General features: G+C 62.7%; 124 protein-coding genes, 1 tRNA gene and 1 other RNA gene (2 of these 126 cut by a window edge). 84 read left to right on the top strand and 42 right to left on the bottom strand.

Annotated elements, in window-relative coordinates; genetic code table 11:
- The 5 genes from J5N58_RS01685 to J5N58_RS01665 all read left to right on the top strand — a co-directional run.
- Positions 1–744, top strand: partial view of an efflux RND transporter periplasmic adaptor subunit gene (locus J5N58_RS01685; protein WP_244709349.1) — the 3' portion only. It extends 447 nt beyond the left edge of the window; 744 of the gene's 1,191 nt are visible here — the last part of the coding sequence; the start codon falls outside the window, past its left edge; it ends in the stop codon at positions 742–744.
- Complete coding sequence (locus J5N58_RS01680; RefSeq protein ID WP_113437554.1) at positions 741–3,905, top strand: efflux RND transporter permease subunit; 3,165 nt, start codon at positions 741–743, stop codon at positions 3,903–3,905. Before J5N58_RS01685 ends, J5N58_RS01680 begins: the two co-directional genes overlap by 4 nt.
- A 43-nt stretch (positions 3,906–3,948) precedes the next feature.
- Positions 3,949–4,683: a dienelactone hydrolase family protein gene (locus J5N58_RS01675; protein WP_113443503.1), complete on the top strand. Its 735-nt coding sequence runs from the start codon at positions 3,949–3,951 to the stop codon at positions 4,681–4,683.
- A gap of 121 nt (positions 4,684–4,804) precedes the next feature.
- Entirely contained in the window at positions 4,805–6,214 is a 1,410-nt protein-coding gene (locus J5N58_RS01670; protein ID WP_113443502.1) for an FAD-binding oxidoreductase, read from the top strand.
- Positions 6,215–6,405: 191 nt separating this feature from the next.
- Positions 6,406–10,146, top strand: coding sequence for an AsmA family protein (locus J5N58_RS01665; protein ID WP_244709347.1), 3,741 nt, complete (start codon positions 6,406–6,408; stop codon positions 10,144–10,146).
- 121 nt (positions 10,147–10,267) lie between these two features.
- Here the strand turns inward: J5N58_RS01665 and J5N58_RS01660 are convergent, their stop codons facing one another.
- The 4 genes from J5N58_RS01660 to ssrA all read right to left on the bottom strand — a co-directional run bounded on the left by J5N58_RS01660 (position 10,268) and on the right by ssrA (position 11,855).
- Entirely contained in the window at positions 10,268–10,489 is a 222-nt protein-coding gene (locus J5N58_RS01660) for a ribbon-helix-helix domain-containing protein (protein ID WP_113466369.1), read from the bottom strand.
- Positions 10,490–10,578: 89 nt separating this feature from the next.
- Positions 10,579–10,770, bottom strand: a complete 192-nt coding sequence (locus tag J5N58_RS01655) for a DUF4169 family protein (protein WP_112828064.1) — start codon at positions 10,768–10,770, stop codon at positions 10,579–10,581.
- A gap of 57 nt (positions 10,771–10,827) precedes the next feature.
- Positions 10,828–11,334 (bottom strand): SspB family protein, encoded by a 507-nt coding sequence (locus J5N58_RS01650; RefSeq protein WP_113339028.1) that lies wholly within the window; start codon positions 11,332–11,334, stop codon positions 10,828–10,830.
- A gap of 152 nt (positions 11,335–11,486) precedes the next feature.
- Positions 11,487–11,855: a transfer-messenger RNA gene (gene ssrA / locus J5N58_RS01645) on the bottom strand.
- Positions 11,856–12,003: 148 nt separating this feature from the next.
- Between ssrA and J5N58_RS01640 the strand changes: the two genes are divergently transcribed.
- The 6 genes from J5N58_RS01640 to J5N58_RS01615 all read left to right on the top strand — a co-directional run bounded on the left by J5N58_RS01640 (position 12,004) and on the right by J5N58_RS01615 (position 17,394).
- Positions 12,004–12,798: a thymidylate synthase gene (locus tag J5N58_RS01640; RefSeq protein ID WP_113424942.1), complete on the top strand. Its 795-nt coding sequence runs from the start codon at positions 12,004–12,006 to the stop codon at positions 12,796–12,798.
- Positions 12,799–12,830: 32 nt separating this feature from the next.
- Entirely contained in the window at positions 12,831–13,355 is a 525-nt protein-coding gene (locus J5N58_RS01635; protein WP_113424941.1) for a dihydrofolate reductase, read from the top strand.
- Between the two features lie 149 nt (positions 13,356–13,504).
- Entirely contained in the window at positions 13,505–14,605 is a 1,101-nt protein-coding gene (gene hflK, locus J5N58_RS01630) for an FtsH protease activity modulator HflK (protein ID WP_113437562.1), read from the top strand.
- A 3-nt stretch (positions 14,606–14,608) separates the two neighbouring features.
- Positions 14,609–15,523: a protease modulator HflC gene (gene hflC / locus J5N58_RS01625; RefSeq protein ID WP_112828069.1), complete on the top strand. Its 915-nt coding sequence runs from the start codon at positions 14,609–14,611 to the stop codon at positions 15,521–15,523.
- A 10-nt stretch (positions 15,524–15,533) separates the two neighbouring features.
- Complete coding sequence (locus J5N58_RS01620; RefSeq protein WP_112828070.1) at positions 15,534–15,719, top strand: DUF2065 domain-containing protein; 186 nt, start codon at positions 15,534–15,536, stop codon at positions 15,717–15,719.
- A 97-nt stretch (positions 15,720–15,816) separates the two neighbouring features.
- Complete coding sequence (locus J5N58_RS01615) at positions 15,817–17,394, top strand: Do family serine endopeptidase (protein ID WP_113424938.1); 1,578 nt, start codon at positions 15,817–15,819, stop codon at positions 17,392–17,394.
- Positions 17,395–17,511: 117 nt separating this feature from the next.
- On the opposite strand, the gene serB is transcribed toward J5N58_RS01615, so the two are convergent.
- Entirely contained in the window at positions 17,512–18,402 is an 891-nt protein-coding gene (gene serB, locus J5N58_RS01610; RefSeq protein ID WP_244709344.1) for a phosphoserine phosphatase SerB, read from the bottom strand.
- On the opposite strand from serB, the gene miaA reads away from it, so the two are divergent.
- Entirely contained in the window at positions 18,401–19,324 is a 924-nt protein-coding gene (gene miaA / locus J5N58_RS01605) for a tRNA (adenosine(37)-N6)-dimethylallyltransferase MiaA (RefSeq protein ID WP_244709342.1), read from the top strand. The two genes, serB and miaA, sit on opposite strands and share 2 nt — an antisense overlap.
- On the opposite strand, the gene J5N58_RS01600 is transcribed toward miaA, so the two are convergent.
- Positions 19,309–21,462, bottom strand: coding sequence for an ATP-binding protein (locus J5N58_RS01600; RefSeq protein WP_113443495.1), 2,154 nt, complete (start codon positions 21,460–21,462; stop codon positions 19,309–19,311). The two genes, miaA and J5N58_RS01600, sit on opposite strands and share 16 nt — an antisense overlap.
- Before the next feature lie 340 nt (positions 21,463–21,802).
- Between J5N58_RS01600 and J5N58_RS01595 the strand changes: the two genes are divergently transcribed.
- The gene (locus J5N58_RS01595) at positions 21,803–23,581 is read left to right on the top strand and encodes an acetolactate synthase 3 large subunit (RefSeq protein ID WP_113443494.1); all 1,779 of its coding nucleotides are present in this window, start codon (positions 21,803–21,805) and stop codon (positions 23,579–23,581) included.
- A gap of 22 nt (positions 23,582–23,603) precedes the next feature.
- Positions 23,604–24,176 (top strand): acetolactate synthase small subunit, encoded by a 573-nt coding sequence (gene ilvN, locus J5N58_RS01590; protein WP_113443493.1) that lies wholly within the window; start codon positions 23,604–23,606, stop codon positions 24,174–24,176.
- 85 nt (positions 24,177–24,261) lie between these two features.
- On the opposite strand, the gene J5N58_RS26015 is transcribed toward ilvN, so the two are convergent.
- Complete coding sequence (locus tag J5N58_RS26015; protein ID WP_342345972.1) at positions 24,262–24,741, bottom strand: metalloregulator ArsR/SmtB family transcription factor; 480 nt, start codon at positions 24,739–24,741, stop codon at positions 24,262–24,264.
- Between the two features lie 232 nt (positions 24,742–24,973).
- Positions 24,974–25,819 (bottom strand): aldo/keto reductase, encoded by an 846-nt coding sequence (locus tag J5N58_RS01580; protein ID WP_112828078.1) that lies wholly within the window; start codon positions 25,817–25,819, stop codon positions 24,974–24,976.
- 285 nt (positions 25,820–26,104) lie between these two features.
- Between J5N58_RS01580 and J5N58_RS01575 the strand changes: the two genes are divergently transcribed.
- Positions 26,105–26,698 (top strand): LysE family translocator, encoded by a 594-nt coding sequence (locus J5N58_RS01575; protein WP_112828079.1) that lies wholly within the window; start codon positions 26,105–26,107, stop codon positions 26,696–26,698.
- Here J5N58_RS01575 and J5N58_RS01570 read toward each other — a convergent pair.
- Together J5N58_RS01570 and J5N58_RS01565 are read right to left on the bottom strand one after the other, a co-directional pair.
- Positions 26,690–27,169, bottom strand: coding sequence for a DUF2269 family protein (locus J5N58_RS01570; RefSeq protein ID WP_113424933.1), 480 nt, complete (start codon positions 27,167–27,169; stop codon positions 26,690–26,692). The two genes, J5N58_RS01575 and J5N58_RS01570, sit on opposite strands and share 9 nt — an antisense overlap.
- Complete coding sequence (locus J5N58_RS01565) at positions 27,169–28,452, bottom strand: SDR family oxidoreductase (protein WP_112828251.1); 1,284 nt, start codon at positions 28,450–28,452, stop codon at positions 27,169–27,171. Before J5N58_RS01565 ends, J5N58_RS01570 begins: the two co-directional genes overlap by 1 nt.
- A 190-nt stretch (positions 28,453–28,642) precedes the next feature.
- On the opposite strand from J5N58_RS01565, the gene nthA reads away from it, so the two are divergent.
- Genes nthA through J5N58_RS01550 form a run of 3 tightly spaced genes read left to right on the top strand, consistent with a single transcriptional unit; the run spans position 28,643 to position 30,319 of the window.
- Positions 28,643–29,302 carry a nitrile hydratase subunit alpha gene (gene nthA / locus J5N58_RS01560; RefSeq protein ID WP_244709340.1) on the top strand — a complete coding sequence of 220 codons (660 nt, stop codon included), beginning with the start codon at positions 28,643–28,645 and terminating at the stop codon, positions 29,300–29,302.
- The gene (gene nthB, locus J5N58_RS01555) at positions 29,299–29,958 is read left to right on the top strand and encodes a nitrile hydratase subunit beta (protein WP_112828081.1); all 660 of its coding nucleotides are present in this window, start codon (positions 29,299–29,301) and stop codon (positions 29,956–29,958) included. The genes nthA and nthB overlap by 4 nt, the downstream gene beginning before the upstream one ends.
- Complete coding sequence (locus J5N58_RS01550; RefSeq protein ID WP_112828082.1) at positions 29,945–30,319, top strand: nitrile hydratase accessory protein; 375 nt, start codon at positions 29,945–29,947, stop codon at positions 30,317–30,319. Before nthB ends, J5N58_RS01550 begins: the two co-directional genes overlap by 14 nt.
- 7 nt (positions 30,320–30,326) lie before the next feature.
- Here J5N58_RS01550 and J5N58_RS01545 read toward each other — a convergent pair whose 3' ends face one another.
- Genes J5N58_RS01545 through J5N58_RS01530 form a run of 4 tightly spaced genes read right to left on the bottom strand, consistent with a single transcriptional unit; the run spans position 30,327 to position 32,756 of the window.
- On the bottom strand, positions 30,327–30,992 hold the full coding sequence (locus J5N58_RS01545; protein ID WP_244709337.1) for a glutathione S-transferase family protein: 666 nt from the start codon (positions 30,990–30,992) through the stop codon (positions 30,327–30,329).
- A gap of 33 nt (positions 30,993–31,025) precedes the next feature.
- Complete coding sequence (locus J5N58_RS01540) at positions 31,026–31,820, bottom strand: anti-sigma factor family protein (protein WP_244709335.1); 795 nt, start codon at positions 31,818–31,820, stop codon at positions 31,026–31,028.
- On the bottom strand, positions 31,817–32,401 hold the full coding sequence (locus tag J5N58_RS01535; protein ID WP_425314440.1) for an RNA polymerase sigma factor: 585 nt from the start codon (positions 32,399–32,401) through the stop codon (positions 31,817–31,819). Before J5N58_RS01535 ends, J5N58_RS01540 begins: the two co-directional genes overlap by 4 nt.
- Complete coding sequence (locus J5N58_RS01530) at positions 32,385–32,756, bottom strand: COG4315 family predicted lipoprotein (RefSeq protein ID WP_112828086.1); 372 nt, start codon at positions 32,754–32,756, stop codon at positions 32,385–32,387. The genes J5N58_RS01535 and J5N58_RS01530 overlap by 17 nt, the downstream gene beginning before the upstream one ends.
- Before the next feature lie 183 nt (positions 32,757–32,939).
- Here J5N58_RS01530 and J5N58_RS01525 point away from each other — a divergent pair, with 183 nt between their 5' ends.
- Positions 32,940–34,067, top strand: coding sequence for an ATP-dependent DNA helicase (locus tag J5N58_RS01525; protein WP_112828087.1), 1,128 nt, complete (start codon positions 32,940–32,942; stop codon positions 34,065–34,067).
- Between the two features lie 21 nt (positions 34,068–34,088).
- Here J5N58_RS01525 and J5N58_RS01520 read toward each other — a convergent pair whose 3' ends face one another.
- The 3 genes from J5N58_RS01520 to J5N58_RS01510 all read right to left on the bottom strand — a co-directional run bounded on the left by J5N58_RS01520 (position 34,089) and on the right by J5N58_RS01510 (position 36,706).
- Positions 34,089–34,622 carry a DUF4405 domain-containing protein gene (locus tag J5N58_RS01520; protein ID WP_244709333.1) on the bottom strand — a complete coding sequence of 178 codons (534 nt, stop codon included), beginning with the start codon at positions 34,620–34,622 and terminating at the stop codon, positions 34,089–34,091.
- 167 nt (positions 34,623–34,789) lie between these two features.
- Positions 34,790–35,479, bottom strand: a complete 690-nt coding sequence (locus J5N58_RS01515) for a MerR family transcriptional regulator (RefSeq protein ID WP_244709331.1) — start codon at positions 35,477–35,479, stop codon at positions 34,790–34,792.
- Between the two features lie 216 nt (positions 35,480–35,695).
- Entirely contained in the window at positions 35,696–36,706 is a 1,011-nt protein-coding gene (locus J5N58_RS01510) for a hypothetical protein (RefSeq protein ID WP_244709329.1), read from the bottom strand.
- 352 nt (positions 36,707–37,058) lie between these two features.
- Here J5N58_RS01510 and J5N58_RS01505 point away from each other — a divergent pair, with 352 nt between their 5' ends.
- Positions 37,059–37,811: a pyridoxine 5'-phosphate synthase gene (locus J5N58_RS01505; protein ID WP_244709327.1), complete on the top strand. Its 753-nt coding sequence runs from the start codon at positions 37,059–37,061 to the stop codon at positions 37,809–37,811.
- A gap of 104 nt (positions 37,812–37,915) precedes the next feature.
- Here J5N58_RS01505 and J5N58_RS01500 read toward each other — a convergent pair whose 3' ends face one another.
- Entirely contained in the window at positions 37,916–38,800 is an 885-nt protein-coding gene (locus tag J5N58_RS01500) for an SDR family oxidoreductase (protein ID WP_112828092.1), read from the bottom strand.
- 140 nt (positions 38,801–38,940) lie between these two features.
- Here J5N58_RS01500 and J5N58_RS01495 point away from each other — a divergent pair, with 140 nt between their 5' ends.
- Entirely contained in the window at positions 38,941–39,345 is a 405-nt protein-coding gene (locus J5N58_RS01495; protein WP_112828093.1) for a winged helix-turn-helix transcriptional regulator, read from the top strand.
- Positions 39,346–39,354: 9 nt separating this feature from the next.
- Here the strand turns inward: J5N58_RS01495 and J5N58_RS01490 are convergent, their stop codons facing one another.
- Positions 39,355–40,284, bottom strand: coding sequence for a bifunctional helix-turn-helix transcriptional regulator/GNAT family N-acetyltransferase (locus tag J5N58_RS01490; protein ID WP_244709324.1), 930 nt, complete (start codon positions 40,282–40,284; stop codon positions 39,355–39,357).
- Between the two features lie 91 nt (positions 40,285–40,375).
- Positions 40,376–41,068: an aspartate/glutamate racemase family protein gene (locus J5N58_RS01485; protein ID WP_113486966.1), complete on the bottom strand. Its 693-nt coding sequence runs from the start codon at positions 41,066–41,068 to the stop codon at positions 40,376–40,378.
- Between the two features lie 160 nt (positions 41,069–41,228).
- Here J5N58_RS01485 and J5N58_RS01480 point away from each other — a divergent pair, with 160 nt between their 5' ends.
- A complete protein-coding gene (locus J5N58_RS01480; protein ID WP_113443483.1) occupies positions 41,229–41,693 on the top strand; it encodes an Lrp/AsnC family transcriptional regulator in 465 nt (154 codons plus the stop codon).
- A 32-nt stretch (positions 41,694–41,725) separates the two neighbouring features.
- Here the strand turns inward: J5N58_RS01480 and J5N58_RS01475 are convergent, their stop codons facing one another.
- Positions 41,726–42,118, bottom strand: coding sequence for a DUF4087 domain-containing protein (locus J5N58_RS01475; RefSeq protein WP_244709322.1), 393 nt, complete (start codon positions 42,116–42,118; stop codon positions 41,726–41,728).
- 256 nt (positions 42,119–42,374) lie between these two features.
- Between J5N58_RS01475 and J5N58_RS01470 the strand changes: the two genes are divergently transcribed.
- Both J5N58_RS01470 and ilvC read left to right on the top strand, forming a co-directional pair.
- Complete coding sequence (locus J5N58_RS01470; protein WP_244709320.1) at positions 42,375–43,013, top strand: TetR/AcrR family transcriptional regulator; 639 nt, start codon at positions 42,375–42,377, stop codon at positions 43,011–43,013.
- A 71-nt stretch (positions 43,014–43,084) separates the two neighbouring features.
- Positions 43,085–44,104: a ketol-acid reductoisomerase gene (gene ilvC, locus J5N58_RS01465; RefSeq protein WP_112828098.1), complete on the top strand. Its 1,020-nt coding sequence runs from the start codon at positions 43,085–43,087 to the stop codon at positions 44,102–44,104.
- 115 nt (positions 44,105–44,219) lie between these two features.
- On the opposite strand, the gene J5N58_RS01460 is transcribed toward ilvC, so the two are convergent.
- Positions 44,220–44,969, bottom strand: a complete 750-nt coding sequence (locus tag J5N58_RS01460; protein ID WP_113437567.1) for a hypothetical protein — start codon at positions 44,967–44,969, stop codon at positions 44,220–44,222.
- Positions 44,970–45,219: 250 nt separating this feature from the next.
- Here J5N58_RS01460 and J5N58_RS01455 point away from each other — a divergent pair, with 250 nt between their 5' ends.
- A complete protein-coding gene (locus J5N58_RS01455) occupies positions 45,220–46,443 on the top strand; it encodes an aminotransferase-like domain-containing protein (RefSeq protein WP_112828101.1) in 1,224 nt (407 codons plus the stop codon).
- Positions 46,444–46,499: 56 nt separating this feature from the next.
- Here the strand turns inward: J5N58_RS01455 and J5N58_RS01450 are convergent, their stop codons facing one another.
- A complete protein-coding gene (locus tag J5N58_RS01450; protein WP_244709318.1) occupies positions 46,500–48,401 on the bottom strand; it encodes a CASTOR/POLLUX-related putative ion channel in 1,902 nt (633 codons plus the stop codon).
- Positions 48,402–48,688: 287 nt separating this feature from the next.
- Between J5N58_RS01450 and J5N58_RS01445 the strand changes: the two genes are divergently transcribed.
- The 7 genes from J5N58_RS01445 (at position 48,689) to J5N58_RS01415 (ending at position 55,637) form a co-directional block, all read left to right on the top strand.
- Entirely contained in the window at positions 48,689–49,669 is a 981-nt protein-coding gene (locus J5N58_RS01445) for an ABC transporter substrate-binding protein (RefSeq protein WP_244709315.1), read from the top strand.
- An 11-nt stretch (positions 49,670–49,680) separates the two neighbouring features.
- On the top strand, positions 49,681–51,375 hold the full coding sequence (locus tag J5N58_RS01440; protein ID WP_244709313.1) for an ABC transporter permease: 1,695 nt from the start codon (positions 49,681–49,683) through the stop codon (positions 51,373–51,375).
- Positions 51,363–52,391 carry an ABC transporter ATP-binding protein gene (locus tag J5N58_RS01435; protein WP_244709311.1) on the top strand — a complete coding sequence of 343 codons (1,029 nt, stop codon included), beginning with the start codon at positions 51,363–51,365 and terminating at the stop codon, positions 52,389–52,391. Before J5N58_RS01440 ends, J5N58_RS01435 begins: the two co-directional genes overlap by 13 nt.
- A gap of 149 nt (positions 52,392–52,540) precedes the next feature.
- A complete protein-coding gene (locus tag J5N58_RS01430) occupies positions 52,541–53,650 on the top strand; it encodes an endonuclease/exonuclease/phosphatase family protein (protein WP_113424923.1) in 1,110 nt (369 codons plus the stop codon).
- Entirely contained in the window at positions 53,647–54,408 is a 762-nt protein-coding gene (locus J5N58_RS01425) for an NUDIX hydrolase (protein ID WP_244709309.1), read from the top strand. The genes J5N58_RS01430 and J5N58_RS01425 overlap by 4 nt, the downstream gene beginning before the upstream one ends.
- A gap of 95 nt (positions 54,409–54,503) precedes the next feature.
- Positions 54,504–55,436, top strand: a complete 933-nt coding sequence (locus J5N58_RS01420) for a PhzF family phenazine biosynthesis protein (protein WP_425314439.1) — start codon at positions 54,504–54,506, stop codon at positions 55,434–55,436.
- 125 nt (positions 55,437–55,561) lie between these two features.
- Positions 55,562–55,637 (top strand) — tRNA-Lys (locus J5N58_RS01415).
- A 114-nt stretch (positions 55,638–55,751) separates the two neighbouring features.
- Here the strand turns inward: J5N58_RS01415 and J5N58_RS01410 are convergent.
- From J5N58_RS01410 to J5N58_RS01365, 11 genes are all read right to left on the bottom strand, one after another.
- Positions 55,752–55,970, bottom strand: a complete 219-nt coding sequence (locus tag J5N58_RS01410) for a hypothetical protein (RefSeq protein WP_113443476.1) — start codon at positions 55,968–55,970, stop codon at positions 55,752–55,754.
- Positions 55,967–57,160 (bottom strand): site-specific integrase, encoded by a 1,194-nt coding sequence (locus tag J5N58_RS01405; RefSeq protein ID WP_244709304.1) that lies wholly within the window; start codon positions 57,158–57,160, stop codon positions 55,967–55,969. Before J5N58_RS01405 ends, J5N58_RS01410 begins: the two co-directional genes overlap by 4 nt.
- Positions 57,161–57,162: 2 nt before the next feature.
- Positions 57,163–57,591 carry an ASCH domain-containing protein gene (locus J5N58_RS01400; protein WP_244709302.1) on the bottom strand — a complete coding sequence of 143 codons (429 nt, stop codon included), beginning with the start codon at positions 57,589–57,591 and terminating at the stop codon, positions 57,163–57,165.
- Positions 57,592–57,601: 10 nt separating this feature from the next.
- The gene (locus tag J5N58_RS01395) at positions 57,602–58,084 is read right to left on the bottom strand and encodes a helix-turn-helix domain-containing protein (RefSeq protein WP_113443473.1); all 483 of its coding nucleotides are present in this window, start codon (positions 58,082–58,084) and stop codon (positions 57,602–57,604) included.
- Between the two features lie 170 nt (positions 58,085–58,254).
- Positions 58,255–58,377: a hypothetical protein gene (locus tag J5N58_RS25895; RefSeq protein ID WP_280519874.1), complete on the bottom strand. Its 123-nt coding sequence runs from the start codon at positions 58,375–58,377 to the stop codon at positions 58,255–58,257.
- On the bottom strand, positions 58,374–58,667 hold the full coding sequence (locus J5N58_RS01390; protein WP_162757424.1) for a hypothetical protein: 294 nt from the start codon (positions 58,665–58,667) through the stop codon (positions 58,374–58,376). Before J5N58_RS01390 ends, J5N58_RS25895 begins: the two co-directional genes overlap by 4 nt.
- Positions 58,664–58,927 (bottom strand): hypothetical protein, encoded by a 264-nt coding sequence (locus tag J5N58_RS01385; RefSeq protein ID WP_244709300.1) that lies wholly within the window; start codon positions 58,925–58,927, stop codon positions 58,664–58,666. Before J5N58_RS01385 ends, J5N58_RS01390 begins: the two co-directional genes overlap by 4 nt.
- Positions 58,927–59,175, bottom strand: a complete 249-nt coding sequence (locus J5N58_RS01380) for a hypothetical protein (protein ID WP_113443470.1) — start codon at positions 59,173–59,175, stop codon at positions 58,927–58,929. The genes J5N58_RS01385 and J5N58_RS01380 overlap by 1 nt, the downstream gene beginning before the upstream one ends.
- Positions 59,172–59,486, bottom strand: a complete 315-nt coding sequence (locus tag J5N58_RS01375) for a hypothetical protein (protein ID WP_113443469.1) — start codon at positions 59,484–59,486, stop codon at positions 59,172–59,174. Before J5N58_RS01375 ends, J5N58_RS01380 begins: the two co-directional genes overlap by 4 nt.
- Complete coding sequence (locus J5N58_RS01370) at positions 59,483–59,785, bottom strand: hypothetical protein (protein ID WP_113443468.1); 303 nt, start codon at positions 59,783–59,785, stop codon at positions 59,483–59,485. The genes J5N58_RS01375 and J5N58_RS01370 overlap by 4 nt, the downstream gene beginning before the upstream one ends.
- A 429-nt stretch (positions 59,786–60,214) precedes the next feature.
- Positions 60,215–60,826: a LexA family protein gene (locus tag J5N58_RS01365; RefSeq protein ID WP_244709297.1), complete on the bottom strand. Its 612-nt coding sequence runs from the start codon at positions 60,824–60,826 to the stop codon at positions 60,215–60,217.
- A gap of 111 nt (positions 60,827–60,937) precedes the next feature.
- Here J5N58_RS01365 and J5N58_RS01360 point away from each other — a divergent pair, with 111 nt between their 5' ends.
- The 35 genes from J5N58_RS01360 to J5N58_RS01195 all read left to right on the top strand — a co-directional run bounded on the left by J5N58_RS01360 (position 60,938) and on the right by J5N58_RS01195 (position 89,674).
- Complete coding sequence (locus J5N58_RS01360; RefSeq protein ID WP_244709295.1) at positions 60,938–61,150, top strand: hypothetical protein; 213 nt, start codon at positions 60,938–60,940, stop codon at positions 61,148–61,150.
- Positions 61,151–61,283: 133 nt separating this feature from the next.
- Positions 61,284–61,622 carry a hypothetical protein gene (locus tag J5N58_RS01355; protein WP_244709293.1) on the top strand — a complete coding sequence of 113 codons (339 nt, stop codon included), beginning with the start codon at positions 61,284–61,286 and terminating at the stop codon, positions 61,620–61,622.
- Positions 61,619–61,891 (top strand): hypothetical protein, encoded by a 273-nt coding sequence (locus J5N58_RS01350; protein ID WP_244709290.1) that lies wholly within the window; start codon positions 61,619–61,621, stop codon positions 61,889–61,891. Before J5N58_RS01355 ends, J5N58_RS01350 begins: the two co-directional genes overlap by 4 nt.
- Positions 61,888–63,114: a helix-turn-helix domain-containing protein gene (locus J5N58_RS01345; RefSeq protein WP_244709288.1), complete on the top strand. Its 1,227-nt coding sequence runs from the start codon at positions 61,888–61,890 to the stop codon at positions 63,112–63,114. The genes J5N58_RS01350 and J5N58_RS01345 overlap by 4 nt, the downstream gene beginning before the upstream one ends.
- Positions 63,114–63,344 carry a hypothetical protein gene (locus J5N58_RS01340; RefSeq protein WP_244709286.1) on the top strand — a complete coding sequence of 77 codons (231 nt, stop codon included), beginning with the start codon at positions 63,114–63,116 and terminating at the stop codon, positions 63,342–63,344. The genes J5N58_RS01345 and J5N58_RS01340 overlap by 1 nt, the downstream gene beginning before the upstream one ends.
- A 58-nt stretch (positions 63,345–63,402) precedes the next feature.
- Positions 63,403–63,960 carry a hypothetical protein gene (locus J5N58_RS01335; RefSeq protein ID WP_244709284.1) on the top strand — a complete coding sequence of 186 codons (558 nt, stop codon included), beginning with the start codon at positions 63,403–63,405 and terminating at the stop codon, positions 63,958–63,960.
- A 46-nt stretch (positions 63,961–64,006) separates the two neighbouring features.
- Positions 64,007–64,300, top strand: a complete 294-nt coding sequence (locus J5N58_RS01330; RefSeq protein ID WP_244709282.1) for a hypothetical protein — start codon at positions 64,007–64,009, stop codon at positions 64,298–64,300.
- Positions 64,297–65,406 (top strand): DUF7146 domain-containing protein, encoded by a 1,110-nt coding sequence (locus tag J5N58_RS01325; protein WP_244709279.1) that lies wholly within the window; start codon positions 64,297–64,299, stop codon positions 65,404–65,406. Before J5N58_RS01330 ends, J5N58_RS01325 begins: the two co-directional genes overlap by 4 nt.
- Before the next feature lie 12 nt (positions 65,407–65,418).
- Positions 65,419–65,844 (top strand): hypothetical protein, encoded by a 426-nt coding sequence (locus J5N58_RS01320; RefSeq protein WP_280519873.1) that lies wholly within the window; start codon positions 65,419–65,421, stop codon positions 65,842–65,844.
- Positions 65,841–66,305, top strand: coding sequence for a hypothetical protein (locus J5N58_RS01315; RefSeq protein WP_244709274.1), 465 nt, complete (start codon positions 65,841–65,843; stop codon positions 66,303–66,305). Before J5N58_RS01320 ends, J5N58_RS01315 begins: the two co-directional genes overlap by 4 nt.
- Positions 66,306–66,314: 9 nt before the next feature.
- Positions 66,315–66,581 (top strand): DUF2312 domain-containing protein, encoded by a 267-nt coding sequence (locus tag J5N58_RS01310; protein WP_244709271.1) that lies wholly within the window; start codon positions 66,315–66,317, stop codon positions 66,579–66,581.
- 30 nt (positions 66,582–66,611) lie between these two features.
- Entirely contained in the window at positions 66,612–66,791 is a 180-nt protein-coding gene (locus J5N58_RS01305) for a hypothetical protein (RefSeq protein ID WP_244709269.1), read from the top strand.
- 3 nt (positions 66,792–66,794) lie between these two features.
- Entirely contained in the window at positions 66,795–66,998 is a 204-nt protein-coding gene (locus J5N58_RS01300; protein WP_244709267.1) for a hypothetical protein, read from the top strand.
- Between the two features lie 113 nt (positions 66,999–67,111).
- Positions 67,112–67,465: a hypothetical protein gene (locus tag J5N58_RS01295; RefSeq protein WP_244709265.1), complete on the top strand. Its 354-nt coding sequence runs from the start codon at positions 67,112–67,114 to the stop codon at positions 67,463–67,465.
- On the top strand, positions 67,462–67,731 hold the full coding sequence (locus J5N58_RS01290) for a hypothetical protein (RefSeq protein WP_162757417.1): 270 nt from the start codon (positions 67,462–67,464) through the stop codon (positions 67,729–67,731). Before J5N58_RS01295 ends, J5N58_RS01290 begins: the two co-directional genes overlap by 4 nt.
- A gap of 49 nt (positions 67,732–67,780) precedes the next feature.
- Complete coding sequence (locus J5N58_RS01285; RefSeq protein ID WP_113443455.1) at positions 67,781–68,011, top strand: Acb2/Tad1 domain-containing protein; 231 nt, start codon at positions 67,781–67,783, stop codon at positions 68,009–68,011.
- The gene (locus J5N58_RS01280) at positions 67,998–68,135 is read left to right on the top strand and encodes a hypothetical protein (protein WP_244709263.1); all 138 of its coding nucleotides are present in this window, start codon (positions 67,998–68,000) and stop codon (positions 68,133–68,135) included. The genes J5N58_RS01285 and J5N58_RS01280 overlap by 14 nt, the downstream gene beginning before the upstream one ends.
- A gap of 61 nt (positions 68,136–68,196) precedes the next feature.
- Positions 68,197–70,113, top strand: a complete 1,917-nt coding sequence (locus J5N58_RS01275) for a hypothetical protein (RefSeq protein WP_244709261.1) — start codon at positions 68,197–68,199, stop codon at positions 70,111–70,113.
- A 2-nt stretch (positions 70,114–70,115) separates the two neighbouring features.
- Positions 70,116–70,415: a hypothetical protein gene (locus J5N58_RS01270; RefSeq protein WP_244709259.1), complete on the top strand. Its 300-nt coding sequence runs from the start codon at positions 70,116–70,118 to the stop codon at positions 70,413–70,415.
- 355 nt (positions 70,416–70,770) lie between these two features.
- Positions 70,771–71,046, top strand: a complete 276-nt coding sequence (locus J5N58_RS01265; RefSeq protein WP_113443451.1) for a hypothetical protein — start codon at positions 70,771–70,773, stop codon at positions 71,044–71,046.
- Positions 71,047–71,578: 532 nt separating this feature from the next.
- Positions 71,579–72,301 (top strand): hypothetical protein, encoded by a 723-nt coding sequence (locus J5N58_RS01260; RefSeq protein WP_244709256.1) that lies wholly within the window; start codon positions 71,579–71,581, stop codon positions 72,299–72,301.
- Between the two features lie 358 nt (positions 72,302–72,659).
- Complete coding sequence (locus J5N58_RS01255) at positions 72,660–74,267, top strand: hypothetical protein (RefSeq protein WP_113443449.1); 1,608 nt, start codon at positions 72,660–72,662, stop codon at positions 74,265–74,267.
- Positions 74,255–74,740 (top strand): hypothetical protein, encoded by a 486-nt coding sequence (locus tag J5N58_RS01250; RefSeq protein ID WP_113443448.1) that lies wholly within the window; start codon positions 74,255–74,257, stop codon positions 74,738–74,740. Before J5N58_RS01255 ends, J5N58_RS01250 begins: the two co-directional genes overlap by 13 nt.
- On the top strand, positions 74,730–74,858 hold the full coding sequence (locus tag J5N58_RS25890; protein ID WP_257791072.1) for a hypothetical protein: 129 nt from the start codon (positions 74,730–74,732) through the stop codon (positions 74,856–74,858). The genes J5N58_RS01250 and J5N58_RS25890 overlap by 11 nt, the downstream gene beginning before the upstream one ends.
- Positions 74,858–76,477, top strand: a complete 1,620-nt coding sequence (locus tag J5N58_RS01245) for a portal protein (RefSeq protein ID WP_244709254.1) — start codon at positions 74,858–74,860, stop codon at positions 76,475–76,477. Before J5N58_RS25890 ends, J5N58_RS01245 begins: the two co-directional genes overlap by 1 nt.
- A complete protein-coding gene (locus J5N58_RS01240) occupies positions 76,478–76,858 on the top strand; it encodes a hypothetical protein (protein ID WP_244709252.1) in 381 nt (126 codons plus the stop codon).
- Positions 76,855–77,772 (top strand): hypothetical protein, encoded by a 918-nt coding sequence (locus tag J5N58_RS01235; protein ID WP_244709250.1) that lies wholly within the window; start codon positions 76,855–76,857, stop codon positions 77,770–77,772. The genes J5N58_RS01240 and J5N58_RS01235 overlap by 4 nt, the downstream gene beginning before the upstream one ends.
- A gap of 153 nt (positions 77,773–77,925) precedes the next feature.
- Entirely contained in the window at positions 77,926–78,858 is a 933-nt protein-coding gene (locus tag J5N58_RS01230; RefSeq protein WP_113443444.1) for a phage capsid protein, read from the top strand.
- Positions 78,859–78,925: 67 nt separating this feature from the next.
- The gene (locus J5N58_RS01225; RefSeq protein WP_113443443.1) at positions 78,926–79,207 is read left to right on the top strand and encodes a hypothetical protein; all 282 of its coding nucleotides are present in this window, start codon (positions 78,926–78,928) and stop codon (positions 79,205–79,207) included.
- Between the two features lie 76 nt (positions 79,208–79,283).
- Complete coding sequence (locus J5N58_RS01220; RefSeq protein WP_244709248.1) at positions 79,284–79,934, top strand: phage connector family protein; 651 nt, start codon at positions 79,284–79,286, stop codon at positions 79,932–79,934.
- Positions 79,934–82,012, top strand: a complete 2,079-nt coding sequence (locus tag J5N58_RS01215; protein ID WP_244709246.1) for a phage tail protein — start codon at positions 79,934–79,936, stop codon at positions 82,010–82,012. Before J5N58_RS01220 ends, J5N58_RS01215 begins: the two co-directional genes overlap by 1 nt.
- Complete coding sequence (locus J5N58_RS01210) at positions 82,009–82,551, top strand: hypothetical protein (protein ID WP_244709243.1); 543 nt, start codon at positions 82,009–82,011, stop codon at positions 82,549–82,551. Before J5N58_RS01215 ends, J5N58_RS01210 begins: the two co-directional genes overlap by 4 nt.
- Positions 82,552–82,563: 12 nt before the next feature.
- On the top strand, positions 82,564–85,371 hold the full coding sequence (locus J5N58_RS01205) for a lysozyme (RefSeq protein ID WP_244709241.1): 2,808 nt from the start codon (positions 82,564–82,566) through the stop codon (positions 85,369–85,371).
- Positions 85,368–87,179, top strand: coding sequence for a hypothetical protein (locus tag J5N58_RS01200; protein ID WP_244709238.1), 1,812 nt, complete (start codon positions 85,368–85,370; stop codon positions 87,177–87,179). The genes J5N58_RS01205 and J5N58_RS01200 overlap by 4 nt, the downstream gene beginning before the upstream one ends.
- Positions 87,176–89,674 carry a hypothetical protein gene (locus tag J5N58_RS01195; protein WP_244709236.1) on the top strand — a complete coding sequence of 833 codons (2,499 nt, stop codon included), beginning with the start codon at positions 87,176–87,178 and terminating at the stop codon, positions 89,672–89,674. The genes J5N58_RS01200 and J5N58_RS01195 overlap by 4 nt, the downstream gene beginning before the upstream one ends.
- Here the strand turns inward: J5N58_RS01195 and J5N58_RS01190 are convergent.
- Together J5N58_RS01190 and J5N58_RS01185 are read right to left on the bottom strand one after the other, a co-directional pair.
- Positions 89,625–90,494 carry a BRO-N domain-containing protein gene (locus J5N58_RS01190; protein ID WP_244709234.1) on the bottom strand — a complete coding sequence of 290 codons (870 nt, stop codon included), beginning with the start codon at positions 90,492–90,494 and terminating at the stop codon, positions 89,625–89,627. The two genes, J5N58_RS01195 and J5N58_RS01190, sit on opposite strands and share 50 nt — an antisense overlap.
- 11 nt (positions 90,495–90,505) lie before the next feature.
- Positions 90,506–90,745 (bottom strand): hypothetical protein, encoded by a 240-nt coding sequence (locus J5N58_RS01185; protein ID WP_244709232.1) that lies wholly within the window; start codon positions 90,743–90,745, stop codon positions 90,506–90,508.
- A 250-nt stretch (positions 90,746–90,995) separates the two neighbouring features.
- Between J5N58_RS01185 and J5N58_RS01180 the strand changes: the two genes are divergently transcribed.
- From J5N58_RS01180 to J5N58_RS01135, 10 genes are all read left to right on the top strand, one after another.
- Positions 90,996–91,547: a hypothetical protein gene (locus J5N58_RS01180; protein WP_244709230.1), complete on the top strand. Its 552-nt coding sequence runs from the start codon at positions 90,996–90,998 to the stop codon at positions 91,545–91,547.
- Positions 91,544–91,879 (top strand): DUF6804 family protein, encoded by a 336-nt coding sequence (locus tag J5N58_RS01175; RefSeq protein ID WP_244709227.1) that lies wholly within the window; start codon positions 91,544–91,546, stop codon positions 91,877–91,879. The genes J5N58_RS01180 and J5N58_RS01175 overlap by 4 nt, the downstream gene beginning before the upstream one ends.
- Positions 91,880–91,990: 111 nt before the next feature.
- Positions 91,991–92,326 (top strand): hypothetical protein, encoded by a 336-nt coding sequence (locus tag J5N58_RS01170; protein WP_244709225.1) that lies wholly within the window; start codon positions 91,991–91,993, stop codon positions 92,324–92,326.
- A 63-nt stretch (positions 92,327–92,389) separates the two neighbouring features.
- A complete protein-coding gene (locus J5N58_RS01165) occupies positions 92,390–94,933 on the top strand; it encodes a right-handed parallel beta-helix repeat-containing protein (RefSeq protein ID WP_244709222.1) in 2,544 nt (847 codons plus the stop codon).
- A 63-nt stretch (positions 94,934–94,996) separates the two neighbouring features.
- The gene (locus tag J5N58_RS01160) at positions 94,997–95,878 is read left to right on the top strand and encodes a lysozyme family protein (protein ID WP_425314445.1); all 882 of its coding nucleotides are present in this window, start codon (positions 94,997–94,999) and stop codon (positions 95,876–95,878) included.
- A complete protein-coding gene (locus J5N58_RS01155; protein WP_244709217.1) occupies positions 95,871–96,125 on the top strand; it encodes a hypothetical protein in 255 nt (84 codons plus the stop codon). The genes J5N58_RS01160 and J5N58_RS01155 overlap by 8 nt, the downstream gene beginning before the upstream one ends.
- 140 nt (positions 96,126–96,265) lie before the next feature.
- The gene (locus J5N58_RS01150) at positions 96,266–96,580 is read left to right on the top strand and encodes a hypothetical protein (protein ID WP_244709215.1); all 315 of its coding nucleotides are present in this window, start codon (positions 96,266–96,268) and stop codon (positions 96,578–96,580) included.
- Positions 96,577–97,860, top strand: a complete 1,284-nt coding sequence (locus J5N58_RS01145; RefSeq protein WP_244709212.1) for an SGNH/GDSL hydrolase family protein — start codon at positions 96,577–96,579, stop codon at positions 97,858–97,860. The genes J5N58_RS01150 and J5N58_RS01145 overlap by 4 nt, the downstream gene beginning before the upstream one ends.
- A gap of 11 nt (positions 97,861–97,871) precedes the next feature.
- Complete coding sequence (locus tag J5N58_RS01140; RefSeq protein ID WP_244709210.1) at positions 97,872–98,219, top strand: hypothetical protein; 348 nt, start codon at positions 97,872–97,874, stop codon at positions 98,217–98,219.
- Positions 98,220–98,494: 275 nt separating this feature from the next.
- On the top strand, positions 98,495–98,827 hold the full coding sequence (locus J5N58_RS01135; protein ID WP_112828109.1) for a hypothetical protein: 333 nt from the start codon (positions 98,495–98,497) through the stop codon (positions 98,825–98,827).
- A gap of 286 nt (positions 98,828–99,113) precedes the next feature.
- On the opposite strand, the gene J5N58_RS01130 is transcribed toward J5N58_RS01135, so the two are convergent.
- From J5N58_RS01130 to J5N58_RS01120, 3 genes are read right to left on the bottom strand one after another with little or no spacing between them, the layout of a single operon-like run.
- Entirely contained in the window at positions 99,114–99,905 is a 792-nt protein-coding gene (locus J5N58_RS01130) for a heme ABC transporter ATP-binding protein (RefSeq protein WP_244709208.1), read from the bottom strand.
- A complete protein-coding gene (locus J5N58_RS01125; protein WP_244709663.1) occupies positions 99,905–100,993 on the bottom strand; it encodes a FecCD family ABC transporter permease in 1,089 nt (362 codons plus the stop codon). Before J5N58_RS01125 ends, J5N58_RS01130 begins: the two co-directional genes overlap by 1 nt.
- A gap of 5 nt (positions 100,994–100,998) precedes the next feature.
- On the bottom strand, positions 100,999–101,907 hold the full coding sequence (locus tag J5N58_RS01120; protein WP_244709206.1) for a heme/hemin ABC transporter substrate-binding protein: 909 nt from the start codon (positions 101,905–101,907) through the stop codon (positions 100,999–101,001).
- A gap of 229 nt (positions 101,908–102,136) precedes the next feature.
- On the opposite strand from J5N58_RS01120, the gene hmuQ reads away from it, so the two are divergent.
- The 6 genes from hmuQ (at position 102,137) to J5N58_RS01090 (ending at position 108,542) form a co-directional block, all read left to right on the top strand.
- The gene (gene hmuQ, locus J5N58_RS01115) at positions 102,137–102,481 is read left to right on the top strand and encodes a heme-degrading protein HmuQ (protein WP_112828256.1); all 345 of its coding nucleotides are present in this window, start codon (positions 102,137–102,139) and stop codon (positions 102,479–102,481) included.
- 2 nt (positions 102,482–102,483) lie between these two features.
- Positions 102,484–102,999 (top strand): heme utilization cystosolic carrier protein HutX, encoded by a 516-nt coding sequence (gene hutX / locus J5N58_RS01110; RefSeq protein ID WP_244709204.1) that lies wholly within the window; start codon positions 102,484–102,486, stop codon positions 102,997–102,999.
- 149 nt (positions 103,000–103,148) lie between these two features.
- On the top strand, positions 103,149–105,632 hold the full coding sequence (locus J5N58_RS01105) for a mechanosensitive ion channel family protein (protein ID WP_244709202.1): 2,484 nt from the start codon (positions 103,149–103,151) through the stop codon (positions 105,630–105,632).
- Positions 105,633–105,768: 136 nt separating this feature from the next.
- A complete protein-coding gene (locus tag J5N58_RS01100; protein ID WP_112828258.1) occupies positions 105,769–106,023 on the top strand; it encodes a hypothetical protein in 255 nt (84 codons plus the stop codon).
- Between the two features lie 263 nt (positions 106,024–106,286).
- Complete coding sequence (locus J5N58_RS01095; RefSeq protein WP_112828112.1) at positions 106,287–107,108, top strand: response regulator; 822 nt, start codon at positions 106,287–106,289, stop codon at positions 107,106–107,108.
- Positions 107,109–107,201: 93 nt separating this feature from the next.
- Positions 107,202–108,542, top strand: coding sequence for a diguanylate cyclase domain-containing protein (locus J5N58_RS01090; RefSeq protein WP_425314438.1), 1,341 nt, complete (start codon positions 107,202–107,204; stop codon positions 108,540–108,542).
- Between the two features lie 16 nt (positions 108,543–108,558).
- Here J5N58_RS01090 and J5N58_RS01085 read toward each other — a convergent pair whose 3' ends face one another.
- The 3 genes from J5N58_RS01085 to J5N58_RS01075 are packed head-to-tail and all read right to left on the bottom strand — an operon-like array spanning position 108,559 to position 110,295.
- Positions 108,559–109,260: a TIGR02281 family clan AA aspartic protease gene (locus tag J5N58_RS01085; protein ID WP_113338994.1), complete on the bottom strand. Its 702-nt coding sequence runs from the start codon at positions 109,258–109,260 to the stop codon at positions 108,559–108,561.
- The gene (locus J5N58_RS01080) at positions 109,257–109,478 is read right to left on the bottom strand and encodes a DUF1289 domain-containing protein (protein ID WP_112828114.1); all 222 of its coding nucleotides are present in this window, start codon (positions 109,476–109,478) and stop codon (positions 109,257–109,259) included. Before J5N58_RS01080 ends, J5N58_RS01085 begins: the two co-directional genes overlap by 4 nt.
- Before the next feature lie 34 nt (positions 109,479–109,512).
- On the bottom strand, positions 109,513–110,295 hold the full coding sequence (locus J5N58_RS01075) for an adenosylcobinamide-GDP ribazoletransferase (RefSeq protein WP_112828115.1): 783 nt from the start codon (positions 110,293–110,295) through the stop codon (positions 109,513–109,515).
- Between the two features lie 121 nt (positions 110,296–110,416).
- Here J5N58_RS01075 and cobT point away from each other — a divergent pair, with 121 nt between their 5' ends.
- Positions 110,417–111,210, top strand: partial view of a nicotinate-nucleotide--dimethylbenzimidazole phosphoribosyltransferase gene (cobT, locus tag J5N58_RS01070; protein WP_113338993.1) — the 5' portion only. It continues 229 nt past the right edge of the window; 794 of the gene's 1,023 nt are visible here — the first part of the coding sequence; it begins with the start codon at positions 110,417–110,419; the stop codon falls past the right edge of the window.

The following is a 111,210-nucleotide window of genomic DNA, read 5'->3' as shown; positions in this document are numbered from 1 at the left end:
ACGGAAAAGTCGCAGCTCTACACCAATCTCAAATCCAGCGTTTCCCGTATCGAAGCCTTTGATGCGGAGATCGCGCTTGAGACGGCGAAGCTTGCGCTCGCCTCCGCCGAACTCGAACTGAAGCGCCGCGACATCGTGGCACCGATCGATGGCATCGCGGGGATCGTGACCGTCAATCCGGGTGACAACGTCACCACCTCGACGGCGATTGCGACAGTCGACGACCGTTCCGAACTGCTGGTGGATTTCTGGGTGCCGGAACGTTTCGCGCCGATCATCAAGGTGGGGCAACCGGTGAATGCCACGGCGGTGGCCCGCCCCGGAAATCTCTACGACGGCAGCGTGGAGGCCGTCGACAACCGGATCGACGAAGCGAGCCGCACGCTCCGGGTTCGTGCGCGTATCGGCAACGACAACGACGACCTGAGGGCCGGCATGGCCTTTACCGTCATGATGACTTTCGAAGGAGAGCGCTATCCCGCCGTCGATCCGCTTTCCGTCCAGTGGGACAGCGAGGGCTCCTTCGTGTGGCGCATCCTTGAAGGCAAGGCGGAACGCGTGCCGGTGAGGATCGTGCAGCGCAATCCGGATGCTGTGCTGGTGGAAGCGGCGCTTGCCGAAGGAGATCGCGTCGTAACCGAAGGCGTCCAGCGTGTCCGGGCCGGGAGGGCCGTGCAGATCATGGGTGGCAATGCCGAGGCGCCGCAACCGGCGAACGGCGAAAAACCGGTGGCCAGCCGATGAGCGATATGACGAACGCGCCGGAAGAAGAGACTGCCGGGACCAAGGAGCCCAAGGCCGCGCCGGACGTGCAGGCCGGATTCACGGCACTTTTCATCCGCAGGCCGATCTTCGCGGCGGTCGTCAATGCGCTCATGGTGGTTGCGGGCCTTGCGGCCTTCTCCGGCGTCGAAGTGCGCGAACTGCCCGATGTCGACCGGCCCGTCATCACGGTCCGCACGACGTTCGACGGTGCATCGCCCCAGACGGTCGACCAGCAAGTGACGACCGTCATAGAGGGTGCCGTGGCGCGCGTCGCGGGGCTCAAGGCGCTCTCGTCGTCCTCTTCGTTCGGTAATAGCCGCGTGACACTGGAATTCACCGATACGACGGACCTCAATGTGGCGGCCAGCGACGTGCGGGACGCCATTGCCCGCGTCAGCTACAGCCTGCCCGACGACGCCGACGAGCCGCGTATCGTCAAGGCTGACTCCGATTCCGATCCGATCATGCGGCTTGCCGTCACCTCCGACCGGATGAACATCGAGGATTTGACGCTTCTGGTCGATAACGAAATTTCCGACCGGCTGGCCTCGGTCGAGGGCGTCGCCGACATCGAGCTTTACGGCGAACAGGAGAAGATCTTCCGGGTGGACGTCGACCAGTCGGCGCTCGCGAGCCGGGGGCTGACCATCGCGTCGCTGGCGACGGCACTTTCCGATATCGCCTTCGATGTTCCCGCCGGTTCCATCACCAGTTCGACCCAGGATATCGTGGTGCGCGCGACGGCGGACCTCAGGACGCCGCAGGACTTCGCGAACCTGATCGTTCAGGACAAGGTGCGGCTCGGGGACGTCGCGACGATCACGTTCGGACCGGACCTGCGCAGCACGGCGCTGCGTTCGAACGGCAAGGCAGGCATCGGGCTTGGCGTCATCCGTCAGGCGAAATCGAACACGCTCAGCATCTCGAACGGGATCAAGACCGCGGTCGCGGCGATGCAAAAGGAATTGCCCGAGGGGACGCAGATCCGCATCACAAGCGACGATGCGGTGTTCATCCGCGGCTCCATCGATGAAGTGGTGAATGCGCTGGTGCTTGCCGCGGTGATCGTCATCGGCATCATCTATCTCTTCCTGCGCGACTGGCGGGCGACCCTCATTCCGGCGATCACCATGCCGGTATCGCTGATCGGCACGCTGGCGGCGGTCTATCTGGTCGGCTTCTCTATCAATATTCTGACCCTGCTGGCGATCGTTCTGGCGACCGGCCTGGTGGTCGACGATGCGATCGTGGTTCTGGAAAACATCGTCAGGCGGCGGGCGCAGGGTCTCGGACCGCGGGCGGCGGCCGTACTCGGCACGCGAGAGGTGTTCTTCGCCGTCATCGCCACGACGGCGACGCTCGCGGCCGTTTTCGTGCCGCTTTCCTTCCTGCCTGGACAGGTCGGAGGGCTGTTCCGGGAATTCGGTTTCGTTCTCGCCTTCTCGGTGGCGCTTTCGGCCATCGTGGCGTTGACGCTTTGCCCGATGCTCGCTTCCCGCATGTTGACGACGCATGCGGTCGAGCACCACGGGGGACTGCTCGGGCGCTTCGGCGATGCTTTCTCCACCTTTTACCGGCGGGCCCTGCGCGCCTGCCTCAACACGCCGGTGGTGGTATTCGTGGTGGCCGTGGTCTTTTCCCTTGCCGCTTTCGGCGCCTTCTCCATGATTACCAATGAACTCACGCCGCGCGAGGACCGTTCGACGGTGACGCTGCGGGTGACGGCGCCGCAGGGCGTGAGCCTCGATTACATGCAGGACCAGATGCGCCGCATCGAGGAGGCGCTGAAGCCGCTGCGCGACAGCGGCGAGATCGTCAACCTGTTCTCGATCTCCGGGTTCGGCAGCAATACCAACAGCGGCTTCATGGTGCTGACGCTTGCGCCCTGGGGAGAACGGGAACGCAGCCAGGACAGCATCGTCCGGGACATCAACAAGGCGACGGCGGGCATTCCCGGGGTGAATGCCTTCGCCCAGCAGCCGAACAGCCTGCGGATTCGTGGCGGCGGCAGCGGTCTGCAGTTTGCCCTCGTCGGTTCGAGCCATGAACAGCTGACGGAAGCGGCCATCAAGGTGGTCGCCGCACTCGAGGCGGATGGCAGCTTCGACAATCCGAGGCTGACAAACGACATCAGCCAGGCCCAACTCGGCGTCAGTATTGACCGGGAGCGCGCCGCGGATCTCGGCATCAACATCACCGGCCTTGCCCAGGCGCTGCAATCGCTGCTCGACGGGCGTTCGATCGGCGATGTCTACATCGACGGCGAATCCTATCCGGTGAAACTCACTTCGACGACGCGGCCGATCGACGATCCGACAGATCTCGAGAACATCTTCCTCAAGACCGGTGACGGCAAGATCGTACCGATGTCCGTCATCGCAAAATTGCAGGAAAAGGCTGTCGCGCCAAACCTTCAGCGCGAACAGCAGCTTGCCGCGGTGCAGATCACGGCAGGTCTCGGTCCGGGACTTTCGCTGGGATCGGCGCTTGAAAAGGCGCAGACCATCGCCGGGCCTTTGCTGCCGCCTGGCGCACGCATCCTGCCGCTGGCGGAGGCCGCGACGCTCAGCGAGAACACCGGCGGTATGGGCATCACCTTCGGCTTTGCCATCGTCATCATCTTCCTGGTGCTGGCCGCGCAGTTCGAGAGCGTGCTTTCCTCGGTTATTATCATGGCGACGGTGCCGCTGGGGCTGGCCTGCGCGGTCTTCGCCCTGCTGTTCACCGGCACCAGCCTTAACGTCTACAGCCAGATCGGTCTCGTGATGCTGGTCGGTATCATGGCCAAGAACGGCATCCTGATCGTCGAGTTCGCAAACCAGTTGCGCGACCGCGGGCAGGATGTGCGCGAGGCGATCGAGAATGCCGCCAATATGCGTCTGCGGCCGGTGATGATGACGATGATCGCCACCATTCTCGGCGGCGTGCCGCTGGTTTTCGCCCATGGTGCCGGCGCGGAAGCCCGCATTGCGCTCGGCTGGGTCATCGTCGGCGGATTGGGGCTCGCGACCGTGGTGACCCTGTTCGTGACGCCGGTTGCCTATCTGGCGCTTGCCCGCTTCGCCAAGCCGCACGCCCATGAAGAGGAACGGCTGCAACGGGAAATGGCCTTTGCCGCTTCGGTCGAGGCGGGCGAATGATCCGCGGTCGAGCCAGGGTGGTCGAGCCGGAAAGGAAGCCAACATGACGAAACGGGAAATTGAGGTTGCGACATCCGACGGTATCGCCACCGCCCATCTGTTCGGCACAGCCGCAACAGGGGCCGGCGTGATCCTTTACATGGACGCTTTCGGTCCGCGGGAAGCGCTCTTCCGCATGGCGGAGCGTTTGGCGGGTGAGGGGTATACCGTACTGGTGCCGGATCTCTTCTACCGCTTCGGAGCCTACGGGCCGTTTGATGCGACGACTGCGTTCAGCACGCCGGAGACTGCAACGCAGCTCAGGGCCATGATCGGCGGCACCACGCAGGCGATGACGGCCGCCGATACGGGTTTCTTCCTGGCCGCACTGAGGCAGGCCGGGGCGACCGGACCGGTCGGGGTCGTCGGCTATTGCATGGGCGGCAGCCGGGCGCTCACCGCCGCCGGCACGTATCCGGACGATATCGCCGCTGCCGCGAGCTTCCATGGCGGCAATCTTGCAAGCGAGGCGCCCGATAGCCCGCACTTGCTGGCGGACAGGATCCGCGCCAGAGTCTATGTCGGGACAGCCGGCGTCGACGGTTCGTTTTCACCGGAGCAGTCCAACCGTTTCGTCGATGCCTTCCGCCGCGCCGAAGTCGATTTCGTGCTGGAGAACTATGTCGGCATGACCCATGGCTGGTGCGTTCCGGACCATAGTGTCTATGACGAAGGCGGCGCGGAGCGCCATTGGCGACGGCTCATCGTCTTTTTCGCTGAGACGCTGAAGACGCGGTGACCGACGGCAGCCGCCTTCCCCGGCCGGGACATGCTGCACTGGACAAAGGCCCCTTGCTGTCCCATAGCTTCGCCCCGAAAGAACGGCTGCGAAACGGCCGCGGAATGCAGGAGATGCGGTCATGGTGATGAAGGATGTGGTGCCCGGTATTCGTAACGAGGAGGGGATCGCCAAAGTCCTCGGCATCCTGAAACAGGAATTCGGCGAGCGTTTCCAGACCGGGCAGTCGTTTCGCGAACAGCATAGCCACACAACGACCTACCTGCCGTCGCAACTGCCCGACGGCGTGGTTTTCGTCGAAAGCTCCGAAGATGTGAAGACGGTGGTGCGGACCTGCGCCGCTCACAAGGTTCCCATGATCCCGTTCGGCACCGGCTCCTCGCTGGAGGGCCACGTGAATGCGCCGAGCGGCGGTATTTCGGTCGATTTCAGCCGGATGAACCGGGTGATTGAGGTCAACCCGGAAGACCTCGACTGCACGGTCGAGCCGGGCGTCACGCGCGAGGAGCTGAATGCCTATCTGCGTGACACGGGCCTCTTCTTCCCGATCGATCCGGGTGCGAATGCCTCGATCGGTGGCATGGCCTCGACGCGCGCCTCCGGCACCAATGCGGTGCGTTACGGCACGATGAAGGAAAACGTGCTGGCGCTGACCGTCGTTACCGCCGATGGCGAGGAAATCAGGACGGCGCAACGGGCGCGGAAATCTTCCGCCGGCTATGACCTGACCCGACTTTTCGTCGGAGCGGAAGGGACGCTTGGGATCATCACCTCGATCACGCTGAAGCTGCAGGGCATCCCTGCCAAGATCAGCGGCGGCGTCTGCGCCTTTCCGAGCCTGAAAGCCGCCTGCGATGCCGTTGTGATGACGATCCAGATGGGCATTCCGGTTGCCCGCATCGAACTGCTCGACGAAATGCAAATGAAGGCGATCAACGCCTATTCGAAGCTTGCTTATCCGGAAAAGCCGACGCTCTTCCTCGAATTTCACGGCACGGAAGAGACGGTCGCCATACAGGCCGAACAGTTCCGGGAAATCGCCGCCGAATTCGGTTCCGATGAATTCCAGCACACCAGCAATGCCGAGGAGCGGGCTCAGCTCTGGAAGGCGAGACACAATGCCTACTGGGCGGGAAGGGCGCTCGCTCCCGAACTGAACGGCCTCTCGACCGATGTCTGCGTGCCGATTTCTCGGTTAGCCGAATGCGTGGCCGAGACCCAGGCCGATATTCGCGAAACCGGGCTTCTGGCGCCGATCGTCGGGCATGCCGGCGATGGCAATTTTCATGTGCTGATGCTGTTCGACGACAAGAAACCGGACGACCTCGCACGCAGCGAGGCTTTCATGGCGCGGCTCAACGCCCGGGCGCTTGCGATGGGCGGCACCTGCACCGGCGAGCATGGGGTGGGGCAGGGCAAGATGACCTATCTCGCGCAGGAATTGAGTTCGGCTCTTCCGGTCATGCGATCGATCAAGAAGAGCCTCGATCCGGACAATATCTTCAATCCCGGCAAGATCTTCCGGCTGTAAAAGCCAATCCTTGCAGTTGCCGCAGGGCAAAATACGGGTAGTCTTGCCGCGAAACCGACCCATGCCGAAAAGTGTTGAGCGGTGTTGCGGCAACGGCATGGGATAAAATGAGAACGCAAAGCGTAACGGCGAATCTGAACGATTGCCACACGCTTTGAAGTTGCCGCGAATGTGAATGGAGTGGGCAGGTCGTGATCGGACGCTTACTGGTTTTCCTCGGCGGGCTTTTGGTCGTGGCGCTGTTTGCGGCGCTGCTCGGGCCGATGTTCGTCGACTGGACCGATTTCCGCAAGGATTTCGAGGACCAGGCCAGCCGTATTCTCGGCAAGAAGGTAACCGTGCATGGCGAGGTCAATGCCCGCCTGCTGCCTTTTCCTTCCGTCACCCTGCATGACGTGACGGTCGGCCCCGACAGCGAAGGTGCGCCGCTCGTCACCGTCTCGCGCTTTTCGCTCGATGCGGAACTTGCCCCCTTCCTTTCCGGTGAGGCGCGCATCTTCGACATGCGCATCGAGGAGCCGAAAGCGCGCATCCGGCTTCTGGCCGACGGCACGCTCGACTGGCTGCGCGGCTCCAGCGCGGAGATCCCGGCGCGCACCGTGGTGCTCGAGAAGGTGCATGTCACGGGCGGCGAGATCGAATTCATCGACGAGCAATCCGGCCGGACGCGAAAGGTGAGCAGCCTCGACGCAGAGATGACGGCGGCATCCCTCGCGGGTCCCTGGACCGCCGATGGCAAAGCCGTGGTAGACGGCGAGGCGGGCGGTTTCCATCTTTCCAGCCAGCAGCCCAATCCGGCAACAGGAGCGGTTCCGCTCAAGCTTCGGTTCGATCCGGACAACCGGCCGTTCAACCTGGACCTCGAGGGGGACCTGTCACTGGTCGACGGGAGACCGATCTACAAGGGACGTTTCCAGGGCCAATGGCTGGACGCCCATGTGGAAGAGGCTCCCAACGAGCGCAAGACGGCGGCGCCGCGGGTCAAGGGTGCATTCGAGCTTACCAATGAGCGCATCGTCGTTCCAGAGTACCGACTCGAACTTGCCGAGGCCGATAATCCTTATGTCATTACCGGCGAGGCAAAACTCGATACCGGGGCGCAGTCGGAATTCCTGCTGACGGCGGAGGGGCAGCAGGTTGACGTTAACCGGTTGGCGAACGAGGGCGCGAAAGGCAAGACCGGGCGTAATGCCGCGGGCTCCGTTCGACAGCGTCTCAACCTGCTGATCGCGATGGCTGCCGATATTCCGATCCCCAGCGTGCCGGGGCGGGCGAACCTGAAGCTTCCGGCTATCGTGGCAGGCGACACCGTCTTGCGCGACATTCAGATCGACGTTCGCCCTGCGGGCACCGGCTGGACCGTCGAGCGCGCAGCGGCCATCCTGCCCGGCCGCACGCAGGTGGAGGCGAAAGGCAAGCTGGTGCTCCGGGGATCGCCGTCATTCAGCGGCGACCTGCTTGTCGCATCGACCCAACCCACGGGACTTGCCTCGTGGATTTCCGGCACCGTCGATCCGGCGATCCGGCAACTGAAATCGGCCGGCTTTTCCGCAGCCGTCAATCTGACGCCGGATACCCAGCGTTTCGAGAAGCTGGAACTTGCCATCGGCGAGGCGCATCTCAACGGCCGTCTGGAGCGGCAGTCGGTCAATGGTCAGCCGGCAACGCTGTCGGTCGATCTCTCGGGAAACGAAATCGATCTCGATGCGGCGCGGGCGCTCGGCGCGCTCATCGTCGGCGACGACCTCGACAACGGCGTGTTCGCCCAGCGGATCGCCACCCGCATGAAGGTCGGCAAGCTCGTCGCCTACGGTGTCGAGAGCCGCGATGTCGATACGATCTTCACGCTCGACAGCGGCAGCGTTTCGGTCGAGCGGCTGAATATCGGCGATGTGGCGGGCGCTTCGATACGGGTTAGCGGATCGGCGAGCGGTTCCCTGCTGGATTATACCGGCAAGGCGCAACTGTCGTTCGATGCTGCTGATCCCACTCCGTTCCTCGCGATGATCGCGGGTCAACTTCCGCCGCATCCGGCTCTGGCGCGGCTGGTCGAGAGTGCGCCCTGGTATGCAGATGCAAGATTGCAGGCAAATGTATCGCTCGGCGATGCCGGCGGGAGCGGCCTGACCGCGAAGCTCACCGGCACGGCCAATGGCAGCAGCATTACGCTGTACTATGCCGTCGACGATATTACCGATTTCACCGGCACGGCGGCGTTGAAGATGAGCGCCACGCTGGAAAATCCGGAAGCTCAGATCCTTCTGGGACAGGCCGGGCTCGATCCTCTGCCGGTCGGAACCGGTGTTGCGGGCCGCCTCGCTCTGGACATCGACGATCGCGGCACGGAACCTGCCGATGTCGCATTGCGCTTCACCGCTCCCGGTACGGAGGCGACGGCGACTGGCAAGGTGTCGCTCGATGCAGCGGATTTTCTCGCCGGCAGCGGTAGTATTTCCGTCCGCAGCAGCGATCTTGAACCTTATTTGATGGCGGGTGGCGTCGTGATGCCGTCGACCGGCTCCGGCCTACCAGCGGAATTTGCGGCCGAGGTGAAGATCTCGGATCGTCGGGTTTCGTTTGACGGGATCAGGGCTACGTTGGACGGGAATGCATTGTCGGGCACGCTCGCAGCCGACTGGACGCAGGCGCAGCCGAAGGTCGAGGGGCAGGTCAAGGCCTCCCATGCGGATGTCGCCTGGCTTGCGGAGACGGTCCTCGGACCGATGACCGATCCCACGACCAACAAGCTCTCCGAGCAGGCCCTATCGGTTCAACAGAACGGGCCCGATCTTGATCTTGCCCTGAATGTCGATGCCTTATCCGCCGGTCCTGCCAAGCCCGTTTCGGGTCTTTCAGCGAGACTACGCCGGACCGGCGGCGAGTTGTCGCTCGACGAGATCAAGGGGCGCTGGTTCGATGGCGAACTCACCGGCCGATTGATGATTGCGAATGCCGGAGGCACGGGGCTCTACCAGAGTCGGCTCACGCTTGCCGGCGGCGACCTTGTCGAAGCGTTACCGAGGCAGGATGGAGACGCGCAGCCGGCGGCCACAGGCCGGTTCGATCTCGATATCGTCACCGAGGCGAGCGGCAAGACGGTATCCGAGCTCTTCGGTTCGACCAATGGCTCCGGCTCGGTGAAGCTCGATACCCTCACGGTTTCCAAGCTCAATCTCGGGCTTCTGCCTCAGGTGCTGGCGGCGGCGGATGGTATCCAGGGCGACATCACGGAAGACAGGGTGAGAGACATCGCCGGGGGATTGATCGACGCCGCTCCGGGTACGTTCCGCGATGTCGCCATTCCCTTCAACGTTACCGATGGGGTCCTGCGGGTCCAGAACGTGACGCTCGAAAGCCAGACAGCAAAGCTCAACGGCGAAGCGCGCGTGGACATCGTCGACGGCACAATGGATGGCGTCGTCCAGGTGGCGCTCGATGCCGGCGACGAAGCGCTGGCCGGAGCGGAGCCCGGCTTTCGGCTTGCCTATGCCGGCGCAGTCGCCTCACCCATCCGAGAGGTTGAAGTCGGAGACCTCACCAACTTCCTGTCGCTTCGCGCCTTCGAACGGGAACGCCGCCGGGTCGAGGCGTTGCAGTCGAACGTTCTGGAAAAGCAACGGCTGAGGCGCGAGGTGGTCCTGCACCGTTACCGGGAGGAGGAGCGCCGGAAGGCCGAGGAAGAACAGGCGAGACTGGCAGAGGAGGCCCGGCAGAAGGCGGAGGCGGAGAGGTTGGCCGCGGAGGAGGAAGCGCGGCGGCGCGCCGCAGAAGCCGCTCCGCAAGGCGATGCCGCGACGACGGGCGGGGAGCCGGCCGGCGAGGGGACGATACCAACTCCGGGATTGCCTGTATCTCCGGACGAGAAGGTCACGCGCGACAACCTTCCTCCCGCGGCGCCGCTGCAGTTCGATACTCTTCCGGGCGTCAACTGAGCCTTTACTGACCGGATGAACGTTTGCCATCGGGTCCGGTTTTTCCGGACGTCAGGTTTCGGCGTCAGCCTGTCTTTGGGGAGAGCGAAGGCGGTCGCGGTACACGACTTCGCGCTGCTTCCTACGGTCTTTGCGCCATCGTCTTCAACCAGTTCAGAACGTAGAGCCGCAGCGCCGACGAAAGGTTGGCCGTCGGATCGCGTGTTTCGTCGATCTCGGTGATGAGGGCGGCGAGCGCCATGCAGCGTTCGCCGGCGATCGCTCTCAATTCGTCCATGAAGGCATCTTCCAGCGAGAAGCTGGTTCGATGGCCGTGCAATGTCGCCGAATGCTTGCGGATCACGGATGCCTCATCCGGTCGTCTGGTTTTTGCGAAAAAGAGTCCGGAAGCGGCGCGAAGTGTCTGGCGCGGAATCGTTTTCCGCGATGCCGTCACTCGGGCTTCGGACGGTCCAGACGCCCCTGGTCGAGTGTCTTTTCGGCTTTCCTGTTGAGTGCGTCGGTCAGTTGCTTCTCGGCCTTGGTGCGGCCGAAGGAGATACGATTCTGCTCGGCCTTCGCTTCCTTTTCGGAACGTACCTTGGTCTTCCTGAACTGGCGGAGATTGACGACGTCTGCGCTCATCTTTGATGTTCCGGCGGCTGGAAGAGGACGCCTCTTGGAGGCGCCCCGGATCTCAGATCACTGCTTCTTGCGGAATGCGTCGAGGGAAACGACGGAACCTTCCTTCTTCTCTTCGGCCGGCTTTTCAGCCGTTTCTTCCGTGTGTTCGGCGACAGCGGAGACGGGATAGGCGGTGATCTCCGCGCCTTCCTCGTCTTCTTCCGCGAGCGGCACGTCGAATTCGAGCTCGAAGTTCACGGAGGGATCATAAAAACCGCGAATCGCGTTGAACGGAATGACCAGCTTTTCCGGTGTGTCGGAGAAGGAAAGCCCGATTTCGAACTGGCTGTCGGAAACCTTGAGGTCCCAGAACTGGTGCTGGATGACGATGGTCATCTGCTCGGCGTATTTGGCCTTCAGGTGCTGGGAGATGCGCACGCCCGGCGCCCCGGTCAGGAAGGTGATGAAGAAGTGGTGGTCACCCGGCAGACGGCCGGTGGCTGCGACCTCCGTCAAAACCTTGCGGATGACACCGCGCAGCGCGTCCTGAGCCAGAATGTCGTAGCGAATATGGTCCTGCGCCATATGGTCCTGTCTTTCTTTCCTGTGACGTCTTTCCACGGCTATATGCCATGGCGCCGGACAGCGGGAAAGCCCCCGGTGACGAGTCATATCGGGAGACAATACATGATTTTGGCGGAAGGGGGTAGGCGAGGAAGAATGAGGGAAAGGAGTTAGGTGAAGGCTTCTGTTGCCAGGTGCCTTCGAACCCCGCCTCAAGGGGCTAACCTAGAGGGCTTTAGTGTGGGTTTCCCGCACCGCCATTAGGCAGCGAGAGCGTAACCCTTAGCGTTGTTGTCGTTTGCAACTACACTTGTGACCCGATAACGGCGGTATCATGCCGAGCAAAAGTTCGATCTTTACGCCCTTGTCGATCCTGTTTCGCCCCCATCAAAAGCCGGTCATCGCGACCGACCGGTTTTTGGTGGAGGCGCCGGGTACCGCCCCCGGGTCCAATAGGTTTATTACACCGACCGTTTATTGCCATAGCCGGCCCGAAAGCCGGCAGGAGTGATATAGGTGTTTCCTGTCATATTGAAAAGGGGGGCGGCAGCTCTTTCCGGTCATCGGGTCAGGGGAAGCCAAGAATGTCCGAGGCCTGCGATAACCGGGGGAAATCCGATCCGCATCTTGGTTCCCAGACGTCGGGACACTATACTGCGGAGCCTTTCCCTTGAGTCGAATGACGGAACAATGAAGCAGTATCTCGATCTCCTGAAGCACGTGATGGACAACGGAACCGACCGTGGCGACCGGACCGGCACCGGCACGCGCTCGGTCTTCGGCTACCAGATGCGCTTCGATCTTGGTCAGGGCTTTCCCGTTCTCACCACCAAGAAACTGCATCTCCGCTCGATCATCCATGAACTGCTGTGGTTCCTGAGAGGGGACACCAATATTGCCTACCTGCACGAGCACGGCGTCACCATCTGGGACGAATGGGCCGACGGGAACGGCAATCTCGGGCCGGTTTACGGTGCGCAATGGCGTTCCTGGCCGACCGGTGACGGCGGTCATATCGACCAGATCGCCAATCTGGTGGAAGGCGTCCGCAAGAACCCCAGTTCGCGCCGACATATCGTTTCCGCCTGGAACCCGGCAGAGGTGGACAATATGGCGCTGCCGCCCTGCCACTGCCTGTTCCAGTTCTATGTGGCGGATGGCCGGCTTTCCTGCCAGCTTTACCAGCGCTCCGCCGATATCTTCCTCGGCGTGCCGTTCAACATCGCTTCCTATGCTCTCCTGACGATGATGGTGGCGCAGGTGACGGATCTCGAGCCCGGCGATTTCGTCCACACGCTCGGTGACGCCCATCTCTACGCCAATCATTTCGATCAGGCGAGGCTGCAGCTTTCCCGAACGCCGAAGCCCTTGCCGACGATGCGGATCAATCCGCAGGTGCGCGACATCTTCTCGTTCCGCTTCGAGGACTTCAGCCTCGAAGGCTACGAGGCCGAGGCAAGCATCAAGGCGCCGATCGCCGTCTGATATCCAGGACGGGTATTCACGAAAGACAGGAAATGTCCAATCCCGAAATTGTGATCGTGGTCGCGATGGCGGCCAACAATGTGATCGGGCGCGATGGCGACATGCCCTGGAAGCTCTCGACCGACCTCAAGCGCTTCAAGGCGCTCACCCTGGGCAAGCCGCTGGTGATGGGGCGGAAGACTTTCGAATCCGTCGGCGGCAAGCCGCTGCCGGGGCGGCCGCATGTGATCGTCAGCCGTGGCGCGGAGATCGCCATGCCGGACGTCTCCATGGCGCACAGCCTCGAAGAAGCCCTTGAAAGAGCGAGGGAAATTGCGATCGAAACCGGTGTCGACGAGGTTTGCATCGCCGGCGGCGGCGAGATCTACCGGCAGGCATTGCCATTCGCGGATGTTCTGCACGTGACCCATGTCGAGGCCGAGGTCGACGGCGATACCGTTTTTCCCGAGATAGACCCGGCACTTTTCGAGAAGGTGCAGGAAACGTCGGTTCCCGCCGGTGAGAAGGACAATTATCCCACGCGCTACGCCGTCTATCGGCGCCGCACTGCGGCATAACGTATTATTTTCCCTAACTGCAGAAGAAGTTAGGTACTTTCCGTTGAAAGGCCTCGGCCCGATACCTATAACGGGACGAGCGTTCCGTCCGCGGCCCGTGAGTGTCGGCGGCTGGAACGATGGGAGCACTTGCAAACAAAGAGGTATTGATGCCCTGGAGCAATCAGAACGGCGGCGGCCCATGGGGCGGCGGCGGTGGTAACAATCAGGGACCCTGGGGGCAGGGACCCAACCGGCCGCGCGGTGGCGGTGGCAATACGCCGCCCGACCTCGAGGATCTTATCCGCCGCGGTCAGGACAGGCTGAAGAACATCGTGCCGGGCGGCTTCAATGGCGGCGTGGTGGTGATCCTGCTTCTCGTGCTCGGTGCATTCTGGGTCATGCAGGCCATCTACACGGTACAGCCGGACGAGCGCGGCGTGGAACTGCGCTTCGGCAAGCCCCAGGAAGAGATCTCGATGCCGGGCCTGCATTTCCACATGTGGCCGTTCGAGACCGTCGAAATCGTCAAGGTGACCGAGCAACAGCAGAATGTCGGCGCCAAGGCGTCGTCTTCGTCGAGCGCCGGCCTGATGCTTTCCGGTGACCAGAACATCGTCAATGTGCAGTTCTCGGTCCTCTTCACGGTCAGCGATCCGAAGGCCTATCTGTTCAACATCGAAAACCCGCCGCAGACGCTGCAGCAGGTCGCCGAAAGCGCCATGCGCGAAGTCGTCGGCCGCCGTCCGGCGCAGGACATCTTCCGCGATGCGCGCCAGCAGATCGCCGCCGACGTGAAGGCGATCATCCAGGGCACCATGGACACCTATGGCGCCGGGATCTCGATCAACGCGGTCGCCATCGAGGATGCGGCTCCGCCGCGCGAAGTGGCCGATGCCTTCGACGAAGTGCAGCGTGCCGAGCAGGATGAAGACAGGTTTGTCGAGGAAGCCAACAAGTATGCCAACCAGCAGCTTGGCCAGGCTCGCGGTCAGGCCGCGCAGATCCGCGAAGAAGCGGCTGCCTACAAGGACCGCGTCGTTAAGGAAGCCCAGGGTGAGGCCCAGCGCTTCGTCGACATCTACGAGGAATACAGCAAGGCGCCGGACGTGACCCGCAAGCGCCTCTATCTCGAAACCATGGAGCAGGTTCTGAAAAACTCCAACAAGGTCATCATCGACGAGAAACAGGGCGTTGTGCCTTATCTGCCGCTCAACGAGATCGGCCGCATGGGCCAGAGCCAGAACCAGACCCAGCAGGGAGGCAATTGATCCATGTCCAATCGCCTTGCCTATATCCTGATCGGCTTTGCCGCCCTTCTGCTTCTCGTCTACTCGTCGGTCTTCGTCGTCAACGAACGGCAGCAGGCAATCGTGGTGCGCTTCGGCCAGATCCAGGCCGTCTACAAGGAGCCGGGCCTCTACTTCAAGCTGCCCTTCGCCTTCGCCGATGCCGACCGTGTCCAGTATGTGGAAGATCAGGCGCTCCGCTTCGATCTCGACAATATCCGCGTGCAGGTCTCGGGCGGCAAGTTCTACGAGGTCGATGCCTTCGTGGTCTACAAGATCACCGATGCCCGCCGTTTCCGCGAGACCGTTTCTGGCGACCGCGATGCCGCCGAAACCCGCCTCACCACCCGTCTCGATGCTTCGTTGCGCCGGGTCTACGGTCTGAGAGGCTTCGAGGCCGCGCTTTCGGATGCCCGCGCCTCGATGATGCAGGAGGTTCGCGACGATCTTCGGGCCGATGCCGAATCGCTCGGCATCACCATCGAGGACGTGCGCATCCGCCGCACCGACCTGACGCAGGAAGTCTCCCAGCAGACCTTCGACCGCATGAAGGCCGAACGTCTGGCGGAAGCCGAACTTATCCGCGCCCGCGGTAACGAGGAAGGCCAGCGGCGCCGTGCAATCGCCGACCGCCAGGTCGTCGAGATCCAGGCGGAAGCACAGCGGGATTCGGAAGTGCTGCGAGGCGAGGGCGATGCGGAACGCAACCGCGTGTTTGCCGAAGCCTTCTCGCGTGACCCGGACTTCTTCGAGTTCTATCGTTCGATGCGGGCCTATAACGGCGCGCTGTCCAGTACCGGCACGACGATGGTCCTTTCGCCCGACTCCGAGTTCTTCCGTTATTTCAACGGAACGACGGCTCCGGCCACGCCAGCGCCGGCGCCTGCCGCCAACAACTGACCGGCACGCCATGTCGGATTTTCTGACGGGCGTGGCGTTCTTTCTCATCATCGAGGGGCTGGTCTATGCACTGGCCCCTCGTTTGCTTGTGAAAATGGCGCGTTTGCTGCCGGATATTCCGGAGGGGCAGTTGCGTCTCTCCGGCCTTGTCGCGATCGCCTGCGGAGTGGGGCTTGTGTGGCTGCTTCGCGGATGACGGGGCGCCCCGGTCTCGCCTGAAATTGATTTAACCTTTCATCATTCCGCCTTATGCTGTCGCCAAAAAGCGATCTCCGAACCGCAAAGGAAGCCTCATGACCGTCGACGCCCGCAAGCGCCATCTTCTCCTTCCAGCATTCCTGGTGGGGACAGCCCTTGCCGTCGGCGCCCTTGCCGCGCCGCGGCCCGTGCTGGCGCAAGGGCCTGAATCCGTTGCCGATCTCGCCGCAGGCCTGCTGGATGCGGTCGTCAACATCTCCACCTCGCAGAGCGTGAAGGAGGAGCGGGACGTGCCGATGCCGAAGCTGCCGGAGGGTTCTCCCTTCCAGGAGCTTTTCGAGGATTTCTTCAAGAATCGCGGCGGCGACGGCGGCAACAACAAGGTCAATTCGCTGGGCTCCGGCTTCGTCATCGATCCGAGCGGCTTCATCGTCACCAACAATCACGTGATCGAGAACGCCGACGATATCGAGGCCATCTTTCCCGATGGCTCCAAGCTCAAGGCCAAGCTGGTCGGCACCGACACGAAAACCGATCTCTCCGTGCTGAAGGTGGAGCCGCCGGCCCCGCTCAAGTCGGTTAAATTCGGTGACTCGCGGACCATGCGCATCGGCGACTGGGTCATGGCGATCGGCAACCCCTTCGGCCTTGGCGGCTCGGTCACCGTCGGCATCATCTCGGCCAGCGGCCGCAACATCAATGCCGGCCCCTACGACAATTTCATCCAGACCGATGCCGCGATCAACAAGGGCAATTCCGGCGGTCCGCTGTTCAACATGAAGGGCGAGGTCATCGGCATCAACACGGCTATCATCTCGCCGAGCGGCGGGTCCATCGGTATCGGTTTCGCGGTTCCGACGGAGCTTGCCGAAAATGTCATCAAGCAGCTGATGGAGTTCGGCGAGACGCGGCGCGGCTGGCTCGGCGTGCGCATCCAGCCGGTGACGGACGAGGTGGCCGAGAGCGTCGGCATCGTTGGCAAGGCCCGAGGCGCCCTCGTCAGCGGCGTCGTCAAGGGCGGGCCGGTCGAAAACGGCCCGATCAAGGTCGGCGACGTGATCGTTGCGTTCAACGGCAAGAAGGTGGCGGACACGCGCGATCTCGTGCGCATCGTTGCAGAGAGCAGCGTCGGGGCGGATGTGGATGTCGTTGTCCTGCGCGACGGTAAGGAAGAGACCCTGAGGGTCAAGCTCGGTCGTCTCGAAGACGAACAGCAGGCCAAGGCCGATGAACCGTCGCAGGAGCCGTCGGATGGCGACGGCGAAAGCGTCACCCCGCCCGACGACGGTGGCGAACCCTCGCCCGACGACGACGGTACGATCGAGGAAGACCAGCAGTCGCCCGCCGATCAAGGCAGTGTCTCCGGGCCGATGTCCGAGGATCTCATCGGGGTTGAACTGGCGCAGCTGGACGACGCTGCCCGCAAAACCTATTCCATCGCCGAAAGTGTCGAAGGCGTCGTTATCACCAAGGTCTTGCCGGGTTCGCAGGCCGAGGGAAAAGGCCTGAAGGTGGGACAGGTGATTGTCGAGGTGGCGCAGGAATTCGTGCAGGTGCCGAAGGATGTCGTCGATATGTTGGCCGCGCTGAAGGGCGAGGGACGCCGTAGCGCGCATCTGATGGTGGCCGACGGCGAGGGCAACCTCAGGCTTGTGGCTGTACCGCTCGAATAGCGTGCGTTCGTTTTTCGACGATGGCGGGCGGCGTTTGCCGATCCGTTCGTTCTTCAGACGGCCTCCTGCGCATCCGCGCGGAGGCCGTTTGTTCCGGTCAAGCCCGCCGGGCTTGCGTCAGGGCGTGACGAAATCCGTCTTTCGGTAGCCCTGCAGGTAGAGGAGCGCGGTGAGGTCGCCGTGATCGATACGGATCTTCGCCTGCGCTGCGACGGCGGGCTTGGCATGGAGCGCCACGCCCGATCCGGCGCGTTCCAGCATGCCGAGATCGTTGGCGCCGTCGCCGACGGCAATTGCGTCGAAAGGATCAATGCCGAGCTTTCGGCTGATGTCCAGCAGGGCGTCAACCTTGGCCTGCTTGCCGAGGATCGGCTCGACGACTTCGCCGACAAGGGCGCCGTCTGCCTCGATCAGGATGTTGGCGCGGTTCTCATGGAAGCCGAGGGCTGCGGCGATGCGCGCGGTGAAGACCGTGAACCCGCCGGAGACCAGAGCGGTGTAGTGACCTTTCGCCTTCATCGTGGCGATCAGTTCCGGTCCGCCGGATGTCAGGGTAATACGCTTGGCGATCACGTCGTCGATCACGGTGACCGGCAAGCCCTTGAGCAGCGCGACCCGTTCGCGAAGGGCGGGTTCGAAGGCGATTTCGCCGTTCATCGCGCGCGCGGTAATCGCCGACACCTTTTCCTTCAGGCCGACCTCGGCGGCCAGTTCGTCGATACATTCCTGGCCGATCATGGTCGAGTCCATGTCGGCGATCAGGAACTTCTTGCGTCTGGTGTCGGCGTCCTGAATGGCGAGATCCACCGGCTGCCCGTCGATAACCGCGCGAATGGCGGCGGTCGCCCCGGAGGCGTCCGTGTCGTCCTTTAGCGCGATATCGCAGGCAATCCCGTCGGCGAGCCAGTAGAGGCCGGAGGCCTTCACGGCTTCCGCGGCCATTTCCGCAACGGCGGGGACGAGAACGGGATTTGACGGATTGGCAATAAGCGTGGCAACGAGGGCCATGATGGAGAACCTTGGAACAGATATCGACGCGATCCTGATAACCGGGCCGACCGCCAGCGGCAAGTCCGCCCTGGCGCTCGATTTCGCAAAGCGTTTCGGCGGGCACGTGGTCAATGCCGACAGCATGCAGGTCTACGATGTTCTGCGGGTGCTGACTGCCCGCCCGTCGAAAGCAGAGATGGAAGGGGTTCCTCACCATCTCTACGGGCATGTGCCCCCCGGCGATGCCTATTCGACCGGCGACTGGCTGCGCGAAACCGGCGCATTGCTGGCCCGGCTGAAGGATCGTGCCGCATTGCCCGTGATCGTTGGTGGGACGGGTCTCTATTTCAAAGCGCTGACCGGCGGGCTTTCGGACATGCCGGCCGTGCCGGAGGAGATACGTGCAACGCTGCGGAATCGATTGTCCACGGAGGGAGCGGAGTCGCTTCACCGCGAGCTCGCCCTGCGCGATCCCGCGGTGGCGGGCCGCCTTAACCCGCAGGACGGGCAGCGGATCGTGCGCGCGCTGGAATTGCTGGAGGCGACCGGGCGTTCGATCGCGGATTTCCAGGGCAAGGCCGGTCCGATGCTGGTCGACCCCGCCCGCGCCCGCAAATTCGTGGTGTTGCCCGACAGGGCGGTGCTGCATGAGCGGATCAACCGGCGCTTCTCCCGCATGTTCGAAGAGGGTGCGGTCGAGGAGGTCGAAGCCCTTCTGGCGCTTGGGCTTTCTCCCGACATGCCGGCAATGAAGGCGATCGGCGTTTCGCACATCGCGGCGATGCTGAGGGGCGAGACTACGAGGCCGGAGGTCGTCGAGACGGCGTCGGCCGCGACCCGGCAATATGCCAAGCGGCAAATGACATGGTTCCGCAACCAGATGGACGAAAGCTGGACGCGGATCGATCCGGCCGTCTTTTCCGCTCAGTCCTTGCGGTAGAGGCTGGAGAGCGGTTTTTTCAGAATGCTCTCGCGCAGCGAACTGCCTTCGCGGCGTAGCGTCCCGCCGCCGAAGGACGGCGGCGAATGGGGTTCCGCCGGTCGCGCGCCGGCGAACGAAGCGGTTTCATCTTCTTCCCGCAGGCGACCGGGCGGCATGTCCTCGCGGTGAAGGAAGGGACGCTCGGCCTGCGGCCTGCCGCCGGGCAGCATGTCCGGCCGATAGGGTTCTATGACCGGTGCGGGGTCGACCGGCCGGGGCGAGGGAGGCTCCACGGTCGGCTGTTGCGTCGAGGGCATCAGCAAGGCCTGGCGGATTTCCTCGAAAGAGGCGTTCGCGTCGAGGCGGGCCGCAGCCCCGAAGTCCTCGTCTTCTGCGATATGGCGAAATTCCTCGACGGCGCCGAAAGCGGTGTTTTCCGGTGCGTTGTCGGAGAACGAGGCGTCGAAGCTCTGCTGAAAAGCCGAGATATCGGGCGCTGCGATGGAACGCATGCGGCTGACGATGGAGCGCAGGTCGACCGTATCGGGGTTATCGTCGCTATGCTTGGCACTGGCGCCGTTGGCCTTGGGCAAACGGTTCGTTTCGACGCGGGAAAACCGCATGCGCATCGGCACCGCGATCGCCTCGCCGAAGGCAATGGCTTCGCCGTTGCCGATAGACGAAATGAAGCTGGTGGTCGAGATCGACGAATCCGGGATCGCCGAGCGGATAATCTCCTGGTCGCGGTCGTTGGTCAGACGCATGGCGAACAGGGTGGAGCACTGCGAAAGGATCGTCTGGTCGAGCTCGCCCGGTCGCTGGGTGATGATGCCGAGCGAAACCCCGTATTTTCGACCTTCCTTGGCGATACGGGCGATGGCCTGCCTGGTGGGGAAGAAGCCGAGGTTCGGATCGGCCGGAATGTATCGATGCGCTTCCTCGCACACGACCAGCATGTGGATCGCACCGTTCGACCACAAGGCGAGCTCGAAGGCCATGCGGCAGAGAACCGAGGCGACCGAGTTGACCACTTCCGAGGGGATGCCTGCAAGCTGGAAGGTGCAGATCGGCCTGTCGTCTCCGGGAATACGGAAGATCTCCGCGATGGTCTCCATGATGGTGTCGCTGATCGTATTGTTGGAGAACATGAAGTGATAGCGCGGATCGTTGATCGCCGACATGATGCGCATCTTCAGCGAGCGCAGGAAGGGCTTGTCGCCACGGCCTTCCAGGCGTCCGATGCGGTCATCGATCAGGGCCAGAAGATCCGCCATGCGGTAGGGAACCGGCGTGTCGGCCGTGATCGAGCTCTTGTCCGAGGCGCGGCGCATCAGGGGGGACTCGCTGCCGCGGAAGGCACGCTTCGCCTCGGGCATGAGGTCGCGCAAAATGTCGAGTTCTTCCGGCACGGGCGGGCGGCCGCGGAACAGAACCTCGGCGAATTCCTCGAGTTTCATCAGCCAGAACGGCAGGTCGAGCGTGTCCGTGTCGATGACAACCGCGTGATCCGGGAAGGCGGCGGCGAATTCGTTGTGCGGATCGAGGATCAGCACACGCAGCTTCGGATCGCTTTCGATCGCCTTGCGAAGAAGCAGGGAAACGGCCGTCGACTTGCCGACGCCCGTCGAGCCGACGACGGCGAAATGCTTCGACAACATGGATGGAATGTGAATGGTCGCATCGATGCTTTCGTCCTGCGTCAGCTTGCCGATGGCGCAGGAGGAGCCCTTGCGGCTGTCATAGATGCGCAGGAGATCGGCGGCGCGTATGCGATGGGCGACCGCTCCGAGATAGGGATAGCGCGAGATGCCGGTCGAGAATTCGTCCTGTCCGTCGAGGCCCTTGTGAACCTCGCCCAGAAGCTCGACCTCGATCAGGAAATAGTTGTCGTCCTGCTCACCCCAGTCACGGGAGCCGGTCTGCATGGAGTAGGCGAGCGCCACGACGCGGTTTTCGCCGACGCTGATCGAGATCAGGCGGCCAACCGACCAGAGTTCCGTGAGGTCGGTGGACCCTTCCGCCGCGATTGCAGCGATGGTTGCGCGCGACCCGTTGCAGGCCACGACGCGCCCGAGCATGCGGTTGCCCGGGTGCATACGGTCGCGGCGATCCTGTTCGCCAGCCCGGCCGGATGTCTTGAGATCGTCGTTACGCAATAGGAAACTCTCCTGCTCGGGAGTGGCAGGATAAACGCCGAGGCTTAACGCTGTGTATATTACAGAAGCCGGATTTTCCCGAAGCGCGATCTTTTCTGTCTTATTTAACGCCTGTTTTTGACATTTGATGCGTTGACGCTTGGCCGATTTATGTTATCACTCGCCTCATGAAAAATTCGCAGGCTCTTATTGTGGTGGGAAAGCGCATGGGCAGGATGGTGTAACCATCCGGCGACAGCCACCCATGCGCTAGATGACAGGCTCCTCAAAGGGGCCTTTTTTTATGGCCAGAACCGGGCTACGGCTCTTTAAAAAAATCCCCAGGCAGATGGAAACAGGCATGACGGGTAAAGACAATCAGATGACCGGCGCGGAAATCGTTCTGCGCGCGCTGAAGGACAACGGCGTTGAACATATCTTCGGCTATCCCGGCGGAGCCGTGCTGCCGATCTACGACGAAATCTTTCAGCAGGACGAGATCCAGCACATTCTCGTCCGCCATGAACAAGGGGCAGGGCATGCCGCCGAAGGCTATGCCCGCTCCACCGGCAAGGTCGGCGTCCTGCTCGTGACGTCCGGTCCCGGCGCCACCAATGCGGTTACCCCGCTGCAGGACGCGCTGATGGATTCGGTCCCGCTCGTCTGCATTTCGGGCCAGGTTCCGACGACGCTGATCGGTTCCGACGCCTTCCAGGAATGCGACACCGTCGGCATCACGCGTCCCTGCACCAAGCACAACTGGCTGGTCAAGGACGTCAACGAGCTTGCCGGCGTCATTCACGAGGCCTTCCGCATTGCGCAAAGCGGCCGTCCCGGTCCGGTTCTGGTCGATGTTCCAAAGGATGTCCAGTTCGCCACCGGCACCTATACGCCTCCTTCCGCGCATGTTGCGCAGAAGAGCTACCAGCCGAAGGTCCAGGGCGACGAGAACGCCATCCGCGCGGCTATCGAGCTGATGGCGCATGCGCGCCGTCCGGTCTTCTACACCGGTGGCGGCGTCGTCAATTCCGGGCCGGAAGCCTCCAAGCTGCTGCGCGAACTGGTCGAACTCACCGATTTCCCGATCACCTCCACCCTGATGGGCCTCGGCGCCTATCCGGCCTCGGGCAAGAACTGGCTCGGAATGCTCGGCATGCACGGTTCCTACGAAGCCAACATGGCCATGCACGATTGTGACGTCATGGTCTGCATAGGCGCGCGCTTCGATGACCGCATTACCGGCAGGCTCAATGCCTTCTCGCCGAATTCGAAGAAGATCCATATCGATATCGATCCGTCTTCGATCAACAAGAACGTTCGCGTCGATGTTCCGATCACCGGCGATGTCGGTCATGTGCTGGAAGACATGGTTCGCCTCTGGCGGGCTTTGCCGAAGAAGCCCGAGGCTGCCCAGACGGCGGAGTGGAAGGACAGCATCGCTCGCTGGAAGGCGCGCCGCTCCTTCGCCTACACGCCGTCGAAGGATGTCATCATGCCGCAATACGCCATCGAGCGGCTCTACCACCTGACGAAGGATCGCGACACCTACATCACCACCGAGGTCGGTCAGCACCAGATGTGGGCCGCCCAGTTCTTCGGCTTCGAGAAGCCGAACCGCTGGATGACCTCGGGCGGTCTCGGCACGATGGGCTACGGCTTCCCGGCGGCGATCGGGGTGCAGATCGCCCATCCGGAAAGCCTCGTCATCGACATTGCCGGCGATGCCTCGATCCAGATGTGCATTCAGGAAATGTCCTGTGCGGTCCAGTATGAAGCGCCGGTCAAGATCTTCATCCTGAACAATCAGTACATGGGCATGGTTCGCCAGTGGCAACAGCTCCTGCATGGCAACCGCCTGTCGAACTCCTACACCGAGGCCATGCCTGATTTCGTCAAGCTCGCCGAGGCCTATGGCGCCGTCGGCCTGCGCTGCGAAAAGCCGGATGAACTCGACGATGCCATCATGGAGATGATTAACGTCAAGAAGCCGGTGATCTTCGATTGCCGCGTCGCCAATCTCGCCAACTGCTTCCCGATGATCCCGTCGGGCAAGGCGCATAACGAGATGCTGTTGCCGGACGAAGCCACCGACGAAGCCGTTGCGACGGCGATCGACGCCAAGGGCCGCCAGCTGGTTTGACGCGAGAGACAGGAACAGAGACATGAACGCACAGCTTCAACCCACCGGCTCGGCCTATTTCATCGCCAAGGAAACCGCAGCCATCGAGAGCCACACGCTATCGGTTCTCGTCGACAACGAACCGGGCGTTCTCGCCCGCGTCATTGGCCTATTCTCCGGTCGCGGCTACAACATCGAAAGCCTGACGGTTTCCGAGACGGAGCACGAGGCGCATCTGTCGCGCATCACCATCGTGACGCGCGGTACGCCGAGCGTATTGGAGCAGATCAAGGCCCAGCTCGAACGCATCGTGCCGGTGCATCGGGTTCTCGATCTGACGGTTCGTGCCCGCGAACTCGGGCAGGAACGTCCGATCGAGCGCGAGGTCGCGCTGGTGAAGGTGGTGTCCTCGGGTGAGATGCGGGCGGAGACGCTGCGTCTTGCCGATGCCTTCCATGCCAAGGTGGTCGATGCGACGGTCGAGCACTTCATCTTCGAGATCACCGGAAAATCCTCGAAGATCGACCAGTTCGTGGCGATCATGAAGCCGCTCGGCCTCAACGAAATCTGCCGCACCGGCATCGCTGCCATGAATCGCGGCTCTCAGGGCATGTGATCGTTTTTCGCTTTCGGGTTAACGAGTGCGGGCGGCTTCGACCGCCCGTTTTCGTTGATGGTTTTCCGACCGTAAGGTGGCGTGCTCAGAACATCGACATCTGCGTCGGGAGCGTTTTTTCCGCCGGTTCTGCAGCGGCTTCCGACTGCTTCGAAGCGCTGTTTGCCGCCTTTCCGGTGTCGCCGCTCTTTGCCCCGTCTGCCTTGACTATGTCTGCTTTGCCGGGTTTATCTGGCTTGTCGGCTGTCGCAACATTGGCTACGCCGAGATCCTGCAGAAAGCCTCTCATTACAGTTTCCAGAATGCCCGGCACAAGGGCGTAGTGAACATACTGCCCCCGCTTTTCCCGTGTTATCAGCCCTGCATTTTCCAGAATGCTCAGGTGTTGCGATATGGAGGGCTTGGCCATATCGAAATGAGAGGCGATTTCGCCAGCCGTCAGGCCGGAGGCGGCGAGGTGTCGGAGGATCGTTCGACGCGGGGGAGCGGCCAGCGCATGGAAGACCTGATGGGCTTGTCTTTCCGCCTTGCCGGCAGAGGTCTTCTTCTTCGTTTCCTTTTTCACCGGGATGCCTGTCTTTTATGGGTGTCGCGTCCTTGGATGTGTAGAATTCCATAATTAGGGAATTTCCTAAATTCCAGAGCGATGTCGACCCGATATTTAGTTTTCCAGCTAAATAAGAAATTCACTCTCCCGCTTGCTGTCGCGGATGGGCTGTCGACCCGCTGCCAAAGGTGAAACGAGAAGCAGGCTCGCGGGAGCCGACCGGCTGGCTTCCGGGTGTGTTTGGGGGCGCCTAAAGCATCGCCAGTGGCACCTTGCGGTCGGGCGGCGGGAAGGCGGCATCGAGTTCGGCCCAGTCCTCGTCGCTGATCTCCAGGTCAACCGCATCGCGGTTTTCCTGCACTCGTCGCAGGTTGGCGGATTTCGGTATGGCGATCACACCGTCGCGTTCGAGCAGGAAGGCAAGCGCCACCTGCGCCGGGGTTGCCTGATAGGTCTTGGCGATGCGGATCAGGTCGGGATGATGAGCGAGGCGGCCCTGTTCAATCGGCGAATAGGCCATGACGGGAATGCCGCGCTGCTGGCACCATGGCAGGAGATCGTATTCGATGCCGCGTCGTCCGAGATTGTAGAGAACCTGATTGGCCGCGCAGTTTCGTCCATCGGGAACGGAGAACAGTTCCTCCATGTCCTCGACGTCGAAGTTCGACACGCCCCAGGCACCGATTGCGCCTTCCTTTTTCAGGTGCTCGAAGGCGGCGACGGTTTCTGCGAGCGGGTATTCGCCGCGCCAGTGCAGCAGATAGAGATCGAGGCGGTCGGTTCCGAGCCTGTCGAGGCTTGCCCGGCAGGCGGCGATGGTCTTCTCGTAGCCCGCGTTCCAGGGATAGACCTTGCTCACGAGGAAGACCTCGTCGCGGCGGTCCTCCAGCGCCTTGCCGACCACCTTTTCCGCTCCGCCTTCGCCATACATCTCCGCCGTGTCGATGAGGGTCATGCCGAGGTCGAGCCCGAGCCGAAGGCTGTCGATTTCCTCCGCCGCCCGTGCCCTTGCTTCTCCCATCTTCCATGTGCCGAGGCCGAGCGCCGGAACGTCGAGACCGGAGGGAAGAACTACCGTTGGAATCTGGTCGTGCATCGAAGCTCCTCTCGTGAACACGTCCTTCAGATTAGCGCTGCCGCCGCCCGTTTCAATCCCGACGTCATCCGGTACGGCAGTTGTGGCGGGGGCCGTTTCGGGCAAAGGGAGCGAAAGTCGTCGGCGCTGCCGGCCGCTCCTTGAGGATTGCCATGATGACAATTCTTCGATGGCCGGCCAGTCCGGCTGTGACTATGGTGGCGCCTCTTGCAGGAAAGGGCGGGAAACCTCGCGGTTTCCGGGCGAAACCCACTCCGGCATTTCAGGCAGATCGGGAGGCTCATCTTGGATACCGCGACACTTTCGGCTCTGGTCGGCTTTGCCTTTGCCACGTCGATCACTCCTGGACCGAACAACATGATGCTGTTTGCCTCCGGCGTGAACTTCGGCTTCCGGCGCACCATCCCGCATATGCTCGGCATCGGCGTCGGCTTTCTCTCGCTGCTGATCGGCGTTGGGCTCGGGCTTGGAGCGCTGCTGGCGACCATTCCGCTGCTTTATACCGGTCTCAAGATCGCGGGCGGGCTCTATCTCATCTATATCGCCTGGAAGATCGGTACGTCGCGGACGCTGAGCGACGGCGAAACGGCGGCGCGGCCGATGACCTTTCTCGGCGCGGCCGCCTTCCAGTGGGTCAACCCCAAGGCATGGGTCATGGCGGTGACGGCGATGTCGGTCTATATTGATGCCGAAAACTATTTCTGGAGCGTCATGATCGTCGGGCTGGTTTTCGCTGCCGTGAACGTGCCGAGCGTTTCGACCTGGGCGGGTTTCGGTTCGGTGCTGCGGGAGTGGCTGTCGGTGCCGGTCCGGCTGAAATGGTTCAACATCACCATGGCGGTGCTGCTCGTGGCAAGCCTGTGGCCGATGCTAAAATAGTGCAATGTCCGGTTTCGTCAGCATCAGCCAGAGAATGCCAATGACGGAGAAGAAGGCCGGAAAGCCGCAGGCGAACCAGATCCGGTAGAGCCTTTGAAAGACCGGCGGCAGGGTGGTTCCCTCCGAGGCGGCGGCGCGGGCGAGATTTCTGAGCCTGATCTGGATCCAGACGACCGGCAGCCAGAATATGCCGGTCAACACATAGAGGGCGAGCGACAGTACGATCCATCCCTCCGTCATGGGCCAGCCGATGGCTCTTGCCAGCAGATAGCCGGTCAAGGGCTGCAGAATGACCGCTGTCGCGGTAAACAGCGTATCGGCGATGACGACCGTTCCGGCGACATGGGCAATCAGCCGTGCGTCCTGCGTTTTCACCGCCATCACCATGAAAAAGGCAATGCCGGCGCCTGTGCCGAATAGGACGGTGGCACCGATCACATGGACGAGGCGCAGCAGTTCTTCGACCGGCATCAACGTTCGTCCAGAATGGCCAGCGCAGCCAGCGTCAGGAATATGGATGGCACGACCTTGACCAGCGGCCCGAGCGGATCGAGCCAGAGAGAGGGCTCCACCAGCGTGGCAGCGGCGAGATAGGCCATTGTGACGGCAAGCATGCCCAGAAGCGCGGATCGGGCAAAAGGCCGCACGAGCACGGCAAGGCCGAGGACGATATCGAGCAGACAGGTTGCGAGCGTTGCGGCGATTGCCATCCCCTGCGGCAACAGGGGAAGGAAATGTGCGGCGGCCGCATCGAGGCGGAAAAGCGGTATCGTGCCAGACAACAGCCAGAAGAACGACAGGGCGAGAATGGCCGGCGCTTTCAGCAGATAGAGCCTTGCGAACCAGAGATCCTGCACGCCTGCGGGATTGCGGCGGAGCGTTTCAGCGAGCGACGCCAGCGGAAAAGGCGCGCCGGTGCCGGGACCGCTGAGAACGCCCTCTGTCATGACCGTCATGGCCGTGGAGCGCAGCGGCGAACGCCAGCCCAGTTTTCCGGCGAGATCGGCGAGGAGGCTGATTGGCCGGGCAATCCAGGCTGGCAGATTAATGACTGGAGTGGCTGGCAGGCCGAGCCAGGCACGATGGGCAGCCACGACCTCGCCAAGCGACAATTGGCCGGATGCGGCGAGATCGATATCGCTGCCGCTTTCAATCTTGCCAGCGACTGCAAGGGCGACCGCCTCGGCGACGTCGTCGAGGGCGACCGTCTCGACCGGGCTTGCGGCGTGGACGAGAGGCAGGACGAGGGGCAGCGCGGCGAGCGCGCGCACCAGCGCCGTGCCGCCATGGGCGTTTCGTCCCACGACGAGGGCAGGGCGCAGGATGACATGATCGAGGCCGGAGGCGGCAAGCGCACGATCGGCCCGGGCTTTCGTCGCGAGGAAGGGCAGGCTGCCCGCCGCGCCTTCGACACGGGCGGAAATCTGCACGATCCTGCGGCCGCCGGCTTCGTTCGCCGCTTGATACAACGCCAGCATGGCTCTTTCCTGAGTGGCGGCCAGATCGTCGCGAAGGCCGTCCTGCAGGGCGCCGGCGCAATTGACGATTACCTGATGCCCCTGCACGAGGTCGTGCCAGCCGGATGCGTTTTCGAACTGTGCAAGATCCGCCGATTTCCATCGGATGTTGGGATGCTGGCGGTTGACGCGGCCGACAGATCGTCCAAGTGCGGTGATACGGTGTCCTTCGGCTTCAAGCCGAAGTGCCACCGCCAAGCCGATGAAGCCGTTGCCGCCGAGAATCAGGATGTCCATGGGGCGAGGATAGCCGACGGGCTGCGAAAGGACAGGGGCGGCTCTTCCCATTGGGGTTGTTGCGTGCGGGGAAATCGTACTGCGATGAGATCGCTGCCTTGCCTGTCAGCGCTCTTTGGTCGATGCTGCGCCGACGAGCGGTATCGGGGATCTCCTTTCTCTCCACCGATCTCATGAGGTAGTATCCATAGTGCACAACGATCATCGCGACCACCATTCCCATTCCGATGGCCATGACGGTCATGACCATCATCACGACAATCACTATTCCGATATGCAGGCGCGGGTTCGTGCGCTGGAAACCCTGCTGACGCAAAAGGGCCTGATCGATCCGGCGGCCATCGATGCGATCGTCGAGACCTATGAGACCAAGGTGGGACCGAGAAACGGCGCCCATGTGGTGGCCAAGGCCTGGAGCGAACCTGCCTTTGCGGAATGGTTGAAGGCGGATGCGACCGCGGCGATCGCGAGCCTCGGTTATACGGGTCGGCAGGGCGAACACATGCGAGCGGTGGCCAATACGCCTGATACGCATAACATGGTCGTCTGCACGCTCTGCTCCTGCTATCCGTGGGCGGTGCTCGGGCTGCCGCCGGTGTGGTACAAGGCGCCGGCCTATCGCTCGCGCGCGGTCATCAATCCTCGCGCGGTGCTGGAGGAGTTCGGCGTGACGCTCAATGCCGACAAGAAGATCCGTGTTTGGGATTCGACTGCGGAACTGCGCTATCTCGTGATTCCGGAACGTCCCGCCGGTACGGAAGGGATGGACGAGGCGGCACTCGCGGCTCTCGTCACGCGGGATTCGATGATCGGTACCGGCCTCGCACTTTCGCCGGAGGCAGCACGATGAACGGCCCGCACGATCTCGGCGGACAGATGGGCTTCGGGCCTGTTGCGCCGGAGAAGGACGAGCCGATCTTCCATGCCGAATGGGAAAAGCGCGCGCTTGGCCTGACGCTTTGCTGCGGTGCCTTCGGCGCATGGTCGATTGATGAAAGCCGTCATGCGAGGGAGAACATCCCGCCAGCGGACTATCTTTCCGCAAGCTACTATGAGATCTGGATTCGTGCGTTGGACACGCTTCTCGAACGGCATGGTTTTGCAACGCGCGAGGAGCTTTTCTCCGGGCGGGACATCGGCCAGGGCGCCGTGCCAAAGCGTATTCTGAAGGCCGATATGGTGCCCGGCGTTCTGGCGCGGGGCGGTCCCTGCGACCGACCGGTGCATCGCGAGCCGCGGTTCTCTGTTGGGGATCGTGTCCGTACCCGGAATTTCAATCCGGAAACCCATACCCGGTTACCCCGCTACGCTCGCGCCAGGGCGGGCGTTATCGAGGCTGTGCAGGGCAGCTATGTCTTTCCCGACGACAATGCCCATGGCCGGGGCGAGAACCCGGAATGGGTCTACACCGTCGTCTTCGACGCCGGCGAAATCTGGGGTGAGGGCGCCGATCCGTCGCTGACGGTGTCGATCGATGCCTGGGAGAGCTATCTTGACGAGGTGTGATGTTTCCTCGCCGCTCAGGCGGTCGCCGGGCCTGCCGAAATCGTCGGAAGGCGATCCCGTCTTTGCGGAGCCCTGGAACGCGCAGGCCTTTGCCATAACCGTGCATCTTTACGAGCGCGGCCTTTTTTCCTGGGGCGAATGGGCCGAGGCTTTGTCTGCCGAACTGCATAAGCCAGACCGCGCGGAAGACGGTTCAGACTATTTCGACGGCTGGGTGGCGGCGTTGACCGGGCTTCTGGTTTCGAAGGGGCTTGCGGACGCCGAAACGGTGCTTGCCCTGCAGGAAAGCTGGAAGCGGGCAGCCGAGGCGACGCCGCATGGCAGTCCGATCCTGCTCGAAAACGACCCCTTGCGGGCCTGAGTGGCGGTCAACGAACGGGCTTCTGGTCGAGCGGAAACATGCCGAAATAAGGTTCGGCCTCCCGCAGTACCCGAGCGACCGACGCTCTCTCCTTCAGCCGCAGGAAATAGGCACTGAGCCGGGGAGAATCCTCGCCGAGCGGGCAGATCGTGTCGGCGTAAAACAGCGCGGGTACGGCGGAGCAGTCGGCCAGCGTGAAGTCCGGGCCGATGGCCCAGCCGGTTTGCGGCCAACGCTCCTCCATGAAGGCGTAGGCGGTGCGGATATCCTTCTTCGCCTGTTCGACCCCGAATGCATCACGGCTGCCCGCTGGGCGAAGGGCATCCAGCACCACTTTCTGCATAGGCAGTTGCAGCATGTCGTCGAACAGCCGATCCCACATGCGCGTCCGCCAGGCGAGGTCCGGATTGCGCGGCACCATAGGGGTCGCCGGATTGGCGAAGCTGTCGAGATAATCAATGACGGTAGCAGATTCGGCGACTGTCGCCTGCCGGGCCTCATCGACCAGCACCGGGAACCTCAAGGGCGGCCAAACCTGCCTGAAAGCCTCGCGCGATGCCTCATCGCTGAGATCGACGACTACGGGTTCGAATGGGAGGTCGTTCTCGTAAAGTGCGATCAGCACCTTATGGCAGAAAGAGGCCAAAGGATGGAAGTAGAGCTTCATCGCCATCCGTGTTCTCCTGCAGGACGTATCATGAATGTATCAGGTGTCGAACTGACGATAGCATTCATCGGCGATTTGCTGCATCCTCTCACGCGGGATTTCTCCCGTCACCGCATAACCCACAGGTCCGTCAATCCAGTAGAAGGTCTCAAGGCCGCCGTCGCTCGCATAGCGGAAGCTGGTTTCGCGGTTATCCTCGTTGCGGCCGATCAGCACCGTGATCCTTTCGCCGGAGGTATCCTCGTACATCAGCATGGCGCCGGCCTTGCCGCTGACCGGCACCAGCCTGCCGCCGACGAGTTTCAGGCCGACAGCCGAAAGGTCGGGTATGCGCATCGAGTAGCCCAGGCGCTTGCCGAGCCAGGCCGCCAGATGCTCTTCCTGGTCCGCGCCAACCTCGACGGGATGACGGACATCGCTTGCATAGATCAGGAAAGCCGAACGCGCCTGGTCCTGAAGACTGGCGGTCTCCGTGACCGCCGGTACCGGCTCGTTGCGAAAGAGCGTCGGGGCGATCTGGCCGGATGCGAGGCCGGCGGCAAAAAGCAGGACGGATGCGGCAAGGCGCATCATGACCGTTCCGGTGGCAAAATGCGGGCCGCTGGTGGAGCCGTGGCGGGCAAGCAGGGACCGGTCTGACTCGTCATGCCGCTCGTAGTCCCGGAAGAGATCGCGGATGCCGGCATTCTGCCTCTGCCAGTCGGCGACCATGGAGGCCTTCTCGGGATGGGTGTCAAGCCAGACCTCCACCTTCGCGCGCCGTTCCTCGTCCAGAAGACCGTCGACATAGGCGTGCAGATCGCTGTCATCCACGGGGGGGAGAGTTTGCGTCATTTCGGTCTCCGCATGGCAATGATGTTCTTTTCGGCAAGCGCGTCGCGCAGGCGCTGGCGCGCGCGGGAGAGGCGCGACATCACCGTGCCGATCGGCAGTTCAAGGATTTCCGCGACTTCGTGGTAGGCGTAGCCCTCGACGACAACCAGCATGAGCACGGCCCTTTGTTCGTCCGGCAATCCGTTCAGCGCGGCATGCAGCCGCCGGCGTTCGAGGGGATCGTCGGGCGTCGCAGGCGCGGGGAGATCCGCCGCCGCCTCCAGATCGACGGCCGAATGGCGGCGGGCGTGGCGGCCGCTGTTGCGGTGCAGGTTGGTCATGATCGCGTAGATCCACGCCTTCAGATTGATTCCGCGCCAGTTGGCGCGCCTTGCAAGGGCGGCCTCGACGCAGTCCTGAAACAGGTCCTCGCCTTCGGCATCGGAGCGTGTAAGGCTGCGGGAGTAGCGACGCAAGGCGGGCAGAAGGGCCAGCATATCGCTTTCGAAACGGCCGGGACCGGAGGAGAATTCCCCCGGTCCGCCGTCGCGATCGCCCTTGGCTTGCTTGTTAGGGCCTTGACTGTCAGGGCCTTGCGGCATGCCAGATCCCTTTCACGCCATCACCGGTCATATCGCCTTGCTTCATGTCCTTGACGAAGAGGTAGAGGGGCATGCCGTTCAGCGCCCATTGCTTCTTGCCGTCCTTGCGTGTCACGAGCGAGTATGCGCCTTCCGCCGTGGCGCTTGAAGCGGCAAGATAGGGTGGCCAGTTGGCGGCGCAGGCGTCGTAACAGCTGGACTCGCCCTTCTTGTCGTTGTCGAAGGTATAGAGCGTCATGCCTTTTTCGTCGGCAAGCACTTTGCCGCCAGAGGTCTCGACGGACATGAAAGGTTGGGCCAGTGCCGGTCCGGCAAGGGCGATGAGAGCGACGGAAAGGAGCAAACGGGCTTTCATGGGACTTCCTCCGAATGTTGCGGGCGGACACCGTCATGGTTCCGCCTGAGAGTTAGACACCGCAGCCGGTCATTTTATTCCCTCGTCTCCGCCGATTTTCTCCGGCCGCGGATTTGTCTCCGTTGTTTCCGCACTGTTCACGCTTTGCTTGCCTTTTCCGAGCGAATCCTGACAAGTCGGTCCATGCAGTTCGCACCTCAACAGGATGAAGCCCTGAAAGCCGTTTCCAAATGGCTGAAGGAGGGCAGACAGCCGGTTTTTCGCCTTTTCGGCTATGCCGGCACGGGCAAGACGACGCTTGCCCGATATTTTGCCGAGCATGTCGAGGGCGACGTCCTGTTCGCCGCCTTCACGGGCAAGGCGGCGCAGGTGCTGCGCTCGCGCGGGGCTTCGAACGCCAAGACCATTCACTCGCTGATCTATCGTCCACGGGGCGAGGAGGCTGTCGAGGACGAGGAGACGGGCAAGACGTCCATCGCGCCGATGTTCTCGATCAACCGGCAGAGCCCGGTTGCCAAGGCGGCGCTGATCGTGATCGACGAGTGCTCGATGGTGGACGAACAATTGGGCAAGGACCTGATGAGCTTCGGAACCCCCATTCTGGTTCTCGGCGATCCCGGACAGTTGCCGCCGGTCTCGGGCGGCGGCTTCTTCACCGAGCAGGAGCCCGATTATCTGCTCACGGATATCCACCGTCAGGCGCGGGACAATCCGATCATCCAGCTTGCGATGCAGGTGCGCGAAGGCAAGGAGATCATGCATGGCGATTATGGCACCGCCCGGGTGATTTCCCGCAACGATGTCACACAGGAACTGGTGCTGGGCGCGGACCAGGTGCTGGTCGGCACCAACAAGACGCGGCGCCGCTATAACAAGCGCCTGCGGGAGCTCAAGGGTTTCACGGTCGACTATCCGCAGGCGGGCGACAAGCTGGTGTGTCTGCGCAACGATCAGGTCAAGGGTCTTCTGAACGGTTCGCTCTGGCAGGTGATGACCTCATCGCGGGAGACGGTGAAGCCCGGCATCAACCTGCTGATCCGGCCGGAAGACGACGACATGGATCGCGGGGCGGCCAAGATCAAGCTGTTGAAGGCCGCGTTCGAGGATATCGAGGGGGAAATCCCCTGGTCGACCCGGAAGCGCTACGACGAGTTCGACTACGGCTATGCGCTCACCGTGCACAAGGCACAGGGCTCGCAATGGAACGATGTCGTCCTGTTCGACGAGAGCTGGGCGTTCCGCGATACCCGCGAGCGCTGGCTCTATACCGCAGTCACCCGCGCCGCGGAGACGCTGACCATCGTCCGGTAAGCGTCGTTTTTCGCAAAAGCGTCACGGGTTCGTGCGCAGCGAGGCGAGCGTGGCCATCATCGCCATCGGCTCCTTGCCGGAGGCCGACGCGATATCCGAGAGTTTTTTGCCCGCGTCGGCAGCGCTGTAGCCCTTTTCCTTCAATGAGGCGACAAGGCTTTCCTCGGTATGGCCGAGCAGGGGAGCCACTTGTGCGGGCGTTCCGCCGGCGACGATGCCTGCCATCGCAATGGCCGGATTGCCGCCGGTGCCGCTTGCCGTCCCGGTGATGGCCGGCCATGCAAAGACGAGGCCGGAGACAAGACAGAGGCCGAGCGCGACCGTCATGGGGAGACGTTTGAAATACATCATGAATGGCCGCCAGTTCTTCCACATGTGCAGAACGAAGGGCAGGATGAGCACCATGCTCAACCATTCATGCATCTCGCGGAACGCGGCCGTGCCGACATGGAAGAAGAGAGCGATGCCGGAGACAAGGGAGACGAGGAAAAAACCGGTGATGAAGGGCGTTGCGTAACGGGACAGGAAGGTAGGCATTTTCGTAAGCTCACTCATTGTTTGAACAGTCTCTGGCTACCTCCTGCGAGAACGTAAGTCCCGTTAAATTCCGGTAGGAATTGACCGTCGACAAATCCTGGACGATTTGCCGCTTTATCGGTGCCGTGAACCTGTGGTGCATGCCGGCGGTTTTTGGCAAAGCGGCCAGGGATTGTGGCCGGCGGCTAACCGACGAGGCCGAGCAGGACTGCCTTTGCGACAGCCTGAAACCTGTTGCTGGCGTCAAATTTGCGGATGATCTCCTCCTCGACGGCGTTGATTTCGCCGGCGCTCATGTCGAGCGCGCGGGCCAGCCGCAACGACGCATAGCCTTCCGCCATCAGTTCGAGGCAGCGGCGTTCCAGGTCGGTCAGCCCGATGCGCTGGGCCTGCTGCACGCGCGCATTTCGCGCCTCGTCCCTGTCTTGCGCCAGTAGCCGGGTAATCTGCTGCATCTGGTGATGGGTGGTAGAGAGAATGGCGGTCAATTCCCGCTGTCGGGCCAGCAGTGCTTCGGCGAATAGTGCGTCGCTCTCTTCCCGGGAGCGGGCGTTCTCCAGCGCCTGCATGAGATCTTTTATCGCCGCGACCGGCATGCCGACGTCCCGGCAGGCGGTAATCACCGCCATGCGGGCGATATCCCCGCGGCTGTAGACACGCATCAGGCCGACGCGTCCCGCCTTGATGAGACCCTTCTCCTCGTAGAAATGCAGGGTGCGGTGGGTGACGCCGAAGAGGGTCGCCATCTCCGCTATGGCAACCGGCTCTTCCGGCAGGGGCGCCGGCAGCTCGACCCCCGGCAGAAAAATCGTGTCCGATGTGATGCCGGCTCTTGCTTCGCCAGCCGCTTGCCGATGGTGCAACCCTTCCGCCATGACCTCCCCCTGTCCAGCGTTCCTGTCGTTCCTCTCAGTGCATTTTCCGTCCGTCCCTCGTGCCGCCCACGCACGGCAATAAATACGCGAGAGGGACGCCGTGCCCCCCTCGCCACATTCAAAAAGTTGTCTTTCGGGCGATGTAAAACTTCAGATTAATCCTTGGCCGGGCCTTTTGCAAACCGCGTAACAAGGCAAGGGCCGGTCGGGGTGATGTCACCCCTGCCGCACGGTCCGGCCGGTATCCGCCGTAAGCGCAATGAGATCCGAAAGCTCGTTGACGAAATGGGTCAAAGGATAGGGATGAACAAGCCGCTGCTGCTGGCGCGTCGCCTCCAGGAAGGCGTCATCGGAATTGTCGAGTTGGTAAAGGTAGGTCGCCTCTATGCAGTCCATCAGCACCGATGAGATCCCCCGGCAACGGCAAAAGTGGTAGAGCTGCCCGGTCAGTGACAGGCTCTCGGTGCAGAAGTGATTGGCGAAGAGGGCGATCTGCCGGCTTGAACCCGTCTCGCCTGCACTGCGCGAGTGGCTGATGACCAGCTTGCCCGACTGACGATGCCGCAGGCTTGCCGTGAGCGGAGCCGCGCCTTCCTCGGAGCCGATCTCGATGGCGAAATCGAGTGCCTCGTCGTTACGGTCGCCCGCCTCGCGGCAATCCAGCTCCACACCCCGGAAATGCCTGGCGGACATGCGCACCGCATTCGCGAAGATCCGGGTTCGCCAGTCGGAACCGTCGATCGGCGTGACGGCGATGCGTGGCAGGCCATAGGCGGATTGTGCGGCGTTCACGGAGCTTGACGTCTGCGGCATCAGGGGAAGCGATATCATTTCCGGCCAGCTTGCCGCGGGCTTGTCCGCAGCGAAGCGGCGGCTTTCGACCGGAGCCCTTTCGTAGATCGGGACATAGCAGCCAAGCGGGATGCGGATGCGCAACGGTTCGTGGCGTCCCTCGTCGGCGTAATACTGATTGAGCAAGCGGCGCAGCTTTCCCGCCTGAACCCGCACAAGAGGATCGGCGCCCGGATCGAAGGATTCGTCCCGGGAAAAGACATCGATGCCGATCGTATATCCCTTCAATTGATGGGCGAGCCCAAGCTGCTCCATCTCTACGACGAACTTCAGGAATGCTCGCAGGCGTTCGGAGCGGGCAAAGGTCTGGCTGCCGAGAATCGCCTGGAGCGCAAGCTTCACGCTGTCGCTGTCTATGCGCCGATCCTCACTCATCGTTTCTCCATGGTGTCGTATTGTGCAAGAGCAGCATTGTGCAAGAACCGAGCCATCGTGTATGTCGCTGTCCGGGTGGAACCAAAGCCCTTTGGAAGCACGACGTCTTGCAAGACACGTCTCATTTTTGCCGATCTTACCGCCATCGCGGAAATGCCACAAAGCTAAAGCTGAGGAAAATAGCCAATTTTTATCATTTCCCCCAAAAACTTGGGATTGTCGCCGGTTTCGCCGGAGCGGGAATGCATCCATCAGCGCCGTCGATGGGAACATGCGCGATTCTCGTTGGCGTTCCGGAGTGCGATCGCCTAAATGCTTGGCTCTGAAAAAATAACACTCTGGAAAGATCGCGATGCCGGCAAAGCTCTCCGTCAATCTCAATGCTATCGCCATGCTGCGCAACCGCCGGGATCTGCCCTGGCCGGACGTTGCGCGCTTCGGACGGCTGGCGCTCGAAGCCGGAGCAAGCGGCCTGACCGTTCATCCCCGGCCGGACCAGCGGCATATCCGTTTCACGGACCTTCCGGTGCTGCGTGCGCTGATCGACGACGATTTTCCCCATGCCGAATTCAATATCGAGGGTTATCCGACCGAGGATTTCATTGTTCTTTGCGAGAAGACGGAGCCGGAGCAGGTGACGCTTGTGCCCGACGATCCGAGCCAGGCAACTTCGGATCACGGCTGGGATTTCAGGAAGCACAAGGCATTCCTGTCGGATACCGTCGCGCGGCTGAAATCGAAAGGCATGCGTGTTTCGCTGTTCGCCGACGGTGACGGCGATGCCGATGCGGTCGCTGTCGCGAGGGAGACGGGGGCCGACCGCATCGAACTCTATACGGGTCCTTATGGCGGTTGTTTCGATAACCCGGAAAAGGCCGCGAGGGAGATCGACCTGCTTGGACGGACGGCGGATGCCGCACTCGCCTGCGGCCTTGCGGTCAATGCCGGCCATGACCTGACGGTCGCCAACCTGCCGGCGCTGATGAAGCGCATTCCTGGACTTGCCGAGGTGTCGATCGGTCACGGACTGACGGCGGATGCCCTGGAATACGGAATGGGTGAGACGGTTCGCCGCTTCCGACGTGCCTGCGGTCAGGCTGTCTGACGGGGCGCAGGACGTTTCGATCGATCTTCGGACACGGCAAGCAATAACCCTGTCAAGAGGCCCGGCCTTGGGCGCCGGGCCTTCGTCGTCTGGTATTCTCCGCATCAGGCGCTGAGGGCAGCCTTGTTCTCGAGCAGGAAGTCCTTGAGTTGAACCAGCTTTTCACCCGACAGCTTTTCCGCATCGTTGTTGACGATGTCGAAGAGGCCTTCGCGGATATTCGTGTCGAAGGAAACGAAGGTCGGGATGAAGGGGGCGGGGACGCCAGCGCCGGCCATGCCGGCCGCCAGTTGTTCGTCGGTCACGTGGACGACGGCGAGCGGCTTGCCGGTTGCTTCGCGGACGAGGGCTGCAATCTCGTCGGTCGTGTAGGTCTTTTCGCCCGTCAGCGTGTAGATGACGCTTTCCGAAACCGGCTTGGCGAGCGCGCCGGCAATGGCCTTGGCGATGTCTCCGCGGGCGATGTGGCCGATTCTGCCCTGGCCGGATGCGGTGTACCAGTGGCCGCTGCCGAGGGCGGCCGGAAGCGCCATGAACAGATTTTCCATGTACCAGCTGTTACGGAAGATGGTGTAGGGCAGACCCGTGGCCTTGATTGCTTCTTCCGTGCCGAGGTGATCGGGAGCGAAGGTGACCTTCGATGTTTCCGGGTTGGGCAGGGAGGTATAGAAAAGGCGTCCGACGCCGACCTTCCTCGCGGCCTCTACGGCGGCCTTGTGCTGAACGAGGCGCTTGCCCGGCGTAGCCAGTTCGTCGGTCGAGATAATCAGCAGGCGATCGATGCCCTTGAAGGCAGTCTCCAGCGAAGCCGGATCGTCGAAATCGACCTTGCGGGCCTCGACGCCCCTGGCTGCGAGGGCGGAAAGCTTCGACGGGTCGCGCGTGCCGGCAACGATATCGGCAGGGGCAACGCCCTGTTTGGCGATCAGGTTGTCGATGACAAGGCTGCCGAGCTTGCCGGAGGCACCGGTGACGAGAATCTTGCTCATGGGTCTTTTCCTTTTGTGTTGCCGCGGGAGGTCCGTGGCGGAAATGGCGCTCTCAAAATGAGAGTAACGCTAAATTGGGAATTGACGCTGTCTTGTAAAGAAGGCACTTTTTGGTGCCCACCGGCTTAAAAGGGAACTCCATGACTGTTGCCATCACCGGCTACGAAGCCAAGATCGCTGCCTACCGGAGCGAAGGACCGTCGCTTGCCGACTGTCCGGTGCGGTCCGTGATCGACCATATCGGCGGCAAATGGTCGACACTGATCCTGATCCTCTTGTGGGAGCGGCCTTTCCGGTTCGGTGAACTGCGGCGGCTGGTGCCCGACATCTCGCAGCGCATGCTGACGCAGACGCTTCGTGAACTGCAGCGGGACGGCTATGTCCAGCGCACGGTTTTTCCGACCAAGCCTCCGAGCGTGGAATATCGTCTGACGGAACTGGGCCAGTCGCTGTTCAAGGCGCTGTCCAGCCTGCTGGAATGGGCCGAGGCGAATTTTCTTGCCGTCCGGGAAGCGCGCCAGCGTTTCGATGCCGAGGGCGTCTGAGCGGCGTGTTCAGAAATCGAGCGTCCATGTCTGGCCGTTCAGTTGCGGACCGAAGAGCGTGTGCCGTTCCTCCGACACCAGCCTGAAGCCGAGGGAGACATAGATATGCCGGGCGGCATGCAGGATGTCGTTGGTCCAAAGCGTGATCTGCCGATAGCCGGCGCGTCGGGCGAAATCGATGCACTGCTGGACAAGCAGGCGTCCGAGACCCAGCCCACGGGCGGCCTCATCCACATAGAGCAGGCGGAGTTTGGCGACATCGCCGCCGCCATCCATGACCACTGCCGAACCGATCCGGATGCCGCGACGCTCGGCAATCCAGCAGTAATCGCGGGCTGGATTGAAGCCGTTCAGGAAATTTGCGGCGACTTCCGAGACGAGCGCCTCGAACTTGTCGTTCCAGCCGAATTCCCGCACATAAAATTGCGTCTGGGACTCGATGATCCAACCGAGGTCGCCGGGGCGATGAGGCCTCAGGATGGGCGGTGCCTCGTTGCGCCTGTCGTCATCAAGCAGGCCGGTGATCGCCGCCATGGCCTCGACCAGAGTGGCTTTTTCGGCGGGGCCAAGCGGCGCCAGCATCTCTTCGAGCTGGCTGCGCGACAGCTCGCCGAGTGCCTCGTATTCCGCAACACCTCTCGGCGTGAGGCTGATGATCTGGCTGCGACCGTCATCCGGATCGCGCGTCTGCTCTACCAGTTCCGCAGAGCGGAACGCCTTGAGAATGCGGCTGAGATAGGCGGGGTCGAGGTGCAGGTCACGAACGAGTTCGGCCGCGGAAGCCCTGCCGCGGACACCGAGTTCATAGACGATGCGCGCCTCCGTCAATGTGTAGTTGGCCTTCAGATAGGCGCGGTCCAGAACCCCGATCCGGTCCGTATAGAAGCGGTTGAAGGCGCGCATCGCTTCGATGGTCGCAAGGTCTCGTCTATCCAGCATCGATGTTCTCCCTTTGGATGCTGAATAGACGAAGAGTGTGACCTAGGCAACGAGTTAGTTGACTTGGTCAAATTGTTTGCGGGGTCTTCCGTCAGGCGGCGAGCGCGAAGTCTGCCGCCGCAGTGGCGTGAAGCTGGGTGGAATCGAAACCGGGCAGGGAAAGTTTGTCCGGATCGAGAAGGAGGCAGATTTCCGTGCAGCCGAGGATGACGCTGTCCGCGCCGGCGTGTTTCGCTTTCTCGATCATGGCATTCATGGCCGATCGGGAGGCGTCCCGGACATGACCCGCGCACAATTCGTCGAAAATGATCGAATGCGCTCGAATGCGATCATCCTCGTCCGGGACGAGCGGATCGAGGCCATGTGTCCGCATGCGCTCGGCGTAGAAGCCGTGCTCCATCGTGTAACGGGTTGCGAGGAGCAGGGGGCGACGGTAGCCCTTCGCAACGATCTCACGTGCTGTCACATCGATGATGTTGAGCAGTGGGATAGCGACGGACTGCGACACGGCGTCGGCCACGAGATGCATGGTGTTGGTGCAGATCAGGACACATTCCGCACCTGCCGCCTGCAGACCGCCCGCGACCTCGGCGAGGCGCTTTTCGGCAAGGTCCCACCGTCCGGCCTTCTGATAGCCGACGATTTCGGAAAAATCGACCGAATGCATCAGCAGGTCGGCCGAGGCCAGACCGCCGACGCGATCGCGGACCATCTCGTTGATAAGCCGGTAATAAACCGCCGAACTCTCAAAACTCATGCCGCCGATCAGACCCACACGCTTCATCTTGCTTCTCCGGAAGAAATTGTTCTTGGGATTATGACGCATGATCCGGGCGAACGGCTTGCAAATACGAAGGCTGCATCCATAGTTCGCGCATATTGAATGCGAAATGTAGATATTTTCTGCAGTTTTCCGGCGTCAGTCCGGCAGTTTGGAGTTGTATATGATCGACGATCGCGACCGCAAGATTCTCGACGCCCTGCAGCGCGACGCCTCCATTCCGCTTGCCGACCTCGCCGAACTGGTTTCGCTATCCGCCTCGGCTTGTTCCCGCCGTATCCAGCGGCTGGAGGATACAGGGTATATCTCAAAGCGGATCGCCCTTCTCGATCGGGAGAAAATCGGCGTGCCGACGACCGTCTTCGCCCTCGTTAAGACGGCGCATCACTCCGATGACTGGATCGAGACGTTTCGGGGCGCTATCGCCGACATTGCCGAGATCGTCGAGGCGCACAGACTGACGGGCAGTTACGACTACCTGCTGAAGGTCGTGCTGCCCCAGGTCGAGCACTACGACGTGGTCTATCGCCGCCTCGTGAAGCGTATCGAACTGTTCGACGTTTCTGCCTTCATTTCGATGGAAACGCTGAAGAGCGGGCAGGCGGTGCCGGTCGGTTATGCCGTCTGAGGCCGAAGACCGGCGTGTCCGCGCGACACTCTTTATTCCGGCTTGGGCAGCTTGCGGTCCGCCAGGCACTTGTTGAGGGGAAGCAGTTTCACGCTGTAGACGGCGGTAATCTTGCCGCTTGTCGATGACTGCCGATCGGTCTCCCTTGTCGTCTCGGCCGTTATGCAGCCGCAGGTGTAGCCGTAGTTGCCGTTGACAGCCACGTAGTCGCCGGTCGAGATGTCCGGAAAGTTCTCCATGCCGAGCGGTTCGTCGTCCATCCCTTGCGTGGTGATGATCCAGGTGCCGTCACGGTCGTCCAGCCAGTAGTTGCCGGGTGTGGGATTCTGGATCCAGCCGCAGCGATTCTCGGGTGCTGCGGCCAGCGGGGTCGCAGCAAGGAGGCTGGCGGAGGCTATAAGCAGGGTGGCGAAGCGCAACGACATGGAGACGATCCTTTGGGCCGGATGAGTTGATCGTCCTGCTTTATCGCGCTGTGGCAGCGAGGCCAAACACCAAAACTGGCCGGGATCAGAGTTCATTCACCGTCGACGGTTTTCCGGCTTTCGTTCTCGATCCTTGTCACAGCCGGTTCATGGATCTGATGCCGGCGTTGGACGACCGTCTTTTTGAAGGGACTTGACCGCCGATTTTTTTGCCGATAAACAGAACCGTACCGTACGGTACTTGAGGATCATCGTCTTGCAGACCGAAGCCGCCACCGCTGAATTCTCGCCGCGCCAGAGCGCCGTTCTGGCGGAAGCGTTGCGTCTGCTCGTTGAGGGCGGTGACAAGGCGCTGACGACCGCCGGTCTGGCGCGCGCCGCCAACTGCTCCAAGGAAAGCCTCTACAAGTGGTTCGGGGATCGCGACGGCCTGCTGTCCGCGATGATTTCCTATCAGGCGAGCAAGGTCAGGACCGTCGAGCGTCCGGGCGAACGCCTGACTGCCGCGAGCCTCAAGGATCATCTCGATGTCTTCGCCCACGACCTGCTGGATGTTCTCGCGGGCGACGTTTCGCTGGCGCTCAACCGTCTAGCGATCGGCCAGAGCAGCCGTGACGGATCGAAGCTTGGCACGCTCTTGCTCGAGCGAGGCCGCCGGCAGATCGACCGGCGCGCGCGGGCGCTTCTCGACGCGGGCCAGCGCGATGGCCTGTTGCGCTTTTCCGATGGCGAAGAGGCTTATCGCACGCTTTACGGGCTGATTGTCTCCGACCTGCATGTGCGCATGCTGCTCGGCGAGGCGCCCAATCCGAAGAATTTCGCTGCCAGGGCCGAGAAAGCGGTACACGCCTTCCTCGTGCTCTACGGCACGGAAAAAGCCTTGGTCGGGCCGTAGGGTTCCGCCCTCAACGGTTCGCCGAATACCGACACCCATTACAACCGACAAGCATAGGGAAGGAAAATACGATGCGCGTCTATTACGATCGTGATGCCGACTTGAACCTCATCAAGGCCAAGAAGGTCGCCATCATCGGCTATGGCTCCCAGGGCCGTGCACACGCCCTCAACCTGAAGGACAGCGGTGCGCAGAATGTTGCGATCGCGCTCAAGGCCGGCTCCGCAACCGCCAAGAAGGCCGAAGCCGACGGCTTCAAGGTCATGACCGTCGCCGAAGCTGCCGCCTGGGCCGACCTGATGATGATGGCGACCCCGGACGAACTTCAGGCCGATATCTACAAGGCCGACATCGCTCCGAACATCCGCGACGGCGCAGCCATCGCATTTGCCCACGGCCTCAACGTTCATTTCGGCCTGATCGAGCCGAAGGCTTCGGTCGACGTCGTCATGATCGCGCCGAAGGGCCCGGGCCACACCGTTCGCGGCGAATACCAGAAGGGCGGCGGCGTTCCCTGCCTCGTTGCCATTCACCAGAACGCTTCCGGCAATGCGCTTGAACTTGCTCTCTCCTACGCCTGCGGCGTCGGCGGCGGCCGTTCGGGCATCATCGAAACCTCGTTCAAGGAAGAATGCGAAACCGACCTTTTCGGCGAACAGGTCGTTCTCTGCGGCGGTCTTGTCGAGCTCATCCGCGCCGGTTTCGAAACCCTGGTCGAAGCCGGTTACGCGCCGGAAATGGCCTATTTCGAGTGCCTGCACGAAGTGAAGCTGATCGTCGACCTGATCTATGAAGGCGGCATCGCCAACATGAACTACTCGATCTCGAACACGGCCGAGTGGGGTGAATACGTCACCGGTCCGCGCATCATCACGGCCGAAACCAAGGCTGAGATGAAGCGCGTCCTGCACGACATCCAGACCGGCAAGTTCACCTCGGACTGGATGCAGGAATACCGCGCCGGTGCCGCCCGCTTCAAGGGCATCCGTCGTCTGAACGACAGCCACCAGATCGAGGAAGTCGGTACGAAGCTGCGTGCCATGATGCCCTGGATCGGCAAGAACAAGCTCGTCGACAAGGCCCGCAACTAATCGGGGTTGCCGATCCCAGTCAAATTGGCATTCGTGTCGATGGAGTGGCGAGATCGGAATGGGCCTGAATATCCGGGTCGGGGAGGGCAACTTCCCCGGCCTTTTCGTTTCATGTTCAGCAGCCGCTGTCGGCCCGGATCGACTTGATGAATGCACGGCCGTCACGGCGGGTGGTGGTGACGGTGGCGCGGCCGTCGCAGACCCTTTCGCCATCGCGAAACCGGTAGCGGACGAGGAACCTGTCTTCGGCAATTGCGTGGACGTCATGCAGTTTCAGAGGCTCGTCGAGATTTCCGTAGAAGCGTGAAAGCGCGCCCGGGGACAGCAGGCCTTTCTCCGTTTTTTCGGGAATGATGAAGCGCGCGGCCAGCATGCCGTCTCCGGTTTCTAGGGCCTTGTAGAAGGCTTCGACCGTGGTTGCCGCGGTGCCGTAGTTCTTGGTCGGGTCGCCCTGCGGTTCTATGGCCGTCACCCAGGCGACGAGCGGGCGGTGGTGATGGCCTGTCATGGCGGGCATCGGGTTCTTCAGGAAGACGCGCACCCGGCTGTCGCGCAATGTCCTCATGTCCTCGCCGGTTTCCTCGGTCGGGACAAGCTGCACCTCATCGAAACGGAGCTTGGGATCGGCAAAATCCGCGTCTCCCGTCAGGCAGATGTCTTTGTCGAGCGTAAGCACATAGCCGGGTTCCGGCGTGTCGCCTTTCTGGACATCCTCGAAATTCGGCGGACCGGCGAAAATGTGATGGGTGAGGATGCCGCTGAGGCTTGACGGCTCGCCTTTGCCAAGGTCGATGCAGTCGGCATGGGCAAGGACGGGCGGCAGCAGACCGCCGATCAGAACGAATATGGAGAGCCTTTTGTGCACCTTGCGCCTCGACGATGCTTCGCCCTCTTTCTAGCAGTTTTCCAGCCGGATCGCATCCGCTGCCAAAAGAGGTATCTGGCGAGCCGGATCGACGCAATCTTGCTGAACGCATACCACTCGCGAATTATTGTTGCGTTGTTGGAGGCGATTTTTCTGGAAAAGTTTCGGGGTGAGATAGGTCAGTATTGTTGACATATCGACCTATCCATGTTCATCTGTACCTATTCAAAAACAATTCGAGGAAACTCCCGTGCTGAATTGGGATCATATCTTTGCGACCCGGTCGTCTCGCATGCGTGCATCCGAAATCCGCGAACTGCTGAAGTTGCTGGAGCGCCCGGATATCATCTCCTTTGCCGGCGGCATTCCCGATCCTGCACTTTTTCCGGATGAGGCCTTCAAGGCCGCTTATGCCGACATCTTCTCGGGCGGTGAGGCAGGGGCTGCGCTCCAGTATTCCGTGAGCGAGGGCTACAGGCCGCTGCGTGAATGGCTGAGGGGCGAGATGGAAAAGCTCGGGATCGCCTGTACGGTCGACAACATTTTCATCACATCCGGCTCGCAGCAGGCGCTCGACTATCTCGGCAAGCTGTTCCTGTCGCCGAAGGATACCGCGCTGGTGAACTGGCCGACCTATCTCGGCGCGCTGCAGGCGTTCAACGCCTACGAGCCGAATTATGACCAACTCACCTTCGGCAACCGTACGCCGGCAAGTTACAGAGCGGCGGCGGAAAACCTTGGCGGTGAGGTGAAGTTCGCCTATCTCTCCGCCGATTTCGCCAATCCGACCGGAGAGACCGTCGATCTCACAGGACGTCGGCGGCTTCTCAAGCTGGCCGATGAACTCGATATCGCCATTATCGAGGACGCCGCCTACCAGTCGCTGCGCTATGACGGTGAGGCGATCCCGCCGATACTGGCGCTGGAGATTGCCGAGAAGGGCTCGATAGAGAATACCCGCACGATCTATTGCGGCTCCTTTTCCAAGACGCTGGCGCCGGGTCTGCGTGTCGGCTTCGTCGTTGCGGCCATGCCGGTTATCCGCAAGCTGGTGCTGATGAAGCAGGCGGCTGACCTGCATTCTTCCACGATCAACCAGATGGCCATCGCCCATGTGGCGACGCGGCAGTTCGACGAGCAGGTTGCCAGGATCAGGGCTGCCTACAGTGCGCGGCGCAATGCCATGCTGGCGGCGCTTGAGAAGTACATGCCGGCCGGGACGGTCTGGACACGGCCGGAGGGCGGCATGTTCATCTGGGTGACGCTGCCGGAGGGACTGGACGGTGGCGAGCTTCTCGCTCGTTCCGTCGAGACGGAAAAGGTGGCCTTCGTGCCCGGACAGGCCTTCTTTGCCGACCGGTCCGGCGCCAACACGCTGCGGCTCTCCTTCTCCTGCGCCGATGAGACAATGATCGACGAGGGCATCAAACGCCTCGGCCGCCTGGTCAGCGGCGCGCTGGCACTGGCGGCCTGAACTCTTTCAAATCGCTAAAAGGAAAAGCCCGGTGAAAGCCGGGCTTTTTCGTCGCATCAATCTGCGGCGAGCACGATCACCATGTCTCGGGCCGAGTAGGTGATCTTCTCGGATTTCAACGGGTTGACGGTAACACCGCCGAGCTTGCGGTCATCCGGGTCGTCCTCGCGCTGCCTGCGGTAGCCAATGGCGATCTCGCCGCGCCTCAGCGCTGCAAGGCTGATGGTGAAGAAGTTGACGGGCTGGTTGATCGACACATAGTCCGTGACCGGTCGCATGTAGATTTCCGAGCCTTCTTCATCGAGCAGGTCGTGGAAGATCGCGGCCATGAATTCGTTTTCCGAAGCCTGCGCCAGCATCAGGCTGACAAGCTTGTTGCTGACGACGAAATCGTCGGCGCGGGTGACCTCGGCAAGCTGGCGGTTGCGGATGTCGATCATCTCGCTGACGACGCTGACGCGTCTGCCGGACCGTTCGGCAATCCGGCGCAGTTGAAGGAGCGTAATCAGGGTGCGGGTATCGGCGCTCTGCGCCGAAAGGTCGTCGCTGTAGCCGAGAACCAGAACGTGATCGAAGGAGGGGATGGAAAGCGCATCGAGAGCGGTCCGGTCGCTGGTATCGAGCATGCGGCATTCGATCGTCATCACCGTGGGGTCGATATCAAGATCGCCGATATCCTTCTCGAAGGAAGCGGAATTGGCAGCGATCGTGAGATGCGAGCCGGCAGCCACGTAGCGGGCGAGCTCCGATGTGATGATCGGGCCGCGACGGTTCCAGCCGAGGATCAGTGTCCGTTCGGGCCGGCGTTCGCGCTTCGCCGGCGGACGTATCGCCTCCTTGGCTATTTCGAGATCGCCCTGCCAGCTACGGATCGAGGCATCGTCCTCGGCAATGAGGATGGCGCGGTCGCCCCGTTCGAAGATCCTTGTCGGCGGCGGGTTCAGACGAACTTCGCCGGAGGCGTCGCAGATGCCGATCAGTGTGCAGTTTTCGTAGCTCATGACGGCCGCGCCGAAGGGCTTGCCGGCCAGTTCCGGCTGTTCGAGCGTATAGATCTCGCAACCGTCGAAATCGAGCAGTTCCGAATAGACGGAGGAGAGGCCGGACTGGCGGCTGGTGTGAACGACGATGCGGGAAATGAGGTCGTCGGCAAGCACGAGCTGCACTTCGCGGCCGCCGACGATGCGCGCCACATCGGCGTTACGCCCATCCCGGATTTCAGCGGCGATCTTATAGGGCTCAGGGCGGCGCTTGGGGTCGTTGACGAGCGCCAGGACCGATTTGATGACGCGGGAATCGGCGTCTTCGCCCTCCGGCGACAGGACGATGATGGAGCGGGACGTCTGTGCGTTGACGATGTCGAGATCATAGAGGTCGGTCGGGTCGCCGCTACGGCAGATGATCCGGGTGTTCTTCAGGTCTCCGACCTTGGTGGAAATCTCGTCCTCCATCTCCACCTTGTCCCTGTCGGCCATGATGACGATGCGTGGCCTCCTGCGGCTCTGGTTGGCGATCACCAGCTCGTTGATGATGTCGAAGATGGAGGGGGACCAGTTGAGGATGATGGTGTGGTCGGTCTCGAGTACGCGGGAGCGCCCCTTGCGCAGTTCGCTCAGCTTGTCCTCGAGGCCGGAAGATATGACGCCGATCAATGCGGAGAAGACGAAGATGCCGATGATGGTGACGACGAGCGACACCATGCGGAAGCCCCATCCCATGTCGCCGCCCATGGTGCCGGCGTCCATGGTTCGCATCAGGGATTCCCATACGCCTTCGAGGAAGCCGACCGGCTCGCCGCCTTCCGGAGCGATGCCAGTGACCGCCAGAAAGATGCCTGCGAGGACGATGACAAAAAGTGAAATGAGAGCCAGCCAGCCGATCAGGGCGATTGCTCCGCCCGCCATGCTCTTGTCGAACTCATAGCGCAACCGCGCGCGCCAATGACTGCGGGTCTTCATGTCTCTTCCTTGCTCCCCCGTCGAATGATCCCTTCGCCATCGCAGTATTCGCGAATGCCTGCAACGGCCAAGATTAGGCGAAGCGCATGGAACCCATAAAAGTCTCGGGATATCGCCGCATCGCAGCAGCGGCAGGACCGTCTTTCTCCCTGCCGATGCATCTTGCCTCCGGAAGCCGTAACCCGAGCCGTAACCCGGCATTTTTGTCGGGAAAGAAAGCTGAGTGTCATGCACGTGTTATATGGCGGCACTAATCAGCGGCGTCTCACCCACACGAGGACGTTTTGATGAAAACTCTGCTTTCCGCCTTCACCGCGCTTGCCGCCTTCGGCTTCATGGCCGTTACGGCCGATGCCGCCAATCTGGTGCTCTACACCAGCCAGCCGAACGAAGATGCGCAGGCGACGGTCGATGGCTTCATGGCCGCCAATCCCGACATCAAGGTCGACTGGGTACGCGACGGCACGCCGAAGATCATGGCGAAGCTGATGGCCGAAATCGAGGCCGGCAATCCGGTCGCCGACGTGCTGCTGATTGCCGACACGGTCACGCTCGAACGCATGAAGCAGGCCGGCCAACTTCTGGCCTACAAGTCACCGGAAGCGGCAAATTACGACAAGGCGCTCTATGACGCCGACGGTTTCTACTATTCCACCAAGCTCATCACCACCGGCATCATGTACAATACGGCGGCTGGGATGAAGCCGACGAGCTGGAAAGATCTGGCCAAGCCTGAAGCCAAGGGCCTGGTGACCATGCCGAGCCCGCTCACCTCGGGCGCCGCTCTCATTCATGCCCAGACGCTCGCGGGTGTTCCCTCGCTCGGCTGGGATTATTACAAGGAATTGCAGGCCAACGGCGCCATCGCCTCCGGCGGCAACGGCGCCGTGCTGAAGTCCGTTGCCTCCGGCGAGAAGGCCTATGGCGTCGTGGTCGACTACATGCCGATCCGCGAAAAGGCCAAGGGCGCCCCGGTGGAGTTCGTTTTCCCGGAAGAAGGCGTTTCCGCCGTCACCGAGCCGGTCGGCATTCTCTCCACCACCAAGAACGCAGAGGCCGCGAAGAAGTTCGTCGATTACGTGCTTTCCGAAAAGGGTCAGGAAGCCTTCCTGAAACTCGGCTACATCCCGGCCCGCAACGGCATGGCCGTTCCCGAAGGTTTCCCGGCTCGCGACACCATCAAGGTTCTCCCGATCGATGCCGCTGCCGCGCTGAAGGCAACGGACGAAGACCTGAAGAGCTTCTCCGGCATCTTCGGCACGAACTGATCGAAGGGCTCATGCCGCGTCTTCCCGTCAATGCGAACAGCCAGCCCCGCTGGCTGTTTCCTTTTGTCACGGCCGTGGTTGCGGGCCTTTGCGTGCTGCCGCTCGCAAGGCTGGTGATGGCCGGTATTTCCTCGATCCTGTCCGGCAAGGCGCTCGAATTGCTGGCGGATCCGGCGGTATGGACAGCCGCGCTCAACACGTTGACGACTTCTGTCCTCGGCATGATCTTCGCCGTTGCGATCGGCGGTGTTTTCGCCCTGGCGCTGACACTCGCCGACATCCGCGGCAAGTGGCTGCTGAGTTTTCTCTTCATGCTTCCGACGATGATCCCGCCACAGGTGACGGCGCTTTCCTGGGTCGGCATGACGGGGCCGTCGAGCCCGCTCCTCAAGGCGCTCGGGCTTGCGCCGCCGCTCGGCAGCGCCCAGCCGCTCTATTCGATCGGCGGAATCGCATTGCTTTACGGCGTGCAACATTCGCCGCTGGTTTTTCTGTCGCTTCGCGCCGGGCTTCTTGCCCTGCCGCGCGATGGCATCGAGGCCGCAAAACTTGCCGGCGCCTCTCCCTGGCAGGTGCTGAAGGACATCATTCTGCCGTTGTCTTTACCGGGATTGATCGCGGGCGCGGCCATGGCCTTCGTCTCCGGCGTCGGCAATTTCGGCATTCCGGCGATCCTCGGTATTCCCGCGTCGATCTACACGCTGCCGACGCTGGTCTACGCCCGCTTCGCCAGCTTCGGCACCAGTACCTTCGGCGACATTGCGGTGCTCTCCGGCATGATCGCCGTCATGGCGGTGGTCGGACTGCAGGTCCAGGAGCAGGCATTGAAGGGCAGGGATTATCGTGTCATCGGGCTTTCGGGCGCATCCGCGACGTTCCGGCTCGGCGGGATGCGATTGCCCCTCGAGCTTCTTCTGTGGCTCCTGCTTTTCGCGATCCTGATCGCGCCTTTCGTCGCACTCGTTTCCGCATCGCTGGTGCCCGCTTATGGCGTGGCGCTGTCGTTGAAGACGGCGTCCTTTGCCGCCTACGAGGAAATCCTGTTCCGCCAGAAGGTGACGCGCACTGCCTTCGCAAACTCGATCTTTCTTGCTTCGGCCACCGCCTTCGGGCTGCTGGTGATCGGGGTGCTGACGGGCTATGCGCTGACACGGGGAGGCCGCCGTCTTGCCGCTGCGCTTTCGGCCATGATCGAGATACCCTATGCGCTGCCGGGTATCGTGATTTCCGTCGCCTTCATCCTGGTCTTCGCGGCGCCCTTGCCTTTGCTCGGGGTGACGATCTACGGCACGATCTGGATCATTCTCGCCGCCTATTTCTCGAGCTTCTTCGCGGTAGGCCTGAAGCCCGTGGTCAGTGCGCTGCGACAGCTCGATCCAGCGCTCGAGGAGGCGGCGCGTCTGTCGGGAGCCGGTTTCTGGCGGCGGCTCGTCGATATCATCGTGCCACTGATTGCGCCGGCGGCGGGCGCGTCGGTCATCCTCGTCTTCCTGATCGCCTGCAACGAACTCACGGTATCCGCTCTTCTGTGGTCCGCAGGAACGCAGACGCTCGGCGTGGCGATCTACAATCTCGACGACAGCGGCTCCTATGATCTTGCCTCGGCGCTTTCCGTGCTGGTGGTGGCGATGGTCGTGTTGCTGATGCTGCTGCTTGAACTGATGGCGGCGCGGCTGCCGAAAGGAGTCGTTCCTTGGCGAAACTGATACTGCACAAGCTCTGCAAGGATTACGGTACCGGCAAGCCGGCCGTGAACGACGTGTCGCTTAAAATCCGCGACGGCGGTTTTCTGGCGCTGCTCGGACCGTCAGGTTGCGGCAAGACGACGGTTCTCCGGATGATCGCCGGCTTCGAGACGCCAAGCGACGGTTCCATCTTGCTCGGCGAGCGCGTGTTATCCGATGCGTCGGGAGCGGTTCCTCCGGAGCGGCGCAACATGGCCATGGTGTTCCAGTCCTACGCGCTCTGGCCGCATATGACTGTTGCGGCCAATGTCGGCTATCCGCTGAAGGTGCGGGGCGTTTCCGGCGAGCGTTATCGCGAGAAGGTCGGCGAGGCGCTAAGGTCGGTGCGGCTCGAGCAATATGCCGAGCGCCGTCCGGCGGATCTTTCCGGCGGGCAGCGCCAGCGGGTGGCGCTGGCGCGTAGTCTAGTGACGGACCCGGATGTGGTGCTGCTCGACGAGCCGCTTGCCAATCTCGACCGGCATCTGCGCCAGGAGATGGAAGAAACCTTCCGCGAATTTCATGCGCGTTCCGGCGCGACCATGGTTTATGTCACCCATGACCAGGCCGAGGCGATGGCGCTTGCCACCGACATTGCCGTCATGTCCGAAGGCAGGTTATTGCAGGTGGCGGCGCCGGCTGAAATCTATGCGCGTCCGGAGGGTCGGCTGGTCGGCTCGTTGATCGGGCAGGGAGCCGTCCTCAGCATTCCTGCAAGCGGCGACGACAACCGGGAACTCGACTGGCAACGGCTTGCACCGCTCATGATGCAGGGGCGCGCCGGCGGCGGAACGATCGACATACTGGTCCGCCCGCAGGATGTCCTTCTCGGTTCTGAAGGACTGAACGCCACCATCGAGACCGCGCTCTATGAGGGTGAACGCTATGCCCTGCGGCTGCGGCTCGATGACGGACAGGTTCTGCGTGCCCATGGCCGGCAACCGGCAATGCGGGGAGACCGGGTGAAGGTCGTGCTCAGCAAGGCTTGGCGGCTCTAACGCGGGGCGATCTTCCGGCAACCGATACGGTGCGGGCTTCCCCCGGACAATTTCATCATCCGCCGTTCATGACGGCGCGATCATTAGTCGTTATCCTTACCGGTGCGGGCGCGCCGTTCGTCCGCGTGACCTTGTGATGGATGATTTGCATGGCGTTGAGACTGGGTACGTTCAACATCGAGAACCTGATGACACGCTTCGATTTCACCGGGTTTCGCAACCAGTTGCGCCAGGATCGCGTGCTGAAGCTGTTCGATATGCGAAACGAGCAGGACTATCAGAGGCTGGAGGCGGCCCGCGTCGTGGCGTCGACCGACGATACCCGGCAGCTTTCGGCGCTGGCGATTGCCGATATGGATGCCGACATTCTCTGCCTGCAGGAGGTCGACAACATGGCCGCGCTGCAGAACTTCGAATACGGTTACCTCTTCCGAATGATGGGCGCCGGCTATCGGCACAAATATCTCGTCGAGGGCAATGACAGCCGCGGCATCGATGTGGGCGTGATGATGCGCGAGCAGACCCGCGATGGCGAGACGATTGCGGTCTCCGACATCAAGAGCCATGCGGCGTTGACCTATGACGATCTCGGGCTTTTCACGCCGGAACTCGCAAATTACGCCAAGCCGGACGACCGCATCTTCAAGCGGGACTGCCTGGAGCTCGATCTCCTTGTCGGAGGGCGACCGTTCACGCTTTACGTCGTGCATTTCAAATCGATGACCAATGGCCGGGACGGCGTCGATGGGCGCACTGCGACGATGCCCATTCGCGAGGCGGAGACGAAGGCTGTGCGCCACATCATCGAGCAGCGTTTCGGCAAGGGGGAGACGGCCGACAAGAACTTCGCCATCTGCGGCGACATGAACGACTATCAGGAGCGCGTGGAGGTGATCGGCGACCGGAGAGCCGGCTATCGCTTCGAATACCGGGATACGCGACCGAGCGCGCTCGATGTCTTTTCCGCCGACGGGTTTGTGGAAAACGTGATGCTGCGGCGGGAGCCCCTCGATCGCTGGACGCTCTATCATGCCCGCGGGCCGGCGGAGCAGCATCTCTGCCAGCTCGATTACATCTGGCTTTCGCCCGCCCTTTCCGCCGCCAATCCCGGCCGCAGCCCCGATATCGTTCGTGCCGGCCAGCCATTCCGAACGGTCTTTCCACCGGGCCAGGCGGTCGAACGCTATCCGCGTATCGGCTGGGATCGTCCGAAGGCCTCCGACCATTGCCCCATCGTCATCTCCCTGGATATTCCATGAACGAACTTCTCCTTTGCGACCAGACGGGAATGCCCGGTGACGGGCGGGTTTTTCCAATGAGGGATATCAGCCTGCGGGTGCTTGAAGGCGAACATCCCTTCCATGTCGCGCACAAGACGGCAGCGGCCGAGAACTGGAAGGCCGAAATCGCCGAGAAGCCGGCGCTCTTCGATGGTGACATGGTGCTTCAGCACAAGCTCGACTTTCGCGACGGCACGCTGAAGGGCGAGGCCTTTATCGCGCCCTATTCCACGTTTCTCTGGTGGCGTCGGCAGCCTGAGGGACTGGGCGCTTTTCACGCGGCCTGCTTTCCCGTCATCATCTCCTCCGACGACGCGCTCATCGCGGTGGAGATGGCGTCTCACACCGCCAATGCCGGCCAGGTCTATTTCGCGGCCGGCTCGCTCGACCGCAGCGATATCGTGGACGGTTATTGCGATCTCGGCGGCAATATGCGGCGCGAGGTGCGGGAGGAGACCGGGCTCGATCTTGCGCAGGCTTCCAGCGACGGACGGCTCTTCGGCAGCTACCGGAACCGGCGGCTCATCATTCTTCAGTGTTTCCGGTTCGACGAACCGGCCACGAGGCTGCTCGATCGCATCGCCGCGCATATGCTGGTCGATGAGGAAAAGGAGATTGCCGGAGCGGTTGCGATCCGCACCGCCGACCCCCATACCCACTTCTACAACAGGGCGATGTTGCCGCTCCTGGAGTGGTTTTTCGATGAGCGCCGGCAGTCCGGTCGCATCCCGGACTGAATTTTCCCAGTCGCGGGCAGGAGGGTGCTAGCCCTTCTGCTTGCTTGCACGTTCGGCCAAGGTCGGGCAGTCTCCGAGGTTCGGAATGCAGGAAAATGCGGAGATCAGCCTTGTCGCGACCTTATGCCATCTACGATGTGTTCACCGACCGGAAACTCGCCGGCAATCCTCTCGCCGTCGTTTTTGACGCGGAAGATCTGAGCGATGCGGCGATGCAGGCCGTCGCGGCGGAAATGAACCTCTCGGAAACGGTGTTCGTCCTCAAGGCGGCGAATGGCTCGCATAGTGCGCGGGTGCGTATCTTCACGTCCGCGCGCGAACTGCCGTTCGCCGGCCATCCGACCGTCGGTGCCGCCATCGCGCTCGCTGAGCGTGCCTATGGCGACAACGACGGCAATCTCGATCTCGTCTCGGTGCTGGAGGAGAATGTCGGTCCGGTGCGCTGCGCCGTGCGGTTGCGGGCGGGGGAGGCGAGCTTTGCGGAGTTCGATTTGCCGAAAACCTCCATGCGCTACGATCTGGCGCTGGATCGGCAGGGCATAGCCGACGCCCTGTCGCTGAAGATTACCGATCTCGGTTTCGAGAATCACGTTCCCTCGGTTTGGAGCGCCGGCGTTCCCTTCCTCCTTGTGCCGGTACACAATCTCAACGCGGTCGAGCGGGTGGATTTCGATACCCAGCTCTGGGAGCGGACGGCGCCGCTCTGCGAGGGCGCGCTCACCTCGGCCTATGTCTATTGTCGCGGCGGCGTCAATCACGGGGCGAAGTTCCATGCGCGGATGTTTTCGCCCGACATGGGCATTAGCGAGGACCCGGCGACCGGCTCCGCAGTGGCCGCGCTTTCCGGCGCGATCCGCTATTTCGACGCTTTGCCGGATGGACATCATCCGCTGATGGTGGAGCAGGGAGTGGAGATGAAGCGGCCGTCCTACATTCACCTGCATATCGACGCCAAGGACGGCGAGATTTCACGAGCGCGGATCGGTGGACAGGCGGTCCGTTTTGCCACTGGTGTCCTAGATATTTGAAAATGCTGGGAAAATCCAAGTTTTCGAAATTTTTTTGACAAAGCGGACAAGATTTTTGGTTTCGGCGCTGGACAACAGCGCCGATCCTGTTTATACGCCCTCTCACACCGTCGGACGGTGCTGACGGGTGATTAGCTCAGTTGGTAGAGCAGCTGACTCTTAATCAGCGGGTCGTAGGTTCGAGCCCTACATCACCCACCATCTTCCTCAGTTTTTTCAGTGTCAAGCGCTGACTTATCCGACGTTTTACCGACCGCTTTCCGACGATCAGCTTCGATATGTCGGATGTGGTCGGACGTATGAAAAGCAGCGTGGTCAATACTTCAGGCGGGTAGTGCTGTTGGCGTCGGCGGCTATCGCGACAGCAGTACGTCGATCAACGAATGGCAGGCAGCCTTCGAGACCGGGGAAGAGCCGGACGGTGACGTTTAATCCTCCCTGCTGTTTGTCTGCGACAAACCAGAACGGCCATTCATCAGTTCTATCGGATGCGGAGCGCGCATAGTAGCGCCGTTCGTCTTGATCGGGTGTCATTGTGATTTTCCTTCCTTGCCTTCGAACCATGCGACCATCTTCGCCATGGCGCTGTCGGCCAGTTCCTCGTTGAGGGCGAGGTAGTGTTTCATGATGGTGTTGGCGGTCACGAAGGAGTGGCCGGTGATGGCGCAGATCTCGGGGATGGTGCAGCCGGCCATGGCGAGCCATGTGACGGCGGTATCGCGAAGGTCCTGGTCGCGCAGCGTCTTGAGGCTCGGCATGGTCCTTGCCGCGGCGGAGCGGATGTCGGCGAACAGATGGCGCCAGTAATCCGGCTGGAAGGGCAGCCAGCGGCGTTCGTCGAGGATGACATAGGGGGAGATCACTTCCGCCTGCCTGCGCCTCTCCATGGCCGCCGCCAGCCGCTGGGAGAGCTCCGGGGCCTCGACGATCGAGACCAGCGCCCGTGTCTTTTCCTGGCGGAAATCGATGCGGCCGCCCCGCCGGCTCGAATAGGTGAAGGCCAGACGGTCGGCCTGGCGCTGGCCGGACCAGACGGCGAGCGTCACCATGTCGCCGCCTTCGGGACGGCCCATGGCATCGGCTGTGGCGACCAGATGGGCAATCTCCTCGCGCGTGCCGAAGCGGATGCGCGGGGCGGGCGTCCTCATCTTGAGCTTGTGGGCCGGGTTGACGATCATCGATGGCAGGCGGCCGCGATCCATGCCCCATTGCAGGCCGATGCCGAGAATGCGCAGCGTTGCGGAGGCCGTGTGAAGGCCGGCGTCGCGGCGCAGCTTGTCATAGAGGCCGATGCAAATGCTCTTTTCCAGAGCCTCGGCCGCGGCGTTCCAGATATCCGGCGCGCGCGTCTCGATGACGGCGAGCTGCTGGCGGTAATAGCGCAGCGTGTTCGGCCTCAGATCGCCGATCGACGGGTTGTGATGCAGGTTCAGCCAGTCTTCGAGCAGGTCGCCGACCGATAGCGAGCGACGCGCCAGAGGCAGGCCGGACGGGGCCTTCGGCCGTCCGCGCTTGCGCCTCTGCTGCCGGGCCTCCTCCTCGAGCGCGCGGGCGAAGCCTGCCGACCATTCGCGGGCCTCGGCTTCCGCCATCCACTCGCCGGCGTCGGTTTTCAGGTCGTGGCCCTGGTAGCCCCTGGCGCGCAGCGTCGGCGAGGGTTCGAAGCGCGGGCGACCGCGCCTCCATGCGACGTAGCGGATCTTGGGTTGTGCGGGTTTTGCCACGATCAGGGCTCCATCTGCTTGCGCCATTCGAAGAAGCCGAGCTTCCCGCGAAGCGGGATAAACTCGATTGGACGCGCGTTTCTGATGACAAAACCGTAGCGGCCGACAAACCATTCGCTTTCGCTCGTCTCGACGCAATCGACGATCTCAGCGGTTCCGACGATGCCACCGCGCTGCTGTGCTGGGTATGGATATCCCATCATCGGATTTTTCGCTCTCAGGAAGTCGCCGCCGACAGGATGGATGCCTTGAGCAAGATAGGTCTCTGCGTCATCGTCGACCTTCTTGCCGGCGTGGATGGCGACGGACCCGCGGAACCGCGTCGGCCAGTCACGGTTCTCGATGTCCTTGTGCCCGTTGACGATCAGCCACGCCCAAGGCTGCATGATCGAAATGGCGAGCTTCGGCAGGTCAGGACAGGTGTTCTGCATTGCTGTCGCCTCACTCGGCCGTGGCTTGGCGCTGACCAAAGGCCTGACGCGCCAGATCAATGATTGCCTGTTCTCCTGCCGGTCCCGGCGGGTGAGTGATAATGCTCATTTCTGTGATTTCCTTCGTCATCGCCGGGCCGGCCATGGTGGCGGCAAGGCGCATGAGGTAGTGGCGCTGCATCGTATCCGGGATGCGGTCGAAGATATCGGCCATGCGGTTCGCCTGGGGGGAGCGCAGGGGCAGGTCAAGGGCGGTGTCGCCATTGTCTTCGGTTCCGGGCACGAGATCCTGCAGGGTGCAGGACAGCGCCCGGCAGGCCATCAGCGCACGGCTGATCGACAGGCGGTTGGTGCCCTTCTCGTATTTCTGCACCTGCTGGAAGGTGATGTGCAGATGTGCGGCAAGCGCTTCCTGCGACATGCCGCGATGGTTGCGGATGCGGCGGAGATTGGCGCCGGCGGCGATATCGTCCGGATGGGGAATGCTGGTCATGGTCTTGTCCTTTCCTTGAGACAAAAGAAGCCCGGCGGCGGAAACGCAAAACAGCGCCGCCGGGCAAGTCGGTCCGCTCCATCGAGAAAGCGGACATCGGGAGAACTGAAGAAGGTGCGGGCCGGAGATCCGCCAGAACGCCCCTTACGGGGATCCATCCGGCCCGCTGGTTACGATCGCCAGACGGCGATCGCAACGAGGATCTGGCCGACGAATGCCGGGCCGGCCACGATCAGGAACTGGCCCATGGTAAGCGGCGGGATGCTGTCGATCCAGTCGAGGAGCGCGATCAATGGACCATCCTCCTTCTGGCGCGGGCATCGGCGTCGCGCAGGTTGAAGGTGACGACATTGCCGCGCTCGCGGCGGCGCTCGCCGTCGCGGACGGCCATGGCGGCCTCGACCAGCAGGCCACAGCGCTCTTCCTGCAGGCGCTGGGCGCGCGCGACGAAGGCATCGTATTCCTCGCGCGCCTCGGCATAGCCTTTCAGCGCCTCGAGGAGCTGGCCGCAGATATGGTCTTCCTTCTCGCCCTGCTGCTCGAGCCATGCAATCAGCTCGCGGGCGGTCATGCCATTGCTCATGACGATTTCCCCTTCAACTTGTCCAGCGCCAGCTTGCCGGCGACGGTGGTGGTGATGGAGTTTTGCCGGCGGATGACCAGGCCGTGTTTCTCCAGCGCCGAAACGGTCGCCGGTGCATAGTGTCGATTGCCGATCTGCCAGCCGCGCCGGTCGCGCGAATGGTAACGGAAGAAGTCGATGGCGATCAGCGCGTCGCGCTGGATGCGGGTGAGTGTGGCCGCCGGTTTGAGGACGGCGGGGTTTTTGGACAGCGAGGTCATCAGCGCGCCCTCGCGACATCGCGGGCGGAGATCTTCACCTCGCGGCCCGTATGCGTGTTGCGGGCCCAGCAATGGCCGTAGGCCCAGCGGATGACCGTTCCCATATGGGTGCGGTCGCCACGTTCCCATTTTATCATGCTACCGGGAGGGAAGAGATCAATGGCGATGAGATGGATTGCGTCTTCCGCCTGGTTAGCCTCGAAGATTGCCTTGGCCAGCAGGCCGATCTTGTTGACGAGGGAGGTCATCGCTCAAGCTCCTCCCGCTCGTTTTCATAGGCCTCTTCGACCTGCTCATTGATCTCCGAGGCTTTTTCCCTTCCCACCTCAGAGCAATATCTGGCGCTGACGATTTCATCGTGATCGTTGATCGCAAGCTCAAACCCGCAGAAAAATTGCACGGCGGCCTTGGCATCGGACGGCGGCAGGTAACCAACGCTCTCCTGCGCATTTTCGAAATGTGCAGCCGGAAAATAGGCTTCGGTTCGGAAGCCGCCGCAGAGCGGGCATTTGTTGTAGGCCCTGAGTTCGGATCCTTTGTAGGCGAAAAGCGATTTCATGCCGGCGCTCCTTCTGCGGAGTAGGCGAGGCGCAGGCGGGCGCGTTCGGCGCTGACGTCGGCGGGAAGCGGATCTGCGGCGGCGGCCGCGACGGCGCGCCTGTCGGCGTAGTTTTCCAGCCAGCGGGTAATGGCGGCGCGCGACCAGATGCGGGCGCGCCGGCGCGAGGACGGCAGCGGATGGGGCATGCCGTGGTTTTGGATGAGATCCGGAACGATACGCGAGAAATAGTCCGGGGTGTAGTCGAGCACAGCCGCGATCTCGCGCGCCTCCACCCGCTGTTCCTGCAAGCTGTTCATGCAAGGTCTCCCCTGTGGTTGTGGTCACGGGGACTATCGATAAGCGAAATCGCTTATCTTGGCAAGCACAATTTGCAATGCTCGCTGATTTCGCACATTAGAATTCGATACATTGCGGATTTGATAAGTGCCAAAAAAGGTCGTTGACCGCATGCGGCGGACGCGGCGGCGGGCGATACCGGTCTTTTTGTCGAAGGATACGGCGCGGCTGTACCGGTATTTTTGTCATGCGCGTCGAGGGGAAAAATACCGGTATTTTTGTCGCCGCAGCCGGGGGCTTTTATCCCGGTATTTTTGTCGCGGCGGACGGCTGCGGCGATACCGGTATTTTTGTCGGCATCGGTGTCGCAGATCGGACATCGGGCCGAACGGATATGGGACCGGCCGGAGGGGCGACCGGCGCCGGACGTGTTTCGCGGGATGGCCGGATCAGTGCTGGCGGCGAAGCGTGCCGACGACGACGCCGGCGATCGAGACGCGGTCCTCGTCGACCTGCTCGGGGCGCTGCGGCCCGAGCCGCATGCTGTGGGTGATGAGAAAGGGCGTCTGGTAGAGGCGCAGCACGGTTTCGGCCGTGCCGAGCGTGTGATCGAGGATCTGCGCGAGCACGACATCGCCGGCCGTGGCGCGGATATTCTGGTCGACGATGGCGATGTCGCCGGGCATGATGCCCATGGCGTCGAGCGCCGCGCCCTTCATCACCCATGCCTCGATGCCGTTGCGCCCGGCCTTGGCGGCCTCGACCGCCGCCTGGATCCAGCGCGGAAACTCGCCGTTGTCATGCGCGAAGGGAACGACATCGGGCTCGGCAAAGCCGCGGCCGCGGCCGCCCGGCATCTGGCCCGGGCGGAAGCCGGTATAATGGGAGACCTTTTCCAGCGTCGCCTGGCTGATGCCGACGGTATTGGTGGTGTCGTTGAGATAGCGCGTCAGGGTAGACGCGGCCATGCCGGAATTGAGCGCAAGTTGCGACGGCGACACATTGAAATGCCGCGTGAGCGCCCTCAGCCAATCCTTTGTTTCACGCTGGTCATAAGCCATGCGTGCAAAATTAATCTGTGCAAGTGCTAACGCAGTCACTAAAATACACCTTGCAGAATAAGCAATTTCGCTTATGACATTATGCAGTGATTTGGACAAGGTGATTTGCGGATGTTTTCGGAGATCGAGGAACGCCGCCGGCTGGCGGATATCGACCAGCGCACGCTCTGCCAGCGTGCCTGCGTGCACGAGACCACCTATACGGCGCGCAAGAGCGAGCGGCGGACGCTTTCCGAGCGGACGATCAACAAGCTGAAACGCGCGCTCGACGAGCTGATCGACGAGAAGCGCCGGGCGCTCGACAGCGCGGAGGCCGGGCGATGATCCTCACCTGTTACGACTGCCCCAGGCAGATTGTTTTCAGTGGCTCCAATCGGGATCGCTTCGCCGTACTTTTCGGCTGGCTCAACAGGGGGGGGCGCTTTTACTGCGCGTCCTGCGCGGAGGGTGATGCATCATGAACTGGGCGGACTTTCAACCGGGACGGCGCGTCTTGTGTGTGCGGGAGGATGGCGGCTTTCCTGCCGGTTTGCAGATCCTGGGATCGTGGCCGCGCACCCCATTGGTGGGGCGCGTCTACACCATCAAAAGCGCAGAGCCCGGCGCTGTGAGTGGAGTGCTCTCGCTCGATCTTGTCGAAATCATCAATGAGCCGCCGCACTTTCTTTGGAACGGTAAGCTTGGTTCCGCAAAGGTGCTTTTCCTGGCGACACATTTCCGGCCGCTCGACGAAAGCCGCCTCGACCAGTTCCGCAAACTGCTGGCGCCATCGCCTGAAAAGGCGGTGCAGCCATGAGCGACGCCTATCTGATCGCCATTGGCGGCAAGGCTCCGGTGGAGCGCGAGGCCAATCGGAAGCTTCATCAGGATCTGATCGACGATCTTTCGCGCGAGGCGGCGGCGCTTGGATGGCCCGGCGCGCGGTTTCATCGCTACGGCCGGGCAGAGAACTATGTGTCGATCGAGATCGTGCCCGGGGAGGGAGCGCTTTCGCTGGATGGGCTGGCCGCATTCCGGGAAGAGCAGCGCAAGACGCGCGAAGCAGAGGAAAGGCAGGTGGCGTGATGAAGCGTACTCCCGAAAAAATCGCTATCTTGCGCGATCTTGCTCATGACGGGGCCACGGTTTCTCAGGCTGCGCGGGCGCTCGGAATATCAATCCCGACAGCGCAGGCCTGGGCGGCGGCGGAACTCATTGTTTTTCCTACCCGCATGCAAGCGAGTAAGCGCGCCTTGGCCGACCCTGAGGTCCGGGCACGGATGAGCGAGGCGAGGAAGCGCGCCTTGGCCGACCCTGAGGTCCGGGCACGGATGAGCGAGGCGAGTAAGCGCGCCTTGGCCGACCCTGAGGTCCGGGCACGGATGAGCGAGGCGAGTAAGCGCGCCTTGGCCGACCCTGAGGTCCGGGCACGGATGAGCGAGGCGAGTAAGCGCGCCTTGGCCGACCCTGAGGTCCGGGCACGGATGAGCGAGGCGAGTAAGCGCGCCTTGGCCGACCCTGAGGTCCGGGCACGGATGAGCGAGGCGAGTAAGCGCGCCTTGGCCGACCCTGAGGTCCGGGCACGGATGAGCGAGGCGAGTAAGCGCGCCTTGGCCGACCCTGAGGTCCGGGCACGGATGAGCGAGGCGAGTAAGCGCGCCTTGGCCGACCCTGAGGTCCGGGCACGGATGAGCGAGGCGAGTAAGCGCGCCTTGGCCGACCCTGAGGTCCGGGCACGGATGAGCGAGGCGAGTAAGCGCGCCTTGGCCGACCCTGAGGTCCGGGCACGGATGAGCGAGGCGAGTAAGCGCGCCTTGGCCGACCCTGAGGTCCGGGCACGGATGAGCGAGGCGAGTAAGCGCGCCTTGGCCGACCCTGAGGTCCGGGCACGGATGAGCGAGGCGAGTAAGCGCGCCTTGGCCGACCCTGAGGTCCGGGCACGGATGAGCGAGGCGAGTAAGCGCGCCTTGGCCGACCCTGAGGTCCGGGCACGGATGAGCGAGGCGAGTAAGCGCGCCTTGGCCGACCCTGAGGTCCGGGCACGGATGAGCGAGGCGAGTAAGCGCGCCTTGGCCGACCCTGAGGTCCGGGCACGGATGAGCGAGGCGAGGAAGCGCGCATGGGCCGACCCTGAGGTCCGGGCACGGATCAAGGCGGCGCGCGCCGGCGCGCCCGGCGTGGTGGTGCCGTCATGGATACCTGCCGATCTTGAAGACGAATATCTCGAAGTTGCGGCAGATCAGGATGAATTCGCCGCCGCGCGGCATATCCGTTTTCTCAAGCGCGAAATGGAAAGGGCGAGGGTGTGATGAGCAATTCCCTGATCGATACCGATATCATCCGCCGGAAGGTCGCCGAAAGCGGCAGGCCTTTCGTGGCGGCCGGCGAGGTGATCGGCGCGATGGTGGCGGTGATGGAGGCGACCGGCGGGCGCGAGGCGGCGGCGATGTTTCTCGCCGGCATGCTCGAGCATCTGGAAGGCGGCGCGCCGCCGGCGGGGGAGCCGCCCGCGCCCGATCACAGTTTGACCGAAATCTGAATTTTTCCCAATGCCGATCCTGTCCTGCGTCCGGCCCCGGTTTTTGAGGCCACTGCCCATGCTCATGCCTGACGAATTCCTGGCTGAAATCGACCGGCGCATCTTTCATGCGCGCGTGTCGGAAGCAGCGGTCCTGCGCGTCGCCGGAATGGAGCCGCGCCACCTCGACAAGGTGCGTCGCGGCAAGTTCAGCCTGACGGAAAAGACCTACCGGCGCGTGATTACCGCGCTGAAGGAGGTGCAGCGCATGCGCAAGCTCGACCTTTCCGGAAAAGCCGATGTCGCTGCCTCGCCGGTGACGGCGCTGACGGCCCGGCAATACCGCCTGTCGGTTGCCTTCGTCTGCCAGGTCGCCGGCGCGACGCCATCGGACGTGCTGCTGTCGTCGCCGTCGCTCAGGGCGACCGCCGATGCCGCCTGGCTGCGGGCGGCCCGGCTGCGGCGGTTCGCGCTCTATATCTGCAATGTCTATCTCGGCATTTCCCAGGCCGATCTCGGCCGCGCCGCCGGCATGAGCCGTGCGGCCGTCTGCGGGCTGCTGAAGGACATCGAGGATCTGCGCGGCGAGCCGGAAACGGAAGGGCTGCTGAAGGCGATCGAGGAGGCGTTCGGGTGACAGATGACCACCGTCACACGAGGCAGCTAGGGGGGGGCGTCCGCAAATGGATATGATCGATCGCCTCGTATTATCCATCGACCCGTGGCCCGGCGAGGAAGGTGTCATCATCGTCACCCGTGACGAATTCGTTACCACCCGCAAGCCGCATGTCTGCGTCGTCTGCTCGTCGCTGGTTCCGGTGAAGTCGCGCGTCCGTTGCCGCGCGGAAATCGATCGCGACAGCAAGATGGCTCGGAACTTCTATTTCTGCTCCGCCTGCTGCGACGCGATGAAGGTTGCGGCGGAGACCGGCGATATGGATGTCTGGTTCAATCGCTGGCCGGGATCTGCATCATGATCTCCCGCGAAACCGAGCTGCTGCAGATCAAGGAAGGGCTTCGCGCGCGGATCGATGCGCTGTGCCTGAAACTGTTGCCGGACGGGCGGCGCGACGGGCGGCTGTGGGTGGCGCATAACCCGGTGACGGCGGACCATCACAAGAGCCCGGAGTTCAAGGTGGCGCTGACGCGGGATGTCGGCGCCTGGAAGGACTGGCGGACCGGCGACAAAGGCGATGTGATCGGCCTCGTCGAATATTGCCTGCGCACCGATTTCAAGGGGGCGATGGATTTCGCCCGGGATTTCCTCGGGCTGCGGCAGATGTCCTATGCCGAGCGCAAGCGGCTGACCGAACAGGCGGAAGCGGCGCGCGCCGCGGCTGCCGCGCGGGAGGAAGAGCGCGACCTGAAGCGCATGGCCGACGCCGAAAAGCTGTGGTCGCGCGGATTTCAGGACGGGGCGGCGAGCGCGGCGGAGGCCTATGCGCGGCGGTATTTCGCAGCTAGGGGCATTCCGCTCGAAACGTGGCCGAACCGGGATTTGCAGACCTTCCGCTTTTCGCCGGCGCAGGAATTCTGGAAGCGGGCGGAATATCGCTATCAGGACGGCCGGCGCGTGAAGGTGAAGGCCGGGCCGGAGTATCCGTGCATTCTTTCCGCTCTCCGTCTGGCGACGGGGCAGGTGACGGCGGTGCACATGACCTATCTCGATCCGCTGGAGCCGCGCAAGCTGCCGGTCGATCGCGACCGGCTCGAGAACGAAAAGATCATGTGGGGGCCGTCGAAAGGCGGCGTGATCCGCCTGACCCATGGCCCGGAGGGCGAGCCGCCGGAAACGGCGCGCGAGGCGCATCCGCTCATCATGGGCGAAGGCATCGAGACGACGGCGAGCGTGGCGCGCACCGCGCCGGAGGCCCGCGCCTGGGCGGCCGGAAGCCTTGCCAACATGCTGTCCGCGCCCGTGTGGCTGCCCTGCGTCTCGTCGATCATCCTGCTGCGCGACCATTTCAAGAGCCCGACGACGGAAAAGCAGTTCGACCAGGTGTGCGAGGCGATGGACGCAAGCGGGAAACCGTGGGTCGCGATCGCCAGCCACGAAGGCAATGATTTCAACGATCTCTACTGAAAGGGGGATGTGATGAGCAGAATTTATGTGGCGTCGTCATGGCGCAATAGCTACCAGCCTTGGATTGTCGAGCTTCTGCGGGACAACAAACATGAGGTCTACGACTTCAGAAATCCGCCGCATAGCACGGGTTTCAAATGGTCTGACGTAGGACTTGAGCTCCCGTGCTCGGCTGAAGATTACCGCGCCGCGCTTCTTACGCATCCGCGTGCGGCTCAAGGGTTTATGGCCGATTTCGCGGCTATGCGATGGGCCGATACGTGCCTCCTTGTATTGCCCTGCGGCCGATCTGCGCACCTTGAACTTGGTTGGATGGCAGGCGCTGGCAAGCGCACGCTGATCCTTACGCAGGATAACGAGGAGCCGGAGTTGATGGCCCTCCTTGCGGACAAGATCTGCATCAGTTTCGACGAAGTGTTGCGGGAACTGAAGTCATGACCGGTGTCGGGCACAGTTTTCAGCGCCGTGGATTTCTCGGGCTGTTCGGCGGGGCCGTCATGGCCGGGCCACGCGCCATAAAGGCGGCCTTCGACGACAAGGTGCTGGTACAGGCTGGCATGCCGTGGGGCGGCGAGGTGGCCGCGGCTGCACCGGTGGAAGCGGTGATTTCGGAAAAAGGCCTTGCCAGGCGTGCGCTGTCCTGGGTGCGCAAGCGCGGCATACCCGACTGGAAGATGGCCGAGCTTCGCGAGCGTGCGAACGACCGTCGGTTTGGCCTCGATCCCGATCTCGCCTGCCTCGTTTCCGTCTCTCCCGGCTGGAAGGCGCGCGAACAGCGCCGGCGCAATCTCGCGCGGGCCGTGGACGCTTCGCTTGCGAGCCTCGGCAGCTCTGTCGAACGCCGGTTCTGGCACAAGCAGGTAGCGGAAAAATTCGGCGACTACATCGATTGGTACTGAGGGAAAATCATGACCGGCATCGGACACAACACCGACGTTTCAGGCGTTGCCCGCGACCAGCTGCGCGCCTTTGTCGAGCGCATCGAGCGGCTGGATGAAGAGGGCAAGGCGATCAACGACGACAAGCGCGACGTCTATGGAGAGGCGAAGTCGATGGATTTCGACACCAAGATCCTCAAAAGGGTGATCCAGCTGCGTCGCAAGGATCCGCAAGAGCGGATGGAAGAGGACCTGGTCCTCGAAACATACCTGCAGGCCCTGGGGATGCAGGACTAACCGGAGTGGAAACCATGGAAGGCGACAGCAATGAAGAAGTGCAGGCAGGCGCTGGATCGGAAGCGGGCGCAAACGCTGTTCCGGAAAAGCCGGAGAAACGCAAGTCTCCGGCGCTGGTATCGGGCGGTGGTGATCCTGCCGCTGGCGGCGAGGGGGCAGAACAACAGGGCGAACCGGCGCAGGCGGCTGGCGAAGGTGCTGGGGTGGTGAGCGATGGAAAGGGAAACGGAAGCGGCGCTGTCGCAGATGCTGCTGGCAGCGGAGGACATGCAGACCTTCGGAATGGGAGCGGTGCTGATCCGTCCGGATCTGTCGGCGATGGTGGTGCCGCCGGAGATACTGCGCGGGCAGCCGGAGCCGACCTCGGCGCAGGAGAGGCTGGCGCGAATGGTGGAGGGCGGCCGGAAGCTGCTGTAGACGCTGATGGCGTCTACGGCTATCCGCAGCTAGATCCTGCCCTAATCGCCCTGGGTGCGGCCAGCAGGGCGTATGTCATTGCGCTTGCCAACGCCGATGCAGTGCGCGGCCTGATGCTCGGCGATGACGCGGTACCCCCGGAGCGCATCGTCTCGCGGGATATGATGATGGATATGGCCGCCTTCGTGCGCAAGATCGGCGAGCGGGCGACGGCGGATGTCATGGGGCAGCAGCTTCGCATTCTCAAACATCGGGAGAGCGCCGAGCTCTCCCGTTCGGAGGCGGTGGCGGTTACCGCCTTCATTCATGTGCTGCGCGCGCTGGACGGCATGGCCCGCGACGAACAGGCCGCGATCGACAAGGCGGAGGCGGCGAAAGCCCGCGTCGCGCCGGAGCCGTTGCCGATCGGCGAGACGACGATGGAGCCGGTCGACGGGCCTATGGATACGTGGGGAGGGGCGGCTTGATGGAAACGCCAGCTTCAACCGTTCCAGAGATCCCGATGAGCGCCGGCGACGTGGTCGAACTCAAGTCGGGCTCGTTCCCCATGACGCTGTTGCATGAAAAGCCGCGCCTGCCCGACAGCGAGGATGTCTGGTGGTGCGTTTGCTGGGACGTCAACGGCATGAGCGGGCGCAGCCAGCGGCTGATGACGCGCCTGTTACCGCTGGCCGCGCTCAAGCGGTTCGTTCCTTACGACCAGCGCGCCGGAGCGGACGAGCTCCCATTCTGAAAGATCGGGCCGGCAATGGCGCCGGTCCGCAACACAAGGAGCATGAAACATGAACGAAATGATCGACAGCGCCAGCGACCAGCGCACCGTCAATAACACGCTGCGCCACCAGTATCGCGTTCTCTCCGATGAGGAGAAGGCAAGGATGGCGGCGATCAAGGACAAGGGGCAGGAGCTGCTGGACCTGATTGCCGAATGCGGCGGCAGCCGCGAACTTTCCATTGCGAAGACCAAGACGGAAGAAGCCGTCATGTGGGCGGTAAAGCATGTCACCGCGTGACGAGCTTCTGAAGAAGGCAGCGGCTGCCAAGATCTACTTAGATCTGGCGATTTCCTCGATGGTGTGCGTCCTCCTTCTCTACGTGCTTGGGCGCATTCTGTTCGAATTTCTGATCGGCAAGTAACCAATGCCCGCCGCGCTCATGAACAGGCGCGGCGCTTCTCCCTCATGACAGCGCGCGGACAATGGCGAAGAAAACGAAAATACAGGGTGGCGTCGCCGGTGCGCGGGCGCAATTCAAGGACGCTCTCGCGGCGCTCGAGGCGGAAAAGGGGATCTTCGATCCCGATCCGAACCTCGCCCGCGACGGGATCAAGGCGGGGCAGTGGCCCGGCGCGCCGCATGATGCGATGCCGCCGAACTGCCCGGTGACCGTTCTCGGCAAGAAGGGCGATGCCGTCTATATCATCTCCGCGATCGGCGAGCTGCACGAGGTGACGCGCTGGGACCTGCCGACGCTGACCAATCTGTTTGCGCCGCATATCAACTATCTCTTCTGGGCGTGGCCTGCCTTCGGCAAGGCCGAGACGGACCCGGAGACGGGCGAGCCGATCCCGCCGCGCGTCAAGCGCATCGAGCGCGACAAGGCGGCCATGGCGCTGATCGCCGAGGCCGGCCGGCGCGGGATCTTCGATCCGCAGCAGAATGTGCGCGGCCGCGGCGGCTGGCGGGCTGAGGACAAGTTCATCTGGCATTCCGGCAAGTTCCTGTTTTCCGACAACATCAAGGTCGACAGGGACAATCGCGCTACTGACTGGCAGCTGCAGGCGGCGAAGCCCGGCGAATATGACGGCTATTTCTATGCCCAGGACAGCGACACGTTGCACCCCTGGCGGGAGCCGGTGAACTGGCGCGACAGCCCGGCGCACCAGATCCTGCAGGATCTCAAGTCCTGGAAATGGGAGCGTCCGCAGCTCGACCCCGCACTGTTTCTCGGCTGGGTGTTGAGCGCCTATCTGGGCGGCGCGCTGGACGTTCGCCCGATCCTGTTTACCACCGGTGGCGCCGGCACGGGCAAATCGACGCTGCACGGCATTGTCAGGGCGCTGCTGGGCACGGCGCTCTATTCGACCGCCAACACGACGGCCGCCGGGATCTACCAGAATATCCGGCAGGACAGCCGGCCGGTCGCGGTCGACGAATTCGAGCGCAAGGCGGGCGGGCAGAAAGAGCAGGCGATCGTCGAGCTGGCGCGCCAGGCCTATTCCGGCGCGAAGGGCTATCGCGGCGGCGCCAACGGCGACGGCACGGAATTCGAACTGCGCTCGTCGTTCATGTTCTCGGCGATCCTGCATCCGCATCTGGGTGTGCAGGACCGCACCCGCATGATTATCCTCAACCTCAACCCGCTCGATCGCAACGGCGCGAGCCGCCAGCCCGTCATCAAGGACGAATGGGGGCGCATGCTGCTGCGCCAGGTGATGGACGGGTTTCACGATCTGCACTGGCATATCCTGCCGAAGTGGCGGGAAATCCTCTCCGACAGGCGCCTGGCCTTCGACCCGCGCGCGATCGACACCTACGGCACGGTGCTCGCCTGCGCGGAGCTGGCCGTGGGCGAACAGGGGCTGATCGACGCGGGTTTTCCGGAGGATTTCCAGCTCGCCGGCGTCATCGACACGGACGCGCTGATCGACCTGATCGCCACGGCCACGGCCGAGGAGCGGGCCGAACAGGCTCCGAAATGGCAGGAGGTCGTGGAGAAGATCATGTCCGCCTCGCTGGACATGTATGTCGGCGGCCGCAAGCCGAGCGTCGGCGAGACGATCCAGGAGCTGGAAGAAAAGGTTCTCGACCTGCGCGAGGCCCGCGCCCGCCTGGCGCAGATGGGTCTCGGCATCAACGACAAGGGCAGGCCCGGCAAGGGCTATAGCCTCGCCGTTCCGAAGCGGGATGACAAGCTGGGCAGGATTTTTCATGACGGGGAGTTCAACCACGGCGGCTGGACGCTGGCGCTGCGGCAGGCGCCTGAAAGCGTCGTGCCGCGCGGCCTCGAGCGCAGGCTGACCAATGTCGATATCAACCGAAAGACCACCGATTGCGTGCTGGTGGATCTCGCCGGCTATGACGCCTGGACGGGCAGGGCGGAGGTTGAGGGGTAGCCATGAAGGCCATAGACAGGACAACGAAGCAATTTGTTGCCTCGCTGCGGGCAGAAATTCCCGACCTTCGCATTTCGGTCGAGCGTTCGAAGAACGCCTATGGCCAATCGAACTACGTCCACATCCGAACCAAGGATCATCGCTACTGGAAGGTCAGGATATCGGACCATCCAGTCGGGATGCGCAGGGCCAAGAGCGGCCGCGAGGACCTTTATATATGGGCCGGGAGCTGGCCGCCGACATGGGCCGTGTGGCTCGGCCAGTTCCGTCGAACGCTCATGGACGGGCAGGGTGGAGGTTGAGCATGAAGCGAAAGCCGCCTCCTGGATATTGCGACGACTGGGCCTGCCCGGAGAAATGGGGATGCGCGCATCATTTCTGTCGATCGAAGGCATACTGGTCGATGGAAGAGCGCCAGCACAGCTTCTGGCGCGGATATCGGAATAGATGGGGATGCCTCGACTTTATGCGGGATGTCTCCAAGCCGTGGCTGACGAAACTTTTGGTCGCTCCTTGCGACGATCCGCCTCCGAAAATTCCAAAGGGCTATAAGGGCCCGAAGCTGGTGAAGTAGGCCCGCTGGAGCGATCCGGCGGGCTTTTGCTTTTCCCTCGCCCTGGGTCCTGTTAACCTGCGTTCCTCATCGGGGAGAAAATCATGCTCGACATCATCGATCTCGTCTTGCGGCCGCTCGGATGGCTTATCGCGCTCGGCATTTCCATCGGTGCGGTGTCGATGTCAGCGGCCTTCGGCTTTACGCTGGTACGTTTCACGCTCGATGCCTCATGGCCTGTTAGACTGCTTGCCTGGCTTGCTGCCGGCCCGCTGTTCGGCCTCGTTCTCTTCCTGATCTGGCGCGCCCTGCGCTTTGCCGGCGGCTATGTCGGATCATCGGACTATCCGTTTGAGCATGTCGTTCGGCTGATCTTCTGACCCCCGCCCTGTTCTGATTGCGCCAAGATCCTCCCTCCCATTTAACTCTTTTCCCCCGCCCCGTGGCTTCATGAAAGCGGAGCCCGCGCTACCTTACGGCTAGCGAGCGGGGAAACGTGACACCCTGTCGGCCAAGGCGTGGCCGCTCGCCGCAATCCGTTGTGCCTGTGAAGCGCGGGCACTTAACGCGCCGGAAGCCGTGCGCAGGATGTCAGCGGCGACGCATGTTGCCGGCCAACCGGGTGCGGGTGGTGATTGTCCTCAAGGTCTGTAGGTTCGATGTAGGCCGGATGTAGGACAAAATGTAGGTTCGAAATCAAAGGAAAATCAAAGGCATGGGCAATGCGCCTACAATCCTACAAGGATACGACGGTTTTTTTCACGCGCGCGCGCATGCCTCACGCGAAGAAGGAAGACGTAGGAATGTAGGTATTAGGGATATGTTCCTGTTTTCTCTTGCAAATCGAGCCTACAAATCGGCCTACATCGCGCCGACATCCGGCCTACAAATAAACAATTCGGGAAATATCGCATGACCGGCGAGAGCGGCGAAAATCAGGGGCTTCCGGAGGCACACACGCCGGGGGAAAATTTCGGCGGCGGCGGTTCGGCGGCGGGCGCGGTCGACCAGGAGCGGGCAGCGAAGGTCGGGACGGTCAAGGCGATGGCAGCGCAGGCGATCGAGGATTTGGCGCGCGACCTGGTCGAGGGTGGCGAAGAGGCCGAGCAGCAATCCCTGATGCTCGACGAGATGGACGAACAGATGGCGCTGTTCCGGGGCCCGGTGCGCCATGTGGCCGATCAAATCGAGCGCGCGCGAAAAGGGCCAGGGAGGCCGAAGGGCAGCCAGAACAAGGCTTCCCGCGAATTCGCGGACATTATGCAGCGCATGGGATACCGGCATTCGGGCCTCAACCTCGCAGCCGTGGCGAACGCCGATGCTGCAGCACTGGCGATCGAGCTGGGCGTATTGCCAGAGCCGCCGGAAGGCTTTGATCCCTATGCATGGCTGCTCGATCTGGTCCAGAATAAAGTGATCGAGCGTTCGTTTGCAGCCGCGATGATGGATAAGGCCTATACGCATCTCTTGCGGGCCAATGCCGAGCTGCTGCCGTATTTCGAGAGCAAGGCTCCGACGAAGGTCAATGTCGACAAGCGCGAAGTGCGCGGCGTGATGATTATCGGCGACATGGCCCAGCCCGTGCAATCCGAACGCTCGACCATCGACCTGACGAAATTCGATGCGCCGACCTAATGAATTCAACGGGTTAGCAGTCCGACATTTCCATCAAATGTCGGACGTATCGTAAGACGTTGAAATCAAACAGTTCTACAATGATCGGAAATCATTGCGACGGTTTCGGCTCGCGCCCTCGCGCGCGCGGAAACCGCGTCGCGTCATCGCCACGGCCGGGGGGTGGCCAAGCGGACGCGGGCAGGCCCGCGACATCGGTTTGAAAGTCTGACGCGCAGCCCCCTCCATGGGCCTTTCGGCTCACACACACGGCCCTTTCCTCCATGCCCGACTGAACCTGTTGCGGCGCGATCCAAACTTTTCCCTGAGACGGCGGGCACGGGCGCGCGCGTCCAGCGGCTTATGGAGGGCCGAGGGTATGGGATCCATCAACATCCAGAACTACCAGCCGCCGGGGCCGGTGGGGGCTGCCTTCATCGCTTCGCGGGGGCCGCTGGATTTCATCATGGGGCCGGCCGGTTCGGGAAAGACCGTCTGCTCCGTTGTGAAGGGGCCATTGCTGGCCGCCAGCTATATGCCGGTCTGTCGCGATGGCGTTGTGCGGTTCAAGCAAGCCGTGGTGCGCGACACCTATCGCGACTTCGCCCGAACCTATCTGGCATCCTGGCATGAAACCTTTCCCGTCGATCATCCGTGGACGGTGTCCTACGAGGGCGGGCAGGACCGGCCGATCAAGCACCGGCTGAAATGGTGGGCCGACCGTGGGCGCGACCGTATCCTGATCGATTTCGAGCTGCAGACCGGCGCGATCGGCGACCACAATGTCGAGCAGTTCATCAAGGGTTACGAGCTTTCGGCGGCGAGCGGGAACGAATGCGACCTCTTGGACCCGCGTGTGCACGGCCTGCTGTTCCAGCGCACCGGCCGTTATCCGCCGGTCGAGCAGATCTCGCCGGCCGAGCTGGATCGCGTGTCTCGTGACGGGCGGGAGGCGATGAAGCTGATGGGGCTTGCGGTCGACGATGGCGAAGTGGTGCTGCCGCGCGTCTACTGGGGCGACATGAACCCGCCGGATGTCGATCACCAGATCCTGCAGGATTGCGGCTATGGCGAGCATGCCGACAAGGCAAAGCCGGGTTATCGGCTGTTCCACCAGCCGGGCGGGCTCGATGCCGGGGCGGAAAACCGCCGGGGCAAGCCTCGTTCGTCCTATGAGCTCGAGGCGGCAACGCAATCGCCCGATATCGTGCGGCGCATGGTGCACGGGCTGCCGGGCTATGTGCAGGACGGGAAGCCGGTTTATCCGGAGTTCAACCAGCGGCTCCATGTGGCCGACCAGCCGCTTGCCGCGACACCGGGCCGCGGGATCACGATCGGCATCGATGCCGGCGGTTCGCCGGCTGCGACGATCGGCCAGCCGCAGGCGAACGGGCAGGATCGCTTGCTGGCCGAGCTGGTGAGCGAACCGGGCACCGGCCCGACGCGCTTTGCGCAAATGCTCCTGGAACTGCTGCTTCAGCAGTTTCCCGGACTGCCGGTGCTGGGCTGCTGGGGCGATCCGGCGGCCTTCATGGGCGGCGATACTGTCACCGGCGAATTCAACTGGATCCTGTCGGTGCAGCAGACGCTACGCCTGCAGATCAATCCGGCGCCGTCGAACGAACCGGCCATCCGGCAGGAGGCGGTTCGCATGGGTCTAACCGGCATGGTCGACGGCAACACGCCGCGTTACCTGATCGACCCGCGCTGCAAGAAGATGATCGGCGGTTTCGCGGCCCATTACAAGCTGACCAAGCAGGCCTCCGTTTCAGGAACCGACAAGCTGGCCGTGGTGAAGAACGATTATTCGCACCCGCATGACGCCGAGCAGTATCGCCGCCTTGGATATCTTGGGCTTGCCAACGTCATCGGGGCAGGTGCCGCCGCGACGCTGCCGGCGAACGTCGCCAGTCTTCACGAGCGCCGCCTCGCCCGAAACCAGAAGCCGACCGGGCGACCGGGAGATTTTTCCGTATGGGACGTCTGAGGGTCGTTTCTCCGGCGGGGTATGTCGACTGCCTCACGTGCGCGGGGGCGCGCGGGCTCGCGCGCAAGGCGTCGATCTGGATGCGGTCGCGGGGCGAGACGCTGGCGATCTTTGCCGGCGATGAGCTGCTGGCGGTCGCCTATCTCGTGCCGGACGAAGAGGGCCGTCTGGAATTCTGCCTGTCGCTTCGGCGCGAGGCGCGGGCGCATATCCTTGCCCTTTGCCGCTTCGCGCACCGAACGCTTCGCGAGATCGCCAATCATGGTGCCGTGGTGTTCTGCCGGGTTTACGAGGGCAATCGCACGGGCGCGCAAATGGCCCGCCTCGTCGGCTTCCGTCCGGACACCGGGATCAACTGGCTGTTGCGGGGTGACGACGATGACGGAAGCGGTGAAAGGCCTGTTCGGCGGCGGGGACAATACGGCCTCGAAGGAGGCAGCGAAGAGCCGGCAGCTGCAGCAGGTGGCGAATGACCGACAGCTTGCCGAGGCAAACCGCAATTCGGCGGCTGTCGGCGCGACCCGCAAGGCACCGCGCGGCCGGCGTCTGTTCGAGGACGGCCCGGATAACGCAAGCTCGGTGCTTGCCTGATGGAGGGCGACCGCAGGATCGATATCACCCGGCTGAAACAGCGGGTGGATAATTGCTGGGGCGAACGTTCGCCCTGGTCGAAAATCTATCAGGACGCCTATGACTATGCCGTGCCGATGCGCCGGCCCTCCGGCGGCGTCAACGGCAGGCCGGCCCAGCCGGACAAGCTCTTCGACATGACCGCACCGATGTCGGCGATGTATTTCGCCGGCAACCTGCAGCGCGATCTTTTCCCGGCAGGACAGCCGGCTTTCTGGCTTGAAACCGGGCCGCTTGCGGCGCTGGCGCTGCAGCCGGACGAGCGCACCGCCTTCGATCGGGAACTGGCGCGGACCTCGGCGCTGATCCATCCGTTCTTCCTCGCCGGCGACTGGGACACGGCCATCCACGAAATGTGCGTGGATCTCGCCATCGGGACCGGCGCATTGCTGCCGGTCAAGGGATCGGCCAGCGATCCGGTCACGTTTGCCTGCATTCCCTTCGACCAGCTGGCGATCTCGACGGACGCCTTTGGCCGGGTGAACCTCGTGAGCTGGAAGCAGGAACTTCGCGCCGACCAGATCGTCGAGGCCTGGCCGAATGGCGTTTATCCCGACGACTTCAAGGAAAAGGCGAAGACGCGGCCGTCCGATCTCAAGTGCGTCTATCAGGACTGGTGGCGGGATGCCGATCCACGGGGCGGCTGGCATTTCGCGGCGCGGCTCGACAATTCGGCCGTCGTCATCACCCATGAACGCTACCGGACCCAGCCAATCGCGGTTCCGCGCTATTACCGGGTGCCCGGCGAAGCCTATGGCCGCGGCGTGGTGCTGACCGCGCTGCCGACGATCAAGACGGTGAACAAGGCGCAGGAACTGGCGCTGAAAAACTTCGCCATCCAGATGCTCGGGATCTGGGGCTATCGCTCGGGCGGTACGTTCAACCCGAACACGACGCGGATCGCGCCCGGCGAATTCTGGGCGATGCAGTCGACCGGCGGCATGCTCGGCCCGGACGTGAGCCGCCTCGACACGCCGATGGGGAATTTCAATGTCGCCAACATGATGATCGGCGACCTGCAAACCCAGATCAAGAACGCGATGTTCGACACCCGGCTTCCGGATTACGAGGGAACGCCGCGTTCGGCCTCCGAAATGGCGGCCCGCATGCAGCAGCGGGCGAACATCCATATCGGGGCCTTCGGCCGCCTGGTCAATGAGATCATGCCGGTGATCGTGCCGCGCGTGGCGGAAATCCTGTTCGAACTCGGCATCCTGCCGATGATGGGGCAGGCGGACGATCTGCTTGTCGCGGTCAAGGTGCGCTCGCCGATGGCGGCGGCGCTGAACGCCGACCGGATCGCGGCCATCGCCAACTATCACGACTATGTGCTGGCGTTTGCGGGACCGGAAAACAAGGACCTATACATCAACCAGGACAAGGTTTTGGCCCAGGTCGCGGACGGCCTGCAGATCGACAAGGACCTGATCCCGGCCGGGGAGGAAAAGCAGGCGATTGCCGAGCAAATCGCCAAGCGCCAGAAACAGCAGATGCAGATGATGATGGCGGCGGAGCTGGCAAAGCAGGCTCCCGGCGCGCTCAAGGATCTTGCCATCGCCGACATGAAGAGGGCCGCATAAGTGACAGGACCATTCGTTCCCGGCCGGGCGTCCCAGCCGCACGATCTCCTGAACGACGGCGTTGCCGGCGGCGGCTGGCAAGCGCTGGAAAAGCTGTTCGAACCGCAGCTGCAGGGACAGCAGCTGCAGCCGTCAGACGATGTCGCGAAGGTGATGTGGGGCTTTTACAACACGCCGCAGGGCAGGGCGATGTTCGAATGGATGTTCGATATCTCGCTTCGCCAGCCGCTGCGCATCACCGGCCGCACGCTCGAGGAAACCGCGCTTCTTTCCGCAACCCGCCAGGGGATCAACGGCTTCGCGGAAGCCGTTCTGGCGGCTCTCGCCCATGGCGAAAGTCTGGTCCGTCAGTCGAAACCCCAGAATGGAGCTGGATCATGAACCGCTTTCTTTCCCGTCTCGTTTTCAACACGGCCGATGCCGGCGGCGGCGGTGCGCCGGCGGCGGCTGTCTCTCCCGACCCGGCTGCTCCTCCCGCCGGGTCTGCCGCGCCGTCGCCGTCTCCATCGGCCGGCGCGCCCGCCGCGGGTGCCGATCCTTCGCCCGCGGCGGGGTCCTTCTATCGCCCCGAAGGCCTGCCCGAACACCTCGTCGGCAGGGACGGCAACGAAACCATGGACAAGCTCTACGGGGCGCTGAAGGGCTATCGCGAGCGCGACGCGCAGGCGGGCGTGCCTGAGAAGGCCGAGGCTTACGGCCAGTTTTCCGGCGAGATCCCGGAGACCATCAGGCCGCATCTGGAAACGCTGAAGGCCGATCCGCTGTTTTCCCGCGTCGCCGACAAGGCGCTGGCGTTGAAGGTGCCGGTCCCGGCCTATCAGGGCCTCGTGCAGGAATTCCTGTCGGTCTCGGCGGAAATGGGCCTGATGGAGCCGATCGTCAATGTCGAGGCCGAACGCGCGGCGTTATTGCCTGAGACAGCGAAGCACCTGACGGCCGCCGAGCAGAAGACGGCGATCGAGAAGCGGATGAACGACAATTTCGCCTATCTCGACGCCATGGTGGAACGGGGCACGGACAAAGGCGGGCTTTCCAGGGACGATGCCGAATTCGCCAAGGCGATGCTCGGCGACAGCGCCAAGGGCCATCGCTTTTTCGAATTCGTGCGGGCGGCGACCGGTGGCGCGGCTGGCGGCGGACCGGCGATGGGGCTGAACGCGCCGGCCGGCAATGACGAACGCGCGGAAATCTCCCGCCTTGCAGCATTGCCGGAACACACCTGGGGCGATCCGAAGTTCGACCAGAAGAGTTACGACGCGCTCGTGGCGCGCCGGCAGAAGCTGAACCCGACCTGACGCACTGAACGGCGTTCGCCCGGTGGCAGCATTCGACTGCTACCGGACGGGAGCGACCTGGACACGCCGGCTATCCTTCACAGGACCCGGCGCGGCTCCGGCTAATCGGCCCTCTCGGTGATTTCGTCCATCATCAAACACATGAGGGTCATCATGGCTGTTTCCACATGGTTCCGCGAGGAGATCAAGGATCTCGTCCGGGCCCGCTATCAGGCCAACGGGGGTTACCTCGACGGCACCACGCTTCCCGGCGAAAGCTCCGCCGGCACGGTCAAGTATCCGGTCGGCGGCGGCCGGGTCGAAATGTACGAGCTGACCGGCGCGATCAACAAGGTTTCTCCTTCCGAAGTCGTTCTCGACATGGTGACGCTGGTCACCCGCGATTACGAAGCCGCCGTCTACTTCCGCATGCAGGACGAGAAGCGCATGGGGCCGAGCCTCAAGGCCAAGCTCGCCGATGACATGACGAAATCCGTCCGCCGCAAGAAGGACCGGATCAAGCTCGATGCGCTGAATGCCTTTGCCAGCGCCGGCGCGACCACGCTCACCGAGGCCCCGACGGCGATCCAGACCATCGGCGACGGCACGGCCCGCGTCGATCTCCTGAACTGCATCGAGGCGATCGACCAGATTTCCGGCGCCGGTTCCGACGACGAAGTCTTCTGGCCGATCCCGAACGTCTGGATGTCGCAGCTCCTGATGTACAAGGAGTTCTCCAATGCCGACTATCAGGGGCCGTCCGATCTGCCGTTCGCCCGAGCAAGCAAGGTGATGCGCAAGACCTTCCGGGGCGTGCACATGTTCACCATGCCGGACGAATATTTCACCTACGGCACGGGCGGCTATGTCGCCGGCACGCCCGGCTTCACCGGCGCCAACTATCTCGACACCTTCATGTGGACCAAGTCCGCGCTCGGGTCCGAGACATGGTGGGACCAGGAGAACATGACGATCAACGAGCTACCGGATTACGAGGGCACGCCGTCCGTCTGCAAGGTGCAGCTTTCCTCCGCCTCGCTCGGCATCCTGCCGGAAGGCATCAAGCGGGTGCGGATGCTTGCCATCAAGTCGGCGATCCGCGTCTGACGCGACCGAAGCGGCGGTCCGGCAAATGCGCCGGATCGTATTTTCTCGAACCTAACGGAGAACGGCCATGGCCCATCTTCCCCGCCAGCTTCGGCGCTCGAACTCGATCACGCTGAGCGGCAACCGCAAGATCCATTTCTTCGACTACGCCTCCGACCATACGAAGGCGGAAATCCTCACTGCCGGCTATTTCAACGACAGCCGGGCGGCGCTTTCGCCGCATTCGATCATCAACGCCGTCGCCGATGTCGACGGAACGCCGGAATACGTCAGGATCAAGGTCGCGACCGTGCCCAGCTCGGGCAACGTGACCGTGACCGACATCACCGGCGACACCACGCCGGACTGACGGTCTCCCGTCGCCGCACTGAACGAAGGACCGTGGCCGGTACTCTCGGCCACGGTCTTTTTCTTTGGCGGCGGTCATGAGCATCGACAAGGCGACTATCATCAACCAGGCGCTGACGGATATCGGCGCGGGGCCCATGTTTTCCATCGACGACGGCACGGATCTGGCCGAGACCATCGCGGCGGTCTGGCCTGTCGTCGTCGATCGTGTGTTCGGCCTGACAGACTGGTCATTCGCGCGCAAGACCTACAAAAACGTTCGGCTGGCGGAGACGCCGGAAAACGGCTGGCGCTACGCCTTCACGCTACCCGGCAACAGGATCGGCAATCCGCTGAAATATCTCGACCGCGCCGGATCCTCGCCGCGCGCCTTGCGCAATTTCGCGCTCGAGGAGGGCCTGCTCTTCTGCGAGGCGCCGGAGACGTGGTCGCTCTGCAAGGTTCTGATCGATCCCGATATCTGGCCGCCCGATTTCCGCTCGGCCTTCATCATCGCGCTCGGCGGCTATCTGGCGCTGCCGGTCTGGCAGGACCAGGACATGCGCGACAGCAAATTGCAGGAAGCCTTCGGCTCGCCGAGCCAGCAGGGCACCGGCGGCTGGTTCGGCCGGCTGATGGCGCAGGATAAGGCCTCGCAGCCTGTCGGCGAGCCAATCGCCGACGTCGAACCGCTGACCAATGCCCGCTATCAGGGCGGCGGCGCGGACAACTGGTACGGGAGATACTGATGGCGCGCGTTGCCGGCTCCCTCAAAAGCTCGGTCAATGCCGGACAGCTCTCGAAAAGCCTGTTCGGCAAGGTCAATCTCAAGCAGTATTATTCCGGCGCCAGTCTGATGCAGGGGCTGGAGCCGATCCCGCAAGCGGGCTTCACGCTGCTTCCCGGATCGCGGCGGGTCGGCGCGGCCGCCTCTGCCACCGTGGCGAAAGGCGTGCTGCGGGTCAGCAACACGCTCTCCTACACGCTGGTCATCACGCCCGGCTCGGTGGATATCTGGCGCAACGACCTGGTGAAGGTGGCAACCGTCGCGGCGGCGGAACTGACGGCCGGCCTGATCCCGTATCTCACCTTCTACGGCGAGGCCAACACCTTCGGCATCTTTCACCCGGACCTGCCGAGCGGCCTCAGGCTGCTGCGCAATTCCTCCAACGACACCATCTGGACGAAGTCCACCTGGCCCTACGACCTGGTTCCGGATGTCGATCTCGGCGGCAGCTACGCCCAGACCGTCGACCAATGGGATCTCTTCATCCGCTGGGCGACCGGCGTTCCCGGGCTGACGGTCTCCTGCTCGGTCGACGGAACGACGGTGCCATCCGTCAGCCTCGGCACGGAACCGGACAGCGCATCGCCTGGCGACTGGAACGCGCTGGCCGCCGCCATGCAGGGGGAGATATCGTCGCTTCCTGGCTTCGGGTCCGGCGTCTCCGTGAGCTTTCTCGGCAGCGCGACGCGCTTTGTCAATTTCCGGGTGCAGTTCGGCGGCCCGCTGACGGGATCGGAATACGAATTCGACGTGCAGGTCGTCAGTACCTCCGACGCCTCCGCTCTTGTCAGCCATGTAGCGATCGGCGAGACGGCGGGCGAGCCGCTGATTTCCGTCGCCCGCGGGGGCTTTGCCGGCATGACGCTGTTTCAGGACCGGGCCTGCTATTTCGGCCCGAAGGCAAGGCAGACGGCCATCGCCATGTCCCGCGTCGCCGAATATTTCGATCTCAACATCGAAGCGACGGCGGACAACGGGGCGCGGCTGGAGGCGCTGCGCTCGGCGACATCGGAGAGCATCTATCATCTGCTCGATACGACCTATCTTCTGGCCTTTACCGACCAGGCGGAATATTTCGCCTCCAACCGGACCATCGAGCGCAACAAGCCGCTGAACTGGGTGCGCGCCTCGGAAATCGGCTCGAAACGCACCTGCCGCCCGGTGACGCTGGAAGGCAAGGCCTATTTCGTTTCCGCCGATGGCGGCCGGCTCTATGCCTTCGCCTATGACGCGGTGACGGAAATGTTCCAGCCGGAACCGGTGAACGATCTCAACGAGGATCTTGTCAGCGACATCCGCTCGATGGCGGTGCAGAAGAAGCAGGGCGACATGCGCTCCGACCGGCTGTGGATCCTGCGCGAGGACGGGCGGGTGGTCTGCTGCCTGATTAACCGCACGCAGGAAATCATGGCGGCGGTGGAATGGGTCGTCGCCGGCGGCGGAACGGTGCACGGCCTCTCGGTCGACGGACAGGGGCAGGTGTGGCTGACGATCGAGCGCGCGGGCGCGATTGCCGAAGAGGTGCTGGAAGAGGGGCTTTTCTTCCAGCATTCGGCCGCCGCGACCACGAATGCCGACGGGATCGCCGGCGGGCTCTCCATTTTTAACGGCAAGCAGATCTGGGGCTTTTTCAACAACGACGTCTACGGGCCGGTGACCGTTTCGGGCGGGGCCGCCGATTTCGGGATTGCGAGCGCGACCGGCGTGGCCGGTCTCTGGCAGGCCCCGGTCTATGAGAGCATGCCCTATGTGCGGGTGCTCGGAAACGACGACGTGGTGCGGCGGCCGGGCAAGGTGGTTTCCGGCCGGTTCTACCTCAAGGACACGGCGTCGATCGCGATCGGCGCGAACGGGCAGGCGGTGAAGGACCAGCCGCTCGACCGGGCGAGCGACGACCTTGCGGCCGACAAGGCGAATTTCACGGGCCACCTGACCGTGTGCGGCCTCAAGGGCGTGACCATGGACCCGACGATCACCATCAGCCAGGTGCGGCCGGGAAAGCTGACCGTGCGGGATTACATACCGGGGGTGAAACTATGACGGAACTTGCACTAGGTCTCTTCAACTTTCTTGCGCCTACGGGCGCAGCTGCGCCGATTGGCGGCGCTGTGGTGCAGACGGCGGGAAGCGGCCTGACGCTGGCGAAGCTGCTGGGCGGAACGCTGACCGTGCTCGGCGCGGTACAGGCCATCAACGCGGGTAACGAGAAGGCCGAGGAATACAAGCTCGCGGCCGACGACGCCGCGCGGCAGGTGCCGCTGGAGACGCTGAAGGGCGTCAACCGGCGCAGCTCGATCAAGCAGGAAATGATGGACAGCGTCGGGGAGATGGATGTCGCCAATGCCTCGTCCGGCGTGGATCTCACCTTCGGTACTCCGACGCAGGCGCGCAAGGAAGCGTTCCGGCAGACGGATCTTGCGACATCAACGGCGGTTGGCGAAGAGCAGACACAGGTTGCGCGGCTGAACGAGAAGGAGGCGAACTATCGAAAATTGTCGAAGCGAGCGAAATCCTCCGGCCTCTTCGATGGGCTGCTGACAGGGCTCGGCGGCATCGGCAAGCTGGCCGATATCGGCTGACGGGAGGGGTGGATGAACAAGCGGCTTGAACCTGTAACCTACAAGCGGTTTCGTTTCGATGGAAAGAGTGCTGACGGGCAGAGCACCGACAGCCTGCTCTCCGTGCAGCGCGGCGATGGCGGCGCGCTGGAGGCCAAGGTGGCCATGGGGCTCGCGCGTCTCGCGGACGAGCAGTTCGAGAAGGCGGCGAACATCGCCACCCGTATGGGCGCGGAGGCAAGCAGCGCGGAAGCCCGCGCGAAAGCGCCGCGGCCGATCACAGTGACGCAGAAGGACGGCGGCGGATATCGCGTCTATACCGGCTCGGCTATCGAGCAGGCCAAGGCGTTGCTGCGCGACGAGGAGGGTTTCCGGCCATCGCCCTATTGGGACACGGACGCACATCGCGTCGGCTACGGTTCCGATACCGTAACTCTGGCGGACGGGCGCAGCATCAGGGTCACCCAGGGCATGACGGTTTCCCGCGCGGACGCGGAACGGGATCTCGATTACCGGCTTTCCGCGCGGGAGGGCGCGCAGGTGCGCAAGCAGCTCGGCGCGGCTTTCGACCAGCTTCCGGCTTCGGCACAGGCGGCGCTTTACTCCGTCGGGTATAATTACGGATCTCTGCCTGACAAGGTCGTGGCCGCGGCGCGCACCGGAAACCTTGGCGCGATTGCCGACGCGGTGGCAGCCTTGCCGGCCAATTCGAAGCGCCGGCAGCGCGAGGCGGCGATGATCCGGGGCGCGACCGGACCGGCGGCCCCGGCCGGAGAAGGCGCGCCGGAGGCGGGCGCTGCTTCATCGGGGCCGGTTACGATTACGCCGGGTGCGGCCGGCGGCTGGCGGCCGAGCGGGAAGGACACCGCCTATGGGCGCGCCTACGATATCGCCGGCACGAAGACCTATCTGCAGGAACTGCGGTTTACCATGGTGCAGGACATGGACGCGGTCTACGAGGCGTACAAGGACGATCCGGCGATGCTGGAAAAGGCACTGGGCGAGCTGGAAACCGCCCATATGCGCGATCACGTCTTCCCCGAGATCGCCGACGAATACAGCCTCGATTTCCGCAAGATGGCCTATACCCGCGTGCAGCAGGCACGGGAGGAATTCAATACCCGGCAGAAGGCGCGGGACCGGAACGATTTCCTCGATCGCGTCGGCGCGCTGGAAGAGCGCAAGGCGCAGGCCTTTGCGCGGGCCGGGATGGGCGATGTCGGCGCGAACATGGTTCTTGCCTCGCTGCAGAACGATATCGACAGCCATATCGACAGCGCGGTTGCGCGCGGCATCTACACGCCGGAAGAAGCGAAGCGCGCGGCGAAGGAAAGCCGCGACGGGCTGATGGTCGGCGTCTATACCGCGCAGGCGGCGAACAAGCGGCCGGAAGAGATCGCGGCGATGCGACAGGAGCTTTACGAGCGCTGGTCGCGTGGCGAGGAACCGGACATCGATGCCGGCACGATGGCGAAGATCGATGAGGATCTCGGAAAGGCCGAGAGAAATCGAATAACGCAGGACAAGGTAGCATCAGAAGCCCTGCAGCAGCGTGGAACTGATCTCGTCAACAAGGTAGCGCGGGGACAGACACCTTCGCCCGACGAAATCGCGCGTTTCGAACTGGACCGCGGGACCACGCCGAACGGCCCGGAAATCGTCAATTCGACGCTTGCACGGATGCGGGTGGCTGACGCATTGCGAAACCGACCTGTCGGGACGGTCGAGCGCGATCTTGACAAGCTGCTGCAGGACAAGGATGGCCGGGTCAATCCCGACGACCTGCAATTCGCCCGCGACAAGATCAAGGAGTACCGCACCAACCTGCAGAACGATCCCCTTGGGCAGGCGGAGGCGCTCGGCATCATTCCCCCCGTCATGCCAATCCCCACGGATGGCACCGCGACGCCTGACCAGATCCGCGACGCCGTCGCGTACCGGCGCGGCGCCGCCGAGGCCGTCGCTTCCCATTTTGGCGTGCCGCCACGCTATTTCCGGCCCGGCGAGGCGGAAGCCATCATCGCCACGGCGGCGGAAAACCCGGATGCTCTGGTCGCCTTCACGCAAGGCGTTCGCGACAGCTTCGGCAGCAAGGCGGGCGCGGTGCTGGCCGAATTTTCCGAGGAAGGCCCGGCGCTGGCGCACGCGGCAGGTCTTTCCATCGCCACGGGTGACATGGGAACGGCGCGAGCAGTTGCCGACGCCATGATGATGAAACGACAGAAACAGTTACCCGACCTTACGCCGGAGACTGCAAGGGCAGTCGACAATTTCGGGCTTTCCGCTGTCAGCGGCGCATTTGCCGCCGATCCCAAAACACAGAACGCGGCCCTACAAACGGCACAACTGCTGTTCCAGCGCGAAGCGGCGCGGCAGGGGATCAACGTCGCCGACATCAAGGAAGAGGGATCGCCTGCGCAGACGCTCTATCTTCGTGTGCTCGACAAGGCGCTTGGCGCGAGAACCGTCGGCGGCGAAGCCTATGGCGGTATTGGCGAAGTGAACGGAGCGAAAATCATCGTACCTTCCGATATGCGGAAAGACCAGCCGGCACAGCTGCTCGGCGACATTACCGACGCTCAACTTGCGCAGCTGCCCAAGATCAACACGCTCAACGACTTCAAGATCAGCGCCTCACGCATTCGCGGAGGCACGCTCGTCAACGTGGGCGACGGTCGCTATCTCGTGGCTCTCGGCGAAGCAAATGGCGACGACCCGCAATATCTGGTCGGCGAGGGCAATCGCCCGTGGATCCTCGACATCAGGCAATTGCAGGAAATTGCCGCGCAGCCGGCGCCGAACCGGATCGGCGGTTTCAACCCATTCGGATGGCAGCCATGAGCTTCTGGTACGGAAACGAGAGCCCACCGCTCACCTTCACGCCAGCGCGGGGGCAGGCGACGCTTGCGGAAATCGACAGCGCAGCGCGCGACAAGCAGATCTATATCGACAACCAGAACAACACCTATCAGGCGCTGCGCCGCGCCTATGACGACAGGATCGCCGCCATCCGCGAGCGCACCGGCGAGACCTTCGAAAATCCGATGGCGACAGAAATCGGCGGCATCGGCATGCCAAGCTTTCTGGAACCGCAGTTCCGCAACGCCTATCGCGACAGGGAAGCGCAATTCGGGACGTGGCTGCAACAGGTACAGGAGCGGCATCCCGGCGCAGCCGACGTGATCCGGGCCGGAGAACCGGTCGAGAAAGACGCGGAAGCGCTGGCGCGCCATGCCGAGGAGAACGCCGCGAAGGCGATGGCGAGCCGCGACGACTGGGCCGGCTTCGGCGCTTCGCTCTGGGGAAGCCTCAAGGGCTCTCTCTATGATCCGCTTCAGGTGCAACTCATATTGGGCAGTCTCGGAGTAGGAGGTGCCGCTGGCGCGCAAACGGCTGTCGGGCGCATCGCCCAGACCACCATATCGGAAATCGTTGTCAATGGCCTGTCCGAAGCGGCCCTCCAGCCAAGCGTGCAGGCGTGGCGAAAAAAGCTCGGGCTTCCTTCCGGCTGGGGCGAGGCGATGAAGAACACTGCCTTTGCAGCACTTGCAGGCGGTGTGCTCGGGGGTGGAACCGCTGCTGCAGGGGAAGGCTTTGCACGCATTCTTTCCCGCGGCACGCTGGAGGAAGCGGGCAAAGCGCTGGCCCGCAATTCCGATCATGCGGAGCTTTCGGCTGCGATGGCGGGGGACGCGCAGAAGGCCGCCGATATCCTGCGGCCGATCCGCGACGATCTGCCCGCCGAGGTGCGCGGCGCTATCGACCATGCGGAAATCCTCGCCCGGGACGCTGCCCTGCGGCCGAAGGCGGCAAGCCCTGAGCGGCATGACATTGCGCTTACCAAGGCGACGCGCGCCGCCTTGACGGGCGAAGAGCTTTCGTTGTCGCCGGCGCCGGAACAGATTGACAGGATCGTCGAACGGCTTGTCCCTTCCGTTGCTGAGGCCCCCAAGGAACAGACGCTGGCGCAATTCCTCATCCGATCCGGCGGCGTGCAGGAATACAAGGGCGAACTCGGGGCGCTCGGTCTCGGCGACGTGCGCGAACGTTTCGTCGGCAAGCTGGTGAAGCCGGACGGGATGCCGCTCGACGATGCGCGGCGGGCGGCGGCGGAGGCGGGATATTTCGATCATCTCTATGGCACGGCGGACGAGGCGGCGGCGAAGAGCACCGTCAACGACCTGCTGGACGAACTCGACCGCACCCAGCGGGCCGGCGAGACGAAGACGCCCGAAACGGCCGGACGGGCGCAAGCGGAAAACCTCGTCAGCGAACTCGTGGCCCGGGCCGGGCCGGCCGTGGATGACGATCTGATCGTGAAAGCCGCCGAACTTTCCAATGCGGAAGGGCTCGATCCCGCGACAGCGCTCGACAAGGTGCTGATCGAGAACGACCGGCAGCGCTGGGCGGCCGAGGCCGAGGCGAAACCGCAGCCTTCCGCGCTGCCCGAGGATCTGCGCGGCGGCATGGCTGATCCCGGCGCGGCGGACCCCGAAAGCCTTGTCGATACCGCCGATCTCTCGGACCTGCCCGAGGATTTCGACATACCCTTTTTCGATGACGGCCGCACCGTCACCGCCGGCGAGCTGGCCGCCGATCTCGACCAGATGGACCACTTGTTTCAGGTTGTGGAGGCCTGCCGCGCATGAGCTTCAAGGATTGTCTCGCGACCGCCGTCGAGGGCGGCGAACTGAGCCAGGCGGACGCGGAGCGGCTGTCCCGCGATTTCGACCGCCTGCGGGGAAAATTCGCCGTCAACAGCGAGGCGACGGCGGATGCCGAGGCGAAGCGGGCGCTGGCGGAACTGCTGAAGGCGGAAAGCGACCATCAGCGCCGCAAGGCCAAGCTCGCCATTTCCAGCATCCGCCGCATCGATGCCGATATCCGCTCCTACAAGAACGCCAGTGGAAAGGCGGATATCGCGGCCGGCGCGCTGGATCTTCTGGAGCATTTCGGCACGGCGACCTATTCCAGCGTCGAGGGCCGGCGAAAATCGATCATCGGCATGGCGCATGCCAGAATGGAAGCGGCGCTTTACAATTTCCGGCGCGGCGCGCTTGGCGGCGACCTGACGCGACACAACAAGGCCCAGCTCGACAATGTGGTGCGCGAAGCCTTCGGCCAGAATTCCGGCGACGAAGCGGCGAAGCAGTTCGCCAAGATCTGGGAAGACACGCATGAATGGCTCAGGCAGCGCTTCAACAGCGCCGGCGGCGCGATCGGCAAGCTGGAAAAATGGGGGCTGCCGCAGCATCATGACGCCCGCGCCCTGCGCAAGCGCGGCCTTCAGGCATGGAAGGAGGACATCCGCCCCTTGCTCGATCCGGCCCGGATGCGGCACCCGCTGACAGGCGAGGCCGTCGATCCGGCGGAGCTTGATGGCATTCTATCCGAAATCTGGGAAAACATCGCCACGGACGGTTGGAGCAAGCGCCAGCCATTGCGGCAATCGCTCGGACGCGGGGCGCTGGCCAACCAGCGGGCGGAACATCGCTTCCTGATCTTCAAGGATGCCGATGCATGGATGCAGTATCAGGAACTCTATGGCGGCGGCGGTGACGCTTTCGGCGCGATGATGGGCCATATCAACATGATGGCGAAGGATATCGCCGCCATGGAGGTGCTGGGGCCGAACCCGAACGGCACGATAGAATGGCTGAAACAGGCCGTGGTGAAGGAGAGCCGGAACCTCGCCGCCGGCAAACCCAGCCGCATGAGCGGAAACCCCGACACGGCGATAGACCGTGCGGAAACGGCCGCCAAGAAACTGGACGCCGTGTGGGGGTCCATTCGCGGCACACTGGAAACGCCGGTGAACAGCAGGTTTGCCGCCACCGTATCCACCATGCGCAGCCTGATCACGTCCAGCGTACTTGGCAGCGCCATGCTGGCATCGGTGACGGATCTCGGCACTTCCGTCGTGGCCCGGAAATTCGCCGGCATCGGCGGGAGAGGCGTTTTTTCCGATGTCGCCAAGGCGGTCATGCCAGCGACACGTCGCGAAGCTGTCAGCGCGGGCCTACTGCTCGACAGCGCCATGCACGTATTTCATGCGCAGGCGCGATATATCGGCACAATCGACGGTCCGGGATGGACCAGCTTCATCGCCGACCGCGTTCTGACACTGTCCGGGCTGACGCCATGGACACAAGCCGGCCGTCATGCCTTCGGCCTTGCCTTCATGCGGACGGCGGCGGAGCAGGCGGGAAAGAGCTTCGACAAATTGCCGGACGCATTCCGCAACGTGATGCAGCGCTACGGGATCAGCGCGCGCGAATGGGACCAGATGCGAAACATTCCCATGCACGATCTCGGGCAGGGAACCATGATCCTCCGGCCGCAGGAGATCGACGAGCGCATTCATCCGAAGCTTGCGGAAAAATATCTGGAGATGATCCAGGCGGAAACGGAATATGCCGTTCCGAACGGCTCGAACCGTTCGAAGGTGATGCTGCTCGACGAAAACCGGCCGGGCACCTTTGTCGGCGAGATCCTGCGCAGCTTCGCCCAGTTCAAGAGTTTCGGCACGGTTTTCCTCGTGCTGCACGGCCGGCGCATTCATGACATGATCGCCGGCGGCGAGGTGCGGAAGGGCGCGGCCTATGCCGGATCGCTGCTGATCTCGACCACGCTGCTCGGCGGCATGGCGCTGCAAATGAAACAGGTGGCGCAGGGCCGGGACCCGCAGGACATGTCCGATCCGGCCTTCTGGGGCGCGGCGCTGCTGCAGGGCGGCGGTCTCGGCATTTACGGCGATTTCCTGTTTTCCAACGTCAACCGCTATGGGTCCGGCTTCGCGACGACGCTCGGCGGGCCACTGGTCGGCAGGCTCAGCGATCTCTGGGACCTGACGGGCGGCAATGTCATCCAGCTCGCCAGCGGCGAGGAAACGCATTTCGGCCGGGAGGCGAACAAGTTCATGCGGTCGAACATTCCCGGATCTTCGATCTGGTATACGCGGCTGGCATGGGAGCGGATCGTCATGGACCAGCTGCAGTTCCTGATGGACCCGGAGGCCAACAAGGCCTTCAAGCAGCGGCAACGCTTTTTCCAGCGGGAGTTCGGACAGGAGTTCTGGTGGGCTCCCGGCGAGACTACGCCGCGCCGGGGACCGGATCTGTCGACAGCCATCGGGACGGAATGAAGAGCATCCGGGTGGCGATGCCGTCGAATTTCTGCGGGTTGCCGAAATTGGTGACGCCATCGAGGCCGCGCAGGGATGCGACATGGCCGCCATTATCCCATCTTGTGCCGGCGAAAAGTTCGGCGACGACGCGCGGATTGACGGCGATGGCGATGCCGGGTTCGCCCTCCGGCACGGTGCGGATGCCGACCGTGCGCAGGAAGCGGTCTATGGTGGTTCCGCGCGCCAGCGCCTGCGTGATCAGCTCGCGAACGCTCTGGCCATGATCGAAGCGGTGGGCGAGCGCGTGATCGATGCACTGGCGACCATCGGGCGAGATGCGGGCGCCGGCGAGAACGAGATCGACATCCGGCAGTCCTATATGGGGCATCATGGCGACGGCGGCTTCGCGGCCGCGAAACTTCGCCACCATGCGCAGATATTCCACCTTGGCTGAGAGCGGCGCATGCTGCACGTCGATTTCGAAGGCATCGGGCGGGGCGGGACGATTGGCGGCGGGATCGTATCTGCCGGTGCGGCGGATCTGGGGCAGGACTTCATGAAACACGAAACGCTGAAACCGTTCGGCTTCCGGCTTGTTGCTCCGGAAGATAAGGCGGAAAAGCCCCGGCTCGCTCACGCATAGCAAGCTCTGTTCCCCGCCAAGGGTACTCACTTTGCGAGTACCCTTTTCATCATCGGGAACGGATCTTATGGCGTTTGCTGCATCTCTGAAATTTAGCGCCTTGGCAACATCTGTAGCAACGAACCACGGATCGCCGTTTTCCTCGACAACGCGGACCAGATGTTCCTCGAAAGCGAAATTCTGAATGGCGTTCATGGCTGGTCTCCTCAGTGCCGGGCTTCGACGTCGTAGGTGTTGCAATCGGCCAGGAACAAAGCCCGGTGGGTGGCGTCGCAGGCGGCGAGCTTTTCCTGCATCAGGTAAAGGGTGGTGCAGAAGGTGGATTTCTGCTGCGCGAAGGTTTCGGCATCGGCATGCTCGACGGCGAAGAGCGACAGCGTGACGAGGGCGCGCAGGTCGATGAGGGTATCTTCCAGCTTGGAGAGAGGGTCTGTGTATGCGGTCATGGTCGGTTCCTCATGGGTTGGACCTGACCACCAGCTTGCATCTGGTGGCCGGGCAATAACGGGTTTGCAAGACCGGCATGAGGACCGGCAGAGGACAAGCCTCTCCCATTACGCCCGACCATAAAAAAACGCGCTTGCGCGCGTCGGGAGCGCCTCATGTCTTCTAGCCCGCTTGCAATCGGGACTCCACCTTTTTCGTGAAGCATGCTTAGGTTGAATCATGATGAGTCTCGTGTCAAGGGAGGGCAGGGTGTTTGATATTGTTCTGATGTTTTTTGCCCTTGTTGGCGTAGGTGCCGTCATCTTTCTCATTGTCTCGAAAATTGCAGGTGGATCGCCCCTTGAGCGGGACTGGAGACAGGCATTTGCTAAAACCGACATGGCTGCGAAAGATGTTTTCGCACGCCGTATAAAGCCGCACGACAATAGATGGCATCTGGATTATGATCGTGAGTTCTCCCGAGCCGTTTCAGGACTGTTCGGTGAAGGCGCAATGAAGCAATTCCGGGATGAAGGTGTACTTGCCTTGCCGATGATCTTTCACTTGCTTGCCCATATACCGGACGATCTTCTGGATGCTTTCTGGAGATATTCGCGAGAAACCGCCGACAAAGCCAAGCATGAAGATAGTGGCGAAGCTGTTTTGTGGGATTTGGTATGGCTGTTTCTTGGCGGGGAACAGTTCAGTCGTATGGCTCAAAATGAAGGGCAGAAGACACTGGCAATGGAAATGCAGATGCGCGTCGGCAGCCTGCTGAAACCCGGCTCATTGAAGGTAGACAACATCTTGGTAAGCTCATGACCCGCATCGCTGCTATAGCCACTGCCCTGATGTTGCTGCTCGCCCTCGCACCGTGGCCATATGAGTACTACATGCTGCTTCGCGTGCTGGTCTTCGCGGCCGGTATTTACTGCGGCATTCATTTCTGGTCCGACAGCCGGGGTCTTTCCATTGCGTTGTTCCTTTGCGCTGTGCTGTTCAATCCGGTTATGCCGGTGCATCTGACCCGAGAGATCTGGATGGTCCTGAACGTCGGCTGTGCTGTCGTCTTCGCCTTGGCCGCCTCGCGGTCAAACAGGCGCTTTCTGATCGATGTCGCGCGCACCATAGAAAATCCGGCCAAGCCGGACTGATGCTAGGAGGTTTGCTCCACCGTGGAGCAAACCTCCCTAAAGTCCCTTGCCTTCCACAACTCTAATCCCATAAGTTGCGCCTGTAAGGGGTAACATCATTTTGGGGACATCATGCGTATCAGGATTTTAAGTGCCGTCGCTCTGACGGCATTGGCGGTTTCGTGTGCGAAGCGGCCGGATGCCATCGTGCCGGCGGACGTGCCGATGGCGGCTTATACCGGGTCCAGCTGCCCGGATCTGGCAAGGGAGCTTGTCAGCGAACAGGAGAAACTGGCGGCGCTTTCCAAGGCGCAGAACAGCGCCGCGACCGGCGATGCGTTCGGGGTGTTCCTGATCGGGGTTCCTGCATCGAGCGCGTTCGGTGGCGACAAGGAAGGGCAGGTTGCCATTTCCAAGGGGAAGGTCGAAGCGATCAAGAACGCCATGCGCTCCAAGGGCTGCAAGTAGCGCTCACTGAACGCCATCCCGTGAACCTTAGCCTTGTCCCGATGATCCAATCGGGGCAGGGCCATGACCAATCCTTATCCGCTTCCACGTTTTCTTCGGCAGACCGATATCCTTGTCGGTGACGGAACCGAAACCTACGGGCCTTTCGACGATTTCAAGATCTGGGATGTCGAGGATGTCGAGGTATGGGCGCGCGCGGAGGGTGAAGCCGGGTTTGCGCAGGTCTTCGCGACCGTGGCCAAGCTCGACGCGGACGAGGCCTTCGACTTCTTCACCATCGCATTTGCCGATGACGTGCCGGCGACCACGCAATTCGTGGTGGGGTCCTTTCGCACCCATGAGCGCACCGCCGGGGTAATTTCCGGCACGCGGGTCAATCCGACGGCGCTGGAAAAGGAACTCTCCAAGCAGGGCACGGTGCTGCAGGAGCTGCGCCGCGATGTCGACCGGGGCTGGAAGAGCGATTTCGGCCAGCCGGGCATGACGATGGACGCCAATGTCGCGGACGGCGACACGCTGATGAAGCAGGGCGACCGGCTGGTGAAGGGGCCTGATGCCGCGCAGATCGCCGCCGCACAAGGCTATGCCGAGGCGGCGGCGGCAAGCGCGGCCGCGGCGGCCGAGGACGCCGACGATGCGGCCGAGGCCGCGGCGAGCATTGCCGCCGTGATCGAGGGGCTTTCGCCGGTGTTCGCCAGCAAGGCGGCGGCCGAGGCCTACAGTCCGGCGATCGCGCCGTCCTTCCTGCGGCTGGCCGGCTATTACGCGGCCGGCGACGGCGGCGGGGCGCTTTACAAAAAGGTCGATGCCGAGCCGGCCCATATCGGCAAGTTTTCGATCGCGCTGCTGCTCGGGGGAACCGTCTGGTACGAACTGGCGGAAAGCGTGGTCGCGCCGGAAATGCTCGGCGCGCGCTGCCTTCCGGCCTACGACGACAAGCCCGCGCTGCAGGCGGCGCTGGACGGCTGGCGGACGGTGCGGCTGACGCCGGGCAAGACCTATTATCCGCGCTCGACCGTCACCATGTCCGTGAGCGACACGAAGCTGGAGAGCGACGAAACCGCCGCCATCTTCGTCGACAAGGCGTATTTCAACAACAACAACCCCTATATCGCCGGAGACGCCCGGATCGCGGCGGTGAATGCCGGTTCCGGCGGGTGGGCGCTCAATGCGACGGGGCGCTACGGCACCAATGCCGTGGTGCTCTACGTCACCGGCGAGCAGAGCCTGGGCGGCGCGCGGAACGCGCGGTCGCGCGTTTCGGGCATCCGGTTCGTCGGCAACAATCCCTCCGGCCTGATGCAGACCGTCGTGCTTGCCCGCAACACGCAGGACTTCACGATCGAGCACTGCTCCTTCACCGCCTTCGGCATGGGCTATTGCGTGCTGCTCGGCGGAACGCACGGCTCCAGGGTCCGCCAAAACCTGTTTTACGATCTCGTCGAAGCCGGCATCTATCCGGCGACATCGGCCGGCGACGCGGCGGATTGCGCGCCGAACGTCACGGCAATCGCCACGACCAACGACTTCGCGGCGCTGCACGGCCCCGGCTGGAAGCCATCGATCCATGGCAACCGCATCCGCAACGTCCACTTCACCGGCGCGGGCCTTGCCCGCCACGGCGACCAGTCGGACGGGATCAACATGACGGAGATGGGCCAGAACACCGGCCTGCAGATCTACGACAACCATATCGAGGATGTCGCCGAGGGCATGGACATTTTCGAGCGCTACGGACGGGTGGCCGGAAACCACCTGTTCGACTGCAATATCTTCGGCATGAAGTTCACCTATGGCGCATCGTTCCTCACGATCGACGACAATGTCGTCAACAATTCCGGCGCGGCGGCGATGGTGTTCGACAGCCCGGACGGCTACGAGACGCGCAACAATATCGGCAGCGGCAACATCCTCTACAACGCCGATCCGACCACCTATACGGACAACGGGCTGATCCAGTTCTCCTCGTCCGGAACGGGATCGACGCATTCCAACAGCATTCTCGACGGCGAGTACGCGCCGGTCAATGCCAAGACCATCGTGCGCAACACCGCCAATGTGGGCTCCAATCCGCCGAACAAGGTCACGGGCCGGGTGCTCGGACCGGGTACGCATGCGGATGCCGCCCAGCGCTACTGCTCGCAGAGCTGGGCTGGCCTCGAATTCCGCAGCCATATGGACACCTTCGTCAGCGCCGCTCTCGCCGGCGCGCAGAACGCGGCTGCGTCCAACGTCTCGACGACCGTGCAGTTTTCCGACGCGGCCGGCATCGACACGCTCGGAGAGTGGGACAATGCGACCTATACGTTCACGCCGCTGTTTCCCGGCTTTTACGAGATCAGCGCGCAGGTGCGCCTCAGCGGGCTTGCGACGTCGGACGCCATGGTGACGCAGATCCTCAAATCCGGTACGGGCATCAAGAACCGGGACGGCATGGGGCAGTCGGACGGCGCGCTGACGCAATCCGTCTCCGGCGTGTTCTGGCTGACGCCGGTGATCGGCGGCACCAGCGACAGCATCCGGATCGCCGTTGCGCAATCGAACGCGGCGGCCAAGCCGATCACCACGGTCGCCGCCTATACCAATCTCTCGATCCGGCGCATTTGACGCCCGTTTCCCGGCCTTACACTCGGCTCCGGTTCACGAGACTGGAGCTTTTTCATGGCCAAGCTGCCGACGACCGTTCCCGCGCCCGCCCGTTACCTGCTCGATTTCATCGGCAATACCGAAGCGCCGAACGGTTACGACACGATTTTCGGCGACCGGCAGATCCATCTTGCCGCGCATATCACCTTCATGACGCTCGGCGAGCTGATCGACGCGCAGGCGAACTGGAGTTCGCTCGCCTGGGTGAAGAAGAACTGGAAGGCCAGCTACCGGACGGCCTCTTCCGCCGCCGGTCGCTACCAGTTCATGCGGGCGACGCTGGTCGGCATCGCCAAGGAAATCCCGACGCTGACCGGCGACATGCGGTTCAATGCCGATCTTCAGGACCGGCTGGGCTTTTACCTGCTGCTGCGCCGGGGATACGAGGCCTTCGTTTCCGGACAGATCGGCGTCACGGATTTCGGCCTTCGGCTTGCCAAGGAATGGGCGAGCTTTCCTGTGCTTGAGGATTGCCAGGGCGCGCATCGGGCGGTGACGCGCGGGCAGAGCTACTATGCCGGCGACGGGGTGAACAAGTCGCTGGTGAAGCCGGAAAAGGTCGAGGTCGTGCTTCGCCAGGTGCTCAGGATGGCGTCGGCGCCGGAGCCCGCGCCGCAGTTTCCGCAGGCGGTAGAGCCGGATCGGGATGCCGGTGCGAAACCTGCGGAGCCGCCGCCGGTCAATGTCGATCCGGAGAAGCTGGACAAGCCGCTGATGAAATCGAAAACCTTCTGGCAGTGGCTGCTGACGGCGATCGGCGCGCCGGTCGCGGCCTTTCCCGGGATCGACTGGCGCGTACAGATCGCCATCATCGTCGTGATCGTCGGCTTCGCGATCTACGCGATCAAGCGCCGCGCCGATATCGCCAAAGTCTATCGCGCGATCAAGGCGGATGTCGATGCTTAAGGCGCTGACGGCCGAGTGGAGGCTTGCGGCGCTGGGGGCGCTGACGGGTCTCGCGCTGCTCTCGATCGGCGGTGCCTATCTCAAGGGCCGCTCCGACGGCCGCGCGATTACGGAAGGCGAGATCCGGGCGGATCTCGTCCATCAGCTCACCGACAGGGGAAAGATCGATGAAGACGTTTCGCGCCTGCCTGCTGACGAGCTTTGCCGCGAGCTTGGCGGCGTGTTCCGCGACGGGCGGTGCGACTGACGGCGCGGGCTATGCGCGCCTGACGCCATCGGCCGAAACGCGCGCCTTCATCGTGGCGAAAGACGAACCATTCGCGCGCCAGGTGGTGGCGCATAACCGCCAGTGCGAGAGCGACCGGCTTTGCAGAAAGGGGCAGTGAGATGGCGATCAGGAAATTCACCGCGGACGGCGTCTGGAACACAGGTATCCCCGGCCGCTCCGAGAGCGGCTATCGCTGCCTGAAATATGCCGGCTCGCTCGGCGGCGGAACGCTCTCGGTGCATTCGCTTACGGACGAGGTGGACAGCGAGACCGCGGCGACCATCGAAACGCCGCTGGCGGATGCCGAGCTTTCGGCAACGACGCTCGACGACAATGGCGACGCGGTGCAGCAGATGACCTTCCAGACCACGGGAACGATCGTGGTGAAGCTTGCGGGCGCCACCGCGCCGAGCGTGAAGGTGATCGTCGAATGACGTCGCTCCTGTCTGGACAGACCAGCCTGAAGCGCGGCCAGACCAGCCTGAGGGCAGGACAGACGAGCATTTCGAGCCTGCGCAGGAGAGTGCTTCTCGGCGCGACGAAAGCCGGCGGATCGGCCTCGATATCGGCGACATTTTCCGGGCGGACGTTTTCCCTGTTGCTCAAGTTGCGCCGCCCGATCAAGGGGAGGGTGCGGCTGCACAAATACGGGCTCGGCGCGTCCAACGGGATCGCGGCTTCGATTGCGCCGCATGCGACCAATGCGTCCAGCTTCGTCACGCCGAGCGGCGGGCTGGCGACGCTCAAGCCGTTCGTTTTCCCGACAAACTCGCACCCCGCGGGCTCCTCCACCGGGGCGTCCGGCATCCCGGCCGTCGTCTCCTCCGACTGGCTGGATTTCGAGACTGTCGAGCGCACCGACGGCGGGGACGGATATCTCGTGCTGATCCGCGTGCGCGAGGACGATACCAGCGCCGGCAACCGCATTTCCATGGCGACGTCGGGTGCGACGACGACGAATTTCGAGGCCAACGGATGGTATGTGGCCTATAGCGTGGTGGGGGATTTCACGCTGACCAATACCGGCGCGTCGTTTACAGCCAACAGCACGTCGGGGCCGCCTGTCATCCTCGAATTCGAAACGGAACAGGCGGGCAAAACCGTGGCCTGGGTGGGCGACAGTACGATGGAGGGGCGCGATGTCAACAATCTGCGCACGCATCCCGGCGTGCGGCTGGCGATCGACGCGCTCAATGCCGGCGGCGCGCATCTCGACTATTTCAACCAGGGCTGGTCTGGCTCGTCGACGTTCGGCTCCACCGGCACTTCGGGCGATCCGGATACGGTGAGCGGGTATTTCGGGCAGATGCGGGCATTGCTCGGCGTGCTGCAAAAACAGCCGGATATCGTGTTTTTCCAGGCGTCGTCGGTCAACAATTCCAACGCCTACAATGTCAGCGAGGCGAACTACTGGGCCGACAATTTCGTGGCGTGGGCGCAGGCGCGCGGCATCCAGCCGGTGCTGGTCACCCCGCCCCCGAACGACAGCAACGGGGCCGGCGCAAAGGCGGCCGCGACGGCGATCATCGCCAGGGCGGTAGCGCTCGGCGTGCCCTATGTCGACCGCATGACGCCGCTCGAAAACGGTTCCGGGGCCTTCGCCAACGCTGCCGATACGAGCGATGGCACGCACCTGACGCTGGCAGGCGCGGCCAAGGAGCGGGATTTCGCGGATCACGGGTGGTCGGCCGTGCTTCAGGCACTGGCGGCTTGAAAGGATAGCTCATGGATGCCGGCGCCCTGATTATCAGCCAACTGCAAAGCCTGGACGCGCGTCTGGAGCGGATCGAGAAGGACGGGCAGGAACGCGGCCGCCGGCTCTGGGAGGAGGTCAATGCCATGCGCGGGGCGTTGATCGGGCAGGAACATCGCATGGCCAATATCGAAAAGAGCGTCGCCGGTGCGCAGCCGACCATCGATGACGTCAAGGCGATGAAACAGAAGGCGGCCGGAGCCGGATGGCTCGGCCGCATGCTCTGGCGGATCGGCGGGTGGGTGTTGGCCGGCGCTGTCGGGATTTATGCCAGCTGGGAAAATCTGGTTGCTGTCCTGAAGGCATTGGCGGGGAAGTGACGGCGATGCGCATTTTCTTCGCGGGTGTACGTCGCCAATGGGCTGAAATTGTTCAAATTCACATAAACTCTTAATCAGCGGGTCGTAGGTTCGAGCCCTACATCACCCACCATCTTCTCCTGAAGAGCCATATTTTCAAAGTAAAAATTGCGCCGGCAGGGCGTTTTTTCCTGCCGACCAAAATTGGTCGCGCTTACCAGCGATCACGCGATTGTTACTTTATTATTTCCTTGTATGCAGATCCTGCCCAATCTCGGGCTGGAGATGTGCTACGCATGAAAACGATAGTTTCCGCCGCCGGCCTTCTGGCCGTTATCCTGACATCGACCGCCGCGCAGGCGGAGGATCTGGTCTTCACCCTGACAAATGGCACCAATTCCGTGCTGACCCGTTTCTACACGTCTCCCGTCGGCGTCGACGACTGGGAGGAGGATGTGTTCGGCAGGGACGTGCTCGGACCGGGTGAAACCGTGCAGCTTACGATCGCCGACGGCCGTACCGTCTGCGAATACGACATGCGCTTCGAATTCGAGGAGGACTCCGATCTCGACACCACCGAAGACACCCAGAACCTCTGCGAACTCGGGTCCTACACCATTCACGAGTGAGCTTCGGTCGTGTCCGTCTCCGCTCCATCTGGTCGGGCGGAGCCGGACACGACGGGAATCGGCCTGCCGCGAGCCTTCCTGCTCTCCTGCCTGTCGCCCTTTGCCGGCAAATGCCGCGGGTTATTTGGATAAAGGCGGCTCAGCATCCAGTATTTCTTCGATTGCGCGCCGGAATCTCTTTTTGTTCCCGGACCACCAAAGCAGTGTTCCTGAAACGTTTCCGTATTTTGATCCGTTTTTCCTGAATTGGCCTGTGGAAAGCTGTGGATAACTCCCTTAGCCGGCTTTAGGCGATTTTGCCGATTCGCGATTGCGGCAAGACGAAGGGTATGCGCCCGGGCGGTATTCTGCCGACGGCTCCCCGTATGCCGTAGACCTCGCCGATGACATCGTCCCGAAGGGTCTCCGCCGGATGCCCCTCGGCGACGATGCGGCCGTGGCTGATTACCACCAGATGATCCGCAAATTCCGCGGCGAGATTGAGATCGTGAAGAATTGCCAGCACCGCGCCGCCACTCTCGGCGAAGTTCCTGGCGATTTCCAGCACGGCGATCTGATGGCCGATATCGAGGCTTGAGGTGGGCTCGTCGAGAAAAAGTGCCTTGGCTTTCGAATTTTCCACGGCCGCCGGAAGCTGGGCGAGGACGCGGGCGAACTGCACGCGCTGCTGTTCGCCACCCGAAAGGGCGTTGTAGGCGCGGCCCTCGAAACCTTCGAGCCCGACGCGGGCAAGGGCATGCCGGGCCGATTGCGTCGGGTCCTGGCAGCCATGGGCGACGGCTCCCATCCGCGCCACTTCGAGCGCGGTGAAAGGAAAGGAAAGCACGGTGGACTGCGGAAGCACGGCACGCTCGCTGGCGAGTTCGGTTGCCGAGAGACGGCCGAGGTCGCACCCGTGGCAGGTCACGGAGCCTTCGTCCGGTGCGATTTCTCCTGAGAGGACCTTCAGCAGGGTCGATTTTCCGGCACCGTTCGGACCGATGACGGCGGTGAACCGGCCGGGCGTCACGGCAAGGCTGATGCTGTCGATCAGGAGGCGGCCCGAGCGGCGGACGGAGACATTCTCGGCGGCGATCATCAGAGGCCGTCCATGGCTACGCGACCGCGGCGGCCGAGCAGCAGAAACAGAAAGACGGGAGCGCCGAGGATGGCGGTGATGATGCCGATCGGCACTTCAGCGGGTGCCGCGACGGTTCTTGCGATACTGTCGGCGAGGAGCAGCAGGGCTGCCCCCCCGATGGCCGAGGCCGGCAAGAGGAACCGGTGGGACGGGCCGATGGCGAGGCGCAGCAGGTGAGGCACCACGATGCCGACGAAGGAGATGGAGCCGGCAACGGCAACCGTCGCGCCGCAGGCCGCGGCGACGGCAACGATGGCCCAGCGTTTCAGCCGCTGTACCGGAATGCCCATGTGGAAGGCCGCCGCATCGCCGAGCACCAGGGCGTCGAGGCCGCGCGCGACGAAGGGAATGATGACGATGACGGAGAGGATGAAGGGTAGGGTCGCGAGAATCTTGGCATAGGTGGCGCCGCCCAGCGAACCGAGCGACCAGAAGGTGATGTCGCGCAGCGCCCGGTCGTCGGCCATGAAGATCAGCAGGCCGGTTCCGGCGGCGCTCATGGCGCCGATGGCGATGCCGGAAAGAACGAGGGCGGTGGTGGAGGTCTGGCCGTTGCGCGTGGCGATGGCATAGAGGAGGAGCGTGTTGGCAAGCCCGCCGGCAAAGGCCATGACCGGCAGGAAATGATTGCCGAGAAGCGATTGCAGCGGCGCCAGCACTGTTCCTCCGAGGACGATGGCGCAGACGGCGGCAAAGGCCGCGCCGGATGTGACGCCGACAATACCGGGATCGGCAAGCGGATTTCTAAACAGTCCCTGCATCATGGCTCCGGAGACACCGAGACCGGCACCGACCAGGATGCCGAGCGCGGTGCGGGGCAGGCGTACCGCCTCCAGAATGACGAGGGCCTGCGGCGCAAGATCGGCGCCCCGACCCGAGACATAGGCCATGAGATCCGGCAGGCCGACACCGGTCGGACCGACGACGAGAGAGGCAAAAACGCTCGCGGCCAGCAGCAGGAGAAGCATTGCGAGAAGCGCTACCCCGAGAGCGGAGCGGTCGCCCCGGACCGCCCGCTTCGTCGCCCTCGTGGCGAAGGTCGCCATCGCGTTCATGGCTTGCTGGTTCCCGGCTTGACGGTCTCCGGGTAGAGTTTCGCCGCAAGATCATGCGCCGCTTCCGGCGTTCTCGGGCCGAGCCCCAGCAGGTAGAGGCCATCCATGGCGATGAAGGACTTGTTTGCCGCGGCGGGCGTGGCCTGCAGCGCCGGAACGGCAAAGGCCTGCTCGGCGCTCATGTGCATGGCGCCGCCGTTCATGACCAGAATGACATCCGGTTTCGCAGCGATGACGGCCTCGTCGCTCAGCGGTTTGTAGCCCGCCACGTCGGCCACGGCATTGATGCCGCCGGCAAGGCCGATAATGGCGTCCGCGGTGGTCTTGCCGCCGGCGGCCATCACGCGGCCATTGGCCAGCGAAAGCGCGAACAGGATGCGCTTCTTCGGACCGGGCAGGCCGGCGATCTCGGTTTCGAGGGTCTTGAGCCGCCTTTCGGTGTCGGCGGCGAGCGCTTCCGCCTGTTCGCTTTTGCCGATGGCTGCGCCGACGGCGCGAATCTTGTTTCCGATCCCTGCGGCTTCGGGCGGCGTCGGGATCGTCGCGATCGGAATGCCGCTCGCTTTCAGGATGGAAATCGCGTCGGCAGGCCCCGAGCCCTCTTCCATGACAATGAGATCGGCCTTCTGCGAAAGAACGCCCTCTGCGGAAAGCTGTCGCATGTAGCCGACGCTGGCCTTGCCTGCCGTATCGGCAGGATAGGTGCTTGTTGTATCGACGGCGACGATGCGGTCGCCCTCGCCGAGCGCATAGATGATTTCCGTTGCGGTTCCCCCGATCGAGACGATGCGTTTCGCTTCGGCCGGAGACTGGGCAAGGGCCGAGGCAACGCCGGCGCCGAGCAGGCAGACGGTTGTCGCAAGGCGGCGGAAAACACCGGCGAGCGGCATGGAAAATTCAATCATTTCAATATCCTGTAGAGCTGCTTCCGAAGCGCGCAATGATCGGTTCGGCTGGGACGGCAGGCAGAATTGCAAACGAAAGCCGTCGCCTGCGCGACGACATTTAACTTGACTTTTATACGCAAGTTTAAATAGGAAGGCAACAGATCGGTCGTTCGTGTTGCGTGCCGATTTCATTGAAAGGCCGGGGGGCGCCGCGACCGTGGCCAGGCCGGACCAGAAGGGATTTGCCATGTATATTGCCATGAACCGTTTCAGGGTCGTTCCGGGTTTTGAGGAGGCGTTCGAGGCGCAGTGGAGGGCTCGCCAGGGCCGTCTTGCCGAAATGCCCGGTTATATCGAGTTCCACATGCTGAAGGGGCCGAAGGCGGAGGACCATACGCTCTATGCCTCCCACACCGTTTGGGAGAGCCAGGAGGATTTCACCGCCTGGACGAAGTCCGAACAGTTCCGGGCCGCTCATGCGCGCGCGGGTGAAAGCAAGGTTCAGTATCTCTCCGGCCCGCATTTCGAGGGTTTCGAGGTCATTATCCATGAGGACCGCAACGGCAAGCGCGCCGATGCTGAGGCTGCCTGAGAATGGATGCTTCGGTAAATTCCGTGTCTGAGCGGGCGCGTGCGGCACTAGCCGAGAAGCCCGATGGCGTGATCGAAGCCATCGCTGCAACTGCCGGGGTGACGCCAACCGATGTGCTCGCCGTCCTGCCGGAAGGAGCGGCGGTGATTGCCGCCGCGGAGCATTGGGACGGTATCTGGAACGATCTTTCCGGTTGGGGCGATGTCCTGCTGATCGTGCATACGGAGGATATCGTTCTCGAGGTTGTCGGCAGCCTGCCGGCCGGCAGCGAAGGCCACGGATGGTTCAACATTCACGGCGACAGCCCGATCAGCGGCCATATCCGCAAGGATCGATGCGCCTCCATCGTCTTCGTCGACCGGGGCTTCCACGGTCGTCGCTCCTGTTCGGTCTGGTTCATGAATGGCGAGGGACGGGCGATGTTCAAGGTCTTCGTCCGGCGCGATGCCGAAAAGGCGCTGATCGCCGAGCAATTGCAGCGTTTCGAGGCACTGCGGGCGCGCATAGCCGCGGCCTGACCTGGACGCAGACCTGCCATGATCGTGCCGGTCCCGCGACACTGCGGGGCCGGCATTTCATTTTGCGCGGCGGTTCACCGTTCTTTCTTTTGACCGAAACTGAAACTATTGTCCGCGCAAATCGCACAAGACCAGTTCAGGACATAGCCTTGCTTCGCCTCTGCCGCAGCCTCATTCCGCTTTCGATCGCCGCATTCCTTGCCTTTACCCCGGTTCTTCCCGGAGGACCGGTGGGGCTGGCGATGGCCCAGGATACCCTGCTGCAGCGGGACGACATCATGGGTAATGCCAGCGAGAAGATCGCGGAGACCCAGAAGCGGCTCGAAAGCCTGGAGGCGAAGGTCGAGGACAGAAAAACCGACGATGCAGCGCTCGTCGACATCAAGGCGCAGGTGGACGGTCTTTCCCGCGATCTTCTGCAGATATCCGTCCAGCTTCGGCCACGCCTGAACGACGTCACCACGCGGCTCACGCAACTCGGCGAATCGCCCAAGGACGGCCAGCCTGCCGAGGCGCCGGAAATTACCGAAGAGCGCAACAAGCTGAATGCCGAGCGGCTGCAGATCAACACACTGACCGGGCAGGCGGAAGATCTCTCCATCCGCGGCACCAATCTCTCGAACGCCATCACGGATATCCGCCGGCGGCTCTTTGCCGATCAGCTCTTCGAGCACACGGAAATCTCGGGCGAAGTGCTGGACGAGGCGCTGAGCGCGTTTTCGACCGAGATCAGCCGTTTCGGGCGCACCATTTCAAGCTGGTATTCCTTCATCTGGAAGTTCAAGCGCGTGCCCTTCGGCACGGCGGTCATGCTGTCGCTCTCGCTCGCTCTTGTCATGATCTATGCGGAATACCGGCTGTTCGGCTCGCTTATCAAGCGGGACCCGGACAACAAGGACCCGGCCTATATGAGCCGCTTTTCCGTCGCCTTCTGGTCGACCATCCTGCCGGCGCTGGCGCTTGGGGCCTTCCTCGGGGCAAGCTTCCTCTTCCTCGAAACCTTCAATGTGCTGCGGCCGGATATCTCGCCGATAGCGTCTGCGCTTTTCGCACTGGCCGGCATCGTCTTCTTCGTCTCGATGCTGGCGCGGGCGGTTCTTGCTCCCAAGGCGCCGAGCTGGCGGCTGGTCAGGCTTTCGAACAAGGGCGCACGCGATCTCAACTTTGCGGTCGTGGCCATGGCGGTCGTGAATGGTTTCGATTATGTGCTGGGCGCCATCAGCGAAACACTGAGCTCGCCGGTTGTCGTGACCGTCATGAAGAGCCTCGTATCTTCGGTCATCGTCGGCCTCATTATCTTCATCGTCTCTTTCCTGAAGCCGGTTCTGAACGACAGCGGTGATCCATCCGAGCGTGGCAAACCCTGGCCGAGAGCCTTCGCGGTGCTGTTGCGGCTGATCGGTATCGGCCTCGTTCTGGCAAGCGTTATCGGCTATGTCGGACTGGCACGCTTCCTTGCCACGCAGATCATCCTGACGGGCGCCGTCATCGCCACCATGTATATCGGCATTCTCTCGGGTAAGGCGATTTCCGCGCCCAATCGGTTTGGCGAGACGCGGGTCGGCAAATATCTGGAAAAGCGCTTCTCGCTTTCGCCGGTGGCGCTGGATCAGGCCGGCATGGTGGCGGGATTGCTGATCTATGCCTTTGCGCTGACGATCGGCATTCCCCTGATCCTGATCTCCTGGGGCTTCCAGCCTAGGGATCTGCAGCTCTGGTTCTATAACATCTTCACCGAAATCCATGTCGGGACCATCCGCATCTCGCTCATTGGGATTTTTGGCGGGGTGCTGCTTTTCAGCATCGGCCTTGTCGTCACGCGCTGGTTCCAGAAATGGCTGGACGGCAGCGTCATGGCGCGTTCGCAGGTCGATGCCGGCGTTCGGAACTCGGTGAAAACTGGTATCGGCTATCTCGGAACCGGGATCGCCGGCCTGATCGGCATCTCGGCGGCGGGCATCGATCTGTCAAGTCTCGCCCTCGTGGCCGGTGCGCTTTCTCTGGGTATCGGTTTCGGTCTGCAGAACATCGTTTCGAATTTCGTCTCCGGCCTCATCCTGCTCGTGGAGCGTCCCTTCAAGGTGGGCGACTGGGTTGCGACCGGAACGACCGAGGGCTTCGTGCGGAGGATTTCCGTGCGTGCGACGGAGATTGAAACCTTCCAGCGACAGTCGATCATCGTGCCGAATTCCGAGCTCATCAATGCTCCTGTCGGCAACTGGACCCATCGCAACAAGCTGGGACGCATCGAAATTCCGGTGGGCGTCAGCTACGACAACGATCCGCGGCGGGTGATGGAGCTTCTGCTCGAAATCGCGCTGGCCCATCCCGGCGTGCTGCGCAATCCGGAACCGGTGGTGATGTTCAACGGTTTCGGAGCGTCGTCGCTCGATTTCGAACTCAGGGGGTTCGTGGGCGACGTGCTGGGCGGGCTGCCGGTCAAGAACGACCTGCGCGTGACGATCTTCGAACGCTTCAAGGCCGAGGGTATCCAGATTCCCTATCCGCATCAGGAAGTGCGGCTGCATATCGAGAAAGACGGCGAGCAGAAGCGCGAGCGGGGGCGGGGACGGGGCAAGACGGAACCTCGCAGCACGCCCGATCAGGAGGATGAAGACAAGATCTTGCCATGAACGGCGCGTTCAGGCTCTATTCAGCGGTGAACCAATAAAAGAGGGGCATAGCTCGCGCAGATCAAGGGACATCCCGGATGCGGCGAGACGCAACGAGAGGACGGTGCGAACGCACCGCATTCGCATGAAGAAGATCATGACGGCGACATTCCTGATGCTTGGCGCACTGAGCAGCGGCGCTGTCGCTGCCACCGTGACCAATGCCGGGTCCGGAGCCGTTGTTCTTGTGGTCGTGGAAAATGGCAATCGTATGGAAGTCTCCATCGATGCCGGTGCTTCCGAGCAGATTTGCCCTTCCGGTTGTTTCGTGACGCTGCCCAACGGAGACCGCGTCGGGCTGGAGGGCGGCGAAACCATCGAGATCAAGGACGGGTCGGCCACCATCCGCTGATAGCGCCACCGCCCGACGTCTCCCCGCTTTGCGAGACGATGGTATTCCGGCCCGACAGCATGTCCCCTTCCGGTCGACCTGGCCGGTGATTGCGGCCGCCAAGTGTGGTCGAGTGCGAAAAAATGCCGAAAAATGAGGGTTTGCGGTCGATTCCTTTTATTGGGGATTAATCTCTGCATGTTTTTATAGCGCTGCCCAGAACATGACCGTTCTGCAAGTCATCCCAATGCAAGTTGCAACAGTCTCTCAAGGTCAAAGGCGCTATGGCTCTCCTCGGTATTTCCGGAATGCAGTATTCCGGAGAAACATTCCCTGACGCTCGAATCATCGTTGCAGAAGATTCGAACGTATTCACCTCCATGATCGGAACACGCCTCAAGGAGCTGTTCGGTATCGATGCGGAAATTTGCCGCACCTTCGAGGATCTGCAGGCGGCGAACGAACTTTCGGACACTCCGGTCACGCTTGCCATCTCGAACATCAACCTGCCGGGGGCGGAGAATGGCGAGGCACTGGAATATCTGATCGACCTCAATATTCCGACGGTGGTCTTCACCGGCACCTTCCAGGACGAGACCCGCGAAAAGCTGCTGGCCAAGGACATCGTGGACTATATTCTGAAGGACAACATCTTTGCCGTGGAGATGCTGGGGGAGTCCGTCTATCGCTTCCTCACCAATCACCAGCACCACGTCCTGATCGTCGACGACAGCCCGACCGCGCGGGCTCTGCTTTCCAGCCGCCTGAAACGCTACAATTTCCGCGTCAGCGTCGCGGAAAGCGGCGCCAAGGCGCTGGAAATCCTCAAGGCAAATTCCGACATCGGCCTGGTGGTGACCGACTACAACATGCCGGATATCGACGGTTTCGAGCTGACCCGGCGGATTCGCGCCGCCCGCGGTTCGCATGAGCTGCGCATCATCGGGGTTTCGTCGTCGAACAACCGGCTGTTGTCGGCCCGCTTCCTCAAGGTCGGCGGCAACGATTTCATGCTGCGGCCCTTCATTGATGAGGAATTCTACTGCCGCGTTAATCAGAATCTGGATACACTCGTGCAGATTCGCGCGGCGCAGAAGAGGAAATAAGGGGCGCGCCCGCGATGCGGCCCAAGAAGCGACTGGCCGGAACAATGGCAACGCCCCTCGATTTATGTTTTCTGTTTTTTGAAAGTACCGAGGATGTTCATGCCAGCCGATACCAGCACAACGGGTCCGATTGACCAATCCGTTCATCGCAAGAAGGCGCATGTGCTGGTTATCGAGGACTCGCGGACCTTTTCGTCCCTGCTGTGTCATCGCTTCGAGAAGGAGCACGGTTACGACGTCACGCATTGCGCGACGACCCGGGCCTTTCATGATGCCTGCGGGGACGCCGCGCGTTTCGACATCGCGGTCGTGGATCTCACGCTGCCCGACTCTCCTGACGGGCAGGTGCTCGACGAGGTCGTGGCGATGGGTATTCCGGCCATCGTCTTTACCGCGGATTTCAATCGTGAGATGCGCGAGAGGCTGGTAGAGCGGGGCGTCGCCGATTACGTCATCAAGAATAACGAGCGCGCGGTCGACATGGTGATCGCGGCCGTTGACCGGATATTGGCGAACCGCAACGTCCGCGTTCTCGTGGTCGATGATCTGCTCTCTGCCCGCCAGATGCTGACCGAGCTTCTCCGCCTCCAGCAATTCCAGGTCTTCGAAGCGTCTACCGGCAGTGAAGCCATGGAGATGCTCATCACCCATCCGGGCATCGAACTGGTCGTCACCGACTACAACATGCCGGATATGGACGGCTACGAACTCACCCGGCGCATCCGTCGCGCCCACGGGTCCGACCGCGTCAGGATCATCGGCATCTCGTCTTCGGCGGATCGTCTTCTGTCGGCAAGCTTCCTCAAGGCGGGCGCCAATGATTTCGTCTACCGGCCGTTCGTCGTCGAGGAACTGCAATGCCGTATCGGCCATAATGTCGAAACGCTGTCGCAACTCAGGCAATTGCGACTTGCCGCTTTCAGCGACTATCTGACCGGTTTGAGAAACCGGAGGCATTTCTTCGACGAGGGGCCGGCGAAGGTGGCGCGCTGCCTTGAACAGGGGCAGGCCTGCAGCATGGCCATGCTCGACATCGACCACTTCAAGAAACTCAACGATACCTATGGCCACGAGATCGGCGACAGGGTTCTCAAGGCGGTTGGAACCAAGTTGCAGGCTCTGACGGAAGATACCGACTATCTTCTGGCCAGACTGGGCGGCGAGGAGTTCGGCCTGCTGCTGACCGGCCTCGATTCAAGCGCCGCCAGCCAGTTTTGCGAGGCGATCCGTAAGAGTATTGCCGATCTCAAGGTGGCGCTCGACGATAACGACATCTCCGTCACGGCATCGATCGGCGTTGCGGAAGTCGGGGGGCTGGAGAATTTCTCCAATTATCTGAACGCCGCCGACCAGTTTCTTTATCTCGCCAAGCACTACGGCCGCAATCGTGTCTATTCCGACAGCATGCTGATCGAGGCGACAGCAGCGAAGTAGGGCTGGTGTTTCGATATCAGTCGCGCAGCCGTAGCTCGTCGGTCCGCATCTGCAAAGATGCGAGCGTGGACAGAAAGCTCATGCCGAGCAGGCTCTGATCGAGCTGGCCCTTTTCTATCACCGAAGCCTCGACGTCTTGGCGAACGATCGGACCGAGCGCAATCTGGCGAAGGCGAACGGGAGCGGCCATTGCTCGCCCGTTGGCGGTCATGATGGCTCTGGTGAACGAGAGGCGGGACATGTCGATGCCGATGCGTTCGGCGTCTTCGTAACGCAATGCGACGGTGCTTGCGCCGGTGTCGATCATCACATCCACGGGCACCGCATTCATATCGACGGTGGCTTCGAAATGTCCGCTGCGCGTCTTGTGCAGGACCACCTCCGGCTGACCGTCGATACCGGTGGCGATCACCGCCCGTCCGGGAATGAGCCCCGCGGTCAGCCGCTCGCCGACGGAACGAAGCTCGTCGCGATAGAGATAGCCGGTGACGAGCGCAAGGCCGATCAGCAGCCACAGCAACAGTTGCCGCACCGCCTGTCCGAGCGAGCGACGGCTTGCAAGGAGGCCAACCGACAGCATCGCGGCAAAGGGCAGGAGGCTGATGAAATTACCGAAGTCGTCATTGCTCATGCCGAAGCTGCGGCCGGTATCCTGATTGACCATCAGCACGACGAGACCGAAGCCGAGAATGGCAAGAACGATGACGAGTCGCATCAACCGTTCTCGCGTTCGCGGGCCATGCGGGCGCGGCGGGTTTCACGCCGAGGCTTGCGCTCGACGGTTTCGAGGCGGGCGGGCAACCCCTCCATGATCGAGCGCCGCTGTTGATCCGTGTAGCTTGTCCAGCCGGCGATCTCGTCGCGCGTGCGGCCGCAGCCGAAACAGTATCCGGTCTTCATGTCGATCGAGCAGACGAGAATGCAGGGTGATTCCATGAGCAAACCTTGTTCCCGTTTTTATATCGGTTTTCTAGGCGGCCATGGCAAGGGCGGCGAGAGCAGCGATTTCCGTAACCTGCTGGCAGGCTCCGATGGTATCGCCGGTGTGGCCGCCCAACCGGCGGCGCACATGCGCGGTGAAGGCGGATGCGGAAAGGGCAGCCGCCAGCAATGCGACCACCGTGGCAAGCAGCGATGAGGCGGGAAGGAGAAAAACAAGGGCGAGCAGCAGGCCCGACATCAGCGCCATGTGCCGGGACGCGGGTTCGGGCAGGCCGGCGGATGCGGCGATCCCGTCAGCGCGGGCCGGCGGCAGTGCGGACCAGTGCCAGACCATCAGGGCCCGGCTTGTCGCCGCCGTTGCGAGCAGGCAGGTTGCGGTCGCGACCGGAGGCAAGGCGCTCGCCAGTTCGGCGATGGCAGCGGCGCGCATGCCAATGGCGACCACGATGGTCACGGCGCCGTAGGAGCCGATGCGGCTGTCCTTCATGATTGCCAGCGCGCGCGTGCGATCCCCCCCACCGCCGAGACCGTCGGCCGTATCGGAGAGGCCATCTTCATGCAGAGCGCCGGTGACGGCGAGAAGAACGGCAATGGAAAGGAAGGCGGCCAGAAGCGGTGTCGCATTCAGGAGCAGCGCTGCGGCAAGCGTGGCCGCCGGAGGCAGGGCGATCAGGGCGCCCGCCAGCGGAAAGGCGCGAACCGTGCGGGACAAGGTGCCGTCATGGCCCTCGAAGAAGCGGGAGGGGACCGGAAGCCTGCTCAGGAATGCGAGCGCCCGTGCCGTGTCGGTCAGAAAGTCGCGCAGGATCATCGGTTTCAGTCACTCCGTATGAAAGACGACGGCATGCGGCGCTTTTTCGGTTGTTGCCGGTCGGCCGGGTCAGTATTAGAGGCAAAACCGATTTGCGAGAAGACCACAAGGACTCCTGCCGATGACCGTGACCGGCCTGCCATTCGATGATTTCCGTGTCCTGCTACGCGAGTTGCCCGGTCCCGACACGGCGGCGCTGGTTGCCGCGCGCGATCGTGACCGGCAGCTTACCAAGCCGCCTGGGGCTCTCGGTCGGCTTGAGGAGATCGCGATGTGGCTTGCCGCCTGGACGGGCCGTCCGCCGGCCGTCAACAGGCCGCTGGTCGCGATCTTCGCGGGCAATCATGGGGTGACGAAGCATGGGATTACGCCCTATCCGTCGTCTGTCACGCAGCAGATGGTGGAGAATTTTGCAGCGGGCGGTGCCGCGATCAACCAGATCTGCGCGACCTACGATCTCGGTCTGAAGATCTTCGACCTCGCTCTCGACTATCCGACGGGGGACATCACCTGCGAGGCTGCCCTGTCCGAGCGCGACTGTGCCGCCACCATGGCCTTCGGCATGGAGGCGATCGCCGGCGGCACCGACCTGTTGTGCATCGGCGAGATGGGCATCGGCAACACGACCATCGCCGCGGCCATCCATCTTGCGCTTTACGGTGGCACCGCCGAGGAGTGGGTCGGGCCGGGCACCGGTTCCGAGGGTGAGGTGCTGCGCCGAAAGGTCGAGGCGGTGAAGACCGCGCTCGAATTCCACAAGGGGCACCTCGACGACCCGCTGGAGATCCTGCGGCGTCTCGGCGGTCGCGAGATTGCGGCCATGGCCGGCGCCATTCTTGCCGCTCGCATGCAGAAGATCCCGGTGCTGATAGACGGTTACGTCGCGACTTCTGCCGCTGCGATCCTGAAGGCAGC

The sequence above is a fragment of the Paenirhizobium cremeum genome, from assembly GCF_022884085.1.
GTDB lineage: Bacteria > Pseudomonadota > Alphaproteobacteria > Rhizobiales > Rhizobiaceae > Allorhizobium > Allorhizobium cremeum.
Note: the sequence above shows the minus strand (reverse complement) of the source record. Positions and strands in the feature narration are given on the sequence as shown.

Coding starts and splice junctions, on each gene's coding strand:
- J5N58_RS01680 (WP_113437554.1), top strand. CDS start 741: ATGAGCGATATGACGAACGCGCCGGAAGAAGAGACTGCCGGGACCAAG.
- J5N58_RS01675 (WP_113443503.1), top strand. CDS start 3,949: ATGACGAAACGGGAAATTGAGGTTGCGACATCCGACGGTATCGCCACC.
- J5N58_RS01670 (WP_113443502.1), top strand. CDS start 4,805: ATGGTGATGAAGGATGTGGTGCCCGGTATTCGTAACGAGGAGGGGATC.
- J5N58_RS01655 (WP_112828064.1), bottom strand. CDS start 10,770: ATGAGCGCAGACGTCGTCAATCTCCGCCAGTTCAGGAAGACCAAGGTA.
- J5N58_RS01650 (WP_113339028.1), bottom strand. CDS start 11,334: ATGGCGCAGGACCATATTCGCTACGACATTCTGGCTCAGGACGCGCTG.
- J5N58_RS01640 (WP_113424942.1), top strand. CDS start 12,004: ATGAAGCAGTATCTCGATCTCCTGAAGCACGTGATGGACAACGGAACC.
- J5N58_RS01635 (WP_113424941.1), top strand. CDS start 12,831: ATGTCCAATCCCGAAATTGTGATCGTGGTCGCGATGGCGGCCAACAAT.
- hflK (WP_113437562.1), top strand. CDS start 13,505: ATGCCCTGGAGCAATCAGAACGGCGGCGGCCCATGGGGCGGCGGCGGT.
- hflC (WP_112828069.1), top strand. CDS start 14,609: ATGTCCAATCGCCTTGCCTATATCCTGATCGGCTTTGCCGCCCTTCTG.
- J5N58_RS01620 (WP_112828070.1), top strand. CDS start 15,534: ATGTCGGATTTTCTGACGGGCGTGGCGTTCTTTCTCATCATCGAGGGG.
- J5N58_RS01615 (WP_113424938.1), top strand. CDS start 15,817: ATGACCGTCGACGCCCGCAAGCGCCATCTTCTCCTTCCAGCATTCCTG.
- miaA (WP_244709342.1), top strand. CDS start 18,401: ATGATGGAGAACCTTGGAACAGATATCGACGCGATCCTGATAACCGGG.
- serB (WP_244709344.1), bottom strand. CDS start 18,402: ATGGCCCTCGTTGCCACGCTTATTGCCAATCCGTCAAATCCCGTTCTC.
- J5N58_RS01595 (WP_113443494.1), top strand. CDS start 21,803: ATGACGGGTAAAGACAATCAGATGACCGGCGCGGAAATCGTTCTGCGC.
- ilvN (WP_113443493.1), top strand. CDS start 23,604: ATGAACGCACAGCTTCAACCCACCGGCTCGGCCTATTTCATCGCCAAG.
- J5N58_RS01580 (WP_112828078.1), bottom strand. CDS start 25,819: ATGCACGACCAGATTCCAACGGTAGTTCTTCCCTCCGGTCTCGACGTT.
- J5N58_RS01570 (WP_113424933.1), bottom strand. CDS start 27,169: ATGCCGGTCGAAGAACTGCTGCGCCTCGTCCATGTGATCGGTGCCACC.
- J5N58_RS01565 (WP_112828251.1), bottom strand. CDS start 28,452: ATGGACATCCTGATTCTCGGCGGCAACGGCTTCATCGGCTTGGCGGTG.
- nthB (WP_112828081.1), top strand. CDS start 29,299: ATGAACGGCCCGCACGATCTCGGCGGACAGATGGGCTTCGGGCCTGTT.
- J5N58_RS01545 (WP_244709337.1), bottom strand. CDS start 30,992: ATGGCGATGAAGCTCTACTTCCATCCTTTGGCCTCTTTCTGCCATAAG.
- J5N58_RS01540 (WP_244709335.1), bottom strand. CDS start 31,820: ATGACGCAAACTCTCCCCCCCGTGGATGACAGCGATCTGCACGCCTAT.
- J5N58_RS01535 (WP_425314440.1), bottom strand. CDS start 32,401: ATGCCGCAAGGCCCTGACAGTCAAGGCCCTAACAAGCAAGCCAAGGGC.
- J5N58_RS01530 (WP_112828086.1), bottom strand. CDS start 32,756: ATGAAAGCCCGTTTGCTCCTTTCCGTCGCTCTCATCGCCCTTGCCGGA.
- J5N58_RS01525 (WP_112828087.1), top strand. CDS start 32,940: ATGCAGTTCGCACCTCAACAGGATGAAGCCCTGAAAGCCGTTTCCAAA.
- J5N58_RS01520 (WP_244709333.1), bottom strand. CDS start 34,622: ATGAGTGAGCTTACGAAAATGCCTACCTTCCTGTCCCGTTACGCAACG.
- J5N58_RS01515 (WP_244709331.1), bottom strand. CDS start 35,479: ATGGCGGAAGGGTTGCACCATCGGCAAGCGGCTGGCGAAGCAAGAGCC.
- J5N58_RS01510 (WP_244709329.1), bottom strand. CDS start 36,706: ATGAGTGAGGATCGGCGCATAGACAGCGACAGCGTGAAGCTTGCGCTC.
- J5N58_RS01505 (WP_244709327.1), top strand. CDS start 37,059: ATGCCGGCAAAGCTCTCCGTCAATCTCAATGCTATCGCCATGCTGCGC.
- J5N58_RS01500 (WP_112828092.1), bottom strand. CDS start 38,800: ATGAGCAAGATTCTCGTCACCGGTGCCTCCGGCAAGCTCGGCAGCCTT.
- J5N58_RS01495 (WP_112828093.1), top strand. CDS start 38,941: ATGACTGTTGCCATCACCGGCTACGAAGCCAAGATCGCTGCCTACCGG.
- J5N58_RS01490 (WP_244709324.1), bottom strand. CDS start 40,284: ATGCTGGATAGACGAGACCTTGCGACCATCGAAGCGATGCGCGCCTTC.
- J5N58_RS01485 (WP_113486966.1), bottom strand. CDS start 41,068: ATGAAGCGTGTGGGTCTGATCGGCGGCATGAGTTTTGAGAGTTCGGCG.
- J5N58_RS01480 (WP_113443483.1), top strand. CDS start 41,229: ATGATCGACGATCGCGACCGCAAGATTCTCGACGCCCTGCAGCGCGAC.
- J5N58_RS01475 (WP_244709322.1), bottom strand. CDS start 42,118: ATGTCGTTGCGCTTCGCCACCCTGCTTATAGCCTCCGCCAGCCTCCTT.
- ilvC (WP_112828098.1), top strand. CDS start 43,085: ATGCGCGTCTATTACGATCGTGATGCCGACTTGAACCTCATCAAGGCC.
- J5N58_RS01450 (WP_244709318.1), bottom strand. CDS start 48,401: ATGAAGACCCGCAGTCATTGGCGCGCGCGGTTGCGCTATGAGTTCGAC.
- J5N58_RS01445 (WP_244709315.1), top strand. CDS start 48,689: ATGAAAACTCTGCTTTCCGCCTTCACCGCGCTTGCCGCCTTCGGCTTC.
- J5N58_RS01440 (WP_244709313.1), top strand. CDS start 49,681: ATGCCGCGTCTTCCCGTCAATGCGAACAGCCAGCCCCGCTGGCTGTTT.
- J5N58_RS01430 (WP_113424923.1), top strand. CDS start 52,541: ATGGCGTTGAGACTGGGTACGTTCAACATCGAGAACCTGATGACACGC.
- J5N58_RS01425 (WP_244709309.1), top strand. CDS start 53,647: ATGAACGAACTTCTCCTTTGCGACCAGACGGGAATGCCCGGTGACGGG.
- J5N58_RS01420 (WP_425314439.1), top strand. CDS start 54,504: ATGCGGAGATCAGCCTTGTCGCGACCTTATGCCATCTACGATGTGTTC.
- J5N58_RS01410 (WP_113443476.1), bottom strand. CDS start 55,970: ATGACACCCGATCAAGACGAACGGCGCTACTATGCGCGCTCCGCATCC.
- J5N58_RS01400 (WP_244709302.1), bottom strand. CDS start 57,591: ATGCAGAACACCTGTCCTGACCTGCCGAAGCTCGCCATTTCGATCATG.
- J5N58_RS01395 (WP_113443473.1), bottom strand. CDS start 58,084: ATGACCAGCATTCCCCATCCGGACGATATCGCCGCCGGCGCCAATCTC.
- J5N58_RS01390 (WP_162757424.1), bottom strand. CDS start 58,667: ATGAGCAATGGCATGACCGCCCGCGAGCTGATTGCATGGCTCGAGCAG.
- J5N58_RS01385 (WP_244709300.1), bottom strand. CDS start 58,927: ATGACCTCGCTGTCCAAAAACCCCGCCGTCCTCAAACCGGCGGCCACA.
- J5N58_RS01380 (WP_113443470.1), bottom strand. CDS start 59,175: ATGACCTCCCTCGTCAACAAGATCGGCCTGCTGGCCAAGGCAATCTTC.
- J5N58_RS01375 (WP_113443469.1), bottom strand. CDS start 59,486: ATGAAATCGCTTTTCGCCTACAAAGGATCCGAACTCAGGGCCTACAAC.
- J5N58_RS01370 (WP_113443468.1), bottom strand. CDS start 59,785: ATGAACAGCTTGCAGGAACAGCGGGTGGAGGCGCGCGAGATCGCGGCT.
- J5N58_RS01365 (WP_244709297.1), bottom strand. CDS start 60,826: ATGGCTTATGACCAGCGTGAAACAAAGGATTGGCTGAGGGCGCTCACG.
- J5N58_RS01360 (WP_244709295.1), top strand. CDS start 60,938: ATGTTTTCGGAGATCGAGGAACGCCGCCGGCTGGCGGATATCGACCAG.
- J5N58_RS01355 (WP_244709293.1), top strand. CDS start 61,284: ATGAACTGGGCGGACTTTCAACCGGGACGGCGCGTCTTGTGTGTGCGG.
- J5N58_RS01350 (WP_244709290.1), top strand. CDS start 61,619: ATGAGCGACGCCTATCTGATCGCCATTGGCGGCAAGGCTCCGGTGGAG.
- J5N58_RS01340 (WP_244709286.1), top strand. CDS start 63,114: ATGAGCAATTCCCTGATCGATACCGATATCATCCGCCGGAAGGTCGCC.
- J5N58_RS01335 (WP_244709284.1), top strand. CDS start 63,403: ATGCTCATGCCTGACGAATTCCTGGCTGAAATCGACCGGCGCATCTTT.
- J5N58_RS01330 (WP_244709282.1), top strand. CDS start 64,007: ATGGATATGATCGATCGCCTCGTATTATCCATCGACCCGTGGCCCGGC.
- J5N58_RS01325 (WP_244709279.1), top strand. CDS start 64,297: ATGATCTCCCGCGAAACCGAGCTGCTGCAGATCAAGGAAGGGCTTCGC.
- J5N58_RS01320 (WP_280519873.1), top strand. CDS start 65,419: ATGAGCAGAATTTATGTGGCGTCGTCATGGCGCAATAGCTACCAGCCT.
- J5N58_RS01315 (WP_244709274.1), top strand. CDS start 65,841: ATGACCGGTGTCGGGCACAGTTTTCAGCGCCGTGGATTTCTCGGGCTG.
- J5N58_RS01310 (WP_244709271.1), top strand. CDS start 66,315: ATGACCGGCATCGGACACAACACCGACGTTTCAGGCGTTGCCCGCGAC.
- J5N58_RS01305 (WP_244709269.1), top strand. CDS start 66,612: ATGAAGAAGTGCAGGCAGGCGCTGGATCGGAAGCGGGCGCAAACGCTG.
- J5N58_RS01300 (WP_244709267.1), top strand. CDS start 66,795: ATGGAAAGGGAAACGGAAGCGGCGCTGTCGCAGATGCTGCTGGCAGCG.
- J5N58_RS01295 (WP_244709265.1), top strand. CDS start 67,112: ATGCTCGGCGATGACGCGGTACCCCCGGAGCGCATCGTCTCGCGGGAT.
- J5N58_RS01285 (WP_113443455.1), top strand. CDS start 67,781: ATGAACGAAATGATCGACAGCGCCAGCGACCAGCGCACCGTCAATAAC.
- J5N58_RS01280 (WP_244709263.1), top strand. CDS start 67,998: ATGTCACCGCGTGACGAGCTTCTGAAGAAGGCAGCGGCTGCCAAGATC.
- J5N58_RS01275 (WP_244709261.1), top strand. CDS start 68,197: ATGGCGAAGAAAACGAAAATACAGGGTGGCGTCGCCGGTGCGCGGGCG.
- J5N58_RS01270 (WP_244709259.1), top strand. CDS start 70,116: ATGAAGGCCATAGACAGGACAACGAAGCAATTTGTTGCCTCGCTGCGG.
- J5N58_RS01265 (WP_113443451.1), top strand. CDS start 70,771: ATGCTCGACATCATCGATCTCGTCTTGCGGCCGCTCGGATGGCTTATC.
- J5N58_RS01260 (WP_244709256.1), top strand. CDS start 71,579: ATGACCGGCGAGAGCGGCGAAAATCAGGGGCTTCCGGAGGCACACACG.
- J5N58_RS01255 (WP_113443449.1), top strand. CDS start 72,660: ATGGGATCCATCAACATCCAGAACTACCAGCCGCCGGGGCCGGTGGGG.
- J5N58_RS01250 (WP_113443448.1), top strand. CDS start 74,255: ATGGGACGTCTGAGGGTCGTTTCTCCGGCGGGGTATGTCGACTGCCTC.
- J5N58_RS01245 (WP_244709254.1), top strand. CDS start 74,858: ATGGAGGGCGACCGCAGGATCGATATCACCCGGCTGAAACAGCGGGTG.
- J5N58_RS01235 (WP_244709250.1), top strand. CDS start 76,855: ATGAACCGCTTTCTTTCCCGTCTCGTTTTCAACACGGCCGATGCCGGC.
- J5N58_RS01230 (WP_113443444.1), top strand. CDS start 77,926: ATGGCTGTTTCCACATGGTTCCGCGAGGAGATCAAGGATCTCGTCCGG.
- J5N58_RS01225 (WP_113443443.1), top strand. CDS start 78,926: ATGGCCCATCTTCCCCGCCAGCTTCGGCGCTCGAACTCGATCACGCTG.
- J5N58_RS01220 (WP_244709248.1), top strand. CDS start 79,284: ATGAGCATCGACAAGGCGACTATCATCAACCAGGCGCTGACGGATATC.
- J5N58_RS01215 (WP_244709246.1), top strand. CDS start 79,934: ATGGCGCGCGTTGCCGGCTCCCTCAAAAGCTCGGTCAATGCCGGACAG.
- J5N58_RS01210 (WP_244709243.1), top strand. CDS start 82,009: ATGACGGAACTTGCACTAGGTCTCTTCAACTTTCTTGCGCCTACGGGC.
- J5N58_RS01205 (WP_244709241.1), top strand. CDS start 82,564: ATGAACAAGCGGCTTGAACCTGTAACCTACAAGCGGTTTCGTTTCGAT.
- J5N58_RS01200 (WP_244709238.1), top strand. CDS start 85,368: ATGAGCTTCTGGTACGGAAACGAGAGCCCACCGCTCACCTTCACGCCA.
- J5N58_RS01195 (WP_244709236.1), top strand. CDS start 87,176: ATGAGCTTCAAGGATTGTCTCGCGACCGCCGTCGAGGGCGGCGAACTG.
- J5N58_RS01190 (WP_244709234.1), bottom strand. CDS start 90,494: ATGAACGCCATTCAGAATTTCGCTTTCGAGGAACATCTGGTCCGCGTT.
- J5N58_RS01185 (WP_244709232.1), bottom strand. CDS start 90,745: ATGACCGCATACACAGACCCTCTCTCCAAGCTGGAAGATACCCTCATC.
- J5N58_RS01175 (WP_244709227.1), top strand. CDS start 91,544: ATGACCCGCATCGCTGCTATAGCCACTGCCCTGATGTTGCTGCTCGCC.
- J5N58_RS01170 (WP_244709225.1), top strand. CDS start 91,991: ATGCGTATCAGGATTTTAAGTGCCGTCGCTCTGACGGCATTGGCGGTT.
- J5N58_RS01165 (WP_244709222.1), top strand. CDS start 92,390: ATGACCAATCCTTATCCGCTTCCACGTTTTCTTCGGCAGACCGATATC.
- J5N58_RS01155 (WP_244709217.1), top strand. CDS start 95,871: ATGCTTAAGGCGCTGACGGCCGAGTGGAGGCTTGCGGCGCTGGGGGCG.
- J5N58_RS01150 (WP_244709215.1), top strand. CDS start 96,266: ATGGCGATCAGGAAATTCACCGCGGACGGCGTCTGGAACACAGGTATC.
- J5N58_RS01145 (WP_244709212.1), top strand. CDS start 96,577: ATGACGTCGCTCCTGTCTGGACAGACCAGCCTGAAGCGCGGCCAGACC.
- J5N58_RS01140 (WP_244709210.1), top strand. CDS start 97,872: ATGGATGCCGGCGCCCTGATTATCAGCCAACTGCAAAGCCTGGACGCG.
- J5N58_RS01135 (WP_112828109.1), top strand. CDS start 98,495: ATGAAAACGATAGTTTCCGCCGCCGGCCTTCTGGCCGTTATCCTGACA.
- J5N58_RS01130 (WP_244709208.1), bottom strand. CDS start 99,905: ATGATCGCCGCCGAGAATGTCTCCGTCCGCCGCTCGGGCCGCCTCCTG.
- J5N58_RS01125 (WP_244709663.1), bottom strand. CDS start 100,993: ATGGCGACCTTCGCCACGAGGGCGACGAAGCGGGCGGTCCGGGGCGAC.
- J5N58_RS01120 (WP_244709206.1), bottom strand. CDS start 101,907: ATGATTGAATTTTCCATGCCGCTCGCCGGTGTTTTCCGCCGCCTTGCG.
- hmuQ (WP_112828256.1), top strand. CDS start 102,137: ATGTATATTGCCATGAACCGTTTCAGGGTCGTTCCGGGTTTTGAGGAG.
- hutX (WP_244709204.1), top strand. CDS start 102,484: ATGGATGCTTCGGTAAATTCCGTGTCTGAGCGGGCGCGTGCGGCACTA.
- J5N58_RS01100 (WP_112828258.1), top strand. CDS start 105,769: ATGACGGCGACATTCCTGATGCTTGGCGCACTGAGCAGCGGCGCTGTC.
- J5N58_RS01095 (WP_112828112.1), top strand. CDS start 106,287: ATGGCTCTCCTCGGTATTTCCGGAATGCAGTATTCCGGAGAAACATTC.
- J5N58_RS01090 (WP_425314438.1), top strand. CDS start 107,202: ATGTTCATGCCAGCCGATACCAGCACAACGGGTCCGATTGACCAATCC.
- J5N58_RS01080 (WP_112828114.1), bottom strand. CDS start 109,478: ATGGAATCACCCTGCATTCTCGTCTGCTCGATCGACATGAAGACCGGA.
- J5N58_RS01075 (WP_112828115.1), bottom strand. CDS start 110,295: ATGATCCTGCGCGACTTTCTGACCGACACGGCACGGGCGCTCGCATTC.